The sequence below is a fragment of the Gemmatimonadota bacterium genome, from assembly GCA_016714015.1.
Classification (GTDB): domain Bacteria; phylum Gemmatimonadota; class Gemmatimonadetes; order Gemmatimonadales; family Gemmatimonadaceae; genus Pseudogemmatithrix.
The window spans coordinates 692,060-807,402 of record JADJNZ010000001.1; the positions used below are offsets into that span (position 1 = coordinate 692,060).

The 115,343-nt window shown below is 69.9% G+C and carries 90 protein-coding genes and 1 riboswitch (2 of these 91 running past the window's edge); of the genes, 45 read left to right on the forward strand and 45 right to left on the reverse strand.

Annotation, left to right across the window (positions count from 1 at the left end; genetic code table 11):
• Nucleotides 1–91, reverse strand: the beginning of a protein-coding gene (locus IPJ78_02965) for a hypothetical protein (protein ID MBK7905501.1). It extends 101 nt beyond the left edge of the window; the window shows 91 of its 192 coding nt (coding positions 1–91); it begins with the start codon at nt 89–91; the stop codon falls past the left edge of the window.
• Nucleotides 92–432: 341 nt separating this feature from the next.
• Here IPJ78_02965 and IPJ78_02970 point away from each other — a divergent pair, with 341 nt between their 5' ends.
• Both IPJ78_02970 and IPJ78_02975 read left to right on the forward strand, forming a co-directional pair.
• Nucleotides 433–2,523, forward strand: a complete 2,091-nt coding sequence (locus IPJ78_02970) for a molybdopterin oxidoreductase family protein (GenBank protein ID MBK7905502.1) — start codon at nt 433–435, stop codon at nt 2,521–2,523.
• Nucleotides 2,523–3,986, forward strand: a complete 1,464-nt coding sequence (locus tag IPJ78_02975) for a sigma 54-interacting transcriptional regulator (protein MBK7905503.1) — start codon at nt 2,523–2,525, stop codon at nt 3,984–3,986. Before IPJ78_02970 ends, IPJ78_02975 begins: the two co-directional genes overlap by 1 nt.
• Nucleotides 3,987–3,989: 3 nt before the next feature.
• Here IPJ78_02975 and IPJ78_02980 read toward each other — a convergent pair whose 3' ends face one another.
• The 4 genes from IPJ78_02980 to IPJ78_02995 all read right to left on the reverse strand — a co-directional run bounded on the left by IPJ78_02980 (nt 3,990) and on the right by IPJ78_02995 (nt 8,919).
• Nucleotides 3,990–5,120, reverse strand: coding sequence for a glutamate--cysteine ligase (locus IPJ78_02980; GenBank protein MBK7905504.1), 1,131 nt, complete (start codon nt 5,118–5,120; stop codon nt 3,990–3,992).
• 1 nt (nt 5,121) lies between these two features.
• On the reverse strand, nt 5,122–6,309 hold the full coding sequence (locus tag IPJ78_02985) for a cation:proton antiporter (protein MBK7905505.1): 1,188 nt from the start codon (nt 6,307–6,309) through the stop codon (nt 5,122–5,124).
• 142 nt (nt 6,310–6,451) lie between these two features.
• The gene (locus IPJ78_02990) at nt 6,452–7,693 is read right to left on the reverse strand and encodes an MFS transporter (GenBank protein MBK7905506.1); all 1,242 of its coding nucleotides are present in this window, start codon (nt 7,691–7,693) and stop codon (nt 6,452–6,454) included.
• Nucleotides 7,690–8,919, reverse strand: a complete 1,230-nt coding sequence (locus tag IPJ78_02995) for a cation:proton antiporter (protein ID MBK7905507.1) — start codon at nt 8,917–8,919, stop codon at nt 7,690–7,692. Before IPJ78_02995 ends, IPJ78_02990 begins: the two co-directional genes overlap by 4 nt.
• A gap of 86 nt (nt 8,920–9,005) precedes the next feature.
• Here IPJ78_02995 and IPJ78_03000 point away from each other — a divergent pair, with 86 nt between their 5' ends.
• Nucleotides 9,006–9,980, forward strand: a complete 975-nt coding sequence (locus tag IPJ78_03000) for a calcium/sodium antiporter (GenBank protein ID MBK7905508.1) — start codon at nt 9,006–9,008, stop codon at nt 9,978–9,980.
• 13 nt (nt 9,981–9,993) lie between these two features.
• Nucleotides 9,994–11,277: a VWA domain-containing protein gene (locus IPJ78_03005; GenBank protein MBK7905509.1), complete on the forward strand. Its 1,284-nt coding sequence runs from the start codon at nt 9,994–9,996 to the stop codon at nt 11,275–11,277.
• Here IPJ78_03005 and IPJ78_03010 read toward each other — a convergent pair.
• From IPJ78_03010 to IPJ78_03025, 4 genes are read right to left on the reverse strand one after another with little or no spacing between them, the layout of a single operon-like run.
• Nucleotides 11,270–12,733 carry a tetratricopeptide repeat protein gene (locus tag IPJ78_03010; GenBank protein MBK7905510.1) on the reverse strand — a complete coding sequence of 488 codons (1,464 nt, stop codon included), beginning with the start codon at nt 12,731–12,733 and terminating at the stop codon, nt 11,270–11,272. The two genes, IPJ78_03005 and IPJ78_03010, sit on opposite strands and share 8 nt — an antisense overlap.
• Before the next feature lie 43 nt (nt 12,734–12,776).
• Complete coding sequence (locus IPJ78_03015) at nt 12,777–15,821, reverse strand: efflux RND transporter permease subunit (protein ID MBK7905511.1); 3,045 nt, start codon at nt 15,819–15,821, stop codon at nt 12,777–12,779.
• Nucleotides 15,818–16,864, reverse strand: coding sequence for an efflux RND transporter periplasmic adaptor subunit (locus IPJ78_03020; GenBank protein MBK7905512.1), 1,047 nt, complete (start codon nt 16,862–16,864; stop codon nt 15,818–15,820). Before IPJ78_03020 ends, IPJ78_03015 begins: the two co-directional genes overlap by 4 nt.
• Nucleotides 16,861–18,216: a TolC family protein gene (locus IPJ78_03025; protein MBK7905513.1), complete on the reverse strand. Its 1,356-nt coding sequence runs from the start codon at nt 18,214–18,216 to the stop codon at nt 16,861–16,863. The genes IPJ78_03020 and IPJ78_03025 overlap by 4 nt, the downstream gene beginning before the upstream one ends.
• 139 nt (nt 18,217–18,355) lie before the next feature.
• On the opposite strand from IPJ78_03025, the gene IPJ78_03030 reads away from it, so the two are divergent.
• The 3 genes from IPJ78_03030 to IPJ78_03040 all read left to right on the forward strand — a co-directional run bounded on the left by IPJ78_03030 (nt 18,356) and on the right by IPJ78_03040 (nt 20,444).
• Nucleotides 18,356–19,003, forward strand: a complete 648-nt coding sequence (locus IPJ78_03030; protein MBK7905514.1) for a TetR/AcrR family transcriptional regulator — start codon at nt 18,356–18,358, stop codon at nt 19,001–19,003.
• Between the two features lie 17 nt (nt 19,004–19,020).
• Entirely contained in the window at nt 19,021–19,665 is a 645-nt protein-coding gene (locus tag IPJ78_03035; GenBank protein ID MBK7905515.1) for a HupE/UreJ family protein, read from the forward strand.
• Between the two features lie 167 nt (nt 19,666–19,832).
• Entirely contained in the window at nt 19,833–20,444 is a 612-nt protein-coding gene (locus IPJ78_03040; GenBank protein MBK7905516.1) for a hypothetical protein, read from the forward strand.
• Nucleotides 20,445–20,446: 2 nt separating this feature from the next.
• On the opposite strand, the gene IPJ78_03045 is transcribed toward IPJ78_03040, so the two are convergent.
• Both IPJ78_03045 and IPJ78_03050 read right to left on the reverse strand, forming a co-directional pair.
• Nucleotides 20,447–21,907, reverse strand: a complete 1,461-nt coding sequence (locus IPJ78_03045; GenBank protein MBK7905517.1) for a serine/threonine protein kinase — start codon at nt 21,905–21,907, stop codon at nt 20,447–20,449.
• 165 nt (nt 21,908–22,072) lie between these two features.
• Entirely contained in the window at nt 22,073–23,383 is a 1,311-nt protein-coding gene (locus tag IPJ78_03050) for a citrate synthase (protein MBK7905518.1), read from the reverse strand.
• A 233-nt stretch (nt 23,384–23,616) separates the two neighbouring features.
• On the opposite strand from IPJ78_03050, the gene IPJ78_03055 reads away from it, so the two are divergent.
• Together IPJ78_03055 and IPJ78_03060 are read left to right on the forward strand one after the other, a co-directional pair.
• Nucleotides 23,617–24,393: a sulfite exporter TauE/SafE family protein gene (locus IPJ78_03055; protein ID MBK7905519.1), complete on the forward strand. Its 777-nt coding sequence runs from the start codon at nt 23,617–23,619 to the stop codon at nt 24,391–24,393.
• Complete coding sequence (locus IPJ78_03060; protein ID MBK7905520.1) at nt 24,390–25,844, forward strand: amino acid decarboxylase; 1,455 nt, start codon at nt 24,390–24,392, stop codon at nt 25,842–25,844. The genes IPJ78_03055 and IPJ78_03060 overlap by 4 nt, the downstream gene beginning before the upstream one ends.
• A 3-nt stretch (nt 25,845–25,847) precedes the next feature.
• On the opposite strand, the gene ppsA is transcribed toward IPJ78_03060, so the two are convergent.
• The 8 genes from ppsA to IPJ78_03100 all read right to left on the reverse strand — a co-directional run bounded on the left by ppsA (nt 25,848) and on the right by IPJ78_03100 (nt 33,579).
• A complete protein-coding gene (gene ppsA, locus IPJ78_03065) occupies nt 25,848–28,310 on the reverse strand; it encodes a phosphoenolpyruvate synthase (GenBank protein ID MBK7905521.1) in 2,463 nt (820 codons plus the stop codon).
• Nucleotides 28,311–28,346: 36 nt separating this feature from the next.
• Nucleotides 28,347–28,571, reverse strand: coding sequence for a hypothetical protein (locus IPJ78_03070; GenBank protein ID MBK7905522.1), 225 nt, complete (start codon nt 28,569–28,571; stop codon nt 28,347–28,349).
• A gap of 193 nt (nt 28,572–28,764) precedes the next feature.
• Entirely contained in the window at nt 28,765–29,238 is a 474-nt protein-coding gene (locus tag IPJ78_03075) for an EVE domain-containing protein (protein ID MBK7905523.1), read from the reverse strand.
• Complete coding sequence (locus tag IPJ78_03080) at nt 29,235–30,473, reverse strand: aminotransferase class V-fold PLP-dependent enzyme (protein MBK7905524.1); 1,239 nt, start codon at nt 30,471–30,473, stop codon at nt 29,235–29,237. Before IPJ78_03080 ends, IPJ78_03075 begins: the two co-directional genes overlap by 4 nt.
• A gap of 93 nt (nt 30,474–30,566) precedes the next feature.
• A complete protein-coding gene (locus tag IPJ78_03085) occupies nt 30,567–31,727 on the reverse strand; it encodes a glycogen-binding domain-containing protein (GenBank protein ID MBK7905525.1) in 1,161 nt (386 codons plus the stop codon).
• A 1-nt stretch (nt 31,728) separates the two neighbouring features.
• Entirely contained in the window at nt 31,729–32,376 is a 648-nt protein-coding gene (locus tag IPJ78_03090) for a hypothetical protein (protein ID MBK7905526.1), read from the reverse strand.
• Between the two features lie 14 nt (nt 32,377–32,390).
• Nucleotides 32,391–33,026: an isoamylase early set domain-containing protein gene (locus tag IPJ78_03095; protein ID MBK7905527.1), complete on the reverse strand. Its 636-nt coding sequence runs from the start codon at nt 33,024–33,026 to the stop codon at nt 32,391–32,393.
• A complete protein-coding gene (locus tag IPJ78_03100) occupies nt 33,019–33,579 on the reverse strand; it encodes a sigma-70 family RNA polymerase sigma factor (protein MBK7905528.1) in 561 nt (186 codons plus the stop codon). Before IPJ78_03100 ends, IPJ78_03095 begins: the two co-directional genes overlap by 8 nt.
• Before the next feature lie 136 nt (nt 33,580–33,715).
• On the opposite strand from IPJ78_03100, the gene IPJ78_03105 reads away from it, so the two are divergent.
• From IPJ78_03105 to IPJ78_03130, 6 genes are all read left to right on the forward strand, one after another.
• On the forward strand, nt 33,716–35,293 hold the full coding sequence (locus tag IPJ78_03105) for an aldehyde dehydrogenase family protein (protein MBK7905529.1): 1,578 nt from the start codon (nt 33,716–33,718) through the stop codon (nt 35,291–35,293).
• Nucleotides 35,293–35,880: a YggT family protein gene (locus IPJ78_03110; GenBank protein ID MBK7905530.1), complete on the forward strand. Its 588-nt coding sequence runs from the start codon at nt 35,293–35,295 to the stop codon at nt 35,878–35,880. The genes IPJ78_03105 and IPJ78_03110 overlap by 1 nt, the downstream gene beginning before the upstream one ends.
• Nucleotides 35,763–36,179 carry a DUF167 domain-containing protein gene (locus IPJ78_03115; GenBank protein ID MBK7905531.1) on the forward strand — a complete coding sequence of 139 codons (417 nt, stop codon included), beginning with the start codon at nt 35,763–35,765 and terminating at the stop codon, nt 36,177–36,179. The genes IPJ78_03110 and IPJ78_03115 overlap by 118 nt, the downstream gene beginning before the upstream one ends.
• A 14-nt stretch (nt 36,180–36,193) precedes the next feature.
• Nucleotides 36,194–36,269: riboswitch (SAM riboswitch) on the forward strand.
• A gap of 105 nt (nt 36,270–36,374) precedes the next feature.
• The gene (gene metF, locus IPJ78_03120) at nt 36,375–37,205 is read left to right on the forward strand and encodes a methylenetetrahydrofolate reductase [NAD(P)H] (protein MBK7905532.1); all 831 of its coding nucleotides are present in this window, start codon (nt 36,375–36,377) and stop codon (nt 37,203–37,205) included.
• Complete coding sequence (metH, locus tag IPJ78_03125; protein ID MBK7905533.1) at nt 37,202–40,915, forward strand: methionine synthase; 3,714 nt, start codon at nt 37,202–37,204, stop codon at nt 40,913–40,915. Before metF ends, metH begins: the two co-directional genes overlap by 4 nt.
• 174 nt (nt 40,916–41,089) lie before the next feature.
• Nucleotides 41,090–42,250, forward strand: coding sequence for an EAL domain-containing response regulator (locus tag IPJ78_03130; GenBank protein MBK7905534.1), 1,161 nt, complete (start codon nt 41,090–41,092; stop codon nt 42,248–42,250).
• A 10-nt stretch (nt 42,251–42,260) separates the two neighbouring features.
• Here IPJ78_03130 and IPJ78_03135 read toward each other — a convergent pair whose 3' ends face one another.
• Nucleotides 42,261–43,334, reverse strand: a complete 1,074-nt coding sequence (locus tag IPJ78_03135; protein MBK7905535.1) for a hypothetical protein — start codon at nt 43,332–43,334, stop codon at nt 42,261–42,263.
• A gap of 209 nt (nt 43,335–43,543) precedes the next feature.
• Here IPJ78_03135 and IPJ78_03140 point away from each other — a divergent pair, with 209 nt between their 5' ends.
• Nucleotides 43,544–44,710, forward strand: a complete 1,167-nt coding sequence (locus tag IPJ78_03140) for an acyl-CoA dehydrogenase family protein (protein ID MBK7905536.1) — start codon at nt 43,544–43,546, stop codon at nt 44,708–44,710.
• Nucleotides 44,711–44,774: 64 nt separating this feature from the next.
• Here the strand turns inward: IPJ78_03140 and IPJ78_03145 are convergent, their stop codons facing one another.
• The 3 genes from IPJ78_03145 to IPJ78_03155 all read right to left on the reverse strand — a co-directional run bounded on the left by IPJ78_03145 (nt 44,775) and on the right by IPJ78_03155 (nt 49,586).
• On the reverse strand, nt 44,775–46,244 hold the full coding sequence (locus IPJ78_03145; protein ID MBK7905537.1) for a sodium/proline symporter: 1,470 nt from the start codon (nt 46,242–46,244) through the stop codon (nt 44,775–44,777).
• Entirely contained in the window at nt 46,241–46,663 is a 423-nt protein-coding gene (locus IPJ78_03150) for a hypothetical protein (protein ID MBK7905538.1), read from the reverse strand. The genes IPJ78_03145 and IPJ78_03150 overlap by 4 nt, the downstream gene beginning before the upstream one ends.
• 148 nt (nt 46,664–46,811) lie before the next feature.
• Nucleotides 46,812–49,586, reverse strand: coding sequence for a peptidase (locus IPJ78_03155; GenBank protein MBK7905539.1), 2,775 nt, complete (start codon nt 49,584–49,586; stop codon nt 46,812–46,814).
• A gap of 152 nt (nt 49,587–49,738) precedes the next feature.
• On the opposite strand from IPJ78_03155, the gene IPJ78_03160 reads away from it, so the two are divergent.
• Complete coding sequence (locus IPJ78_03160; protein MBK7905540.1) at nt 49,739–51,277, forward strand: aminopeptidase P family protein; 1,539 nt, start codon at nt 49,739–49,741, stop codon at nt 51,275–51,277.
• Here IPJ78_03160 and IPJ78_03165 read toward each other — a convergent pair.
• Nucleotides 51,249–53,096: a M61 family metallopeptidase gene (locus tag IPJ78_03165; GenBank protein MBK7905541.1), complete on the reverse strand. Its 1,848-nt coding sequence runs from the start codon at nt 53,094–53,096 to the stop codon at nt 51,249–51,251. The two genes, IPJ78_03160 and IPJ78_03165, sit on opposite strands and share 29 nt — an antisense overlap.
• A gap of 114 nt (nt 53,097–53,210) precedes the next feature.
• Here IPJ78_03165 and IPJ78_03170 point away from each other — a divergent pair, with 114 nt between their 5' ends.
• Nucleotides 53,211–53,708 carry a hypothetical protein gene (locus IPJ78_03170; GenBank protein ID MBK7905542.1) on the forward strand — a complete coding sequence of 166 codons (498 nt, stop codon included), beginning with the start codon at nt 53,211–53,213 and terminating at the stop codon, nt 53,706–53,708.
• A gap of 15 nt (nt 53,709–53,723) precedes the next feature.
• Here the strand turns inward: IPJ78_03170 and IPJ78_03175 are convergent, their stop codons facing one another.
• On the reverse strand, nt 53,724–54,620 hold the full coding sequence (locus tag IPJ78_03175) for a glycerophosphodiester phosphodiesterase (protein MBK7905543.1): 897 nt from the start codon (nt 54,618–54,620) through the stop codon (nt 53,724–53,726).
• A 56-nt stretch (nt 54,621–54,676) separates the two neighbouring features.
• Here IPJ78_03175 and IPJ78_03180 point away from each other — a divergent pair, with 56 nt between their 5' ends.
• From IPJ78_03180 to IPJ78_03195, 4 genes are all read left to right on the forward strand, one after another.
• On the forward strand, nt 54,677–56,587 hold the full coding sequence (locus IPJ78_03180) for a M61 family metallopeptidase (GenBank protein MBK7905544.1): 1,911 nt from the start codon (nt 54,677–54,679) through the stop codon (nt 56,585–56,587).
• Nucleotides 56,588–56,648: 61 nt separating this feature from the next.
• Nucleotides 56,649–58,328, forward strand: a complete 1,680-nt coding sequence (locus IPJ78_03185) for an amidohydrolase (GenBank protein ID MBK7905545.1) — start codon at nt 56,649–56,651, stop codon at nt 58,326–58,328.
• Nucleotides 58,325–58,711, forward strand: a complete 387-nt coding sequence (locus IPJ78_03190) for a hypothetical protein (protein ID MBK7905546.1) — start codon at nt 58,325–58,327, stop codon at nt 58,709–58,711. Before IPJ78_03185 ends, IPJ78_03190 begins: the two co-directional genes overlap by 4 nt.
• Nucleotides 58,712–58,721: 10 nt before the next feature.
• Nucleotides 58,722–59,792, forward strand: coding sequence for a M42 family metallopeptidase (locus IPJ78_03195; GenBank protein ID MBK7905547.1), 1,071 nt, complete (start codon nt 58,722–58,724; stop codon nt 59,790–59,792).
• Here IPJ78_03195 and IPJ78_03200 read toward each other — a convergent pair.
• Nucleotides 59,779–60,402, reverse strand: a complete 624-nt coding sequence (locus IPJ78_03200) for a HEAT repeat domain-containing protein (protein ID MBK7905548.1) — start codon at nt 60,400–60,402, stop codon at nt 59,779–59,781. The two genes, IPJ78_03195 and IPJ78_03200, sit on opposite strands and share 14 nt — an antisense overlap.
• A 21-nt stretch (nt 60,403–60,423) precedes the next feature.
• Between IPJ78_03200 and IPJ78_03205 the strand changes: the two genes are divergently transcribed.
• The 9 genes from IPJ78_03205 (at nt 60,424) to IPJ78_03245 (ending at nt 69,498) form a co-directional block, all read left to right on the forward strand.
• Nucleotides 60,424–62,436, forward strand: a complete 2,013-nt coding sequence (locus tag IPJ78_03205) for a histone deacetylase (GenBank protein MBK7905549.1) — start codon at nt 60,424–60,426, stop codon at nt 62,434–62,436.
• Nucleotides 62,437–62,456: 20 nt separating this feature from the next.
• Nucleotides 62,457–63,350, forward strand: a complete 894-nt coding sequence (locus IPJ78_03210; protein MBK7905550.1) for an alpha/beta fold hydrolase — start codon at nt 62,457–62,459, stop codon at nt 63,348–63,350.
• 1 nt (nt 63,351) lies between these two features.
• Nucleotides 63,352–63,813 carry a hypothetical protein gene (locus IPJ78_03215; GenBank protein ID MBK7905551.1) on the forward strand — a complete coding sequence of 154 codons (462 nt, stop codon included), beginning with the start codon at nt 63,352–63,354 and terminating at the stop codon, nt 63,811–63,813.
• 87 nt (nt 63,814–63,900) lie between these two features.
• Entirely contained in the window at nt 63,901–65,631 is a 1,731-nt protein-coding gene (locus IPJ78_03220) for a hypothetical protein (protein MBK7905552.1), read from the forward strand.
• Nucleotides 65,632–65,636: 5 nt separating this feature from the next.
• Nucleotides 65,637–66,308 (forward strand): endonuclease III, encoded by a 672-nt coding sequence (gene nth / locus IPJ78_03225; GenBank protein ID MBK7905553.1) that lies wholly within the window; start codon nt 65,637–65,639, stop codon nt 66,306–66,308.
• Between the two features lie 11 nt (nt 66,309–66,319).
• Nucleotides 66,320–66,802: a hypothetical protein gene (locus tag IPJ78_03230; protein ID MBK7905554.1), complete on the forward strand. Its 483-nt coding sequence runs from the start codon at nt 66,320–66,322 to the stop codon at nt 66,800–66,802.
• Nucleotides 66,803–66,877: 75 nt separating this feature from the next.
• Nucleotides 66,878–67,336, forward strand: coding sequence for a peptidylprolyl isomerase (locus IPJ78_03235; GenBank protein ID MBK7905555.1), 459 nt, complete (start codon nt 66,878–66,880; stop codon nt 67,334–67,336).
• A gap of 58 nt (nt 67,337–67,394) precedes the next feature.
• On the forward strand, nt 67,395–67,559 hold the full coding sequence (locus IPJ78_03240) for a hypothetical protein (GenBank protein MBK7905556.1): 165 nt from the start codon (nt 67,395–67,397) through the stop codon (nt 67,557–67,559).
• Nucleotide 67,560: 1 nt separating this feature from the next.
• Nucleotides 67,561–69,498 carry a heavy metal translocating P-type ATPase gene (locus IPJ78_03245; protein MBK7905557.1) on the forward strand — a complete coding sequence of 646 codons (1,938 nt, stop codon included), beginning with the start codon at nt 67,561–67,563 and terminating at the stop codon, nt 69,496–69,498.
• Here IPJ78_03245 and ccoS read toward each other — a convergent pair.
• The 8 genes from ccoS to ccoN are packed head-to-tail and all read right to left on the reverse strand — an operon-like array spanning nt 69,419 to nt 77,700.
• On the reverse strand, nt 69,419–69,610 hold the full coding sequence (gene ccoS, locus IPJ78_03250) for a cbb3-type cytochrome oxidase assembly protein CcoS (protein MBK7905558.1): 192 nt from the start codon (nt 69,608–69,610) through the stop codon (nt 69,419–69,421). The genes IPJ78_03245 and ccoS overlap by 80 nt on opposite strands.
• Complete coding sequence (gene cadA, locus IPJ78_03255) at nt 69,607–72,039, reverse strand: cadmium-translocating P-type ATPase (GenBank protein ID MBK7905559.1); 2,433 nt, start codon at nt 72,037–72,039, stop codon at nt 69,607–69,609. The genes ccoS and cadA overlap by 4 nt, the downstream gene beginning before the upstream one ends.
• On the reverse strand, nt 72,017–72,739 hold the full coding sequence (locus tag IPJ78_03260; protein ID MBK7905560.1) for a sulfite exporter TauE/SafE family protein: 723 nt from the start codon (nt 72,737–72,739) through the stop codon (nt 72,017–72,019). Before IPJ78_03260 ends, cadA begins: the two co-directional genes overlap by 23 nt.
• 7 nt (nt 72,740–72,746) lie before the next feature.
• Nucleotides 72,747–73,241, reverse strand: coding sequence for a FixH family protein (locus tag IPJ78_03265; GenBank protein ID MBK7905561.1), 495 nt, complete (start codon nt 73,239–73,241; stop codon nt 72,747–72,749).
• On the reverse strand, nt 73,241–74,617 hold the full coding sequence (gene ccoG, locus IPJ78_03270) for a cytochrome c oxidase accessory protein CcoG (GenBank protein ID MBK7905562.1): 1,377 nt from the start codon (nt 74,615–74,617) through the stop codon (nt 73,241–73,243). The genes IPJ78_03265 and ccoG overlap by 1 nt, the downstream gene beginning before the upstream one ends.
• 10 nt (nt 74,618–74,627) lie before the next feature.
• The gene (locus tag IPJ78_03275; GenBank protein MBK7905563.1) at nt 74,628–75,194 is read right to left on the reverse strand and encodes a c-type cytochrome; all 567 of its coding nucleotides are present in this window, start codon (nt 75,192–75,194) and stop codon (nt 74,628–74,630) included.
• Nucleotides 75,195–75,220: 26 nt separating this feature from the next.
• Complete coding sequence (locus IPJ78_03280; protein ID MBK7905564.1) at nt 75,221–75,415, reverse strand: CcoQ/FixQ family Cbb3-type cytochrome c oxidase assembly chaperone; 195 nt, start codon at nt 75,413–75,415, stop codon at nt 75,221–75,223.
• Complete coding sequence (ccoN, locus tag IPJ78_03285; GenBank protein ID MBK7905565.1) at nt 75,412–77,700, reverse strand: cytochrome-c oxidase, cbb3-type subunit I; 2,289 nt, start codon at nt 77,698–77,700, stop codon at nt 75,412–75,414. Before ccoN ends, IPJ78_03280 begins: the two co-directional genes overlap by 4 nt.
• Nucleotides 77,701–77,932: 232 nt before the next feature.
• Between ccoN and IPJ78_03290 the strand changes: the two genes are divergently transcribed.
• From IPJ78_03290 to IPJ78_03330, 9 genes are all read left to right on the forward strand, one after another.
• Nucleotides 77,933–78,520, forward strand: a complete 588-nt coding sequence (locus tag IPJ78_03290) for an HDIG domain-containing protein (protein MBK7905566.1) — start codon at nt 77,933–77,935, stop codon at nt 78,518–78,520.
• A gap of 105 nt (nt 78,521–78,625) precedes the next feature.
• A complete protein-coding gene (locus tag IPJ78_03295; GenBank protein ID MBK7905567.1) occupies nt 78,626–79,222 on the forward strand; it encodes a sigma-70 family RNA polymerase sigma factor in 597 nt (198 codons plus the stop codon).
• Complete coding sequence (locus IPJ78_03300) at nt 79,219–79,590, forward strand: hypothetical protein (protein ID MBK7905568.1); 372 nt, start codon at nt 79,219–79,221, stop codon at nt 79,588–79,590. Before IPJ78_03295 ends, IPJ78_03300 begins: the two co-directional genes overlap by 4 nt.
• Nucleotides 79,591–79,603: 13 nt before the next feature.
• Nucleotides 79,604–79,978, forward strand: a complete 375-nt coding sequence (locus tag IPJ78_03305) for a hypothetical protein (GenBank protein ID MBK7905569.1) — start codon at nt 79,604–79,606, stop codon at nt 79,976–79,978.
• A 145-nt stretch (nt 79,979–80,123) separates the two neighbouring features.
• Nucleotides 80,124–81,296, forward strand: a complete 1,173-nt coding sequence (locus IPJ78_03310) for a TolC family protein (protein MBK7905570.1) — start codon at nt 80,124–80,126, stop codon at nt 81,294–81,296.
• A 76-nt stretch (nt 81,297–81,372) separates the two neighbouring features.
• Nucleotides 81,373–83,133, forward strand: coding sequence for an efflux RND transporter periplasmic adaptor subunit (locus IPJ78_03315; protein ID MBK7905571.1), 1,761 nt, complete (start codon nt 81,373–81,375; stop codon nt 83,131–83,133).
• A gap of 1 nt (nt 83,134) precedes the next feature.
• On the forward strand, nt 83,135–84,355 hold the full coding sequence (locus tag IPJ78_03320; GenBank protein ID MBK7905572.1) for an ABC transporter permease: 1,221 nt from the start codon (nt 83,135–83,137) through the stop codon (nt 84,353–84,355).
• A 242-nt stretch (nt 84,356–84,597) separates the two neighbouring features.
• Nucleotides 84,598–86,583: a potassium transporter Kup gene (locus tag IPJ78_03325; GenBank protein MBK7905573.1), complete on the forward strand. Its 1,986-nt coding sequence runs from the start codon at nt 84,598–84,600 to the stop codon at nt 86,581–86,583.
• A gap of 135 nt (nt 86,584–86,718) precedes the next feature.
• A complete protein-coding gene (locus IPJ78_03330; protein MBK7905574.1) occupies nt 86,719–89,460 on the forward strand; it encodes a hypothetical protein in 2,742 nt (913 codons plus the stop codon).
• A gap of 86 nt (nt 89,461–89,546) precedes the next feature.
• Here the strand turns inward: IPJ78_03330 and IPJ78_03335 are convergent, their stop codons facing one another.
• From IPJ78_03335 to IPJ78_03365, 7 genes are all read right to left on the reverse strand, one after another.
• Nucleotides 89,547–90,377, reverse strand: coding sequence for a carboxypeptidase-like regulatory domain-containing protein (locus IPJ78_03335; GenBank protein ID MBK7905575.1), 831 nt, complete (start codon nt 90,375–90,377; stop codon nt 89,547–89,549).
• Between the two features lie 171 nt (nt 90,378–90,548).
• Nucleotides 90,549–92,114 (reverse strand): hypothetical protein, encoded by a 1,566-nt coding sequence (locus IPJ78_03340; protein MBK7905576.1) that lies wholly within the window; start codon nt 92,112–92,114, stop codon nt 90,549–90,551.
• A gap of 32 nt (nt 92,115–92,146) precedes the next feature.
• Nucleotides 92,147–95,317 carry a SusC/RagA family TonB-linked outer membrane protein gene (locus IPJ78_03345; GenBank protein ID MBK7905577.1) on the reverse strand — a complete coding sequence of 1,057 codons (3,171 nt, stop codon included), beginning with the start codon at nt 95,315–95,317 and terminating at the stop codon, nt 92,147–92,149.
• Nucleotides 95,314–95,979: a pre-peptidase C-terminal domain-containing protein gene (locus tag IPJ78_03350; GenBank protein ID MBK7905578.1), complete on the reverse strand. Its 666-nt coding sequence runs from the start codon at nt 95,977–95,979 to the stop codon at nt 95,314–95,316. The genes IPJ78_03345 and IPJ78_03350 overlap by 4 nt, the downstream gene beginning before the upstream one ends.
• A gap of 119 nt (nt 95,980–96,098) precedes the next feature.
• A complete protein-coding gene (locus IPJ78_03355) occupies nt 96,099–99,830 on the reverse strand; it encodes a VCBS repeat-containing protein (GenBank protein MBK7905579.1) in 3,732 nt (1,243 codons plus the stop codon).
• A complete protein-coding gene (locus IPJ78_03360; GenBank protein MBK7905580.1) occupies nt 99,827–101,287 on the reverse strand; it encodes a vanadium-dependent haloperoxidase in 1,461 nt (486 codons plus the stop codon). The genes IPJ78_03355 and IPJ78_03360 overlap by 4 nt, the downstream gene beginning before the upstream one ends.
• A 69-nt stretch (nt 101,288–101,356) precedes the next feature.
• On the reverse strand, nt 101,357–102,409 hold the full coding sequence (locus IPJ78_03365; GenBank protein ID MBK7905581.1) for a PDZ domain-containing protein: 1,053 nt from the start codon (nt 102,407–102,409) through the stop codon (nt 101,357–101,359).
• Between the two features lie 106 nt (nt 102,410–102,515).
• Between IPJ78_03365 and IPJ78_03370 the strand changes: the two genes are divergently transcribed.
• Nucleotides 102,516–105,884, forward strand: coding sequence for a glycosyl hydrolase (locus IPJ78_03370; GenBank protein MBK7905582.1), 3,369 nt, complete (start codon nt 102,516–102,518; stop codon nt 105,882–105,884).
• A gap of 114 nt (nt 105,885–105,998) precedes the next feature.
• On the opposite strand, the gene IPJ78_03375 is transcribed toward IPJ78_03370, so the two are convergent.
• On the reverse strand, nt 105,999–106,799 hold the full coding sequence (locus IPJ78_03375) for a hypothetical protein (GenBank protein ID MBK7905583.1): 801 nt from the start codon (nt 106,797–106,799) through the stop codon (nt 105,999–106,001).
• A 319-nt stretch (nt 106,800–107,118) separates the two neighbouring features.
• Here IPJ78_03375 and IPJ78_03380 point away from each other — a divergent pair, with 319 nt between their 5' ends.
• Nucleotides 107,119–108,318, forward strand: a complete 1,200-nt coding sequence (locus tag IPJ78_03380; protein ID MBK7905584.1) for a glycosyltransferase — start codon at nt 107,119–107,121, stop codon at nt 108,316–108,318.
• Nucleotides 108,319–108,329: 11 nt separating this feature from the next.
• On the opposite strand, the gene IPJ78_03385 is transcribed toward IPJ78_03380, so the two are convergent.
• Nucleotides 108,330–108,881, reverse strand: a complete 552-nt coding sequence (locus tag IPJ78_03385; protein ID MBK7905585.1) for an SLBB domain-containing protein — start codon at nt 108,879–108,881, stop codon at nt 108,330–108,332.
• Nucleotides 108,882–109,372: 491 nt separating this feature from the next.
• Here IPJ78_03385 and IPJ78_03390 point away from each other — a divergent pair, with 491 nt between their 5' ends.
• Nucleotides 109,373–110,308: a response regulator gene (locus tag IPJ78_03390; protein ID MBK7905586.1), complete on the forward strand. Its 936-nt coding sequence runs from the start codon at nt 109,373–109,375 to the stop codon at nt 110,306–110,308.
• Nucleotides 110,309–110,408: 100 nt separating this feature from the next.
• Here IPJ78_03390 and IPJ78_03395 read toward each other — a convergent pair whose 3' ends face one another.
• Nucleotides 110,409–112,202: an AAA family ATPase gene (locus IPJ78_03395; GenBank protein ID MBK7905587.1), complete on the reverse strand. Its 1,794-nt coding sequence runs from the start codon at nt 112,200–112,202 to the stop codon at nt 110,409–110,411.
• Nucleotides 112,186–112,752, reverse strand: coding sequence for a hypothetical protein (locus IPJ78_03400; GenBank protein ID MBK7905588.1), 567 nt, complete (start codon nt 112,750–112,752; stop codon nt 112,186–112,188). Before IPJ78_03400 ends, IPJ78_03395 begins: the two co-directional genes overlap by 17 nt.
• Nucleotides 112,753–112,985: 233 nt before the next feature.
• Between IPJ78_03400 and IPJ78_03405 the strand changes: the two genes are divergently transcribed.
• Nucleotides 112,986–114,503, forward strand: a complete 1,518-nt coding sequence (locus IPJ78_03405) for a sigma-54-dependent Fis family transcriptional regulator (GenBank protein ID MBK7905589.1) — start codon at nt 112,986–112,988, stop codon at nt 114,501–114,503.
• Between the two features lie 16 nt (nt 114,504–114,519).
• Nucleotides 114,520–115,343, forward strand: the 5' portion of a protein-coding gene (locus tag IPJ78_03410) for a HAMP domain-containing histidine kinase (protein ID MBK7905590.1). Its footprint extends 298 nt past the window's final position; only the first 824 of its 1,122 coding nucleotides appear in the window; its start codon is at nt 114,520–114,522; its stop codon lies off the right edge, out of view.

The following is a 115,343-nucleotide window of genomic DNA, read 5'->3' on the forward strand; positions in this document are numbered from 1 at the left end:
GCGCGGCCATCTCGGTCGCGGGAGCAGCTTCTTCCTTCGGAGCGCAGGCGGCGAACAGGACGAGCGAGGCAACGATCGCGAGCTTCTTCATTTGGAACTCTTCTCCGAGGTGTGGTGGGGCGCGCGCTCGCGAGACGTTCGCGTTCAGCGCACGGAAGGAAACTAAATGGGGCGGTTCATGCGGTCAATCCGTTGCCTACACGCAAGTCATTGAGTGACAAAGAGTTGGCTCCGACCTTCCGCGCCCCTTTGACGACCGACACCGTCGCGGCGCCACATGCTGTCCAGGCGTGCGCGAGACAGTCGCTGGAAATTGCATGTCCAACCCGTTGACAATCAACGACTTACGCGCCATCCGTCCCGTGGACGACACGCGCGTTAGCTTGCAGGACGTTCCCTCCCACCCGGGGCGACATCAGCGTGAGCGCGACCATCGAACCAGGCACGCAGAGCAGCCGAGTGATCCGCGGGGCCTGTCCGCACGATTGTCCGGACACCTGCGCGACGCTCGTCACCGTCGAGTCGGGACGCGCGACGCGCATCCAGGGCGATCCCGCGCATCCCTTCACACAGGGATTCCTCTGCACGAAGGTCAATCGCTACCTCGAACGCACCTACCACGCCGATCGCGTGCTCACGCCGCTCCGGCGCGTCGGCGCGAAGGGGAAGGGCGAGTTCGTCACCGCGACGTGGGACGAGGCGCTCGACGCGATCGCCGCGAAGCTGAATGCGACCCGCCATTCGAGCGACGGACCGCAGGCGATCCTGCCGTACTCGTACGCCGGCACGATGGGGCTGCTGCAGAGCGAGTCGATGGATCGCCGGTTCTTCCATCTCCTCGGCGCGTCGCTGCTCGACCGCACGATCTGCGCGACAGCGGGGATGATGGGGATGCGCATGACCGTCGGCGCGAGCATCGGGGCGGACACCGAGGCGGTGCCGCTGAGCGACCTCGTGGTCCTCTGGGGCACGAACACGCTCACGAGCAACCCGCACCTCTGGCCGCGGATCCTCGAAGCGAAGGCGCGTGGCGTGAAGGTGATCTGCATCGACCCCATCCGCACGCGCACGGCCGAGCAGTGCGACGAGTGGATCGGCATCCGCCCCGGGACCGACGCCGCGCTCGCGCTCGGGATGATGCACGTGCTCTTCGCCGAGGGCATGCAGGACGACGACTACCTCGCGCGCCACACGCTCGGCGCTGAGCAGCTGCGCGCGCGGGTGCAGGAGTATCCGGTGGAGCGCGTCTCGGCGATCACCGGCATCCCGGCGGTGCGCATCACCGAGCTCGCGCGCGAGTACGGTCGCGCGAAGGCCGCCTTCGTCCGTCTCAACTACGGGCTGCAGCGCCATGCCGGCGGTGCGATGGCGGTCCGCACGATCGCCTGCCTCCCCGCGGTCACCGGGCATTGGCGGCGCGCCGGTGGCGGCGTGGTCCTCTCGACCAGCGGCAACTTCGCGTTCGACAAGGCGACCGTGCAGCGGCCCGACCTGGTCCCGCCCGGCACGCGCACGATCAACATGTCGCTCCTCGGTGACGCCTTGGCCAAGCCGGACGCCGGCGTCGGCGGACCGCCGGTGCGCGCGATGATCGTCTACAACTCCAATCCCGCCGCGATCGCCCCCGACCATCTCGCGGTGATCGACGGCCTCAAGCGCGAGGACCTCTTCACCGTCGTCCTCGAGCACTTCCGCACCGACACGTGCGACTACGCCGACTGGGTCCTCCCGGCGACGACGCAGCTCGAGCACCTCGACGTGCACTGGTCGTATGGGCACCTCTACGCGTCGCTCAACCGCCCCGCGATCGCGCCGTTGGGGGATGCCCTCCCCAACACCGAGATCTTCCGTCGCCTGGCCGCGCGCATGGGGCTCGACCACCCCTGCCTGCGGGACGATGACGAGACGCTCGTGAAGCAGGGGCTCACCTCGTCCGACCCGAAGATGGCCACCGTGACGTGGGAGTCGCTCCAGCGCGATGGCTGGGCGCGCCTCGCGCTGCCCTCGCCGTACGTGCCGTACGCGGAGGGCGGCTTCCACACGCCGAGCGGCAAGTGCGAGTTCTTCTCCGCGCGCATGGAGGCGATGGGGCTCGATCCGCTCCCCGCCTTCACCCCGCCGTACGAGTTCCCCGAGAACGTCCCGGCCCTCGCGGCGCGCTTCCCGATCACGCTCATCTCGTCGCCGGCGCACCAGTTCCTCAACTCGAGCTTCGTCAACGTGGGGCCGCTCCAGCGGGCTGCCCGCGAACCCGAGGTGGCGCTCCATCCGCGCGACGCCGAGCGACGCGGGATCGTTGAGGGCGCGATGGTGATGGTCGAGAACGAGCGTGGGCACTTCCAGGCGCGCGCGCGCGTTCGGGAGGGCATCAGGGAGGGCGTCGCGTGGGCCCCCGGGATCTGGTGGGCGAAGCTCTCCCCTGACGGCCGCACCGTGAACGCCACCACGAGCCAGCGCCTCACCGACATGGGCGCCGGTCCCGTCTTCTACGACAACCTCGTCGAGATCCGACCCGCCAGCTGATGACCACTCACCTTCCCGCGACCCTTGGCGCCCTCAAGGCGTCCCCGTACGGCACCCCCGATCGTCGTGGACGGTCGGTCCGCGACGAGATCCGTCACAATCTCCTCGCGCGCATCGCCGACGGGAAGCCGCTCTTCGCGGGGGTCCTCGGCTACGAGGACACGGTGATGCCGCAGATCGTGAATGCGCTGCTCTCGCGGCACCACTTCATCCTGCTCGGGCTCCGCGGGCAGGCCAAGTCGCGCATCCTTCGCGCGCTCACGTCGTTGCTCGACCCGGCGCTGCCGGTGATCGAGGGGAGCGAGACGAACGATGACCCGTTCGCGCCCATCTCCAAGTACGGACGCGACCGCATCACCGCCGCCGGCGACGACACGCCGATCGCCTGGCTCGCGCGCGACCAGCGCTATGTCGAGAAGCTCGCGACGCCCGACGTGACGGTGGCGGATCTCATCGGCGACCTCGACCCGATCAAGGCGGCACGCGGCGGCCACCTCCTCTCCGACGAGCTCTCGATCCACTACGGGATGCTGCCGCGCGCGAACCGCGGCATCTTCGCGCTCAACGAGCTCCCCGACCTCGCGGGCAAGGTGCAGGTGGGGTTGTTCAACGTGATGCAGGAAGGTGACGTGCAGATCAAGGGGTACCCGGTGCGCCTCGCGCTCGACGTGGTGCTCGCGTTCACCGCGAACCCCGAGGACTACACGGCGCGCGGCAAGATCATCACGCCGCTCAAGGACCGCATCGGGTCGGAGATCATCACGCACTACCCGGCGACGGTGGACCTCGCGATGGCGATCACCGCGCAGGAGGCCTGGGTGACGCGCGACGGACTCCCGCTCCGCCTCCCCGGGATCGTGAGCGAGGTGGCGGAGCGCGTGGCGTTCGAGGCGCGGCAGGAGAAGCGGATCGACCAGCGGTCGGGCGTCTCGCAGCGCCTCTCGATCACGCTCCTCGAGAACGTGATCTCGAACGCCGAGCGGCGCGCCGTGCGCCTCGGCGAGCCGACGATCGTGCCGCGCCTCGCCGACATCTATGCGGCGTTGCCGGCGATCACCGGCAAGATCGAGCTCGAGTATGAGGGGGAGCTGATCGGCGGCGCGACGATCGCTCGCGAGCTCATCCGCCGCGCCGCGGACGCGACGCTCGCCGAGCGCGGGGACGACCTCGACCTCGACGAGATCGTGATGTGGTTCGACCGCGGCCAGGCCCTCCAGGTGAGCGATGACGCGAGCGCGGCGGTGGCGCGGCAGGGATTCGCGGCGGTGCCGGGGCTCATCGAGATCGTCACCGCCAGCGGGCTCGGTGTTGGCGACGATGCCGATGCCGTGGTCGCCTGCGAGCTGGTGCTGGAGGCGCTCGTCGCGCGGCGGAAGCTCTCGCGGTCGGAGAGCGGGCAGTACGGGCGCTCGGTGCGACGGAAGGGTGGCGTGCAGCAGGAGCGGCCCGACCGCGACGAGTAGGCGTCAGGCCGTCGCACCCTCGCCGAGCCTGAAGCGGTCGAGGGCGGAGTCCACGACGCCCTCCATGCTCCCGCGTCTCGTGTGCTCGGCACGGAGGTGGCTGGCGTCACTGCCCTCGTGCGCCATCCGGTAGACCAGATCGAGCGCCGGCGTCGCCTGCGCAATGTCGGCATGGGCCTCGACCTGGCGGAGCGTGGTCAGCACATCTTCTCGCAGCGAGACCACGTCGAGGCCCTGCGGCACGACTATCGTGCCATCGAGGCCGAATCGGCAGGCCTGGAAGCGATTGTAGCTGTAGACGAGGTAGTCATCCTCGGCGGGTGGCGGACCGGGGCGTTCGAGTAGCCACCGACAGAGGGCCTGCAGGTACGCAGCAAGGGCCGCGGCCCGCTCCACCGAGAGCGGCGTGTCGCAGACGCGGAGCTCGATCGTCCCATACTCCGGCTTGGGGCGGATGTCCCAGTAGAAGTCCTTCATGCTCTTCACGACGCCGGTGCGCTCCATCTTCGCGAAATAGGCCTCGAACGCGTCCCACGTGAGCACGAAGGGGGCGCGGCCACTCAGCGGGAAGGCCGAGACCGAATTGAGCCGCGCCGAATTGAAGAGGGTGTCCTTCCCCTGCACGAACGGGGACGAGGCGCTCAGGGCGATGAAGTGAGGGACGTACCGATTGAGCGCGTGGAGCAGATAGAGGGCGTCGTCGCCGCTCCCGCAGCCGACGTGCACGTGTTGTCCGAAGACGGTGAACTGCTTGCTCAGATAGCCGTACAGCGCGGAGACCTCACGGAATCGCGGCTTTCGGAAGATCCGGCGATCGGTCCACTGCTGGAAGGGATGCGTGCCACCGCCGCAGACACCCACGTTGAGGCGCGCGCCGGCCTGGACCAGGGTGTCGCGCACCGCCGTCAGTTGTTCGAGCAACGCGGGATGGTCGTGATGCACGCTCGTCGCGATCTCGAGCATGCTCTCGGTGATCTCGGGCGTGACCGACCCGGGGAACGGCTTCCGTCGCAGCAGCTCGAGCATGTCCGGGCTCGCCGCGGTGAGATCGAAGTCGCTGAGGCTCACGAGCTGCAACTCCAGTTCCACGCCGAGGCTGAGCGGAACGGACTTGGAAAAGGGTTCCAGCGGCATCTTACGCCTCCCTGCGGTCGGGGAGCTCGCCGGCGAAGTGCAACGCGCGGCCGACGACGATGGGGCCGAGCATCTCCATGAGCAGCGAGGCGGCGGCGAGGGGTGCGAGTTGATCGAGCATGCCGAGCCCGACGAGGTGCGATTGCTCGAGCACGACGATGACGATCGCCGACATTGGCGCCATCGCGATGCCGGTGAGCAAGCCCTTTCGCCAGGAGGTACCGCTCAGGAACGCGAGGGCACCGATCGCGGCGGCCTTCGCGAACTGGCGCACGAGAAGGATCGCGATCCCGAAGCCGAACCCTGCGCCGACCTGCCTCCACTCGAGCCGGACCGCGACGAACGTGAAGAGCAGCACGCCAAGCAGGTCACCCATCGTGCCGAAACCACGCTGGGTGGGCGTGAGGAACACGCGGCGGTGCCGTGAGACGAGGCCGAAGGTCAGGGTCGCGAGCACGGGAGAGAACTCGAGGCTGTGGTTGAGCGCGACGAGTCCGATGACCGCGAGGGCATACGCGACGGTGCTGTCCTGCGTGGTGCGACGAACGGTCTTCAGCAGGGCCGGCACGAAGGCCCCCATGAGATACCCCGAGAGCATCGCCGCGCCGAGGACGAGCACGGTATCGTAGGCCGCCTCGGGGACGTCATCCACGGAGCCGGCGGGCGTCAGGCCAAGCAGGACCTTGAGGACGAGGACCGCGAGCGCACTGTTCAGCGCCGAGAGATGGAGCACCCGCTCGGTCACCTGGCCCGAGCTACGCAGTTCGTTGAGCACGCGGACCACCGTCGCGGGCGAACTCGCCATGGCGAGGGCCGCGAGCAGGAGCGACGGCGCCTCGGGCATCCCGCGCCAGCGGACCAGTGCCCATACGGCGACGAAGGAGAGCGTGGACTCCGCAACACTCGTGACCGCGAGCCACGGATTGGCGCGCAGCCAGCGGAGGTTGATGCGGTACCCCGCTTCGAAGAGGAAGAGGCCGAGCGCGATCTTGGCGAGCAACAGGATCCCGTCGGACGGCGAAGCCGGCAACAGCCCACCCTGCGATGCGGCCAGGAGGAATCCCACGGTGGCGTAGCTGCTTATGCGCGGGACGCGAAGCCAGCGCTGTCCGAGCTCCCCGGCGACCCACGCCAGCAGCAGTGCGAGTGGCCACGCGAGGTCCGCCGCGAGCCGAGCGACATCGAACATCGGATCCTCCGGAGGCCAGGGAACGGCACGGATGGTTGCTCGGCGAGGCGGCAGCACTCACGCGACGCGAGCAGCGCCCAGAGGCGCGGCGAATGAACGTCTACCCTGCAATCCTCGCCGTTGTTCCCGTCGTGCGCAACCCTCAGTCGCGGGCGAGCCCCGGATGTCGGCGGAAGGCCCAGGTCGCGAATACCAGCATGAGGACCGCGCCACCGCCGATCGCCCACTCGACGCCCGCGCGGCGGGCGACCCAGCCGCCGACGAAGCTGCCGATCGGCGAGCCGCCGACGTAGACCATCACATAAAGCGAGAGCACGCGTCCGCGAAGCGAGTCGGGGACGAGCTCCTGCAGTCGGGCGTTCACGTGGACATTGTTGATCATCATCGCCGCCCCCACCGCGTAAAGGAGCAGACCATTGAGCAGCGGCACGCGGACCAGTGCGAACAGCAGGAGCAGACCGGCGAAGCCGAACGAAGCAGCCCGGAACATCCGTCCGCGGGCGGCACTGCCACCGACCACGGCGGTCACGAGCGCACCGGTGACCGCCCCGAGCCCGAGCGCGGCCATCAGCGCACCGTAGCCGTCCGGGCCGAGGGAGAGCGCGTCACGCGCAACGACGGGGAGCAACGTGATGACGGGCACCCCGAGGACCGAAAAGACGGTCGCGATGAGCAGGAGGATCGGGAGCGGCTCGGTCTCGCGGACGTGACGGATCGCGTCGCCCATGCCGGACAACGGGGTGGCCGACGAGCGCGGCACGGCGCGATGCTCGGGCAGGTCGATCAGCGCCAGACCGGTGAGCACGGCGAGGTAGCTGAGAGCGTTGAGGCCGAAGGTCCAGGGGACGCCGAGACGGGCGATCACGAGCGCGGCCACGCTCGGCCCCGCGACGCGCGCGAGGTTGAAGCCCATGGAGTTGAGTCCGATCGCCGCGGGCAGGTCCTCACGACCGACGAGTTCCACCATCAATGATTGACGGGCAGGGATCTCGAACGCCCCGAGCACGCCACCCACCAGCGCGAGAACGATCAGCCACCCGATCGTGAGATGTCCCGTCCATGCCAGGAGCCAGAGCGCCGCCGCCTCGGCGAGCATCAGCGACTGCGCGATCCGGACGACGCGCAGCTTCGAACTCCGGTCGGCGACGACCCCGCCCGGGAGAGAGAAGATGAGGATGGGGAACGTGTTCGCCGCCGACACGAGCCCGACCATGAATGCGTCGTTCGTGAGCTCGAGTGCCGTCCAGCCGACCGCCACCGTCTGCATCCACGAGCCGACGAGCGACGTGGTCTGGCCGATCCAGAATATCCGGAAGTTCCGATAGGCCGCCAGCGTGCGGAACGGATTCATCGACGGTCCGTTGCCGACGCGCGGGGTGCTCATGCGGACGCAGAGTCCTCGGGCTCACCGCCCTCAGGGCCGGTCCGCCGCGGCTCGGAGTCGCCGCGATCCGGGCCCTTGGCCAGCAGGTCGGGGTCCGTCGTCGGCAGTCGAAGGACGAGGCCCGGGATGAGCGTATTCAGCACGGTGTACCAGACGAGCCCGCCGAACAGCCAGGGAGGCAGGACGAATCGCTCGCGCAGGACCTCCGCGATCACGAGCGTGAACACGAGGGTCGGCAACAGCGGCGTCGAGACCCGGAACGCCGCGCGCCATCCTTCTCCGAGCGCGACCCGGCGGTGCGCCACGACGCTCAGGATGCGGACCGGCAGGGCGACCGCGAGGAGGGCGACCCCGGCGACGAACGTCTGCCGCGTGAGATCATCGGCATGCAAGTGCGCCCCCGCCTTGAAGAAGTAGAACGGGACGAAGAAGGACGCGAAGACCTCGACGGCATGGAGCATCTGCTCCGAGGCGAGCGCCGGCAGGTCCCGGCGGAACCGCTGCGCGGCGACGCCGACGAGGAAGGCTCCGACGAGATAGTAGACCCCCAGACGCCGGGTGACGAGTGCGCACACGAGCGCCACGATGATCAGGAACGCGAACTCCGACTTCGGCGCGAACGGCTGGATGACGCGGGCGAAGAGCCGGAACGCGACCGGGACGACGACCACCAGGCCCGCGAGAACGACCGCCGAGACGCCGAATCGCGTCACATCATCGCCTTGGAGCACCACGAACATCACCGCGAGCGCCACGAGTTCGGTCGAGATCGCCTTCGAACGGACCCAGAAGCGCTCGCGCACCGAGAGGCCGTAGCTCCCGAGGGAATCGAGGATGAACCCGGTGGACGGCGTGCCTAGCGCGAGCGCGACCAGCGCGGCCGCGCGGTCGGGGAGTCCGAGGAGGCGCCCGGCCGCCACGCCGAGGCCGACGAGCACCACGGCCTGGACGGCGAGATGCCAGATGAGGACGCGCGACTCCTTCCGCAGTTCACCGAACTCGACCTCGAGGCCCGCGAAGAGGAAGAGCGCGACGATGCCGAGGGTCGCGAAGAGCTGGACGGTGTTGTCGCCCGCGAGTTCGGGAGACGTGAGCCCCAGCGCCGCGCCGAGGACCAGGCTCGTCACCGCGCTCGGCAGACGGAAACGCTGCAGGTACTTCGGGACGACGAAGAGCCCGAAGACCAGCAGGATGTAGCCGATCTCCGGTGTGATCCCCTCGGTCATGCCCAAACCTAGTCCGCGGACCGCCCGAACTCCACGCCGCAACCGACCGACGTGACAGGATCGGCTCCGAAGGTTTGATTCCCGGCATGCCTCTCCTCGTCTCAGTCGCACTCGTCGTGTTCGGGATCGCCATCCTGGGGTTCGGTGCCGACGTCCTCGTCCGCGGCGCGGTGACCATCGCGCGGGTCGCGAAGATCAGCGCCGCCGTCATCGGCCTCACGATCGTCTCGATGGGCACCTCGCTCCCCGAACTCACCGTGAGCGTCGCCGCCTCGTTCCGCGGCGCAAGCGACCTGAGCCTCGGGAACGTCGTCGGCTCGAACATCTTCAACATCGCCGTGGTGCTCGGACTCACGGCCCTCATCCAGCCGATGCGCGTGCACTCGAGCGCAGTGAAGCTCGAATGGCCCTTCATGTTCCTCGCGAGTTTCCAGTTGCTCCTGCTCGCGCGTGACGGGCAACTCGACCGCCTCGAGGGTGCGTTCTTCGTCATCGGGATCGCGCTCTTCACCGCCTATGCCGTTCGCCTCGGACGCACGGCGGTGACCGGGGAGGCGGCGAGCGACCTCCAGACCGAGGTCGGCTCCCGCGCACTCGAGGACGGCACCGCGCAGGTCGGCAAGGCGCTCCTGTTCATCGCCGCCGGTATCGCCATGCTCGTGCTCGGCGGAGAGGTGCTGCTGCGCGGCGCGATCGAACTCGCCCGGGCCGCGGGCATGAGTGAACGGGTGATCGGGCTCACGATCGTCGCGGCTGGTACCGGCACCCCGGAGGCCGCGACCTCGATCATGGCCGCGCGGCGCGGACAGGGCGAGATCGCCCTCGGCAACGTCATCGGATCCAACATCTTCAACATCCTCGGCATCCTCGGCATCACCGCGCTCATCGCACCCATCGCCGTCGGCGACGCGATGGTCGGGAGTGACATGGTATGGATGCTCGTCTTCTCGGCGATGCTCTTCCCGATGATGCGAACCCGCTTCGTGCTCTCGCGGCTCGAGGGCGGATTCCTCGTCGCTTCCTACGGAACCTATCTCACCCTCCTGGTGTTGGGCGGATAGGCCCCGAGGACCCATGCGATTCCATACCTACAGCAAGTTCAGCCCGGAATCCGCGGACGCGGTGGACCTCCAGGCGCTGCTCGACAACCTCGCGGACTTCCTGCTCCAGTCGGGATTCGCGGGTGGCGGCGATCCCGATCCATGGGGCTATCGCGACCTCGATCAGGGCGGCGACCGCTCGATGGACGCCCTCAAACAGGCGATCCTCGACGCGCTCATCCAGTCGGGGCAGTTCACCCCCGAGATGCTCGAGGCCCTCCGCGGCGACGGCGACGACATCTCCGAGCAGAAGCTCTCCAAGCTCCTCGACGAGATCGTCCAGCGCCTGATGGCCGAGGGGTTCCTCAAGGCCGAGAACGCGCCGCAGGCGCCGGCGGGGCACCAGTCGGTGTTCGGCCCTGGGGGGCTCGCCAAGGCCGCCGCGCAGGACGTCCAGTTCGACCTCACCTCCAAGGGCATCGACTTCCTCGGGTACAAGTCGCTGCGCGGGATCCTCGGCGGGCTCGGCAAGAGCAACTTCGGATCGCACGACACGCCCTGGCTCGCCACCGGCATCGAAGCAGACGCAGGGAGCAAACCGTACGAGTACGGCGATGTGCTCAATCTCGACGTCAACGAGACGCTCAAGAACTCCATGATGCGCACAGGATCGCTCGAGGTGCCGATGGACCTCGACTACAGCGACCTGATGGTGCGGCAGAGTGAGTACCGGTCGAGTTGCGCGACGGTGCTCATGCTCGACTGCTCGCACTCGATGATCCTCTACGGCGAGGACCGGTTCACGCCGGCCAAGAAGGTCGCGCTCGCACTCACGCACCTCATCCGGACGCAGTTCCCCGGAGACAGCATCAAGGTGATCCTCTTCCACGACTCGGCGGAGGAGATCCCGATGGGCGCGCTGGCCAAGGCACAGGTCGGCCCGTACCATACGAACACGGCCGAGGGGCTCAAGCTGGCGCGACGCCTCCTCATGGCGCAGAAGAAGGACATGCGCCAGATCGTGATGATCACCGACGGCAAGCCGAGCGCGCTCACGATGCCCGACGGACGGATCTACAAGAACGCGATGGGGCTCGACGCCTTCGTGCTGCAGGAGACGCTCACCGAGGTCGCGGCCTGCCGCAAGGCGGGGATCCCGGTGAACACCTTCATGCTCGCGCGAGACCGCGCCCTCGTGGAGTTCGTGAAGATGGTGAGCGCGATCACCCGCGGGCGCGCCTACTTCACGAACACGATGACGCTCGGGCAGTTCATCCTGATGGACTTCCTCAAGCGGAAGACCAAGAAGGTCAGCTGACGTCCCTGCCGACCGGCGGCATGGGCGCCGGATCGGGATCGTCGGGGTGCCAGGCGTCGCCATAGAGCTTCGGCCCGCAACTCGTGCAGATGCTGTGGCTGAACATCGCATCGGAGCGGTTGGAGATGTACGACTCCACCGCCTCCCAGAAGCCGCGGTCGTCCCGGACCTTCTTGCAGCTCGCGCAGATCGGGATGAGGCCCTTGAGCGTCCGAACCTCGGAGAGCGCGGTGCGCAACTCGTCGTTGGTGCGCTCCAGCGCCGCGTTGGACTTGGAGAGGAGCGCCTCGCGCTCGAGGCCGCGACGGCCGAAACGCGCCAGCTGCACGACCACCACGATGCCGAGCACGAGGACGAAGGCGCCGAGCACACCGATCACCCGCTGCCGGAGGATCGTCGCTTCCTGCACCCGCTGCTCGGCCAGGAGCCGCGCGGTCTCCCGTTGTTGCTGCTCCCGGTCGAGCCGCGACTCCATGATCGCGATGCGCTGCGCCGTCGAGCGCGCGAAGACCGTGTCGCGCAGCGCCTCGGCCGCGCGAAGGGCCGTCAGCGCCGCATCCGCGCGACCGCGCGTCTGCTCGACCTCCGCGAGTCCGCGCAACGCATCGAGCGCGAACACGCGCTGCTTGGTCTCGCCCGCGATGGCGCGCGCACGGGAGAACTCGCGCGCCGCGGCGGCGAGATCCCCCTTCGCCCGCCACGCCTGTCCGAGGTGGAGGCGTGTCCTGGCCTGGCTCCGGGCGTTTCCCTCCGCTTCGGCGACGCGAAGGACGTCCCGGAGATGCCCGATCGCGAGGTCCGGGGCCCCGTCCCGCGTCTCGACCACGCCAAGCGCCACCATGTTGAGCGCCCAGCCGCTGGTCGCCGAGTCGGCGATCTCCGTTGGTGAACTCCGTGATGCGTAGAGCGCGAGCGAGCGCGCGATGAGCGCGCGGGCGGAGGACTGCTCACCGAAATCGCTCAGCAGGAGCGCCTGGGTGTTCAGCGCATACCCGAGCACCACGGGGGCCTTGATCGCCTCCGCCACGGCAACGGCCTCCGCGAGCACCGGCCGCGCACGGTCGAACTGCTCCCAGTCCTGGTAGGTCTTCCCGATGTTCGTGAGCACCCGCGCGATCCCGATGGAGTCGCCGAGTGACCGTCGGATCTCCAGAGACCTGAGGAACGCGTCGAGCGCGAACTCGTACTCGCCCACCTGATACTGGGAGGAGCCCATGCTGTTCAGCGAACTGGCCATCCCGGCGCTGTCGCCGAGCTGCTCGCGGATCCTCGCCGCTTCACCGAACTGCACGGCCGCACCGTCGAACCGGTTCGCTCGGAACAGCTCGCGGCCACGCGCATGGTGGTCCTCCGCCGCGATCGAGTCCGCCGCTTGCGCCGAGACGGCGGTCGCAGCGGCGCCCCCCCAGAAGAGGAACGCCGCGACGAGGTACCGGATCCGAAGGCGCGCGGGCATCGCTGAAATCAGCCCGGTCCGCGGCCCGGGCGCCAGCCGCCGATCACCCTACATCGTCGGGCATGGGGGGTAGCAATTCGTATAGGACCGGGGTCACCAGGCGGCTCAGCAGCGTGCTGCTCACCAACCCGCCGATGATCACGATCGCCAGCGGCGAGTAGAGAGAGCTCCCCTGGATGGCGAGCGGGAAGAGGCCGCCGATCGCCGTCGCCGAGGTCAGCACGATCGGGACGAACCGGATCTTGCCGGCCTTCTCGATCGCCTCCCGCAGCGCATGCCCCTGCTCGCGCAGCTGGTTCGTGAAGTCCACGAGCAGGATCGAGTTCTTGATCTCGATGCCGATGAGCGCCACGAAGCCGATGACCGCCGTGAAGCTCAGCGTGTACCCCGTGAGCCAGAGTGCCACGATCCCGCCGATGACGCCGAGCGGGATCACGCTCGAGACGATGAGCATGCCGCGGAACGTCTTGAACTCGAGCACGAGGATCGCGAGGATCCCGAACACCGCGACCATGATCGCGGTGCCGAGCCCGCCGAAGCTCTCCTCGCGACTGGCGATCTCTCCCGCCGCCTCGATCCGATAGCCGACCGGCAGCGGGAAGCTGTCGAGCTTCGCCAGCAGGGCACGCGTCACGCGGTCGGTGTTGTAGCCCGTGCGGACCTGCGACTGGACGGTGACCGACCGTTGTCCGTCGAAGTGCTGGACGATGGGCGGCGAGGTCTCGAACGTGAATGACGCGAGCTGGCGCAGCGGTACCTGCGCGCCGGTCACCGAGCCGACGAAGAGCCGGTCGAGCGCCGACGCGTCCTTGCGCGCATCGCCAGGGAGCCGGAGCGTGACGTCGTACTCCTCGCCGTCGGTGTCGCGAAACCGGCCGGCCGGGAGGCCCGCGAGCCCGAACCGCACCGCCCGATCGATCTCCGCGGTCGGGACGCCGTGCAACCCCGCCTTCGCCCGGTCCAGCTGGAGCGCGAGATCGGTGCGGCTCACGCGCAGCGGGTTCACCACGTCGCGCGTGCCGGGCTCGGATTCGATGAGCGCTTCGAGCCGCGCGGCGATCGCGCGCAGCGAGTCCAGGTCGCCACCGCGGACGCGGAACTCGATCGGCGCCTCGATCGGTGGGCCGTTCTCGAACTCCTTCACCTCGATGCGCGCATCGGGATAGGCGTCGAAGATGGTGCGCAGCGAGTCGAGCATGGCCGGCGTCGCCGCCGCGTCATACTCGTCGATCAGCACGAAGAGCTCGCCGTAGTTGGTGCGGATGCTCTGCGAGTTGATGTTGTAGTAGATCTTCGGATTCCCGCGCCCGATGTTCGCGTAGGTCGCCCGCACCTCGGGGCGCGCCATAACCGCGCGCTCGGCCACCCGCACCGCGGAGTCGGTCACCGCGAGCGAGCTGCCGACCGGCGCGGCCACCGTCACCAGGAACTGCGGCGTCCCCGCCTTGGGGAAGAGCGAGAACCCGATGCGCGGCACGAGCGCCAGCGCCCCGATGAAGAGCGCGGTCGCCACGACCAGCGTCGAGCGCGGACTGGCCAGCGCGCGATGCAGCCACTGGCCGTAGGTCGCGTCGATCCCGCGGTTCAGCGCACGCAGGAAGACGTTGCCGTGCTCGTCCTCCTCCTCGCGGAGGAAGACGCTCGCGAGGAACGGGATGACCGTGAGCGAGACGAGGAGCGAGGCCAGGATCGTCAGGACGACGGCGCTCGGCATGGAGCGGATGAACTTCCCGGCGGTGCCGGGGAGCATGAGCACGGGCAGGAAGGCGAAGACGAGCGTCGCCGTGGTACCGAGGACGGCCACGAAGATCTGTTGCGTCGCCGCGATCGCCGCCTCCGTGCGGGTACGGCCCTCCCGCAGGAAGCGGGCGATGTTCTCCACGACGACGATCGAGTCGTCGACGAGGAGGCCGAGCGCGATGACGAAGCCGACGATCGACAGCTGGTTGATGGTGTACCCGACCGACTTGAGCAGCGTCACGCCGATCGCGAGAGAGAGCGGGATGCTCACCATCACGATCCCAGAGGCGCGGAGACCCAGGGGGAGGAGGGTGAGCAGGACGAGCAGGATCGCGATGACGAAGTCGATCCCCAGTCGCGACAGGCGAAGCTTCACGTTCGCCGACTGGTCGAAGGGTCGCTCGAGCCTGATCGTCCCCGGCAGCTCGGCCTCGAAGCGGTCCGCCGCGGCCCAGAGGCGGTCGCGGACCGCCATGATGTTCTGGTTCTCCTGCATGTTCGCGGTCACCCAGACCGCGCGCTTGCCATCGAGGCGGGCGTGGTCGGTCAGTTCCTCATAGTCCCACTCGACCGTCGCGACGTCGCGGAGCCGGACCGTGCTCCCCTGGGCGCCGCCGATCACTGTCTCGCGCACCTCGTCGAGCGAGCGGTAGCTGCCGCTGGTCTTCACGTTGAAGCGGCGGCGACCGGCATCGACCGACCCGCCGGGAATGTTCACGCTCTCGCCGCCCACCGCCTGCAACACCGTCGTGAGCGGGATCCGCAGTTCGGCGAGCCGCCCGGCGTCGACGGAGACGCGGACCTCGCGCTGGGGATAGCCCCAGGTGTCAGACTCCTTCACGCCGGCGATGCGCGCGAGCTCGTCGCGCAGCTTCCGCGCCTCCTGGTCGAGCACCGCGTACGGCGCGGTCTCCGACACGAGCGCGAACTGCGCGATGTTGACGTCCATCGGGCTGACCTTGTTCACATCGAGCCGCGCGAGGTCCTGCGGCAGCTCCGCGCGGAGCGCGTTCACCTCGCGCACCACCTCGTCGTACTTCCGGTTCGCGTCGACCGAGACGTCGAACTCGGGGAGGATCACCGCGAGCCCGTCCTCGATGCTCGTCTTCACGCTCACGAGATCCTCGAGCGCGCGCACGCGGTCCTCGATGGGATCGACCACCAGCTGCTCGAGGTCGGTCGGGTTCGCTCCCGGGTAGACGACGATGATCGGGTAGATCGGGATCGGGAAGCTCGGATCCTCCGCGCGCGGGATCGAGAGGATCGAGTAGATGCCCATCGCGAGCAGCGCGACGAACGCGACGACCGTGAACTGGCGGTTCTTGACCGAGAACTCGGCGATCCTCACGGCGCGCGCTCCGCCGAGACGGTGACCACCGAGCCATCGGAGAGACGCGTCGCCCCCGACGTGATCACCTGCGCGGTCGGCTCGAGGCCGCCCGCGAGCGCGGCGAATGCGCCGTCGAGGAAGGCGACGCGCACCCGACGCCGCTCGACGTGCTGGCCATCTGTCGCGAGCACGAAGACCGCAGCGTTGGGGCCGTCGACCTCGAGCAGCGCCTCGGCGGGGATGAACGGCATCGCCGAGCCCGCCTTGGGGCGCAGCTCCGCCTGCCCGATGAGACCGGAGACGAAGCGGCGCCCGGCCGGGGCGAGCGAGAGTTCGACCTCGTAGGTGCCGGTGGCGGGCGAGGCCGCCACGCCGATCCGTTCGACGGTGCCGGTGAACGTCTCCCCGGGGAAGGCGTCGAACGAGAGTGCCGCGTGCGCACCGACCGCGAGGCGCACGGCGTCGCGATCCGCCGCTGCGGCGCGGAGCACCAGCCCCCTTCGCTCGGTGCGTAGGACGAGCACCGGGGCGCCCGGGCCGACGAGCTGTCCCGCTTCGAGCTGGCGGCGCAACACGACGCCGCCCGCCGGCGCGCGGATCACCGCATACTGGCGATTGAACTCCGCCGCCTTCGCCTGCGCCTCGGCCACGTCGAGCCCGGTGCGGGCATCCTCGAGCTGAGCGAGCGTGACGACGGAATCGACGTGCAGCTTCTCGGCGCGCGCGAAGTCGCGACGCGCCTTCGCGAGCCCTTCGCGCGCCGCGGCGACCTGGGCATCGATCTCGGTGAGCGACAGCTCCGCGAGCACGTCCCCCTCGGCGACGGCCTGACCGGCGTCCACGGCGACTCGGGTCACGACCCCACCGATCTTGAACGCGAGCGGCACTTCTTCCTTCGCGCCGACCGTTCCCGTGAGCACGATGGGCGGGAGGTCCTTGCGGAACTCGGGCTTGGCGACGCGCACCGGGATGGCGCGCACCGATTCGTCGCGGGGGGCGGCATCGGCGCCGCCGCATGCCGCGGTGATGAGGAGGAGCGGGAGCAGGAGCGAGCGGTTCACGGCGTGGCCCTCGGGTAGAGCGCGGCCGCACGGTCGAGCTCGACGCGCCGCAGGTAGTAGTCGTAGGAGGTGAAGACGGCGTTGAGTTCGGCCGCGGTGAGCTGCGTGCGCGCCTGGCTCAGTTCGAGCGGCGACGCGAGTCCTTCCTCGGCGCGACGGCGGACCAAGTCGTGCGTGCGCGCGGCGGCCGCGCGCTGGTCCTCAGCGGTCGCGATCGCTGCCCGCGCCACCGCAGCCGCCTGCCAGGCGAGACGCACCTGCAGCTCGACGCCGCGGCGGGCCTCGTCGCCCTGCACCGCGTAGCGCCGCGCATCGAGCGCCGCCTGCTCCGCTCGTGCCGCGTCGCGCCCGCCGTTGAACAGGTTCCACGACGCCACCACCGATAGCGAGGTGTAATCGGCGTCGGAGGCGAAGCGGTACTCGTTGCCCTGGAATCCGTAGTCGAGCGCGACCGCGAGATTGGGGAGATAGTTCGCCTGCACCGCGCGACGCTGCGCGGTCGCCGCGCGCTCGGCCGCACCGAGCGCGCGGAGTTCCGGACGTTCACGAGCACCGCGCGCGATCGCATCCTCGAGCGACGGCAGCGGCCCGAACCCGAGCGTGTCCTCGTCGACGAGCACCGTGTCGGTGAGCGCGCGGGCGAGCATCATGTTGAACGCCTGCGCCGAGGCGCTCGCGAGCTGGCCCGATTCCGCCTGCAGCTGGACCGCCTCGCTCAACTCGGCGCGCGCGCGCGAGAGCGCGTCGGGCGTCGCGCGGCCGGCCTCGATGAGCCGCGTCATCACGCGGACCTGCTCCTCGAGCAGCGTCCGCGTCGCCGCCCGCAGCTCGGCGAGGCGACGCGCCTTCGCATGCTGGAGGTACGCGGACCGGATCTCCGCTGCGACCTGCACGATGGCCGCATCGCGCGTCGCATCCTGCGCGTCCCGGGCCGCGTTCGCCGCGCGATATCCCGCGAGGATCGCCGGGGCGAAGACCGGCTGCGCGACGCGCACCGTCGTCTCCTGCCGGAGGGGCAACCGCACGTTCACGTTCGTCGGGAACTGGCTCGTCCCCGTGAGCTGATTGAGCGTGGCGAAGACGGGATTGATGAAGGCCCCGAAGTCCACGCCGCTGCCGCGGAAGTCGGTGTAGCGCGCGTTGAGCGTCGCCGAGGGGAGGAAGTTCCCGCGCGCCTCGCGCACGACCGCGTCGGAGCGGTCGGAGGCGAGCGACTGCTGGCGGAGCGCGAGGTTCTGCGCGAGGCCGATCGTCACGTACTCATCGAGCACGCGGGACTGAGCAACGGCGGCTCGGGGCGCGAGCGCGAGCACCGGCACGAGGAGGGCGAGCACTGCGGATCTGCGTCGCATCGGGTGTGTCGATCGAGGGGGCGGTCCGGCTTGGAGGCAGCCGTCAGTTCTAGAGAGTTGCCTCTAGTACGAGGATAATTAGTAGAGGGTTTCCTCTACTTGTCAATACTAGACGAAAGTCTCTATTTTGTATTCCTATATGGCCGTCACCCACCCCACCCCCCTCCCTGACTCGCTCGACGCCCGGGCCGCCCGCGCACCGCAGCAGGAGCGCGGACAGCGGCGCGTAGAGCAGATCCTCGACGCCGCGGAGGCGGTCTTCGCGGAGACGGGCGTAGACGGCGCGTCGATGCAGGCCATCGCGGACCGCGCGGAGTCGAGCGTGGGCTCGCTCTACCACTTCTTCCCCAACAAGGAAGCGGTGATCGAGGCGCTGGGCATCCGCTACGCGGAACGCGTGCGACTGGTGAACGAGCAGGCGATGCCGCTGGAGATGGCGCACATCGAGCCCGAGGTACTGTTCGAGCGCGTCCTCTCCTCGCAGATGGCGTTCATCGAGCGCACCCCCGCCTTCCCAGCGATGCAGGACGCGATCCATCGCAACTGCCCGGCGGTCAAAGAGGCGCTCAACAACGCGCTCGTCGGCCACGTGGGCAAGTTCCTCGCGCTGCGCTATCCGAGGATGGCCCCCGAGATGCGCGCGGTGTCGGCGCTGGTCTCGGTACAGACGGTGCACGCGCTCATGCAGCTCGCGTGCATGGTACCCGTGGAGTACCGGCCGGCGGTGGTGGATGAGGCGAAGCGGATGCTCGTCCGGCACTACGCGGCGTACGACGCCCAGCAGTGACCTGAGCCCACCCGCACATGCTCCCGGACGCCCTCACCGCCATCGCCCTTGGCGCACTCCTCGGCCTGAGGCACGCCACTGACGCCGACCATGTCGTCGCGGTGACGGCGATCGTCGCGCGTGAGCGGAGATTGTCGCGCGCCGCGTGGGTGGGTGCGCTCTGGGGCATCGGCCACACGCTCACCCTGCTCGTCGTGGGCGGCGCGATCGTCGCCTTCCGTCTGGTGATCCCGCCACGCATCGGGCTTGGGCTCGAGTTCGGCGTGTCGCTCATGCTGATCCTGCTCGGGTACCAGAACCTCCGTGCCGGGGACGACACCCCGAGCGCACGGCCGGCGGTGCGACCGTTCCTCGTCGGGCTGGTGCATGGACTCGCCGGCTCGGCCGCGGTGGCGCTGCTGGTGCTCGCCACCATCCGCGACACGCTCTCGGCGCTCGCCTACCTGCTGGTGTTCGGGCTGGGCACGGTGGCGGGCATGGTGGCGGTCACGGTACTGCTCGCGGTACCGGCGATGTACGTCGGGGCGCGCGTGAATCGCCTGCAGGCGGGGATCCGGTTCGCCGCTGGCGCGCTGAGCATCGCGTTCGGCGTGCTGCTCGCCCACGAACTGATCGTCGAAGGGGGGCTCTTCTCCGCGACGCCGACGTGGGCGCCGCACTGACCCCGCGCGCCCGCGGGACGAAGCGGCGCACCTCGCGCGGCCCACGACTCGACGAGACGGAGTTGCGGGCGTTCGGCGAGAAGCTCCGCGCTTGGTACCGGCGCAACGCGCGGGACCTGCCGTGGCGCCGCACGCGCGACCCGTACCACATCCTCGTGTCGGAACTGATGCTCCAGCAGACGCAGGTGTCGCGCGTCCTCGACTTCTGGCGGCGATTCCTCGACCGGTTCCCCACCCTCCACCATCTGGCCGACGCGCGCGAGGCGCAGGTGCTCGAGGCTTGGGCGGGGCTCGGGTACTACGCGCGCGCGCGCAACCTGCACAAGCTCTCGCGGGCGGTGGTGCGAGAGGGCCCGCGCGCGTGGGGGGACGAGCCGGGCGACGGTGTCACGCCTGCGGGGACACCTGCATCGCCGTCGCCGAGCGCGCTGCTCCCGAGTCACCCCGACGCGCTGCGCCAGCTCCCGGGCATCGGCGCCTACACCGCCGGCGCAGTCGCCACGTTCGCGTTCGAGCGCCGCGCCGCGCTGGTCGACACGAACGTCGCGCGGGTGCTCACGCGGGTCTTCGCGCCACGTCTGCACCCCAAGCGACCGCGCGACCAGAAGCACATCTGGGCGATCGCCGAGGCGTCGCTGCCGCGCACCGGCAAGGCGACCTGGACGCACAACCAGGCGCTGATGGAGCTGGGCGCGCTCGTGTGCACTGCGCGGGTGAAGCGGTGCACTGCATGTCCGGTCCGCAGGATCTGTCGGAGCGCGGAGGGCGGAACGGGTTGACGTCAGCCTCGCGACGCGATCTCGGCGGCGTAGCGTCGCTCGGCGCGCGCGAAGATCCTCGCGCCCAGCGAGGACATCCAGATCCTGTTCGCCGCGCGCTGCGCGAGCGTGACGCGCACCGGTCGCGCCGTCCAGAGCGCGAGCGAGACGCCGAAGAGGATCGCGATCGACAGGATCATCAGGATCGCCGGCCCGGGCAGGACGCGATCACCGTTCACGTCGAACCTGGCGTATCTGGGCAGGATGGGTATCTGCCCACCGGCGACCATCGCGCCGAAGATCGCGATGACCTTGCGCCTCCGGATGCGGCGCCCTTCGATGGGGTCGGCGAGCAGCAGCTCGCGCGCGCGCGCGGTATCCTCGCCCATCGCCCCGATCGCTGCCCGGACGTCGCTGACCGTGAACCCCTGCCGCACGACGAAGCGGACGCGATCCAGCACCTGTCCGAGAATCGTCAGCGACATCGTGGCCGCGACGACGGTGAAGACGGATCCGAGCAGGGTGGTGGACTGGCCCGAGAATCCCATGAAGACGAGGAAGACCACGCCGAGCATCAGGACGGTCTGGAGTGACTGCGCCGTCTGCTGCTGGAAGAGGCGAAGGAGCGGTGCGACCTCGCGCGAGCGGAGCTGCAGCGAGCCGATCGCGTCGGCCATCGCCTCACCGGTCGCATAGCGCCGGGCGGGCTCCTTGGCGAGGGCGGTGGCGATGACGTCGGAGAGCCCCCTCGGGAACTCGGCGCGCAGGCTGGTGACGGCGGGCGCCGGCAGGGTGAGGTGTTGCATCAGCAGCCTGTGGGCGCTGTCGCCATCGAACGGCGGACGGCCGGTCGCGGCGAAGAATCCCACGCACCCGAGGGAGTACAGATCGCTCCTTCCATCGATCGACTCGGCAGCCGCCTGCTCCGGACTCATGTAGTGCGGCGTTCCGATCGACTGCCCGACCTCCGTGAGTCCGCTCGCCTCCACCTGGCGCGCGATACCGAAGTCGAGGATCATCGGCCTGCCGGTGCCGCGTTCGATGAGGAGGTTGTCGGGTTTGACATCGCGATGCACGACACCTCGCCCGTGCGCATAGCCAAGCGCCCAGGCGACGTCCTGGAGGAGGCGGGCACAATCGGCCGCGTCGTACGGCCCTGACCGCGCGATGCGCTCGGTCAGGGTCTCCCCCTCGACGAACTGCATGACGATCGCGAGCAGGTCCCCCTGCTCCTCGACCGCGTGGACGTGGATGATGTTCGGGTGCGACAACGAGGCCGCGAGCTTCGCCTCACGGACGAAACGTTCCCGTAGCGTGTGCTGCACCGCGAACTCGGGCGGCAGGACCTTGATCGCGACATCGCGGTCCAGGCCTGGGTCGCGGGCGAGATAGACGGCACCCATCCCCCCACGACCGAGCTCGCGAAGGATCTCGTATCGGCCGGCGGTGGCGGCGGCGAGACGTTCGAGGATGGGGTCGGTCATGCTCCGGATCGGCGCGGGCGGGTGGAGGAGGAAAGCTGTGGTGCCGGGTGCGCGGTGCGGAAGAGCGGAGCGGGTGCCGGTGGCGATCCGGGACGCACCGAGGCGGCAACGGAAGAGGGCGAGGCCGCGTGGCCTCGCCCTCTCGTCCTTCACCTCACCCCGTCCTCACTTCTTGATCTTGTGTCCGAGATCGACCTTGGCGGAGTACGGCCGCTCGGCATACCCGGTGTAGATCTGCCTGGGCCGCGCGATCTTCTGCTCCTTGTCGAGCAGCAGCTCCTCCCACTGCGACAGCCAGCCGGCGGTGCGCGCGATCGCGAACAGCACGGTGAAGTAGTCGGTGGGGAAGTGCATGGCCCGGTAGATCAGGCCGGTGTAGAAGTCGACGTTCGGATAGAGCTTGCGCGAGATGAAGTAGTCGTCGCTGAGCGCGATCCGCTCGAGCTCGAGGGCGATCTCCATGTCCTTCGTGAGGCCGGCGACGCGGAGCACGTCGTCGCAGAGCGACTTCACGATCTTCGCGCGCGGGTCGTAGCTCTTGTAGACGCGGTGGCCGAAGCCCATCAGGCGCGCCGCGCCCTTGCCACTCTTCACCGACTCGATGAAGGCAGGGATGTTCTTCACATCGCCGATCTCCTCGAGCATGCGGAGCACCGCCTCGTTGGCACCGCCGTGGAGAGGGCCGTACAGCGCCGCCACGCCGGCCGCGACCGCCGAGTACGGGTCCACCTGCGAAGAGCCCACCGCGCGCACCGCGTTCGTCGAGCAGTTCTGCTCGTGGTCGGCGTGGAGGATGAACAGGATGTCGATCGCCTTCGCGTAGACCGGATGCGCCTCGTACTTCGGCTCCGACATCCGCGCGATCATCGAGAGGAAGTTCTCGGCGTACGGCAGCGAGTTGTCGGGATAGACGTACGGCATGCCCTTCACGTGACGGTAGGCGAACGCCGCCAGCGTCGGCATCTTGGCGAGCAACCGGATGAACGCCACGTCGCGCTCGTGCCTGTCGAAGATGTTCTTCGACGTCGGGTAGAACGACGAGAGCGCCGCGACGCCCGCCGTCAGCATCGCCATCGGATGGGCGTCGTAGCGGAAGCCCTCCATGAAGCGCTTGATGTTCTCGTGGACGTACGTGTGGTAGGTGATCTGCTTCTGCCACTCGTCGTACTCGACCTGCGTCGGAAGCTCGCCGGTGCGCAGCAACCACGCGACCTCGAGGAAGTTCGACTTCTCGGCGAGCTGCTCGATGGGGTACCCGCGATAGCGCAGGATCCCCTTGTCACCGTCGATGAAGGTGATCGCCGAGCGGCACGAGGCCGTGTTCATGAAGGCCGGGTCGTACCCCATGATGCCGAAGTCGTCGGCATTGACCTTGATCTGCTTCAGGTCGGCGGTGCGGATGGTCTCGTCGGTGATCGGGACCTGGTAGATCTTCCCGGTGCGCGAGTCCTTGATCTCGAGGTGGTCGCCCGTCACGGGCGCCTTGGCGTCTGCAGCCATCGTGGAGTTCCGGCTGGGGGGTTGGTCCCGGTCGTGGCAGGGCGCGGACCGGGGAGCGCGCGGGCATCCATGCCCGCGTCAATAAGATAGTATCGGTCGCGCGGGCGAGTGCCCCGCCCCCCCCCGCCCGACGCTATCCTTACGCACGCCCCGGGCCGACCATTGACGCCATCGGGACTTCCCCTGAACGCGCGCCCGGACTTCCCCTGCTGCTGCCACTCCTCGTCGCCCTCGCCGCCGCCGTCGGCGCCGCCGTGAACGCCGTCGCCGGCGGGGGGACGCTGGTGACCTTCCCCGCGCTCGTCGCCTTGGGCGTCCCCCCGATCACCGCCAACGCGACCTCCACCGTCGCGCTCTGGCCGGGGACGATGGCGTCCATGTGGGGCTATCGGGCGGAGCTGCGGGGGGCCAAGGCCTGGGCTCGGGTCTGGGCCATCCCCAGCCTGCTCGGCGGGGTGATCGGCGCGAGCCTCCTGCTCGTCACCCCCGAACAGCGGTTCGCCCAAATCGTTCCGTGGCTCATCCTCGGGGCGACCGCGCTGTTCATGGCCCAAGGGCCGCTCCTGCGTCGGCTGCGGGAGGCCGCGCCCCATCGCACCATCGAGAATGCCGACGGCACCCTCGCCCCGCCGCCGGCACCCTTCCTCGCTGGCCAGCTGCTCGTCGGGATCTATGGCGGGTACTTCGGCGCCGGCGCCGGGATCCTCATGCTCGCCGCCCTCGGCCTGATGGGACTCACGAACATCCATCAGATGAACGGCCTGAAGAACTGGGGCGGCGGCCTGATGAATCTCGTCGCCGTGCTCATCTTCGCCGCGAGCGGCATCGTCGACTGGCCCCTCGCGATCGCGATGGCCGTCGGCGCCACGCTCGGCGGGATCGGTGGTTCGCTCCTCGCGCAGCGCGTCGGCCAGACCTGGGTCAGGCGCGCGATCGTCACCATCGGGCTCGGCTCCGGGCTCGCCATGCTCTTCGGACTCATATGACCATCCCTCCGCTCGACCCGCAGGACTGGGACGCCTACCGCGCCCTCGCGCATCGCATGGTCGATGACTCCATCGACTTCCTGCGCGACGTCCGCACCCGTCCCGCCTGGCAGCCGATGCCCGCTGAGGTGAAGGCGCACCTCGCCGGTGAACCGCTTCCGGTGAAGGGGGCCGGGGACGCCGCGGCATACGACGATTTCCTGCGGTATGTCCGCCCCTATCCCAATGGCAACATCCACCCGCGCTTCTGGGGTTGGGTGATGGGCACCGGCACGCCGCAGACGGCGATGGCCGACTTCCTCGCGTCGGTGATCAATCCCAACGTCGGCGGTCTCGAGCAGGCACCGAAGTTCGTCGAGCAGACCGTCGTCCGCTGGCTCGCCGAGGCGATGGGCTATCCGTCGGATGCCGGCGGGATCCTCGTGAGCGGCGGCACGATGGCGAACGTCCTCGCGCTCGCGGTCGCGCGGAGGCACGGCGCCGGGTTCGACGTGCGCACCGACGGCCTGCAGTCCGGCCAGCCGACGCTGCTCGTCTACGCCTCGAGTGAAGTGCACGGATGGCTCCCCAAGTCGTGCGACCTCCTCGGACTCGGCAAGGCGGGCTTCCGCCCGGTCCCGGTGAACGACGCCTTCGAGGTGGACGTCGCCGCGATGGCGACCATGATCGCCGCTGACCGCGCCGCCGGGCATCGACCGTTCTGCATCATCGGCACCGCGGGAACGGTGCAGACCGGCGCGACCGACGACCTCGTCGCGCTCGCCGACCTCGCGGCACGCGAACGACTCTGGTTCCACGTCGACGGCGCCTTCGGTGCGATGGCCGCACTCTCCCCAGCGACCGCGCCGATCGTCCGCGGCATGGACCGCGCGGACTCGATCGCGTTCGACCTGCACAAGTGGGGTTATCTGCCGTTCGGGGTCGCCTGCGTGCTCACGCGTCGCGACGTGGATCTGACCAGCACCTTCTCCATGCAGGCCGCCTACCTCGCTGGCGAGGAGCGCGGAGTGTTCGGACGGTCGGGGATCCACTTCGCCGACCGCGGCATCGAGCTCACGCGCCGCTTCTCGGCCCTCAAGGTCTGGATGTTCCTCAAGGCGGTCGGCTTCGAGACGCTCGGCGCGCACATCGCGCGGAATGTGACGCAGGCGACGCGACTGGCCCGCCTCGTCGATGCGCACCCGTCCCTCGAGCGCATGGCCCCTACGCCGATGAATATCGTCGTGATGCGATATGCGCCCGCGACACTTGCGCCGGAGCGGCGCGACGCGGTGAACCGCGAACTGCTGCTCCAGCTCCAGGAACGGGGGATCGCCGTGCCGAGCGGCACGACGATCCGCGGTGCCTACGGCATGCGCGTGGCGATCACCAACCACCGCTCCGACGACTCCGACTTCGACGCGCTCGTCGAGGCGACGGCGCGACTCGGCGCGGAGATCGCGGCGGGCTGACCCTCAGACGGTCGCGTGCTCCGCGCCTGCGGCCGCGGTCGCCGCGGCCGCCTTCAGCAGAGGCGAGTGGTGATGCCACCGCTCGTAGGCCAGGCGCACCTCGGCGTCGTGCACGCGCGTCCGGACCTTGATGATGCTGCCGGGATCCACCGAGATCGAGTCGATCCCCTCCGCCACGAGCAGGTCGGCGAACGAGGGATCGTCGCTCGGCGCCTGCCCGCAGAGTCCCACCGGGTCGCCCTGCTGATGCGCGCGGTGGATCACCTGCCGGATGAGGGCCAACACGGCGGGATCTCGCTCGTCGAACCCGGGGGCGAGGAGCGCCGAGTCGCGGTCGATCCCGAGCGTCAAGTGCGTGAGATCGTTGCTCCCGATCGAGAATCCGTCGAACCGGTCGGCGAAGGCCTCGGTGAGGATGACGTTCGAGGGCACCTCGCACATCACGTAGACCTGCAACCCGGCGAGACCGCGCACGAGTCCCTCGGCGGCCATCGCCTCGAGCACCGCATCGGCTTCCTCGGTCGTGCGGCAGAACGGGATCATGAGGACGATGTTCGTGAGCCCGATCGCCTCGCGGGCCATGCGCATGGCGGCGCACTCCAGCCGGAATCCCTCGGCGTATCGCGGGTGCGTGTACCGCGCCGCGCCGCGGAACCCGATCATCGGGTTCTCCTCCACCGGCTCGAAGTCCCGTCCGCCGAGGAGCCCCGCGTACTCGTTCGTCTTGAAGTCGCTCATCCGGACGACGACCGGCTTGGGCCACTGCGAGGCGGCGAGCGTCGCCACGCCGCGCGCGAGCGTCTCGATGAACCACCCGCCCGGCCGCGCCTCGCCCACGCGAAGCGCCTCGACCTCCGCGCGAACCACGGCGTCGGTGATCCGCTCCGGATGCAGCAACGCCATCGGATGCACGCGCGCCTCGTTCGCGATGATGAACTCCATGCGCGCGAGCCCGATGCCGTCGGCCGGGAGCCGCCAGTGCCGCAAGGCGCTCCCGGGGTCGGCCAGGTTGAGCAGCACACGCGTGGCGGTGTGCATCGGCACGTACGGCTCGGCCGGGGTCTCCTCGAAGCGGAGGCGCCCCTCGTGCACCAGCCCCTCATCCCCGCTCGCGCAGCTCACCGTCACCTCCGCGCCGTCGACCAGTTTGGTCGTCGCGTCGCCGGTGCCGACGACGGCGGGGATGCCGAGCTCGCGGCTGAGGATCGCTGCATGGCAGGTCCGGCCGCCGTGATCGGTGACCACGGCCGCGGCGCGCCGCATCAGCGGGAGCCAGTCCGGATCGGTCATCTCGGTCACGAGGATGCTGCCGTCCGCGAACGGCTCCTCCGGTCCGTGCACGACCCGGACCGGTCCCAGCGCGATCCCAGTCCCCACGCTGCGACCGCGCACGAGGACGCGCGACGCCTCGACCAGATGCCGGACGGGCGCGCCGCGGGCGACGTCGCGCGCCTGCGCCGTCTCGGGGCGCGCCTGCAGAATGAACAGATCGCCGGTCACGCCGTCCTTCGCCCACTCGATGTCCATCGGCGTGGGTCGGCCGGCGAGCTCTGAGTAGTGTTCCTCGATCCGCATGGCCCACCGCGCCAGCGTGATCGCATCGGCCGTGTCGAGCGCGAAGCGCGCGCGCCGGTCCGCCGGCACGTCGACCGTGCGGGTGCGCAGCTCACCCTCTGCGAGCACCATCATCGTCGCCTTGGCGCCGAGCCGACGACGGAGCAATGGATCCGGCGCATGGCGCGCGATGGCCGGTTTGAAGAGCAGGAGCTCGTCCGGATCGACCGTCCCCTTCACCACGCTCTCGCCAAGGCCCCAGGCGGCGTTGATGAGCACCGCCTGGGGGAATCCTGACTCCGTGTCGATCGTGAACATGACGCCGGCGCTGCCAGCATCCGCTCGTACCATGCGCTGCACGCCGACCGAGAGCGCGATCGTCGCGTGGTCGAACCCGTTGGCCTCGCGATACGCGATCGCGCGGTCGGTGAAGAGCGACGCGAGGCAACGCACGACGCTCGCGAGGAGCTCCTCCTCGCCCTGCACGTTGAGGAAGCTCTCCTGTTGTCCGGCGAAGCTCGCGGTGGGCAGATCCTCTGCCGTCGCGCTGGAACGGACCGCGACGGCAGGGGCGCCGAGAGCGCGATACGCCTCGAGCACGGTCGCGCGCATGGGATCCGGGAGCCGCCCGGCACGGAAGGCGGCACGGATGGAGGCCCCCACATCGCGCGGTGCGCGCGTGCCGGCATGGAGAGCCGCGATCTCGCGCGCGATCACCGGCCCGAGCCGGTTCTCGGCGACGAAGGCCCGGTACGCATGCGCCGTGGTCGCGAAGCCTGGCGGCACGGGCACACCAGCGCCCGCGAGCTCGCGGATCATCTCTCCGAGTGACGCGTTCTTCCCGCCGACACGTGGCACGTCGGCGGCGACGAGTTCATCGAAGCGCAGGACCCAAGGGTCGAGCGTGGGCATCTGGACTCCCGGCGCCCGCGGCGCCGCGTGAGTCGGTCAGGCGTCGAGCTTCCGGCGTTTCCGGTTGTCGCGCATGACGACGGCGGTCGCGACGAGCGCTCCCGCGATGGCGCCGGCCTTGAGCGCCTTCTTCGTGGTGCGCTTGACGCGCGCGACCTTGGCCTGGACCGACTTGCGGCCCTCGTTCACGAGGAGCTGCGTCTCGATCGCGTCGACGGCGCGCTTCGTGGCGCGTCCGAGTCGAGTGGTGAGCTTGGGCATCCGTTCCTCCGGATCCGGACCCCGTGAGGCGGGGCCGCCGAGCGCCGACGGTGCGGCGCTCACCTGCACACTAGGTCCGGGACCCCGGCAATGCCATCGGGAGAACCCTGCGCCCTGTCAGGCGACCGACGGCGGGGTTCGGATGACAGGGTGCAAGCCCCGCGGGCGCAGGCGCCCGGCGATCAGAGGGCGTTCACTCCGCCGGCACACCCGCGTGCTTGCACACCAGCGCCCACTCCTTCGCCGTGACCGGCTGCACGCTGAGGCGGCTCCCGCGCTGGAGCAGCACCATCTTCTCGAGCCCCTTGAGCGCCTTGAGCTCGGCGAGCGTGACGATCCTGGGAAGTGTGCGCACGGCCCTCACATCCACCTGGATCCAGGTCGGGGTCTCCGGCTTCGACTTGGGATCGAAGTGGTCATCCGCCGGGTCGAAGGCGGTCGGATCGGGATAGCCCTCCTTCACCACCTCGCAGATCCCCACGATCCCCGTCGGGTCGGCGCTCGAGTGATAGAAGAAGCAGCGGTCCCCCTTCTTCATCAGGTCGCGCATGGTGTTGCGCGCCTGAAAGTTCCGCACGCCGCTCCACCCGGTGGTCGACTTCGGCGCCTTCCGGAGGTCGTCGAACGAGAAGGTCGACGGTTCCGACTTGAGCAACCAGTGACTCACGCCGAGATGCCCCGCCGGATCGCGACCTTGACCGCATCGACGAACGTGTCGATCTCGTCGACGCTCGTGTAGACGCTCGGCGTGATGCGGATGCCCTTGAACTCGGGGTGCACGATCGGCGTGTTCACGATGCGATAGTTGCTCATTAACCATCCGCCGAGCTGCACCGGGTCGATACCGTCGACGTTGAAGAGCGCGATCGCGCCGGACTTCTCGGGCCCGAGCTCGGTGAGCACCTTCACCCGCGGCGACTCGGCGAGGAGCGCCTTCGCCCAGCGGTCGCGGAGGTAGCGGAGCCGCGCGATCTTGCGGTCGGCGCCGATGCCGCGGTGGAAGTTGATCGCGACAGAGACGGCGTTGAACAGCGCCTGCGGGTGCGTGCCGATCTCCTCGTACTTGCGGATGTTGGCCACGCGCGAGACGTCGGAGCCCATCATCGGCCAGAGCTTCGCGATCTTCTCCTTGCGCACGTACAGGAAGCCCGAGCCGATCGGCGCATGCATCCACTTGTGGAGCGAGGTCGCGTAGTAGTCGCAGTCGAGCTGGTCGCGCGTGAAGGGGAAGTGCGCGAACGCGTGCGCCCCGTCCACGAACACCTCGATGCCGCGCGGACGCGCGATCTGCACCACCTCCCGGATGGGGAGGATTTGTCCGGTGAGGTTGGTGATGTGCGTGAGCTCGATGACCTTCGTGCGCGGCGTGATCGCCTGCTCGATGATCCGGACGAACGCCTTGGGGTCGGTCATCGGGACGGGGAACGACACCTGCTTGAGGACGATCCCCTCGCGCCGCTCGCGCTGCTGCCAGGTGGTGATCATCCGCCCGTAGTTCTGGTTGGTGACGATCACCTCGTCGCCGCGCTGGAGGTCGATCCCGAGGATCATGATCTCGAGCCCCTCGGACGCGTTGCGCGTGATCGCCATCTCCTCGGGATCGCAACCGAACTCCTTGGCGAGTTCGCGGCGCGTGGACTCCATGCGCGGCTCGAGGACCCGCCAGTTGTGCTCCACCGGCAGCTCGTTGACGAACCGCAGGTCGCGGATCATCTGCTCGAGCACATGGCTCGGCGCCGGCGAGATGCCGCCGTTGTTCAGGTTGATCATCGTCCGTTCGGCGTCGAACGCGCGCTGGATCAGCCCCCAGTACGCCTCGTCATCCGCGAGGGCGGCGGCGGTGCGGCCACCGGCCACCGTCTCCGCCTTGAAGAGCTGCGCGACCGCGCGCTCGCTGAACACCGGGAGGGCAGCACCGGCGCCGGCGAGACCGGCGAGGAAGGAACGACGCGACGTGAACGGCACGATCGGGCTCCGGAGGAGGGGGGTGATCCGCTAAGGTACCACGATCAGGCCCGATTCGCCGCCGAAATCGTCGCGCACGCGCGCGAGGTTCCGCGGGGCGCGCCAGGGCCCGAGGTTGGCGCGCACGCCCACATGATGCTTGCCCGGCGGCAACGGGATGCGGGCGACCCATACCGTGCCTTCGCGCACCATCGGCACCGGCCGCCAGTCGGAGAAGTCGCCGGCGACCTCCACCGCGAGGGTGTCGTGCGCCTGCACCCGCACGACCAAGGTCGCACCTTCGCCCTCGCGCGGGGCGAGCAGCGCCTCGGCGATCGCGACGCGCTGCATCACGGGCAGCGGCTTCGGCCCGATGCTCACGCGGACGGAGGCGGTGATGATGTCCGCCTGCGGCAGGCCGCGCAGCGGGTCCGAGAGCTGCCGTCCGGCACTCGCCAGGAAGGCGATGTCGTCGGAGAGCTGCAGCACGCCGCTCAGCGAGAGGCCTTCGCCCCCGTCGTCGGTGCCGGCGATCCCGCGACGATCCGTCCAGGAGGCGGAGAGCTCATGCGGGCCTCGTCGGGCCTGCATCGCGAACTGCCAGTCCTCGAGCTCGTACGAGAGTGCGAAGGGCGCGATCGTCCCACCGCTCGCGAAGAGCAGGGGGAAATCGTCGGAGTTCTGGCGCGAGACCGAGGCGCTCGCGAAGAGGAAGCGCCACCGCGTCCATCCGCCGATGTCGCCTGAGTAGCTGCGGCGACGACGACCGTCGCGCACGGTGAGGCCGACCGCGGTCCCGCCCCACGCGCCCCAGGCATCACGCACGTAGTGTTGCCGGATGAACCCCGTGCCGTTGCCGCCACGCCCGGCGCTGCGCAACGAGAAGGTCGCGCCGGTCGCCCCCACGTCGGTGCGCAGGTGCTCGTTGGTGAGCCACGGGAAGACCACCGCCGCGACGGCCTGCGCCGCCGCGAGCGAGTCGCGCGCGTACGTGAGGTTGCCGCTCGAGTAGAGCGTCCACCGGTCGGTCGGCTTGCGCCAATAGATGGCGAGCAGCGCCGCGTCCACCGCCGGCACCGTGTCCTGCCCGTTGAAGCCCGGCTGCCGCACGCTCGCATAGCCCCCTTCGAAGCGGAGCTCCGGGAGCGTCTGCGCGGACAGGCCGCGCGTCGCGAGGACGACGAAGGCGCCCAGCGCCGCGCGGCGGATCACGTCACCGCGGGGGCCTCGAGCCAGTGGGAGCGAGACTGGCGGTGGCAGCAGGTGACGGAAGGAGCGACATCACGCCTCGGGCCCGCACCTCGAGCGCCGCATCGGGCGCCAGCCCGGCCACGACATCGGCCTGGACCGACTGTCCCAGCGAGGCGATCTGCGCCGCGGTCGCGCCGCGTCGCATGAGGGCGGTGATCTGTTCGAGCGCGTGCTTCGCGGGGATCCCGCGCACCACCAGCTCCGTGAGGACGTCGATCGGCATGACCACCGACCGCTCCGCGGGCCAGGACGCACGGATCTGCTTCAGCATCGGGGCGGGCACGCCGTTCACGAGCGCTTCCGCGCCCGAGGCGAGTTCCGCGACCGACATCGAGGGAGCCAGAAGGGCTCGCGCCTGCTCGAGACGCTTCGCCAGCGACGCCACGGCCTCCTGGATCCGCTCCCCGGAAGCCTGCTTCGCGACACCTTCGTTCGCCTTCGCGATGAGCGGCTGCACCGGCAGCCCCTTCGCCGCGGCCCGAGCGATCTCCCGCTCGACGGCCGTGCGCGTCCTCGCATCGGCGATGGGCAGCACCACCGACCCCTGCTGCGCAGCGAGCGCAGGGGCGGCGGACACGCTGGCGAGCACCAGCGCGACGAGAGTGATCACTCTACGATGCATGCTCATCGGGCGAAGACCATCACGACGGAACCCTCGCGGCCGTAGTCCGCGTCGCCCGCCTTGGGCGCGCGCGGATCGGCCACCATCAATGTACCGTCGATGAGGAAGGCGTACACGTGCCGGCCGGGCGCGAGGGGGACCGTCGCAGTCCAGAGCCCGCTCTCCAGCCGGGTGAGCGGGAGTGCCCCGCCCTGCCACTCGTTGAAGTCGCCCACGAGCGACACGCTCCGCGCGTCGGCGCGGTCGAGCACGAACTGCGTCGCGACCGGGGCGGACTCGCCCCCTATCGCCGCCGCCGGGATGACCGGCACGCCGCCCGCCAAGGCCGCGTCCGGCGCGCCCGTCGGGGTCGGGAACTCGCCCGTCGCCATCATCGGCTCACGCTCGGCGCGCGGCTCCACCGACCCGCGGGCGAGGAACCCCGCGAAGAGGGCGAAGGCCGCCACGGCGGAGGCGCCGAGCCCCGAAAGGGCCGGCACCCGCCAGGCATCGAGGAACCGCCGCCACGCCGACGGGCGCGGCGCGGCCCACACCGCGCTCAGCAGTTGAGCCACCGCCCGCGGGTCCGCCTGTGCCTCCGGCGCCTCCCGCAGTGTCGCGCGAACCTGCGCGATGATCCTGTCCTGTCCGTCACTCATCCCGTATCACCTCGGTGAGGCGCGCTCGCAGTACGTCGCACGCCCGTTTCACTCGCATTCGGAGCGCACTGAGGCCCACGCCCGTCACCGCGGCGATGTCCTCGTACGCCATGTCCTCCACATGTCGGAGCAGGAACGCCTCCCGCTGCTCCACCGGCAGGGTCGCGAGGACCCGGTAGATCTCCTCCGTCCAGTCTCGGTCGTCGCCCTCGCGGACTGGACCGCCCCGCTCCGGCACTTCCCCGTACTGGATCACCGTCGCATGCCGTCGCCGCTTCTCCATCAGGCTCCGGCACCGATTCGCCAGGATGCGGAACAGCCAGGGCTCGAACCGGGCATCGTCCCGGAACCGGCCGAGGTTGTGCCACACCCGCACGAACGCGTCCTGCACCGCCTCCTCGGCGTCCTCGCGATTGCCCACCATGTGCAGGGCGAACCGCAGGGAACGCTGGTACATCACGTCCACGAGCTGGGCGAAGGCCTGACGGTCCCCTGCCTTGGCGCGCAGCGGGAGCGTCGGGTCAATGGAAGTGCCGGGGCGTTGATCTGACATGAGCGAGGTGCGGGGAAGTTGCCCCGCCGACTGCGCTCCGCGCCACGGCGAATCTCCGGGGAGAGCCCCGTCCATCGCGTTGACCGTCACATCATCTAGTACCCGCTGAGGGGGTGGGGTGTCACATTTCAGGACAATGAGCCACCCCCCTGTGCCCCCCTCGCCTCGCCGCCCCGTCGAGTCGCGCGACCCCACCACCGGCGAGGTCTGGAAGCGCTGGGACTCGGTCGACGCGGCGGGCGTCGCCGCCGCCGTCGCCAAGGCGCGCGCGGCCCAGCCCGGATGGGCCGCCCAGTCGCCAGCCGAGCGCGTGCAGGTGATCGACCGCTTCCGTGCGGTCCTCCTCCGGCGCAGCGAGGAGGTCTCGCGCATCATCACGCGCGAATCGGGGAAGCCCCTCGTCGATGCCACCGGCGCCGACGTCACCGTCGCCCTCGACTTCGCCGCCTGGGTCGCGAACGAGGTGCCGCGATTCCTCCGCGCGCGACCGCGCGGCGTCGCCGGCATGACGATGTGGCGCAAGCGCGTCCGCATCGAGCGCAAGCCGCTGGGCGTCGTCGGCATCATCGCGCCGTGGAACTACCCGTTCTTCCTCCCGACCTCGTGCGCACTCCCGATGATCGCCTGCGGCAACGCGGTGCTCGTGAAGCCGAGCGAGTTCACGCCCGCGTCGGGCGCGATCCTCGAGGACCTGCTCCGCGAGGCCGGGCTCCCCGAGGGCGTGCTGCAGGTGATCCAGGGGGACGGCGTCACCGGGGCCGCCCTCACGCGCGGTGGCGTGGACAAGATGATGTTCACCGGCGGTGCCGCCGCGGGACGCGCGGTCGCGGTCGCCTGCGCCGAGCAGCTCATCCCCTGCTCGCTCGAGCTCGGCGGGAGCGATGCGGCGATCGTGCTGAGCGATGCCGACCTCCGCTACACGGCCGATGGGCTCGCCTGGACGCGCTTCTCGAACGCGGGGCAGACCTGCGTCGCGCCCAAGCGCATCTATGTGGAGGCGCCGGTCTACGACCGGTTCGTCGTGGAGATGGCAGCCGCGGTGCAGGCGCTCAAGGTCGGGCCGGGCGCCGATCCGCTGAACGAGGTGGGTCCGCTCATCCGGCCGCAGGCGGTGGCGACGATCCGGGCGCAGTGCGAGGACGCCGTGGCGAAGGGCGCGCGCATCGCCGCGCAGGCGAGCGCGCCGACCGCAGGCGAGTTCTTCCCGCCGACGATGCTCGTCGACGTGAACGACTCGATGCGCGTGCTGACCGAGGAGACGTTCGGTCCGCTGCTGCCGGTGATAAAGGTGCGCGATGCCGACGAGGCGATCGCGCGCGCGAACGCCTCCTCGTACGGGCTCTCGGGGAGCGTATGGACGACCGACCGGGCGCGCGGTCTGGCGGTGGCGAAGCGCTTGGAGACCGGGACGGTTCTGCTCAATGACGCGCTCGCGGTGGTGGGCATGGCCGACGTTCCGTATGGCGGCGTGAAGTCGAGTGGCGTGGGGCGGATGCACGGGCGCGAGGGGCTGGAGGACTGCGTGAAGTCGACGCCGATCGTCGACGACCTGTTCCCCACCTGGCACCAGCCGTGGTGGTTCGGCTACGGCCCCGCGCATCTTGAGCGGGTGCGCGCATACCAGCGCTTCGCGCACGGCGGGAGCATCGGTGAGCGCCTGAGCGGGCTCGCTGGCACGCTCGCCCTCGTCTTCGCGAAGAAGGGGCGCCGCTGATGCGCGCGCTCATCGCGCTGCTCGACATCCTGCTCGACGTCGTGCGTTCGGGCTCGGCGGCGCTCCTCGCGATCGGCGCCGTGCTCGCCGCCCTCGCGTGGGCCGTCCGCGCGCGGAAGGTGAACCCCTTCGGTGGCCTGGCCCGGTTCACGCGCCGCGCCGTCGAGCCGATCCTGACGCCGGTCGACCGGCGTCTCGCGCGCCACGGGATCATCGGGGCGAACGTGCCGTGGTGGGCCCTGCTGCTGCTGCTCATGGCCTGCGCCACGCTCATCTTCCTGGTCGGCTTCGTCCGTGACGCGCTCCTCACGACCTACCTCGCGGCGAACGCCGGTCCTCGCGGGATGCTCGTGCTGGTGGTGCGTGCCAGCTTCGGCGTGCTGCAGATCGCGCTCCTCGTCCGCATCGTGACGTCATGGATCGGCGGCGCCTACTCGGCGGCAGGGCGACTCGCCTTCCGGCTCACCGAATGGTTCCTCGGGCCGCTGCGGCGCGCGCTCCCGACGACCAGCGGCATCGACTTCTCGCCGATGCTCGCCTGGTTCCTCCTCTCGATCGTGCAGAGCGCGTTTCTGAGCATCCTGTGAGCCACTTCCCCGTCACCGAACGCGATGGGGCTGTGCGCTTCGCGGTCCGCGTGCAACCGCGCTCGAGCAGAACCGGCGTCGAGGGGGTGCATGGGGACGCACTCAAGGTGCGCGTGAACGCCCCGCCGGTGGACGGGGCGGCGAACGAGGCGGTGGTGGAGGTGTTGGCCGAGGCGCTCGGCGTGCCGCGGCGCCTGATCCGGATCGTGACGGGTGAGTCGTCGCGGTCGAAGGTGGTGGAGATCGCAGGAGTCGGGGCCGCTGCGATCCGGGACCTTGCCATCCGTTCATCCGGATGATAGGTTAAAGCCTACAACCGATCCGTGGCGATTTCGAGGCAAATTGCGGCCACGTTAAACAACCAGCTAAAGCGCCAGCCCGGTGCGCCTCGACGCCCCCGGGCTTTGTCTTTTCCAGGAGCTGCCGTGAGCTCACTCGTCCTGCCGGTCCCGTTCCAGGTCTCCTTCGAGTTCTTCCCGCCCAAGACGGCGGAGATGGAGGAGACGTTGTGGAAGTCGATCACGCGCCTCGCCCCGCTGCAGCCGCGCTTCGTCTCCGTCACGTACGGGGCCGGCGGTTCGACGCGCGAGCGGACGCACCACACGGTGCACCGGATCAGGGAAGAGACGTCACTGGTGCCGGCGGCGCACCTGACCTGCGTGGCCGCGACGCGCGCGGAGATCGATGCGGTCGCCGACGACTACTGGAGCGTGGGCGTGCGGCACATCGTGGCCCTGCGCGGCGACCTGCTCGAGGGGCGCACGCATCCGGCGCCGGACGGGTACCGCTACGCATCGGAGCTGATCGCGGGGCTCCGGAAGCGCCACGACTTCGAGATCTCGGTCGCCGCGTATCCCGAGGTGCATCCCGATGCCACCTCGCCCGATGCCGACCTCGACAACCTCAAGCGGAAGATCGACGCCGGCGCGACGCGCGCGATCACGCAGTTCTTCTTCGACAACTGGACCTACCTGCGATTCCTCGACCGCGCACGGAAGGCGGGGATCACCGTGCCGATCGTCCCGGGGATCATGCCCGTGACGAACTTCACCCAGATGGCGAAGTTCGCGAAGCAGACCGGCGCAAGCATCCCGCGCGAGTTCGCGCGGATGTTCGACGGGCTCGAGAACGATCCCGAGACCCGCAAGCTCGTCGCCGCGACGGTCGCGGCCGAGCAGTGCCAGCAGCTTGAGCGCGCCGGCGTGACCGAGTTCCACTTCTACACGCTCAACCGGGCGGACCTGACGTACGCCCTGTGTCATGTGCTCGGCCTCCGGCCGAGCACGAGGGCAGCGGGCGGAAACCAGCTGGGAGAACGCACATGACGGGGTTCACGCGGGCGCAGCGCATCGCGGCGCTTCACGACGAGGTCACCAGGCGCCTGCTCATCATCGATGGCGCCATGGGGACGATGGTGCAGACCCACGGCCTCAAGGAGGCCGACTATCGCGGCGAGCGGTTCAAGGACTGGGCGCGCGACCTGAAGGGGAACAACGACCTCCTGATCCTCACGCGACCCGACGTGGTCGGCGGCATCCACCGCCAGTACCTCGAGGCGGGTGCGGACATCATCGAGACGGCGACGTTCAATTCGACGCGTATCTCGATGGCCGACTATGGGATGCAGGCGATCGTGCGCGAGCTCAACGTCGAAGGCGCCCGCCTCGCCCGCACGATCTGCGACGAGTTCGAGTCGAAGGATGGCCGCCCGCGTTGGGTCGCCGGCGTGCTGGGCCCCCTCAATCGCACGGCCTCGCTCTCCCCTGACGTGAACGACCCCGGGGCGCGCAACGTCGTCTTCACCGAGCTGGTGGAGGCGTACGTCGAGGCCACCGAAGGGCTCCTCGACGGCGGCGCCGACATCGTCCTCATCGAGACGATCTTCGACACGCTCAACGCGAAGGGCGCGATCTTCGCCGTCGAGCAGGTGTTCGAGGCGCGCGGGATGCGCGTGCCGGTGATGATCTCCGGCACCATCACCGACGCCTCGGGGCGCACGCTCACCGGCCAGACCACCGAAGCCTTCTGGAACTCGGTGATGCACGCGAAGCCGTTCTCCGTCGGCCTCAACTGCGCCCTCGGCGCGAAGGACCTGCGCGCCTACGTGCAGGAGCTCTCGCGCGTCGCGGACTGCTACGTGACGGTGCACCCCAACGCGGGCCTGCCCAACGAGATGGGCGGCTACGACGAGACGCCGGACTACACGTCGTCGATCCTGCGCGAGTTCGCGGAGTCCGGCCTGGTGAACGTGGTCGGCGGCTGTTGCGGCACGACGCCGGCGCATATCCGGGCGATCGCCGAGGCGGTGCGGCCGTTGCCGCCGCGGCGGATCCCGGAGATCCCGAAGCGCCTCCGCCTGAGCGGCCTCGAGCCGCTGGTCATCGGCCCCGACTCGAACTTCGTGAACGTCGGCGAGCGCACGAACGTGACCGGGTCGAAGAAGTTCGCGGAGCTGATCCTCGGCGGGCACTACGACCAGGCGCTCGAGGTCGCGCGGCAGCAGGTCGACGCCGGCGCCGTGGTGATCGACGTGAACATGGACGAGGGCATGCTCGACGCCGAGGCGGCGATGACGCGCTTCCTGAACCTCGTCGCGAGCGAGCCGGGGATCTCCAAGGTCCCGCTCATGATCGACTCGTCCAAGTGGAAGGTGATCGAGGCGGGCCTGCGCTGTGTGCAGGGCAAGGGGATCGTGAACTCGATCTCGATGAAGGAAGGCGAGGCCGAGTTCGTGCGTCAGGCGACGCTTGTCCGGCGTTACGGCGCAGCCGTGATCGTCATGGCGTTCGACGAGCAGGGCCAGGCCGACACGGTGGAGCGGAAGGTCGCCATCTGCGAGCGGGCCTACCGGATCCTCACCGAGCAGGTCGGGTTCCCGCCCGAGGACATCATCTTCGACCCGAACATCTTCGCGATCGCGACGGGGATCGAGGAGCACGATGCGTACGCGCTCGCCTTCATCGAGGCGACCCGCCGGATCAAGGAACGGTGCCCGCACGCCCGCATCTCCGGCGGCGTGAGCAACGTCTCGTTCTCGTTCCGCGGCAACAACCCGGTGCGCGAGGCGATCCACTCGGTGTTCCTGTACCATGCCGTGAAGGCCGGCATGGACATGGGCATCGTGAACGCCGGTGCGCTGGTGCTCTACGAGGACATCCCCGCCGACCTGCGCGAGCGGGTCGAGGACGTGGTCCTCGCGCGCCGTCCGGACGCCACCGAGCGGCTGCTCGCGGTGGCCGACGACGCCAAGGGCCAGGCGCAGAAGAAGAAGGCGGACCTGAGCTGGCGCGAGGCTCCGGTCACGGAGCGGCTCGTGCACGCGCTCGTGTACGGCATCGCCGACTTCGTCGTGGAGGACACCGAGGAGGCGCGGCACCTGTATGACCGCCCCATCGAGGTGATCGAGGGGCCGCTCATGCAGGGCATGAACGTCGTCGGCGACCTCTTCGGCGCAGGGAAGATGTTCCTCCCCCAGGTCGTGAAGTCGGCGCGCGTGATGAAGCGCTCGGTCGCGCACCTCATCCCCTACATCGAGGCGGAGAAGCTCGCCAACGCCGACTCGCGGGCGAAGGGGAAGGTGCTCATGGCCACGGTGAAGGGCGACGTGCACGACATCGGCAAGAACATCGTGGGCGTCGTGCTGCAGTGCAACAACTACGAGGTGATCGACCTGGGCGTGATGGTCCCGCCTGGGAAGATCCTCGAGGCGGCACGGGAGCACCGCGTCGACCTGATCGGACTCTCGGGGCTCATCACCCCGTCGCTCGAGGAGATGGCGTTCTTCGCGAGCGAGTTGGAGCGCGAGGGGTGGACGATCCCGCTGCTGATCGGCGGCGCGACCACGTCGAAGGTGCACACGGCGGTCAAGATCGCCCCCAACTACTCGGGGCCGGTGGTGCACGTGCTCGACGCCTCCCGCGCGGTGGGTGTCGCCGGGTCGCTGCTCTCCGACGGGCTCAAGGAGCAGTTCGTCGCCGACATCCGCACCGAGTACGAGGAGGTGCGCGTGGCGCGGGCGGCACGGCAGAAGGAGGTGAAGCGCCAGACACTCGAGCAGGCGCGCGCGAACCGGCCGGTCATCTCCTACGATGGACTCGTGCCGCCGACGCCGAGCTTCGAGGGCGTCCGCGTCTTCGACGACTTCCCGCTCGAGGAGCTCGTTCCGCGCATCGACTGGACGCCGTTCTTCCAGACCTGGGAGCTCGCAGGAGCCTATCCCGCGATCCTTGAGGACGCCGTCGTGGGCGAGGCCGCGCGCAACCTCTGGAAGGACGCGCAGGCGATGCTCCGGCGGATCGTCGACGAGAAGTGGCTGCATGCGCGGGCCGTCGTGGGGTTCTTCAAGGCCAACTCCGATGGGCACGAGGACATCCTCGTGCAGAAGGCGGGAGGCGGCGGACAGCAGGCGGACGTGGTCGTGCACACCATCCGCCAGCAGATGGTGAAGAACGCGGGACCGAACTTCGCGCTCGCCGACTTCGTCGCGTCCAGGGACTCCGGCCTCACCGACTGGCTCGGTGCGTTCGTCGTGACCACGGGCATCGGACTCGACGAGCGGGTGGCGGCCTTCGAGGCGGTGCACGACGACTACTCGTCGATCATGCTCAAGGCGCTCGCCGACCGGCTGGCCGAGGCCTTCGCGGAGCGGCTGCACGAACGCGTGCGGCGTGAGCTGTGGGGCTATGCCCCGAATGAGCACCTGGACAACGCGGCGATCATCAAGGAGCAGTACCAGGGGATCCGGCCGGCGCCGGGCTATCCCGCCTGCCCCGACCACACGGAGAAGCGCACCCTGTTCGACCTCCTCGACGCCGAGCGGAACGCGGGGGTGCACCTGACCGAGAGCTTCGCGATGTTGCCGACGTCCGCGGTGAGCGGCTTCTACTTCTGGCACCCGCAGGCACAGTACTTCGGCGTGGGGAAGATCGAGAAGGACCAGGTCGAGCAGTACGCGGCGCGGAAGGGCATGGACGTCGCGACGGCGGAACGCTGGTTGGCGCCGATCCTCAACTACGATCGCGTTCCCGCGCGCTGAGCCGCGCAACGAGGGAGCGGTGCGCGCCTGCCTCGGCTGTCGCACCGGATGGGACAAGCTGCACCGAAATGGGACGACGTGACCGCTCGAGTGTGAGCCAGGTCACGTTGTCCCTTTCGCATTCGGCCGCTGGACCTATGTTGGGAGGACGAGGCTGTCGCACCCCCACTGCCGATGAAGCCACTCGACTCCCGCCGCATCCTGCTCGTGGACGACGACCCCGCGGTCCTCCGCGCGTCGACGCTCGTGCTCGAGCGCGCCGGATTCTCGGTGCATGCCGTCGCGAGCGGAGCCGCCGCGTTGCGCGCGCTCGACGACGACCGCTACAGCGTCATCGTGAGTGACATCATGATGGACGGGATGACCGGCATCGACCTGCTCCGCATGGTGAAGGAGCGCGAGGACGACATCCCGGTGATCCTCATCACCGGCGGCCCCACACTGGCCACCGCCATCGACGCGATGAACCATGGCGCGCATCGCTACCTGCTGAAGCCGGTCGACCTGGACGAGTTCGTCGAGACGGTGAACCGCGCATCGCTGCTCTCGGAACTCGCGCGACTCAAGCGCGAGGCGTTCGCGCTGCAGCAGGGAAACATCCCGGTCCACGACCATGATCAGCTGAACGCCGCCTTCACCCGCGCGCTCGAGCTGCTGCACATCGTCTATCATCCGATCGTGTCGCTCCGCGAGCGGCGCACGCTCGGCTTCGAGGCGCTCGTGCGCTCGGGCGAGGGGTCGATGCGCAATCCGTCGACGCTACTCGACGCGGCGAGCCTGCTCGGGCGGCAGACGGAGCTCTCGCGGGCGATCTACGCGCTGATCGCGCGCGACGCGGCGTCGATCCGCGACGGCCTGCTCATCTTCGTCAACGTGCACCCGCACGACCTCCTCGACCCGTCGCTGCATGGACAGGGCTCGCCGCTCGCGGCGTTCGCCGACCGGATCGTGCTCGAGGTGACCGAGCGAGCGTCGCTCGATCACTTGGGCGACATCGCCCCGTTCGTCGCCGGGCTCCGCGGCCTCGGGTACCGTCTCGCCGTCGACGACCTCGGCACGGGGTACGCGGGACTCGCGAGCTTCACGCATCTCTCGCCCGACTTCGTGAAGCTCGACCGGTCGCTCGTCGCGGGGATCCACCGGCACGAGACGAAGCGCCGCGTGGTCGGCGCGATGTACACGCTGTGCGCCGACCTCGGGATGCAGGTGATCTCGGAGGGCGTGGAGACGATCGAGGAGCGGGACGCGCTCGTCGCGCTCGGCGCGGACCTGTTGCAGGGCTATCTCTTCGCCAGGCCGTCGGAAGAGGTCTCGGAGCCGATCCTCGTCACCTGATCCTCGCGCGTCAGGGAACTCGCACGCGCGCCGGTCGCAGCCGGAGCATCGGCCAAGGATCGGTCACCCGCTCGGCGAGGAGCGTGTCGGCGAGTGGCGTGAGGAGCCCCGCGCCCGGCGCCTGCGAGAGGATGCGCCCAGTCGCCGCGTCGAGGAGGTAGGCGCGCGTCTCGACCACGTCGGGCGTGATGAGCGCACCCGGCGCGCGACTGCGGCCCCGCGTGCTCTCGAGGTCCTGCCGCGCGACCTGGACGAGCACGCGCGTGCTCCCGAGCGGCATTACGGTCGCGATGTAGTCGATCGCCCACGCGACGTACGCGCCGCCGCCCGGTTGTGCTCCGAATATCCCCACCTTGAAGCTCGGCAGCGTCGTCTCCCAGCGCTGACGGCCGTCGAGGTCGTAGGCGCGCAACAGGCCCTGGTCGCCTCGAATGGCGTAGAGCGTCGCACGGGGTCCGTCGCACAGGAGGGTCGGCCCCGACTGTCGCGACAACTTGATGGCCGCGTCATTCGGATTCCCGTAGATGAACGCCGAGAAGGCTGTGCCGAACGCGCGAATCTCGCGCCGCGCCGTGTCGAGTTCACGGATGACGGCCGAATCACCGCCGATCGAGACGAAGAGCCGGCCGTTCATCGTGCAGAGGGAGGAGTATCTCTCCCCGGTGCCGAAGGTGCGACGGTACCGCACGGTCGCCCCTCGCGCACTCAGCTCGGTGATCCCCTGGAAGGACTGCAGTGCGAAGAGCGTCGAGTCGCCATCGTGCACCAGCCCTATCGGGTTCACGAACTCGCCCGGTCCGCGCCCGCGCCGACCGAACGTACCGAGATGGCGACCACCCTGGTCGAAGATGCGGATCTCGTTGGTCGCGTTGTCCGAGACGTACAGGGTCCCGTCGCCACCCATCGCCATGCCGCCGATGGAACCGAACATGTACGGTCCGGCCTCGTCCTCGCGCCCGATCTCGGCGCGGACGGCCCCGATCGCGAGCACCTGCGCCATCGGTGCCCGCGGGAGTTCGAGCGGTGGGGTCTCTGGTCGTTCCGGCTGGCGACGCGACCCGCCCGGGCGCTCCTGTGCGGACACTGGCGAGCTCCCGAAGGTCAGCGTGACGACGCACGCCGCGACGATGGCGGCGATCCTCGGTGAAGTTCGCGCGTCCGCATGGCGGCTCAGGGGTGGGGGTCGTGGTGCCTCACACGTTCGGTCCCTCCCCGACTCCGGACGGTTGCCCTCCAAGTGTAGATTCCGATACTACGGGAAGCCCAGCGACCCGCCCCCCAGTCCACGCCCCGATGTCGACAGATCCCGGCACCGCCCGCCCCGCGCTCACCATCCTCTCCGAGGACGAACTCGCCTTCCGCGACGCCGTCGCCGAGTTCGCGAAGGGGGAAGTGGCCCCGCGCGTCCAACAGATGGAACGTGACGCCAAGCTCGACCCCGCCCTCATCAAGGCCTACTTCGAGATGGGCCTCATGGGCATCCAGGCCCCCGAGGCGCACGGCGGCGCCGGTGGCTCGGTCATGATGGTCACGCTCGCCGTCGAGGAGATCTCGAAGGTCGACGCCGCCTCGGCGATCATGGTCGACGTGCAAAACACGCTCGTGGCCAATCCGCTCCTCTCGGCCGCGACTCCGGAGCAGATCGCGCGCTGGATGCCGCGGCTCTGCGCCGACACGGTCGGCGCCTACGCGCTTTCCGAGGCATCCAGCGGCTCGGACGCCTTCGCGCTTCAGACCCGCGCGGCGAAGGCGGACGGCGGCTGGAAGCTCACCGGCCGCAAGCTCTGGATCACGAACGGCGCCGAGGCCGGGCTCTACGTGGTCTTCGCCACGGTCGACCCATCGAAGGGCTACAAGGGGATCACGGCCTTCGTCGTCGAGCGCACCGCGCCGGGATTCAGCGTGGGCAAGAAGGAGGACAAGCTTGGCATCCGTGCGTCGAGCACCACCGAGCTGATCCTCGAGGACGTCTTCGTCCCCGATGCGGACGTGCTCGGGACCGTCGGCCAGGGCTACAAGCTCGCGATCGCCGCGCTGAACGAGGGGCGCATCGGCATCGGCGCGCAGATGATCGGCATCGCGCAGGGTGCGCTCACCGCGGCCGTCGCCTACCTCAAGGAGCGGCAGCAGTTCGGCAAGCCGCTCAGCGAGTTCCAGGGGATCCAGTTCCAGGTGGCGCAGGCCGCGACGGAACTCGAGGCGGCGCGGCTGATGGTCTACAACGCGGCGCGGCTCAAGGACGCGGGCGAGGACATCGCACAGGCGGGGGCGATGGCGAAGCTCCTCTCGTCGCAGGTGTGCGAGCGGGTGACGTCCCTCTGCGTCGAGCTCTTCGGCGGGTACGGCTACACGAAGGACTACCCGGTGGAGAAGTTCTATCGCGACGCGAAGATCGGGACGATCTACGAGGGGACCTCGAACATGCAGCTGTCGACGATCGCGAAGTCCTTGCTGCGATGAAGGGTGAAGGGTGGGAGGCGGACGGCGAGGCCGTTCGGCCTCGCCGTCCGCCTCCCACCCTTCGCTACAACCGCATCACCGCGCGAACGTCGGCATCCAGCTGGTCCGATGCTCGGTTGCGAGTGGCGAACGAGACCCCGAGGAAGACCAGCAGCGACGCGACGAGCGTCAGGCCCGTGACCGTCACCCCCGCCGGCAGAGTGAAGACCTTCGCGTAGGCCGCCGTCTCGAGGCCGAGGGTCAGCACCAACCCGGTGGCGATGGAGGCGATGGCGCCCTCTCGCGTCGCCCCCTCCCAGTTGAGTCCGATCGCGAGCGCGGGAAGCGTCGTCGCGGCGAAGAGCCCGTAGCCGAAGATCCCGAGGAAGGCCACGAGCGTACCCGACGTCTGGGCGAGGACGGCACCGGCGACGCACAGCAGCACGGTCCAGACCCGACCGGCGCGGAGGGCGCGCACGTCGTCACGCGGACGGGCCGTCGCGAAGGCCTTCGGCAGGTCATGCGTGATCGCAGCCGCCCCCACCGAGAGGAACGAGCTCACGGTGCTCATGATCGCCGCGGCGACGCCCGAGAAGACCAGCGCCGCAACGACGCGCGGCAGGTACCCGAGGAGGAAGGTCGGCGTCGCATCGTCCGGGCGCGCGAGCGGGGGAAGGTCGCCGCGCGCGACGAGCGCGCGCACCGCGAGACCGACACTGAAGAAGAGCAGGAGCGCGAGCGTCATCGCGCCGGTCATGAGGAGCGGGTACCAGCGGAGTCGCCGCACATCCTTGAGCATGTAGTACTTGTGCGCGACATGCGGCTGCCCGAAGGACCCGACGCCGAAGACGAAGAAGAAGGAGAGCGCGACCATCGCGCCGCGCGCGCCCCACGGGCCGATCAGCGTGGGGTCCGCGGACTGCAGTGCGCGCGTGATGGCCGCGAGGCCGCCACCCGCGTCGAGCGCCGCGATGAAGACGAACGTCGACGTGAGCGCCATCAGCAGCCCCTGGAAGACATCGGTCCAGATGCCGGCGAGGATCCCGCCTCCCACGGAGTACGCGAGGAGCACGGCGGTCCCGGCCCAGAGGCCGGGCGCGAGCCCGACGCCGAAGAGCGCGTCGACCACGATCCCGAGCGCGAGCACGTTGGTGCCGAGGTAGCCGACGACGCCGACGAGGATGGCGACGGCGCTCAGTCCCTGCGCCGCGCGTGACCGGTAGCGCGCGCCGATCGCGTCCGGGACGGTCACGAGTCGCCGCATCTCGCCGAGGAGTCGCATGCGCTTGCCGAGGACGAGCGCGCCCATGGTGTTGGTGAGCGAGGCGGGGAGCGAGATGAACAGCGCGGTCACGCCGACCGTGTAGATCAGCCCGGGCCCGCCGATGAAGGTGAAGCCGCTCAGCGTGGTCGCCATCGCCGCGATCGCGAAGGGGAGGAGTCCCACGTTGCGCCCGGCGACGAAGAAGTCCTCGGTCGTGCGGGTGCGGCGCGCGGCCCACCAGCCGATCCCGGCGCACGCGGCGAAGTACGCGATCCCGACCGCGACGATCATCGGCGGTCCCGCAGGGTCGCGAGATCCGTGTCGTCGAGGACCTCGCGCTCGAATGCGATGCCGTACGCGACGGGCAGCAGCACGAGCGGCACCGCGTGCACGAGGAGCATCAGGATCGCCGTCGGCCGCGGCAGTCCGAGCAGGAGGGGCGCGGTCGCGTCGGGTGCTGGCATCGCGAGCGGGATGAGGAACCCGGCTGCAACGTTTACGAAGCTCGCCGCGATCGCCGCGGCAAGGACGGGCGTCCGGCGGCCATGGCGCGCCGCGCCCAACGACGCGAGTCCGGCGAGCACGGCGGTCGTGCCCGACGCGAGCCACCACGGGGCCGCCGTGGCGCCGAGGCCAAGCAGCACCGCGCCGTACGCGATGGAGACGCCGAGCGTGCCGAGCGAGAGGAGGAGGAGGCCAGCGCGATGCATCGGGGAAAGCTCGCCGCGTGGCGTGTTCCGACGCTACGGGCGCCGCACTGTGCCGCGGACATCAAGGGTCTCTCCTCGCGCGGCAGCGAGCCAAGCGGGGCGGAAGCCTCTCGGCCCCCGCCCCGCCTGTTCGTTCACCACGATCGAGCTACATCGTCGGCTTGTTCGCCCCGATCAGCCCGTTGAAGACCAGCTTGAAGGTCCCCGCCGGCTGCGCGCGGAAGAGCGCTTCTGGACCGATCAGGCGCACCGTGCCGCGCCCGACCGTCGCGTCCGCCGCCGCCACACCGCCCTCGAGGTAGTTCTGGCCCCACGCCCAGCCGCTGCGCAACGGGGTCGCGGTGTCGAACCACATCAACGGCTTCACGCCGCGCGCGAGCGCGTCCGGCGCGAGCCGGAAGACGGGGCTGTTGTCGTACATCACGATCGCGCGCGTGCCCATGCCGACGGTGGCCGGCTGCTTGTTGTCCACCGCCACTTCCAGCAACGAACCCGGCACGTAGAACTTCGTGTTCCCGAGGTCGCGCGGGGCACCGTTCGGCGCGGACTCGACGAGATGGTTCGAGAGCGGGAGATCGAGATGCTCGGCGATGTTCGTCGAGCTGCCGATGGTGATGATGATGCCGCCGTTCTCGACGAACTTGCGGATCTCGGGGATGGAGCGCTGCGCCGAGATGTTGCCGACGGTGCGACGCAGTTCGGCGGGGAGCGAGGCCGTATCCGGCCCGCCGCCACCGAAGCCGCCGCGGCCGCCTGCGGGCGCGCCGGTCTGCCGCGCCGGGATCGCGCCGTCGACGAAGACGATCGCGTCGTACTTGCTGTTGAGGTTGCCCGCGTCGATGTCCTGCGCGTAGACGACGGTGAAGTTGAATTCGTACTGCTCGAGCAGGAAGCGCGTCCAACCGGCCGGCATGGAGCCGCCGTAGCGATCCCAGAGCGCGACGCGGAGCGACTTGACCGGCGTCGCGCCCGCGGCGGCTCCGGCGGTGAAGTTGAGCCCGAGCTCGCGCGCGGCGCGCTCGACGATGGGACGGCTCGTCCCGTTGCTCGGGATGATCCAGGTGCCGTCGGCGGCGCGGGAGACGGTCGCGCCGGCCTTGAGCAGGCGGTTCACGGCGATGAACGCGTCGTTCGTCGCGCCCGAAAGCGCCCAGGTGCCGCCGCTCGCGACGGTGCCCGCCGAGGGCTTCACGCGCTCGAGCGGCGGGATCCGCGTGAGCGGGCCCGTGACGTTGTCGAGGACGCGGTCGAACTTCACGCCCATCTGCATCGCGAGCGTCCAGCCGGCGTTGTCGTACGGCGGCGTCGGCGCGCCACCGGGCACGCGGAAGTCGTCCGGATGATCCTGCGGCTCGAACATGTCGAGCACGTGCGAGCCGAAGGCCTGCGCGGTGCGCACCACGTAGGAGTTCGCCGGGTACTGCTTGCCGCCGTGCGAGAACGCCGCAGTGGCGCGCTCGACGTCGATGCCGTTCTTCTGCAGCGCGACGATGAAGCGCACCGCGGTGGGGAAGTCCGCCTGGTCGGCCGGGATGATGTACGCACGCGGATCGCGGCGCTCCGGCGAATGCAGCGTGTTGTAGAGCGCCTGCGCCGCCTCGCCCGAGCGCGACTGCCCGGCGCCGGCGAAGCCACCGCCGGCGACCGGCCCCTCACCGCCGCCGGTGTTGCGCGCGCGGTTCTCGGCGGCCATCTGGTTCTGGATCGCCTCGATGCGACGCGGCCAGACGGTCCAGCTGTCGGTGCCGCCCTTCACGATCTGGTCATGGCCCATCTTCCAGATGTTGTAGAGGAAGTGGTCCTTGTTGCGCGCCACGACGTCGAGCACGGCGTAGTTGGCCGTGACCGAGTAGTCGATCGACTGGCGGAACTTCCACGGCCCCGGCTTCACGGGGAGCGGGACATCCGCCTGCGGGAGCTGGCGGTTCGGGACGAACGGGATCTCGATCGGCGTCGGGTTGCCGATCGTCTCGGTGAGGAGCCCGATCATGTTGTGGAAGTAGGCCGTCGTGCGAAGCCCGCCGTTCCACCAGGTGGAGTAGCCGGTCGTCGCGCGCATCACGACGCCGCCCTTGTCCTCGAGCACGAAGCGGTTGTGCATCGCGCTGCCGACGATGTCGAGGCCGGTGCGGATGAGCGGGTGCAGGTTGTAGTTCATCGGGTCGCGGAACGGCGGCGCGAACATCACCGTCCCCGAGGGCCCCGTCTGGTGATGGTTGTACATCACCTGCGGATACCACTCGGTGTACAGCACCCGGTTCATGTTCTCCGACTCGGGCTGCGATGCGAGGTAGAAGTCGCGGTTGTTGTCGTGGCCGATGTACTTCTGGTAGAGCCGCGGGATGTTCATGTTGCGACGGCGCGGGTCGGACTCGCGCATGTACCAGTTGCTCACCAGCTCCATGCCGTCCGGATTCGCGTGGACCATCACGATGATCAGGTCGTTGCGGAGCCGGGTCGTCTCCTCGTCGTCGCGCGAGACGAGCTGCCAGTTGGTCTCGATGAGCTGCTGCGCCCCGAGCACCTCGGTCGCGTGCAGGCCGCCGTCGATCCAGACGATGCCCTTCCCTTCCTTGGCCAGCTGTGCCGCCTGCGCGGAGGTGATGCCCTCGGCGCGGGCGAGCTGCTCGGCGATGCGCCGGTACTTCTCCTTGTTCCGAAGGTTCTCCGGACTCGAGACGATCGCCATCAGCTGCGGACGCCCCTCGGCGGAGAAGCCGATGGTGTCGAGCTCCATGCGATCGGACTCGCCGGCGAGCTTCTGCCAGTACTCGACGAACCTGGTGTAGTTGGGAAGGACGTAGTCGGCGCCGATCTCGTGGCCGAAGAAGTCCTTGGGGGACGTGAGACGCTGCTGGGCGGCTGCCGAGAGGGACAGGACCGCGGTGAGCGCCAGCGCATGACGAACGGAGCGCCAGGACATCGTGGGGTGACTCCCTGAGGTGAGGGGTGCGAGCCTTAGTCTACGTTGGCCGGGGCCGGTCCGCTGGCCCCGTGCGGACTCCCCCGACCCGCGCCATCTTGTGGGACGTCCGATCGCCGTGCGATCGCCTCGCGACCATCCCGGAGTCCCCAGTGCGCCGTCCACCCCTCCCCTCCACGCTGCGCCAGCGCGCGCGTCATCTCGCCGCCACCGGCGCCGTCCTCGCGCTGCTCGCGCTCGGCGCCGGACCGCTCACCGCGCAGGTCGCGCAGGCGGAGTTCGCCGCGCGCCGCACCGCGCTGCTTGACGCGCTCCCCGACGGCGTGGTGCTCGTACTAGGGAATGGCGAGCCCAATCCCGACTACATCCCGTTCCACCAGCATCCGCACTTCTTCTATCTCACCGGTTTCGACGAGCCGGGCGGCGCCCTCGTGATGGTGAAGCAGGGCGCCTCCCGCCGCACGATCCTCTTCGTGCGCGGCCGCAATCCGGCACAGGAGGTCTGGAACGGCGCGCGTCTGGGCGTGGACGGCGTGCGGAGCACGATGGGCATCGAAGGGCGCGACGCGACCGGTCTCCGCACCGTCGTCGACTCGCTCCTGGCGACGAGCCGGACGCTGCACGTGCTCGGCGACATCGGCGCCCGCATGACGGAACGCTCCGTGCATGACCAGTTCGTGGACGCGGTCGCCCAGGCGAACGCCGGCGTGACGGTGGACTCGCGCACGGCCTCGCGGGCGATCCTCCAGCTCCGCGGCAGGAAGAGCACCGCGGAGCTCGAGCGGATCCGCATCGCGAGCGAGATCAGTGCGCGGGGCCACCTCGCGGCCTTCCGGCTCGTGCAGCCGGGCATCGGCGAGTTCGAGCTCCAGGCGGCGGCCGAGGGCGCGTGGCGCGCCGAGGGGGCGGACGGACCGTCGTATGGCACGATCGTGGGCTCGGGGCCCAACTCCACCACGCTGCACTACAACCGCAACGACCGCACCGCGCAGGCCGGCGAGGTGATCGTGATGGACATGGCGGCCTACTTCGACAACTACGCGGCCGACATCACCCGGACGGTCCCGGTCAGCGGCCGGTTCACGAAGGAACAGCGCGATGTCTACACCATCGTCCTCGACGCGCACAAGGCGGCCGAGCGGCAGATCCGCGTCGACGGCCCGGCGCGCGCGATGACCGACTCGTCCAACGCGGCGCTCGCCGCCGGACTCACCGCGCTCGGACTCATCGAGTCCCCGACCGCGACCTACGACTGCGGCACCGCCGACCAGCCGCGCAGCTGCCCGCAGATCGGCCTCTACTACATGCACGGCCTCGGCCACGGCATCGGCCTGCTAGTGCACGACCCCGACCAGTACACCACGACTGGGAAGTTCGCGGTGGGTAGCGCGTTCACGATCGAGCCCGGCCTCTACGTGCGCGGCAACCTGCTCGACATCATCACCGACACGCCACGCAATCGCGAGGTGAAGGCGAAGATCGGCGCGGCGGTGCGCCGCTACGCCGACATCGGCGTGCGCATCGAGGACGACTATCTCGTCACGGCGAACGGGGTGCTGCGTCCGAGCGCGATCGTCCCGCGCGAGATCGACGAGGTGGAGAAGGTGCTCGCCGAGCCGCGCACGCGCCGCGACCCCGCGGTGGTGGAGCGCTACCGCCGCTTCAAGAGCGGCCGCCAGCAGGCGCCGTAGCCGCGGCGCCACGCCCCCGCAGGATCCCCGCGCGCACGCGTCGTGCGCGCGGGCTCGGGTTCGCGACCGGCGCGACGTGGCGGTCGATCAGCGTCGTCACCTCGACCGTCACGTCGATCCGCAGGGTGCCGCCGCCCCGACGCACCTCGAGCGTCATCAGCGCGCCGGGACGCTTCCCCCAGAAGTCGCGCCACGCGTCGCCGAAACTCGGGTCGAGGGTGGACCGGCCACCGATCGCGGTGATCACGTCATCCACGCGGAGCCCGGCGCGCGCGCCCGCCCCCAGCGAGTCGATCGCATGCACGCGCACCCCCAGCGAGTCGGCGCGCAGCAGGGCGCCGAGCCGGGGCTCGTGGGTGGAGTCCTCGACGATGCGCCAGCCGGCGAGCGGGAGCCACTCGTGCCACGGGTAGACCGCGCGCCCGTCCACATACCGCTGCTCGAACGGCCCGAACGCCTTCCCGCCCGCCGCGCGTGTGACGGCGTTCCAGAAGTCATCGCCGGTGAAGCCGCGTCCCGCCTTCCAGGTGCTCGTCCACAGCTCGCGCATCACGTCATCGAGCCCGCGTGCGCCGTCGGAGGCATCACGGATCAGGATGTCCAGCGCGAGCCCGGCGAGCGATCCCTTGTCGTAGTAGAGATCGGCGGTGCCGTCCGTGACCCCGAGCCAGCTCTGCAGCGACGCGTCCTCGAGGGCGATCTCCGGGACGTTCGCGACGTGATCGATCTTGCCGAGCGTCGCGGAGAGGAAGCCCGCCTCGTCGATGAGCCCGCTGCGGACCAGTGCGAGGTCGGCGTAGTAGTCGGTGATCCCCTCGCTCATCCAGAGCCATGGCGTCGACTGCATGCGCTCGTAGTGGTACGGCGTGAGGTCAGCGGGACGCAGTCGCTTCACGTTCCACGCGTGCACGATCTCGTGCACATGGATCGCGACGACGAACGGTTCGTCCAGGTACTCGGTCCCGACGATCGCGAGTTCGCTCTCGGCGTGCTCGAGCGCGCCCATCCCGCCGTACCCCGAGTCGGCGACCTGAAGGACGGTGTAGCTGCGCCAAGGCACTTCGCCGAACACCGCGGCGACGGGTGCGACGCTCCGGCTCAGCGCGCTCCAGAGCCGCGCACGACGCTCGCCGCTCACCGACCCTTCAGGATAGGTCGCGAGCCGCATCCACCGCTCCGCGACGCGCAGGCTGTCGAGGTCGAATCGACCGACGAAGAACGGATGATCCATCAGGTCGTGCACGTCTCGCGCGGAGTAGCTGTTCGGGGTGGCGGCGGAGGTCATCCCGGTCGCGACGCGCCACGCCGGCTCGGTGCGGACCTGCACCGTCGCGGGCGTGTCCGGATGCCCCTCGACCATGAGGAAGACGGTGGTGCCGTTGAAGAAGCCGAAGTCCTCCCGGGTCCAGGCGCGCGCGTTGTCGAGGGTGTCCGCCTTCACGCGATAGGTCAGGGTGATCTCGCCGCGCCCGGACGGGATGATCCGCCAGGTGTCGGGATCGAGCTTGTCCCATCGCAGCTCGCGCCCTCCCTGCCGCGCGGTGAATGCCGACACCTGCCGCGCGAAGTTCGCGATCTCGTACGAGCCAGGCGTCCAGGCGGGCATCGACAGGAGCACCGGGTCACGACCCTCCACGCGGAAGCTGGCGGTCACGCGCAGGCTCTGCAGGAACGCCTCCTCGGCGGCGAGCTGGACCTCGAATCGGAGCGCCGAGACGGGGGCGGACCGGAGGGGCCGTTCCGTCGCCTGCGCCGCGACGACGGCAGGGCTCGCCATGAGGGAGATGAGGGCGATCGCTCGCCGGACGCTCGGGGGCATCGGGGAAGGCTCGGGGGTTCCCCCCTGCCACCGCAAGGCTCCTGGTGGCGTTCCCGTGCCGTCCGGCCGCGCTCAGTCGTCTTTGGCGTTGGACCCTTCCCTCCAGGCCCCGCCATGACCGCACCCACCGCCCGTTCACGCCCGCAGGAGCAGAAGCGACTCCATCTCGTGATGCGAGATGGGTCGCTGCTCGAGGGCCACGTTCATACCGCCGAGGATATGTCCCTCGTGACCTTCCTGGGGAGCCGGAAGGGCGGCTGGATGAACATGATGGATGCGCGCCGCCCCAAGCTGCAGGAGCCGCCCGGCCACCTGATCGTGCAGGCGGACCTCGTGGTGCTCGCCACCGCCCCAGACCACAACGTCAACGCCGTGAGCCAGGCGGTCACCGGCCAGGGCGAGCGCGAGGTGGAGCTGCACCTCGTCGGCGGCAAGCGCATCCGCGGCGTGATGTACCTCGCCCCGATGCAACGCATGAGCGACTACCTGCACCAGTGCGGCAAGTTCGCGGGGCTCTCGCGGGCGGTCTTGCTGCCCGAGCAGGCGGAACTCGGCGAGGTGGCGGTCAATACCGCGGCGATCGCGACGGTGGCGGAGGCGAAGGTCGAATAGCCGTTGCCGACGCGCTCAGCGCGGCGGCAACAGGCGTCGGAGCAGGCCGGGGCGATCGGTGAAGATGCCGTCCACCCCGAGATCGATCAGGGTCTCGAGTCGGGCCTCGTCGTTCACCGTATACGGGTGGACCGCGAGGCCCTTCGCATGAGCGGCGGCGACCAGGCGCGCGTCGACGAGCCGGTGGTTCGGCCCTATGGCCTTCGCGTACCGCGCCACTTGCGTGAGCGCCGAGTCGAGTCGGACGTCCGGGACCGAGTCGCTCACCAGTTGGACCAAGGCGACCTCCGGCGCGAGCGCGTGGAAGCGGACGAGTCCGTCGGGGAAGAAGCACTGCACGAGCAACCGGCCCGGCCTGGCGCCCGCGCCGACCAGCCCGTGCGCGACCAGCGCTGCGTGCAGCTGCCGCTCCATCCCGGGGGCGCGATCGGGATCCTTGAGCTCGATGTAGAGTCGGGCGCGAGCGCCGTAGCGGGCGAGGACGTCGTCGAGCGTCGCGAGGCGGAGCGTGTCGTACGCCGGCCGCGCCCGGTCGGGATGCCGTTCATTGAACCACCGCCCCACGTCGCACCGGCGGAGTCGCGCCAGCGTGTGCGCGGCGACGGGGCCGGTGCAGTCCTCCGCGGGCCCGCGCGCGACGCGGTCGAGTGAGTCGTCATGGAACACGACGAGCACGCTGTCGGCCGTGCGTTGCAGGTCGAACTCGAGCCAGTCGGCCCCTTGCTCGAGCGCGAGATCCCAGGCGGCGAACGTGTGCTCAGGCGCATCCCAACTCGCGCCGCGGTGCGCGATCACCGCCACGTCACCTGGCACCTGCCGTGACACCTGGCGTGGCGCCTCACCGCAGGCTACGGCGCCGACGAGCACGAGGAGGGTGACCGGGAGGAGGCGGCGGAGGCGGGGCCGTGACATACTCCACATTCTCACGAGTCGGTGCCAACTTCCAGCATCCCTCCGTCACGGTCACGATGCGAAACCTCGGATCCCTCCCCGTCCGGCTCGTCAGCCTGGGCCTGCTGCTCGTCGCCTCGCCCGTCGGCGTGCGAGGCCAGGCGTCGCCGGTTCCCGCCGCCCAGCCGGCCGCACCCGCCCGACCGGTCCTCTACGACATCCGCTTCCCCAACGCCGTGCACCGCGAGGCGGAGGTGACGGTCACCTTCCACACCGTGCCGACCGGCCCGCTCCGTGTGCGCATGGCCCGCAGTTCTCCGGGACGCTACGCGCTGCACGAGTTCGCCAAGAACGTCTATGCGGTGAAGGCGGCGACGCTCACCGGGCGCCCGCTGGTGGTCACGCGGGTCTCCCCGCACGAGTGGGTCGTGACCGGGCATCAGGGAGCCGTGGTGTTCGGCTACACGCTCTATGCCGACCGCGCCGACGGTACCTACGCCGGGATCGACGAGACGCGTGCGCACCTCAACATCCCGGCGACGTTCGCCTTCGCGCCGGCGCTGGCGACGCGGGCCGTCGAGGTCACGTTCCATCGGCCGGATCCCTCCTGGCGGATCGCGACGCAGCTCGAGCCCACCGACGACCCCGAGCGCTTCAAGGCGCCCAACCTGCAGTACTTCATGGACTCGCCCACGCACCTGGGACGGCTCGACGTGCGCGAGTGGACCGTGACGAGCGGCGGCCGGACACAGACCATCCGCCTCGCGCTCGATCACACGGGGACCGAGTCCGAGGCCACCCAGTTCACCGAGATGACCAAGAAGGTCGTCCTGGAGGCCGCCGCGCTCTTCGGCGAGCTCCCGGCGTTCGACTTCGGCACCTACACCTTCGTCGCCTGCTATCGCAGCAACTGCGCCGGCGACGGGATGGAGCACCGCAACTCGACCTCGGTCACGTCGAGCGCCTCGCTCGCGCAGAACGCGATGGGCCTCCTCGGGACGGTCTCGCACGAGTTCTTCCACGCGTGGAACGTCGAGCGCATCCGGCCGCGGTCGCTCGAGCCGTTCGACTTCACCGAGGCCAACATGAGCGGCGAGCTCTGGCTCGCCGAGGGGTTCACGAACTACTTCGGCCCGCTGATCATCGCACGCGCGGGGCTCATCACGCCGAATGACTACGCCCGCCGGCTGGGCGGGGCGATCAACACGCTCACCACTTCGCCGGCGCGGACCTTCGCCGGCGCCGTCGGCATGGCGCAGCAGGCCCCGTTCGTCGACGCGGCCGTCTCGATCGACCCCAACAACCGGCAGAACACGTTCATCTCGTACTACACCTACGGCGAGGCCCTCGGGATCGCGCTCGACCTGACGCTCCGCGCGCGGACGCCGGCGGTGACGCTCGACGACTTCATGCGCGAGATGTGGGTGCGGCACGGCAAGGCGCAGACCGCGGCGCTTGCGCCGGCGCGGCCCTACACGCTCGCCGACGCGGAGCGCGCGCTCGCGACCGTGACGAAGGACAGCGCGTTCGCGCAGCGATTCTTCCGCGACTACGTCGTCGGCGGCGCGCTGCCGGACTACGCGCCGCTGCTCGAGCATGCCGGCTTCCTGCTGCGGCCCGCGCGGCCGGGGAAGGCGTGGATGGGCGACACGCGCCTCTCGGCGTCCCAGGGCGAGGTCATCGTCGCCGGCCCGACGACGATCGGCTCGCCGATGTACGTCGCTGGCATCGCGGCCGGCGCACGGATCACGCGCGTGGGCGAGAAGGTGATCTCGACCACGCAGGATCTCCTCTCCGCGATCGGGGATCGGAAGCCCGGCGACACGGTCCGCCTGACGTGGATCGGGCGCGCGGGCGAGACGTCGGCACTGGTGAAGCTGGGCGAGGACCCGAACGTCGAGGTGGTGGCGTTCGAGGATGCGGGGCGGACGCCGACCGCGGCGCAACTCGCGTTCCGTGCGGCCTGGGTCGGCAGCCGCCAGCGCTAGTGCCACACCGCATCACCGCGCAGGATCATCGATGGCTGCACTCCCACTCCCGGACCACCTGATGCGCGCCTTCCGCTCCCTTGCCCTCCTCGCCGTCGCCGCGCTCCCGCTCGCGGCGCAGGGCCCGTCGGCGTCGCCGGCCGACCTCGTCGTCACCAATGGCCGCATCTACACGGCCGACGGCGCGCGTCCCGTCGTTGACGCGATGGCCATCCGACGCGGTCGCGTGGTCTTCGTCGGTGACCGCGCGGGTGCGCGCGCGCTCACCGGCCCCAACACGCAGACCCTCGACCTGCAGGGTCGCACCGTGATCCCCGGCATGACGGACGCCCACGCGCACGTGACCGGCCTCGGGCAGTCGCTGCGATCGGTCGATCTCGTCGGCACGACCTCCTACGAGCAGGTCATCGCGCGCGTGGCGGAGAAGGCGAGGACCACGCCCAAGGGCGAGTGGATCATCGGGCGCGGCTGGGACCAGAACGACTGGGGCGACACGCGATGGCCGGCCCATGCGGCGCTCTCGCGCGCCGTGCCCGACCATCCGGTCTACCTCGCGCGCGTCGATGGCCACGCGGGGCTCGTGAACGCGCTCGCGCTCCAGAAGGCGGGCATCACCCGGGCGACCGCGAACCCGACCGGCGGCGAGATCATCCGCGACGCGGCCGGGGAACCGGCCGGCGTGCTCGTGGACAACGCGCAGGACCTCGTCGGGCGCGCGATCCCCGCCGCGACGCGCGCGCAGGTGAAGGAGATGATCAAGGCGGCGATCACCGAGATGCACCGCTGGGGCCTCACCGGCGTCCACGACGCCGGCGCCTCGGCGCAGGTGCTCGAGCTCTACGAGGAGCTCGGGCGCGAAGGCGCGCTCGGCATCCGCCTCTACGCGATGATCTCCGACGACGCCGCGACGATCGATGCCTGGTTCAAGCGCGGTCCGCAGAGCGCGCTGTACGACGGGACGCTCTGGGTGCGTTCGATCAAGCTCTACCAGGACGGGGCGCTCGGCTCCCGCGGTGCGGCGCTGCTCGAACCCTACTCCGACAACGCGGCCACCACGGGGTTGCTCGTCTCGCCTCCCGAGCACATCCGCGACGTCGCCACCCGCGCGCTGCGCGCCGGCTTCCAGGTCAACACGCACGCCATCGGCGACCGCGGCAACCGTCTCGTGCTCGACTCGTACGAGACCGCCTTGCGGGCCGTCCCCGTCGCGGACCACCGCTTCCGCGTCGAGCATGCGCAGATCCTCCATGCCGACGACATCCCGCGCTTCGCGGCCTTGGGCGTGATCCCCTCGATGCAGGCCTCGCACCAGACGAGCGACATGTACTGGGCCGGCACCCGGCTCGGCGACACGCGGCTCCGCGGCGCGTACGCCTGGCGCTCGCTCCTCGAGAGCGGCACGATCATCCCCAACGGCTCCGACTTCCCCGTCGAGTACGTCGATCCGCTCATCTCGTTCAAGGCGAGCGTCTCGCGACAGGATGCCCGCGGCTGGCCCGCCGGCGGCTGGTTCCCCGAGCAGCGCATGACGCGCGACGAGGCCCTCCGGTCGATGACCCTCTGGCCGGCGTACGCCGCCTTCCAGGAAGCTGAGCTCGGTTCGCTCGCCGCCGGCAAGCGCGCCGACTTCGTCGTGCTCGACCAGGACATCATGCGCGTCCCGGAGGCCATGCTCCCGGCCACGCGCGTGCTCTCGACCTGGGTCGGCGGCGCGCGCGTCTACGAGCGGGCACGCCCATGAAGCAGCTCTTCATCATCCGCATCGCGCTGATCTTCGGCGTCGCCATGTTCGCGGCGCTCACGGTCTTCCTGCGGCAGTCGGGGAACCTCCCCGAGCCGGACGCCGCGGCGCTCGAACGCATCGGCTACATGCGGTACGGCGTCTGGGGGCTCTCCGCCCTCGCCGTCGCCTGGGCCTTCCTGTGGAAGGCGCGCGCCGAGTCGGCGATGTCCGAGCAGGGCGCCGCGTCGTCGATGATCCTCGCCTGGGCACCCGGCGAGGGCGCCGCGATCCTCGGCGTCGTCACACACTTCCTCGGCGGCCCGATCGCCACGATGGCCTTCGGCATCCTCGCCTTCATCGTCGTGCTGCTGATCGCCCGCATCCCGACTCCTTCCCGCTGAGATCCTGCCGATGCTCAAGCCGTCCGCCGTCACCTTCCTCAAGACGTTGCTCGATACGCCTGGCCCCTCGGGATACGAGGCCGCCGCCGCCAAGGTCTGGCGGGACGAGGCCGGCACCTTCGCCGCCGAGGTGCATGCCGACGTGCACGGCAACTCGATGGCGGTCGTGAACCCCTCCGGGTCGCCGACGATCATGCTCGCCGGCCACATCGACGAGATCGGCGTGATCGTGACGTACATCGACGACGATGGCTACGTCTACATCGCGCCGATCGGCGGGTGGGATCCGCAGGTGCTCGTCGCCCAGCGCATCCGGTTCATCGGGCGCGACGGGCACGTGCTGGGCGCGGTGGGAAAGAAGCCGATCCATCTCATGAAGCCGGAGGACCGCGAGAAGGCCTCGAAGATGACCGACCTCTGGGTCGACATCGGCGCGACGACGCGGGCGCAGGCCGAGGCGGTGCTCTCCATCGGTGATGCCGGCGTGATCGACTCGCGCACGCTCGACTTCCCGAACGACCGGATCGTCTCGCGATCGATCGACGACCGGATCGGCGCCTTCGTCGTGCTCGAGGCGTTGCGCCGCTACGCCGCGGAGCCGGGGGAGGCGCGCGTGGTCGCGGTGGCGACGACGCAGGAGGAGATCGGTTATCACGGCGGCGGCGCGCGGGTCGCGGGCGAGCGGGTCGATCCGGCGATGGCGATCGTGGTCGACGTCACGTTCGCGACGGACCATCCCGGGATCGAGAAGAAGGAACTGGGCGACTCGAAGCTCGGGAGCGGCCCGGTGCTCACCCGCGGCTCGGTGGTCTCGCCCGTGGCCTTCCGGATCGTGCGGGATGCCGCGGAGCTGCTGCGCGTACCGTACACGCTGCACGCGGCCGGTCGCGAGACGAGCACCGATGCCGACGCGATCCACCTCGCGCGCCACGGCGTGGCGACGGCACTGCTCTCGGTGCCCAATCGCTACATGCACTCGCCCAACGAGATGGTGAGCCTCGTGGACCTCGACCATGCGGCGACGCTGATCGCCGGGGCGTGCCGCGCGGTGAGCGCGGCGACGGACTTCACGGCGCGATGACGGCGTTGACCTGAGTGGTCGGTCGCCGCTTGGCATGGGCGACCAGCCGCATGGAGGCCTGTCGCACCTCGCGATCGCGATCGTCGCGCAGCACCTGCACGGCGGCCATCGCCTGCGGGGTCCGGATGGCGACGAGCGCGATGCACGCTTGGATGCGCAGGCCCGAGGCATCGCGCTGGGGGTTGGCCGCCTGCCCCTGCGCGATGGCGATCAGCACGTGCACCGCCTCGGGCGTTCCGAGCGTCCCGAGGGCCGCCACGGTGGCGTAGAGGACCTCGCGATCCCGCTCGGTCTTGAGCAGCGGTTCGAGCAGTCCGAGCAGGCGCGGGTCCTTCCGCGACGCGAGTCCGGTCACCGCCCGCAGGCGCACCAGCGGCGACTCGTCCGCGAGCGCGAAGGCGACGGACTCGAAGGCGCCGTCGCCATCGAACCGCGAGAGCGCAGCGACCACGTCGCGCCGCGCGCGCGCGTCGGGATGCTCGAGCAGGTCGTCGAGGGCGAGCTCGCTCGGAGTGTCGCGCAGGGCGCCGAGGATGGCGATCGCCTGGCGCACGATGATCTCGTTCGGATCGCCGACCTGCGTCCGGAGCGCCTCGTGAGCGCGCGGCAACCCGCGCAGGCACTCAAGGCAATGCCCCAGCGCCGCCGCGTCCGGGGCGGTGGTGCACGCATCGAGCACGGCCTCGGCGCCGTCGATGCCGAACCGGTACAACGCGAGCTGGAGGCGCTCCACCGCCTCGAGGTCGTCGGCCCGCGCGTGACGGAGCACGGCGAGCTGTCGGAGGAGCACCGGTCGCGCGAGGCGGCGCACGGCGTGATTGAAGGCCTGACGTCGCTCGTCCGATGGGTCGGCCTCGATCTGCGCGAACTCGATCGCGAGCAACGCGGCGATCCCGAGGATGAGCGCCTCGTGCCGACCCTGCCGGAACGCGAGATCACAGTAGGTGACCATCTGCTCGAGGCCGAGCGCGCGTCGCTTGGGCTCGTCGGCGTGCTCGAGGATCGTGATGGCCGCGAGCAACGCCTCGTCGGTCGCCTCGGGGATCGCGAGCGCGCGCATGAGGCGCACGGGCGCGTCGCGAGGGACCGGCGGACCCGCGTCCGCCTCGCTCGGTTGCGGCAGCGCGCGCGGAGTCCGCCGGGCGGACGGGGTCTCGGCGATCGGCGCGGTCGGATCCGCGTTGGAGACCAGTGGGGCCGGCGCGGCCGCCGCCTCGCTGAGCGCCGGCCGCTCCTGGGTGTACCGTCGCGCCCGCAGCCGCCGCGGCAGCGCCTTCGCGTCGAGCACCGCGGCGCGCGACGCGAAGCGGGCGACGGGATCGCCGTCCCCCGGTGCGGCGGCGAGGAGGCGCGCCAGGTCGAGCAGGTCCGCTTGCGACGCACGCGGCGTCACCCCGAGCTCCTCGACCCCGTACGCCGCGAACCGCGCGGCCACTTCCGGCAACTCCACGGGGATCCCGTTCGCGAGCAAGCCGCCTTCCACGAGTGCGAACGTCACGGTCCCGCTCTTCGCCGCCTCGACCACGCTCCGGGCGGCATCGCGCAGCTCGAGCCCCCCCGCCGACGGGTCGAGCGCGAGCTGGACCAGTCTCGCGAAGCGCGAGACGAGTTCGGGGTTCGAGGTGGCGTCGCCGTCGGTCATGCCTGCTGGTATCCCTCGCGGTGTCCGGATAACATACGCGCGAGACCGCCTCGGCGTCCCGTCGGCGCCGCCCTGACGTCCGGACCCGGAGTCCCCCTGCCGCTCCACGCCTGGTCGAGCGCGCACTACGTGATCGCGCTTCCCGAAGCCCACCGCTTCCCGATCGCCAAGTACGCGTTGCTGCGCGACGCGGTGCTCGCGGAGGGCATCGTGCGCGCCGAGCACCTGCACGACCCGGCGCGCGCGCCGCTGGAGGACGTGCGGCGCGTGCACGATGCCGCGTATCTCGACCGTCTCGTCCGCGGGACCATGCCGGCCGCGGAGCAGCGGCTGGTCGGATTCCCCTGGAGCGAAGGGCTCGTGGAGCGGTCGTTCCGCGCGAGCGGAGGCACCCTCGAGGCCGCCGATCGCGCGCTCCGCGACGGCATCGCGATGAACCTCGCCGGCGGGACGCACCATGCGTTCGCCGACCGCGGCGAGGGGTTCTGCGTGCTCAACGACGTCGCGATCGCCGTGCGGGCGCTGCGCGCGGCCGGGCGCGTCGGCCGGGTGGCGATCATCGACCTCGACGTGCATCAGGGGAACGGCACGCACGCGCTCCTCGCGGCGGACGACGCGAGCTACACCTTCTCCATGCACGGGCGGCGGAACTACCCGTTCCGGAAGGTCGCCGGACGGCTCGACGTCGAACTCGAGGACGGCACGCAGGACACCGAGTACCTCGAACGGCTCTCGGCGGCCCTGCCCGGCGTCCTCGCGAGCGCGCGACCGGATCTCGTCTTCTACCTCGCGGGCGCCGATCCGCACGAGGGGGATGCGCTCGGCCGGCTCGCGCTCACCTTCGACGGGCTCATGAAGCGCGACGCGCTCGTGCTCGAGCTCGCGCGATCGATCGGCGTGCCGGTGGCGATCGCGATCGCCGGCGGCTATGGTCGGGACATCCGCGACACCGTGCGCGTCCACTGCAACACGGCGCGCATCGCGCGCGACTTCCTCGCCTGACGCACCTCCACGAGACCTCCGTGCCCCCGATCCCGCCGCCACTCGCCGAAGGGTTCACGACCACCACCGCGGTGCCGCTCTACTGGAGCCGCTACGCGCCGCGCGCGCCGTTCAGCCGTCTCGTGGTGCTGCATGGCGGACCGGGGGCACACCATGACTACCTGCTCCCGCAGATGCTCGACCTCGCGCAGGAGCGTGCCTGCCTCTTCTACGACCAGCGAGGGGGCGGCCGGTCGAAGACCGACGATCGCACGCCGATCACCTGGCGGACGCACGTGGACGATCTCACGGCGGTCATCGCCGAGCTGGCGCCCGGGCCACTGACGCTCGTCGGCTACTCGTGGGGGGCGCTGCTGGCGATGCTCTACGCCACGGAGGCACAGGCGGGTCGAGCCGGTCCGGAGCCGGTCCGGCTCGTGCTGCTCGACCCCGCCCCCATCTCGCGCGCGTTCCGCGACCGTTTCGAGGCGGAGTTCGCCGCTCGCCAGTCGGGACCGGCGATCACAGCGCTACGCGATGCGCTCGCGGCGAGCGGCCTTCGCGAGTCCGACCCGGCGGCCTACAAGCAGCGGACCTTCGAGCTGAGCGTCGCCGGGTACTTCGCCGACCCGTCGCGCGCGCGCGACCTGACGCCGTTCCGCGTGACCGGCCGGGTCCAGCAGTCGGTCTGGGAGTCCCTGGGCGACTTCGACCTCACGCCCGCACTGCGTGACCTTCGCCTCCCCTCGCTGGTCGTACATGGGAAGCAGGACCCCATCCCGCTGGCGTCCGCACAGGCGTGCGCCGAGGCACTCTCGGCGCACGCCTGCTGGCTGGACGACTGCGGCCACGTACCCTACGTCGAGCAGCCGGCAGCGCTCTTCTCGGCGGTGCGCGACTTCCTGTACGACACCGAATCCCTCGTCCGAACCTGAGATGTCCCAGCACGACGAGATCGTCCAGCCGCACGTCGGCGTCATCGAACACAACGGGCACCGCTACACGGTGTCCGTGCGCATCGTGTGGGACGGCATCGAGTATGTCGGCCGGCTCTGGTTCGCGGACGAAGGGTGGGATGACCTCGGCATCCCGGATCGCGGCGCCTTCCCGGGTCGGACGCGCGACGAGGTGATCGTGCAGGCGAAGCGGCTCACCGAGCCGGACATGGTGAAGCGCTACAAGCGCGCCCTCGCCGAGAAGCGCCGCTACTCCGGGCTCCGCAAGCACACCGAGGAGATCCTCGCGAAGATCCGCTACCTCAACCAGGTGGCCGTCTCGATGCGCGCCGGACTGCTCGATGTCGATGGCGCGGCGCAGGAGATCGACCTCACGGAGCAGCAGCTGCACGGGCTGATCGCCGAGCTCGGGAAGCACGCAGGGATCGAACAGGGGAGCTGACGGGACGGGCCCGAGGGTGACAGGATGAGGCCCGCCGTGCGGCCGAGCTTCATCCTTCCACCTTCAGCCTTGCCTTAGCTTTCCCCCATGGACTCCCGCTCCGCCGCCCACCTGCTCCACGAGATCGTCGCGCTGCTCGAGCTGCAGGGCGAGGATCCCACGGTGCCGGCGCCGTACGCCGACGCGGCGCGCGCACTCGCCGCGGCCGATGCGCAGCCCATCGCCGACCTGCTGCGCCGCGACAAGCGGCGCTTCGCCCCCGAGGTCCTCGAGGTCCTCGAGGAGCTGAAGGCGACCGGCGAATCGACGCTCCTCGACCGCCTGCGCGAATCCACGCCGGAAGGGCTCTTCGAGATGATGCGCGTGCCGGGCCTCGGCCCGTCGCGCATCCGCCGGATCCACGAAGGACTGGGCATCGACACGCTGCAGGATCTCGAGGAAGCGGCGCGCGACGGCCGCCTCGCCAAGCTCCCCCGCTTCGGGGCGCGAACCGCGGAGCAGGTGCTTCGCGGCATCGCCTGGCTCAAGGAGAGCGGCGCGCGGATCCTGCTGCCGCATGGGCGCGCCGAGGCGGAACGTCTCCTCGCCGTGGTGCGCCGGCAGCCGGGGGTCGTCCGGGCCGAGATCGCCGGGGCCGTGCGCCGTCACTGCGAGACGGTGAGCGAGATCGAGATCGTCGCGGCCTGCGCGCGCGAGCCCGAGGCCGTCGCGGCCGCCCTCGCGCGCGCGCCTGGCGTCCGCGACTCGGTCGGGAGCGGGACGCGCGAGGTCGCCATCCGCTATGACGACGGCATCCGGCTCGTCCTGCAGGCGGTCCCCGCCGACCAGTTCGTGGTGACCTGGTTCCGCGCGACCGGCAGCGAGTCGCACGTCGATGAGGTGAGCGCGCGCGCCGCGCGCCGCGGGCTCACCCTCGCGGCGCATGGCCTGCACCGCGCGGACGGCACCGTCGTCGAGCTCGCCGATGAGCCGGCGCTGTACGCGGCCGTCGGATTGCCCTGGCTCCCGCCGGAGCTCCGCGAGGGCCTCGGCGAGGCGGAGGCCGCCGCCGACGGCACGCTCCCGCGGCTCATCGACGCGGGGGACATCACCGGAGTGCTGCACTGCCACTCGCAGTACTCCGACGGCGGCGCGACCATCGCCGAGCTCGCCGCCGCCGCACGGGCCCGCGGCTGGACCTACCTCGGCGTGAGCGACCACTCGCAGTCGGCGTTCTACTCGGGCGGCCTCACCGTCGAGTCGCTCCAGCGGCAGCACGACGAGATCGACGCCATCAACGCGAGCTTCTCCGACTTCCGCGTCCTCAAGGGCGTCGAGGCCGACATCCTGCCGTGCGGGCGCATCGACTATCCGGTCGACGTGCTCGACCGTTTCGACTACGTGATCGCGAGCGTGCACTCGCGCTTCGGCATGAACGAGTCGCAGATGACCGAGCGCGTGCTCAAGGCGCTCGAGGACCCGCACATGGCCATCCTCGGCCATCCCACCGGCCGCCTGCTCCTCACGCGAGAACCCTACGCGATCGACATGGACGCCGTGATGCAGCGCGCCGGCGAGCTCGGCGTCGCCATCGAGCTCAACGCCGACCCGCACCGGCTCGACCTCGACTGGCGGCTCGCCAGGTCGGCGGGCGCGCACGGGGCGCGCATCGAGATCGGACCCGACGCGCACTCGGTCGACGGCCTCGAGAACATCCACCTCGGCATCGGCATGGCCCGGAAGGCCTGGCTCACCCCCGCCGACGTGATCAACACGCGCTCGGCGGCGGCCGTCGTCGACTTCGCGACGAGGCGCCGCCTGGCGCGCGCGTCGGCCTGACGCGCATGGCCACCGGACGCCGACGCCCCCGCCTGCTGCGGGGCGACGCGCTCGTCGCGCACGCGCGCGAGATCCAGCGACGCCTCGCCGCGGCCTACCCTGACGCGCATTGCGAGCTCGACCACCGGAACCCGTTCGAGCTCGCCGTCGCCACCGTGCTCTCGGCCCAGTGCACCGACAAGCGCGTGAACCTCGTGACCCCGGAGCTCTTCCGTCGCTGGCCCGACCCGTGGGCCCTCGACGCCGCGGCCATCGAGGACGTGGAAGAGGTCATCCGGAGCACCGGCTTCTTCCGCAACAAGGCCCGGTCCATCAAGGGCCTCGCGCGGGAACTCGTCGCGGAACACGACGGCACGCTACCGAGTACGATGGAAGCCCTGGTGGCCCTCCCCGGCATCGGTCGCAAGACCGCGAACGTCGTCCTCGGCAACGCGTTCGAGAAGAACGAAGGCATCGTGGTCGACACGCACGTCGCGCGACTCTCCGCGCGATTCGGCCTGACGAGGTCGACCGATGCGGTGCGGATCGAACGGGCCCTCATGCCGCTGTTCGAGCGCGACACCTGGGCACAGCTCTCCCACCTGATGATCTGGCACGGTCGCCGTACCTGCGACGCCCGCCGCCCGAAGTGCAACGACTGCGTCCTCGTGGACGTCTGTCCCTCCGCGAACCCTTGAACCCGCGTCCCGTGTCCCTCGCCGCCCAGCTCCGCGCGCGTCCCGTCCTCGCCGGCATCACCCTGCTGCTCCTCGCGGGTCCGGCCGTCGCCGCCTGCGCCCCCAAGCCGCCGGTCGCGACCGCCCCGCAACTCCTCGCGCCGCCGGCCGACCCCTGCGTCCTCGCGCGCGAGGATGCCGCCCGGGATCCCCGGCTCGACGTCGAGCGCGTCCCCTCCCCGCTGAAGATGGATCCGGCACCGATCAAGACCCCGGTGCCCCGCACCGTCGTCCGCGCGACGCGCGGCACCGCCATCCGTGCGGAGGTCCTCGTGGACACGCTCGGCAAGCCGGACATGACGACCTTCGCCATGCTCGAGACCCCGCACGCCTACTACGCGACGAACCTCAAGGCGGCGATCGGCAAGTGGACCTTCGAGCCCGCCATCCGCAACGGGTGCAAGGTGCCCCGCTACTACCAGTTCATCGTGAACCTGGGCCCCCGCCCCCGGTAGGCAGGTCCGAGGGCGGCCGCTAGATTTCACGGGTCCCCTGCTGCCCTCTCCCTACGGCCTTCTGCCTTCTCTCCCTTGAAAACCGCCACGTTCGAGACCAACAAGGGCACCATCGTCGCCGAGCTCTTCGAGCAGGACGCACCCGGCACGGTCGCCAACTTCGAGAAGCTCGCGAACGCGAACTTCTACGACATGATCCGCTTCCATCGCGTGATCCCCGAGTTCGTCGTGCAGGGCGGCTGCCCGAACGCCCGCATCGGTGCGACGCCGAAGGGCCCGCCGGGCACCGGCGGCCCGGGCTGGCAGATCAAGTGCGAGACGAAGGGCAATCCCCAGACGCACAAGGTGGGCGCACTCTCCATGGCGCACGCCGGCAAGGATACCGGCGGCTCGCAGTTCTTCATGGTCCTCTCCGAGGGCAACACCCGCCATCTCAACGGCGTGCACACCGTCTTCGGACAGATCACCAGCGGCCTCGACGTGATGACCCAGCTGACGGACAAGGACCACATGGTCTCGGTCCGCGTGAGCTGACCTCGGCGCACACGCCATCGCCTCCATCCTTCCCCCTGCCACCTCCATCCCCCCGCTCATGACCGCTGGAACTCCGATGGCCGGCCGCGACACCGCCGCCGCCTTCAAGGGCCTGATCCTCGGCGCCGTCTTCGTCGCGATCGTCGTCGTGACGGTCACGATGCTCACGAACAAGAAGTTCGCGGACCACGAAGCGACCCCGGCCGCCGCCGAGTCGCATTAGCGTGACGACGCCCTCCGCGGCGTCGACCGAGCGCCCCGGGCCCCCGTCGGGGTTCGGGGCGCTTCCGTTCCCCATATCCGAGGCCGTCATCCCCGCGCTCACGCTCGGCGCGGTCATCCTCGGCCTCGTGATGCACCTCGTGCCCGCGGCCGATCCGTGGGCACCGACCTTCCTGATGACCGCGCTCGTGCTCCTCGGCGCGCCGGTCGTCTTCCAGACCATCCGCGGCATGCTGCGCGGAGAGTTCGCCGCCGACGTCGTCGCGATGCTCGCCATCGTCACGGCGGTCGTCCTGCGCGAGCCGTTCGCCGGGCTCGTGATCGTCCTCATGCAGACCGGCGGGGAGCTCCTCGACGCCTACGCCGAGGGCCGCGCCTCCGACGCGGTGCGCGAACTCGAGGCCGCGGCCCCGCGCATCGCGCACCGCCTTCGCGGGGCGAACGCCGCCGACGGCGTTGACGACGTCGCGTCGGACGTGGTGGTCATCGGTGACCGCCTCCTCATCCGCCCGGGCGAGATGATCCCCTGCGACGGCGAGGTCGTCGAGGGGAACACCTCGCTCGACACCTCACGCATCACCGGCGAGCCGCTCCCCGAGCGCGTCGGCCCGGGGGCCCATGTCCGCTCGGGCGTCGTCAACACCTCCTCGCCGCTCGTAGTGCGCGCCACCGCCAAGGCCAGCGAGTCGCTCTACGCCAGGATCGTCGAGCTCGTCCGGTCCGCGCAGGGGGAGAAATCCCCCATCCAGCGGATGGCCGACCGGTGGGCCGTCTGGTTCACGCCGATCACGCTCGTCGCCTGTGCCATCGCCTGGTTCGCCTCCGGTGACGCCTCGCGCGTGCTCGCGGTGCTCGTCGTGGCCACGCCCTGCCCGCTTCTGCTCGCGACCCCGGTCGCCGTCATCGGCGGCATCAATCGCGCGGCGCGGCGGCAGATCATCGTGCGCAACGGCGCGGCCCTCGAGCTGCTCGCGCGCGTCGACACCGCGGTCTTCGACAAGACCGGCACGCTCACGCACGGGCGCCCGGCGGTGATCGCGGTGGAGCCCTTCGCCGGCGGCGATGCCGGCGAACTGCTCCGCTTCGCGGCGGCGATCGAGATGGGCAGCGGTCATCTCCTCGCGCGCTCCGTCATGGCCGAGGCGAACGAGCGGTCGCTCGACATCCCGCCTGCCACCGGGATCGTCGAGCATGCGGGCCGCGGCGTGACCGGCACCGTGAACGGGCTGCGCGTCGCCGTGGGCAATCGCGCCTTGGTCGCCGCCGAGCACCCCGACGCGCAGGCGACGCTCGACGCGCACGCCCCCACCGCCACCAACGGTCTCCGCGCCTACGTCGCCGTCACCCGGGCTTCGGGCGGCGTTCTCACCGGGGTCATCACGTTCGGCGACCGCATGCGCGCCGACCTCAAGCCGTTCATCGCCCGCCTCGACGCGCTCGGGCTCACGCGCACCGTGCTCCTCTCGGGCGACCATGTCGAGAACGTGAAGCCCGTCGCTGAAGCGCTCGGCATCACCGAGGCGCGCGGCGACCTCATGCCCGACGACAAGGTCGCGGCGGTGAAGGCGCTCGAGGCCTCGGGCCGGCGCGTGCTGATGATCGGCGATGGCACCAACGACGCGCCCGCCCTCTCGGCCGCGACGGTCGGCGTCGCGCTCGCGGCGCATGGCGGCGGCATCTCCGCCGAGGCGGCCGGCGTGGTCCTCCTCGCCGACGACGTCACTCGCGTCGAGGATGCGGTGATGATCGGTCAGCGCGCGGTGATGATCGCGCGGCAGAGCATCGTCTGGGGGCTCGCGCTCTCCGGCGCGGCGATGGTCGTGGCGGCCTTCGGCTACATCCCGCCCACGGCCGGCGCACTCATTCAGGAGGCGATCGATGTGGCGGTGATCCTGAATGCCCTGCGCGCGGCGCAGGGTCCTCGTGCAGGATCCGCATAGCCGGCGTGGTCAGGTCGTCGAACTGCCCGCTCTTGCTCGACCAGGCATAGGCCCAGACGAACGCGATCACGAGCACGACCGCGATCGGGATCAACAGGTACAGGACGCTCATGCCGCGCTCCGCGAGGGGGTGGTGAACGTCCGGCTCCGCCACGCGCCGAGGATCGCGGTCACCGAACTCACCGGCATGAGGATCGCCGCGACGATCGGATCGAGCAAGCCCAGCATCGCCAGGGTCACGGCGAAGAGGTTGTAGCCGAGCGCGATCGCCATGTTGCGGCGGATGATGCGCGTCGTGCGCCGCGAACCGTCGAGCAGGTCGGTGAGCGCGGCGACTCCGCCCGTCGCGAGATAGACATCCGCGGCGGCCATCGACGCCTCGGCGCCTCCGCGGACCGCGATCCCCACCGTCGCCGCGGAGATCGCGGCGGCATCGTTCACGCCGTCGCCCACCATCACCACGGGTCCGGCCGCGCGCGCCGCGAGCACCGCTTCCCGCTTCCGTTCCGGCGTGGCGCCACCCTCGCCCTCCTGCGGATCGAGCCCGAGCGCGACCGCCACATGCGCCACGACCGGCGCGGCGTCCCCGCTGAGGATGCGCACGCGCCAGCCCGCCCGTTGCATCGCCGTCACCGCGTTCCGCGCCTCGGCCCGCAGTGGGTCGCCGAACGCGGCGCGGCCCGCGACCGTGCCGTCCACCGAGACGAGCACCGTCGTGCGGGTCGACTCCTCGACGTCGGCGTGGCCGAGTACCCAGGACGGACGCCCCACGCGCACGACCCGGCCCAGCACCGAGACCTCGACGCCGGCCCCCAGCGTCTCGCGCACGTCGTCCACCGCGGGCACCTCCACGTCGGGCCACGCCGCCGCGAACGCCGCCGCGACGGGGTGCCGCGAGTGCCGCTCCGCCGCGAGCACCAGCGGCTTGAGTGCGTCATCGCCGACCCAATCCTCGAGCGCGAGCCGTCCCTCGGTCAGCGTCCCGGTCTTGTCGACGAACAGCGTACCGTGTCCGGTGAGCGATTCGAGCGCCTGCCCGCCCTTGATGAGGATCCCGCGCGCCGCCGCCCGACCGATCGCGACCGTGAACGCGAGCGGCGTGGCCATCGCGAGCGCGCACGGACAGGTGACCACGAGGAGCGCGATCGCATGGTCGATCCCCGCCCCCACGTCGCGCGTCCACCAGAGCGCGACCGTCGCGGCGGCGAGCGAGAGCGAGCCCGCGATGAACCATCCCGCCATCCGGTCGGCGAAGAGCACCACGGGCGCACGCTCGCGCGCGCCCTGCTCCACGTCGCGGAGCAGGCGGCCGAGCCGGCTCTCCGACCCCGCCTGATCCACGCGCACGAGGAGCGTCGCCGAGAGGTTCGTCGTCCCGGCGAACACCGTCGCGCCCACCTGGACGGAGACCGGCCGCGATTCGCCGGTGAGGAGCGCGAGATCCATCGCCGAGTCGCCGCGGAGCACGGTGCCGTCCGCGGCGAGCGTGTCCCCGGCGCGCACCTCGAGGTCCATACCGGGCATCACGGCCTCGGTCGGGATCTCGCTCACCGTGCCGGTCCCGGGATCGACCACGCGCGCCGTCGCCGGCGCGAGCGCGCCGAGGAGCGCGGCGGCGTCGGCCGCGGTGCGCTGCGCCCGGTGTTGCAGGAACCGCCCCACGAGCAGCAGCAGGATGAGTGTCGCGACCGCATCGAAGTAGATGGGACCCGCGTCGCGTGCGGTGTTGATCGCGCCTTGCACCACGCCCGCGCCGAGCGCGATCGCGATCGGCACATCCATGTGCAGTCGGCCGAGCTTCACGGCCTGCCAGGCGCTTGTGAAGAAGACGCGCCCCGGCCAAGCCACGGCCGGGATGACCAGCACGAGGCTCATCCAGCGGAAGTACCGCTCGAACTCGGGTTCGATCCCGCCCATCATCCCGCTGTAGAGCGCCAGCGAGATCGCCATGACGTTCATCGCGATCGCCCCCGCCACGCCGATGCGCGTGAGCATCGTGCGCTCCTCCGCGCGACGGGCCTCGTCGGCGCCGCGACCGCGATACGGATGCGGCCGGTAGCCGAGCTGGTCGAGCGTGCGCGCGAGCGCGCTGAGCGTCGTGCGTTGCGGATCCCAGGTGAGACGGGCCAGCGCGCGCGTCACGTCGAGCTCGGCCTGGATCGCGCCCGCCACCGCCATCGGCATCCGCTCGACGAGCCAGACGCAGGACGCGCAGTGCACCCCTTCGAGGTAGAGCGCGATCTCCGCCGTGCCGTCGGCGCGCTGCGTGACATGCGCCGCCTGGAACGCCTCGTGGTCGAACTCGGCGAAGCTCCGGTCGCTCGCCGCCACGCGGGCGGTCTGCCGATCGGGGAGGGCGTAGAAGCCGTCGAGCCCGCTCTGCCGGATGATCGAGGCCGCCGTCTCGCAGCCGGCGCAGCAGTAGGTCGCGCCGTCGACCGTGCGCGCCTCACCCGGCGCGGCCGCGAGCCCGCAGTGCGCGCAGGTCACGGCCACCGCGGTCGCGCCGAGCGCGAGGTCAGCGGTGGTCGTGGAGGCCACGCGCGTCGGCCGCGGCACCCGCGGCATGGGCCGCGGGGGCGAATCGCCCGGCCACGGTGAGACCTCCGAGCACCACGAGCATGGCGGCCGTCAGGGCCGGCAGGTGCTTCCGCGCCGGGCCGAGGAGCCGCTGCGCCCCCAGTCCGACCGCCGTCATCATCGGCACGGTGCCGATCCAGAAGGCGGCCATGACGACGGCGCCACCGAGCGCACTCCCCGCGGCCGCGGAGGTCGCCACGAAGGCGTAGAGCCAGCCGCAGGGAAGCGCCGCGGTCAGCATCCCGATGGCGAGTCCGCGCACGGCAGGCGGGCGTTGCTGGACGGCGCGGACGCCGCGCGCGATCCGCGAGGCGAGCGCTGGCGGCACCGCGACCGCGGGCAGGCGCACACCGAACGTGCCCAGCAGCGTGGCGAGCCCCCACATGATGAGCAGCACCCCCGCGACGATCGCCGCGGGGCGCGTGATCCCGGCCACGGCACCGAGCTGATCGAGTCCGGCGCCGGCGGCCCCGGCGACCGCACCCAGGATCGCATACGAGACGAGGCGACCGAGGTTGTACGTGACCGTGCTTCGCAGGGCCGAGCGCCCCGAGGACGCGTCGCCGCCCGAGGCGAGGCAGGCGAAGCTGCCGCACATCCCCGCACAGTGGACGCTGCCGAGCAGCGCCGCGACGAAGACGGAGAGCGCGAGCGCGGTCACACGGGCCTCAGTCGCCCGGACGGGCGGCGAGGTCGGTGTGCCGGGTGTGGACGAAGTGCGCCGCGCCGCGCACGGCGGAGATCCGCACCTCCCAGAGGCCGCCGTGGGTGAGCGTCGGCTCGCCGACATAGCGCCCGTCGCCGAGGTCGCGCAGTGCGACCTCGACGTGTCGCGCCGCGTCGGCATTGTGGATGAGCGTCGCGGCCACCTGCGCCCCCGCGACGCCCCCGCCGACGGAGTCGGCGAGCTGGATCTCGAGCATCGCTGCCGCGCCGGTCGCACCGGTCAGCGAGACCTCCGCCCGCCACTTGAGCAGGTCGCTCGCCGCGCGCACCGCCATGGTGCTGTCCCACGCGACCGCCTTGCGGTAGTAGTCGGGCTCCACCACCGCGCCGTTCGCATCGCCGCTCGCCACGACCAGCATCCAGACGTTGACCCCGACGATCCCGCTCATCCCGAGCGCGAGCAGCAGCGGCCAGTACCAGCCCCGTTTCGCCGCCATCAGTCCTCCGGCCCCAGCAGCCGCCAGGTGAACTCTCGCGTGAAGGTGTCGCCATCCGTGAGACGGAAGCGGACCCGACGTTCGCCGCGCTCGAACCGTGTCGGCGACTGCACGACGAACACCGTCGTGGTGAGGGTGTGGCCAGCCTGCACCCGGACCGGGTTCTCCGGCGCGATGAGCCGCGCACCGGGCTCATCGACGTAGGTGATGGTGTACGCGCGGTCCTCGGCGGTACGGTTCGCGACCTTCAACCGCACCTGGTTCACCACGTCGCCGTTCGCCTCGATCGTGAACGGCGACCCGAGCCCGCCGAGCAAGGTGACGTCCGCGGGCGACCGCGTGAGGAGCGCGAAGACGAAGGCGCCGAAGAAGAGCGTGAACGCGATCGGGTACAGCACGGTGCGCACGCGCAGGATCCGCGGCGGGTTCCCCGCGAGCGACGCCTGCGAGGTGTAGCGGATGAGCCCCGGCGCCTTGTTGAGCTTCACCATGATCTCGTCGCAGGCGTCCGCGCACTGCGTGCAGTGGATGCACTCCATCTGCAGGCCGTCGCGGATGTCGATCCCCGTGGGGCAGGTGTTGGTGCACGCCTTGCACTCCACGCAGTCGCCGAGGCCGGTGCGCGCGCCACCGCCGTGCCCGCGCGGCTCGCCGCGGTTCCGATCGTAGGCGACGATCACCGACTGCTGGTCGAGCAGGGCCGACTGCCAGCGCCCGTAGGGGCACGCCACCAGGCAGGTCTGCTCCCGGAACCAGGTGAAGTCGAGGAAGACCGCGACCGTCGTCACCGCCATCACGAGGAATCCCGTGAGGTGGTCGAACGGCGAGCCGGCCATCCACTGCCGGAGCTGGTCGGAGCCCACGAAGTAGGCGAGGAAGGTGTTGCCCAGCACCGCGGAGAGGATCGCATAGACCCCGTACTTGACGAGGCGGCGCGGCGCGAAGTGCCGCCCCTCGCGGTCCAGCGCGCGGGACGCGCTCACGCCGCCCTCGATCAGTCGCTCGAGCGGACGGAAGATGAACTCCATCCAGACCGTCTGCGGACACCCCCAGCCGCACCAGACGCGACCGAAGAGCGCCGTGAGCAGGAAGACACCGATGAGCACGCTCACGAACAGCAGCATGAGCAGCAGCGTGTCGGTCGGCAGGAACGTGGTGCCGAAGAACGTGAACTCCCGGCGCGGGAGGTCGAGCAGCATCCACGGCTTCCCGTTCGCCCGCAGGTGCGGGATGAGCAGGAACAGCGCGATGAGCGCGTAGGCCACCGCGCGCCGGCGGACCAGCCACTTGCCCGTACTGGGCCTGGGGCGGATCCACCGGCGCGAGCCATCCTCGTTGAGCGTCGCGAGGACGCGGCCCGCCGTGGGTGCCGTCATGTGACCGCGGTCAGGCGCCCGACGGCGCCGCTGGCGTCGTGGTGACCGTGTCCACCGTCCCCTCCGGCGCCTTCGGGTTGGCGGGCGTCGTGCCCTTCAGCGAGATCACGTACGCGATGACGTTGTTCAGCTCGTCGGGCTTCAGCAGGCGCCCCCAGTTGGGCATGCCCTTCGCGAGGACCCCGTCGTCCACGACCTTGTGGATCGCGGACGGCGTGCCGCCATGGATCCACGCGGCGTCCGTCAGGTTGGGGCCGATCACTCCGCCGCCGTCCGGACCATGGCAGGCGACACAGTTCTTCGCGAAGACCTCCTTCCCGCTCGCCAACGCCGCAGGATCGGACGCGAGGGCGACGAGCGCCTCGGCCGAGATCACCGGAGTGGGCGGCGGGAGCGCCGCCTGATGCGCCGCCACGTCTGCCGTATACTCGGCGACGTTGCCGCCGTTCTCGCCCAGCATCCCCGGCGCGAAGTAGTAGAACGGCACGAAGATGATCGTGGCGTAGAAGATCCAGAGCCACCAGCGCGGCAGTGGATTGTCGTACTCCCGGATACCGTCGTACTCGTGCTCGAGCAGGCGATCGTCGTCGTTCTTGGCCACGGTCACTCCCTGGCCCGCTGCGCGGGCACGGCGTCGTCGTCGGAGAAGGGGAGCCGGGCGTCCGCCGCCTGCTGCGGCGCCGAGCCCGGGAGGAAGGTCCTCACCACGATCGCGAGGAATGCCAGCACGAAGAGCAGCAGCGCGACCATCGCATAGGTCGAGAGGCCGGCAGCGCTCATCACGTCGACGAGTTTCATGGCGTCCCTCCCGGGGCCGGGGTTCCCGGAACCGACGCGGTCGCCGCCGGCGCCTGCTGGATGTCCTTGCCCAGCCGTTGCAGGTACGCGATGATCGCGACGACCTCGCGGTCGGCCAGCCCCACCGGTCCGCCCGCCGCCTCGATCGCCGCTCCGATCGCCTGCGCCTGCTCACGCGCCATCGCCGGCGCGTTGTTCAGCGCGTCACCGTACGGCACACCCAGCATCGCCATCGCGTCCACGCGCGACTGGATCCCCTCGAAGTCCGTCGACCTCGCGAGCAGGTGCCCGTACGTCGGCATGATCGAGTTCTGCACCACCGAGCGCGGATCCTGGAAGTGCCGCACGTGCCAGAGGTCGGTCTTCTTCCCGCCCTCGCGCGCGAGGTCCGGCCCGATCCGGCGCGATCCCCAGAGGAACGGATGGTCGTACACGAACTCGCCCGGCTTGCTGTACTCGCCCCACCGCTCCGTCTCATGACGCAACGGGCGCACCATCTGCGAGTGGCAGTTGAAGCAGCCCTCGCGGATGTAGAGGTCGCGTCCCGCGAGCTCGAGCGGCGTGTACGGCTTCACGCTCGCGATCGTCGGCACGTTCGACCGCACCAGGAAGGTCGGGATGATCTCGGCGAGCGAGGCCACCACCACCGCGAGCACCACCATCACCGTGAAGACCAGCGGCGCGCCCTCCCAGCCGCGATGCCAGCGCGCGGCGGTGAAGCGGGCCCAGGCCCCCTCGCCGGCCGGGGCCGGGTGCGCGTCATGCCCCTGCTGCAGCGGCGCGGCCTGCACCAGCGGCACCTCGTACGTGGCCGGACGCGCCGCCCACGTCTTGAGGATGTTCCAGCCGAAGATCAGCATGCCGATGATGTACATCGTGCCGCCCGCCACGCGGACCCAGTACATCGGCATGAGCTTCATCACCGTCTCGACGAAGTCGGGGTACGCCAGGCGACCCGTCTCGTCGAACGCGCGCCACATCAGCCCCTGCGTGATGCCGGCCGAGTAGATCGCCGCCACGTAGAGCAGGATGCCGAAGGTCGCGATCCAGAAATGCAGCTCCGCCAGCTTCTTCGAGTGGAGAGGCGCCTGGAAGAGCCGCGGCGCCAGCCAGTAGATCATGCCGAACGTCAGGAAGCCGTTCCAGCCGAGCGCGCCGGTGTGCACGTGGGCGATGATCCAGTCGGTGTAGTGCGCCAGCGAGTTCACCGACTTCACCGAGAGCATCGGCCCCTCGAAGGTGCTCATGCCGTACGCGGTGATCGCGACGACCATGAACTTCAGCACCGGCTCCTCGGCGACCTTGTTCCACGCCCCGCGCAGCGTCAGCAGGCCGTTGATCATGCCGCCCCAGCTCGGCATCCACAGCATCACGGAGAACAGCATGCCGAGCGTCGACGCCCAGTCCGGCAGCGCCGTGTAGTGCAGGTGGTGCGGCCCCGCCCAGATGTACAGGAAGACGATCGTCCAGAAGTGGAGGATCGAGAGCTTGTACGAGAACACCGGCCGGTCGGCCGCCTTCGGCATGAAGTAGTACATCAGGCCGAGGAACGGCGTCGTGAGGAAGAACGCGACGGCGTTGTGACCGTACCACCACTGCATGAAGGCGTCCTGGACGCCCGCGTAGATCGAATAGCTCTTGAGCGGCCCCGCCGGGACGCTGAGGTTGTTGAAGATGTGCAGCACGGCGACCGTGACGATCGACGCGATGTAGAACCAGATAGCCACGTAGATGTGCTTCTCGCGCCGCTTCCGGAGCGTGCCGAAGAAGTTCACCGCGAAGGCCACCCAGACCACCGCGATCGCGAGGTCGATCGGCCACTCGAGCTCCGCGTACTCCTTGGCCTGCGTGAAGCCGAACGGCAGCGTCAGCGCGGCGGAGACGATGATCGCCTGCCAGCCCCAGAAATGGAACTTGCTCAGGCCGTCGGAGAACATCCGCGTCTTGAGCAGTCGCTGGGTGGAGTAGTAGATGCCGGTGAAGATCGCGTTGCCGGCGAAGGCGAAGATCACCGCATTGGTGTGCAGGGGGCGCAACCGGCCGAACGAGAACCACTCCAGGCCGAGATTGAACGCGGGGTTCGCGAGCTGCAGCGCGATCAGCAGGCCGACGAGGAACCCCACGAGACCCCAGATGAACGTCGCCCAGAGGAACTTCCGGACGATCGCATCATCATAGGAGAACGTGTCGAGATGCGGACTCATGCCCTTCTCCGGCGAGATGGGAGGGTACGCGACTCCCCGCCGGATGGGGGGGAGTCGGGGCGGCCCGTGGGGGCCGCACATGACGATGCCGCTCCGACCCCCCCGCAACTAGTCGGGGCCTACGTGGAATCTCCGTCAGGCGCATTCCCGCGCTCGTGTGCAGATTTCCCCTACACGGCGCCAGCTCCTTCCGCACTCCCCGGTGCCACCCCGGCGCGCATTAGCTTCGGGATGTCCAATGGACGGGTCGACCGCGTATCGCGGCCGGCCCGTCTCGCTTCCTCTCACTCGCGCCCACACCCCGATGTCCTCCCTGCCGTCCCGCGCCGACGCCCTCTCGCTCATGGAGTCCTGGACCTCCAGCGAGTCGCTCCGGAAGCACATGCTCGCCGTCGAGGCGGCCATGCGCGCGTACGCGCGCCACTACGGTGAGGACGAGGAGCGCTGGGGGCTGGCCGGCCTGCTGCACGACTTCGACTACGAACGGTTCCCCAACGCCGCCCAGGCCGCCGACGAGGAGCACCCGAGCGAAGGGGTCCGACATCTCCGGGGCCTCGGATGGCCCGAGGACATCCTCCAGGCGATCCTCGGTCACGCCCTCTTCACCGGCGTGGCACGCGAGTCCCGGATGGCGAAGGTGCTCTTCGCGGTCGATGAGCTCTGCGGCCTGATCACCGCGGCCGCGCTCGTCCGTCCGTCGCGAAGCGTGATGGACCTCGAGGCCGCGAGCGTGAGGAAGAAGATGAAGGACAAGGCATTCGCGCGGGGCGTGTCGCGCGACGACGTCATTAACGGTGCCGCCGACCTCTGCGTCGAACTGGACACGCACATCGCCTTCGTGATCGAGGCGATGCGCGCGAGCGCGCCCGCGCTCGGGCTGGCCGGCCCCGGGTCGGCGTGACGCCATTCCAGCCCGCTGGCCGACACCCAGGCATTCCCCCGTGCGCAGTCCCAACGCCCGCACGGCACACCGCGTACAGGAGGGCGTGACCAGTGAGTGCCTCGCATGACCGCCATCGCCCTGCCACTGCCGTGGGCGCATTCCGCCCGACCGTTCGTGACTGAGCGGCCGTCCGACGAGCGCGACCTCGTGCTCGCCGCCCAGCGCGGCGTCCACGAGGCCTTCTCGGAGCTCGTGCGACGGCACCAGCGGCGCGCGTACGTGGTCGCGCGCGCCATCGTGATCAATCACGAGGATGCGGAGGATGCGGTCCAGGAGGCATTTCTGCACGCGTACAAGGCGATCGACCGGTTCCTGCCGGACCAGGCCTTCGGGGCGTGGCTCCACCGGATCGTCGCCAACGCCGCGCTCGACGTCACGCGCCGCCGCAAGGTGCGCGACGCCGACGAACTCCCCGAGACGGTCGCCTCGCCGTTCCGGGACCCGGCCGAGTCCAGCGAACTGCGGACGAGACTGAAGCAGGCGCTCGAGACGCTCCCCGTGCGGCAACGCTCGGTGATCGTGCTGCACGATGTGGAAGGCTTCAAACATGCGGAGATCGGACGGATGCTCGACATCCCCGAGGGCACGGCCCGGTCCGATCTCCATTACGCCCGATCCCACCTGCGCCGCATCCTCGGCGAGGTGAGGAGTGGACTATGACCGACGAGATGCAGGGCCCCATGCTGGTGCGGGACGATGACCTCACGAACGAGCTGCGCGCGATCGTCGCGCCGCCCGACGCCCCCGGCTACTGGGACGCGCTCGAGCAGCGGATCATGGCGCGCATCGAGCGCGGGCAGGAGGAAGCGCGGTGGTGGGCCCTTCCGGACCGCCTCTATCGCCTCGGCATGATGGCCGCCGGGCTCATCCTCATCGTCGCCGGCTCCGTCTGGCTGCGCTCGCGCGCGGTCGAGACCCGGATGGCGTACGAGTCGGTGATCGAGACGCCCGAGGACCAGCCGCTGTTCGCGCGGCGCAACCCGCTCGACGAGCGCCCGGCAACCATGCGCGCGACTCGGGGCCACTAAGGAGCGCGGGACGATGACGCGAACCAAGGGACGGGCCCTGGCGTTCTACCTGCTCGCGATCGCGGCCGGGGCGGCCGCGGGCGTGACGGTGGACCGCTGGGTCCTCCGCGAACGGATCGTGAACGAGTGGGCCGACCCGCGGGCGATGCGCACCAAGCTCGCGGACGACCTGAAGATGAGCGCCGACCAGCGCGCCCGGCTCGACTCGATCCTCGACACCCGGAACCGGCGGTTCGACGAGCTGATGACGCCCATGCGTCCGCGGCTCGACTCGGTGACCGTCACCGCCCGGCAGCAGATCCGGGACCTGCTCACGCCCGAGCAGCAGACCGTCTATGACCAGATGCGGCGTGAGCGCGAAGCGCAGCGCCAGCGGGAGCGACAGTAGATGAAGGCGATGGTGAAGACCCTCGTGCGCGTGACGGCCCTCGCGGGCGCTCGCGATCCCGCCCGCGCTCGCCGCGCAGGGAGATGCACGCCCCATCACGCTCGACGAGGCCGTCCGCCTCGCGCGGCGCAACGCGCCCGCCTCCGTGCAGGCACGCAACCAGATCCGTTCCACCGCCGCCGCCGTCCGCACGCGGTATGGCGCGTTCCTGCCCACCCTCTCGTTCGGCGGCGGCGCGCAGACGCAGCAGGGCCAGCGCTACTCGGTCGACCTCGACTCGATCATCCGCCAGGACGCGCCCTGGCGCGCGAATCACAGCTTGAGCTCCAATCTCGACCTCTTCTCCGGCGGCCGCCGCTACTTCGATCTCATGACGGCGCGCGCGAACGTCGACGCCGCCGAGGCGACCGAGGTCTCGCAGTCGTTCGCCATCGCCCGCGACGTGAAGCAGCAGTACTTCGCCGTGCTCGCCGCGCGCGAACAGCAGGCCGCGGCCAAGGTCCAGCTCGAGCAGGCGCAGCAGCAGCTGCGCGCGGCCGTCGCGCGCGTCGCCGCCGGCGCGGCCACCATGTCCGACTCGCTCCGCTCCATCATCCAGGTCGGCAACGCACGCCTCGCCACGCTCAACGCTGACAACGCACTCGCGACCGCCAACGCCACGCTCTCTCGGCTCGTCGGGTCCGATGCCATCGTCACCGCCTCGGCGTCCGACACGGCGACCGTGGCGAGCATCTCCATGACCGACGCCCAGCTCTTCGACCTTGTCGAGCAGGGCCCGGCGGTGAAGCAATCGCAGGCGCAAGTCGCCGCCGCCAAGCAGGGCAAGCGCTCGGCACTCTCGCCCTACCTGCCGACCCTCTCGATGGGTCTGTCGCAGTCGTTCACCGCCACCGAGGACGGCTTCGGGTTCCTCGGTGACGGCCGCAACAAGAACCTGTCGACCAACCTGCGCCTGAGCTTCCCCCTCTTCAATGGTCTTTCGCGGGAGCAGCAGGTCGTCACCGCACGGATCGCCGAGGAGAACGCCGAGGCCAATCTGCGCGACGCCCGACTGAACGCGCGCCAGCAGATGGTCACGCAGCTGGGCGCCTTCCGCACCGCCGAGGCGCGTGTCGAGATCCAGCGGCAGTCGGTGGTCGCCGGTGAGGAGGACCTGCGCGTCCAGCAGGAGCGCTACAACCTCGGCGCCGGCACGCTGCTCGACCTCATGACCTCGCAGAGCACGCTCATCACCGCGCGGCAGGCGCTCATCCAGGCCCGCCTCGATGCCCGTACCGCCAAGGCGCAGCTCGAGGCGCTCGTCGGCCGGGATCTCTAGGACCGCACAGACGTTCGGTCCGTTCCGGCGTCCAACCTGTAGCACCGCCCTCACGCACCCCATCGGAGTTCCTGCCGTGACCCGCAAGTTCCTGACGCTCCTTCCCCTCGTCGCGCTCGTCGCCTTGACGGTCGACTGTGCCGGCAAGAAGGAGACGACGCTCACCATCCGCACCGCGCCCGTCGAGCGCCGCACGATCGTCGTGCAGGCCGAGGCGACCGGCGTCATCGAGCCGATCAACGTCGTCGAGGTGAAGTCCCGCTCGTCGGGACAGGTCATCGAGATGCCGATCGAGACCGGCACGCTCGTCCGGCCGGGCGACCTCATCGTCCAGCTCGATACGCGCGACGTGCAGAACCAGTACGACCAGGCGAAGGCCGACCTCGACGCGGCGACGAAGCGCCTTGAAGTGGCCGAGCTCCAGAAGAAGCGCTCGGACGACCTCTTCGCGGGGAAGATCATCACGGCGCAGGAGAACGAGACGGCGAACCTCGACTACACGAACGCCGCCACGGCGATCGTGCGGACGCGCGCCGCGCTCGATCTCGCGCAGCAGCGCCTCGACGATGCGCGTGTCACCGCGCCCGTCCTCGGCACCATCATCGGCAAGCCCGTCGCGCTCGGACAGGTCATCCAGTCCGGGACCAGCACCGCGGGCGGCGGCACGACGATCGTCACCATGGCGGATCTCACCAAGGTCCGCGCCCGCGCCCTCGTCAACGAGACCGATATCGGCCAGGTGCGCCCGGGCATGGAAGCGACCGTCACGGTCGACGCCTTCCCGGATCGTCCCTTCCGCGGCACGGTCGAGAAGATCGAGCCGCAGGCCGTCGTCCAGCAGAACGTCACGATGTTCCCCGTCCTCGTCTCGCTCGAGAATCGCGACGGCCTCCTCATGCCGGGCATGAACGGCGAGGTGGCGATCGTCGCCGAACGGCGCGAGAACGTGCTCGCGATCCCGAACGAGTCCATCCGGTCCGTGCGTGAGGCAGCGCAGGCCGCGACGATCCTCGGCCTCAACGCCGACAGCGTGCAGGCGCAGATCCGCGCCGCGATGGGCGGTGGCGCCGGCGGCTTCGGCGGCGGCATGGGCGGTGGCCGGCCGGGTGCGGGCGGCAACAACACCATGGGCGCCAACGGCGCGCGCGCGCGTCAGGTGCCGGTCTCCACGCCGGGCTTCGTCGACCTCGTTCCCCAGCAGGGTGGGCAGGCCGGACCGGGCGGGCGTGGCGGCTTCGGCGGCCAGCTCCCCGACGTCACCGACGCGCAGTGCAAGGCGGTCGAGACCGCCCGCGCCGCCAAGCCGGCCGCGGCCAAGAAGGTCGATGACCTCTCGGCCAAGATGCGCGACCCCAACGCCGACCGGCAGACGCTCATGGCCGATCTCCGAGCGGCCTACACGGAGCTCGGCGTCGACATGAACGTCGTGCGCGCCTGCCGCGCGCGGACCGGCAGCGCCGGAGCGCCCGGTGCCGGTGCACAGGGTACCGCGCCGACCAGCGCCGCCGCCGGCGCCAGCGGTGCACGCCCGGCGGGCGCGACGGGCCGCTCCTCGCAGGGTACCGCGAGCCGCACGGTCACGCGCACCGGCCTCGTCTTCATCAAGAAGGGCGAGACATGGGAGCCGCGCGTCGTCCGCCTCGGCACCGCCGACTACGACTACACCGAGGTCGTGAGCGGTCTGGAGGAAGGCGACGAGGTGGCGCTGCTGAGCGCGGCCGCGCTCCAGATGCAGCGGCAGGAGAACAACGACCGCTTCAAGGCCATGACGGGCGGGGCCAGCCCTCTCGGCGGCGGGGCCGGCGGCGCCGGCGGCGCCCGCCCGCCGGGACGGTAACATGCTCTTCGGCGAGACGATCCGCGTCGCCCTCGGGGCGCTCCGCGCGAACAAGCTCCGCTCGATGCTCACGATGCTCGGCATCGTGATCGGCGTCTCCGCGGTCATCGCGGTGGTCGCCCTCGGGCGTGGCGCACAGCAGGCCGTCAACGACCGCATCTCCTCCCTCGGCACCACGCTGCTCACGGTGTCGCCGGGACAGGCGCGGTCGGGCGGGGTCATGTCCTTCGACGTGCGCTCGCGCCTCCTCCTCGAGGACGCCGACGCGCTGGTCGAGCGCGGCACCGAGATCGCCGCGGTCCAGCCCGAGATCTCGAGCAACCTGCAGGTGCAGTACCTCAACAAGAACACCGGGACGCAGATCGTCGGGACCACCGCGAACTACCCCGAGGTCCGCAAGTACGAGATCGAGTTCGGCCGCTTCTTCTCGAACGCCGAGGACATGGGCCGCCAGCGCCTCGCGGTGGTGGGGCCCACCGTGGTCACCAACCTCGGACTGCAGAGCGGCACCGCGCTCGTCGGCGAGAACATCCGCATCCGCGGCATCCAGTTCACCGTCGTCGGAGTCTACAAGTCGAAGGGGCAGGCCTCGCCGTTCAACAACCCCGACGACCAGGTGCTCATCCCCATCCAGACCGCGCGCTTCCGCGTGATGGGCAACAACCGGCTCCGCTCGATCTCCGTCCTCGCCCCGAGCGAGGCGAAGATCCCGGAGACGATGGCGGACATCCAGAAGATCCTCCGTCGCGAGCACAAGCTGCGTCCCGACAAGCCGGATGACTTCCAGATCCGCAACCAGGCCGACTTCCTCAACACCCTCGGCGAGACCACGCAGGTCTTCTCGATGCTGCTCGCCGGCATCGCCGCGGTCTCGCTCCTCGTCGGCGGCATCGGCATCATGAACATCATGCTCGTGTCGGTGACCGAGCGGACGCGCGAGATCGGCATCCGCAAGGCACTCGGCGCGACGCGCATCAACATCCTGTTCCAGTTCCTCATCGAGGCCGTCGTGCTCTGCCTCGTCGGCGGTACCATCGGCATCGCGGTGGGCGCCGGGGGGGCGATGGCCTTCACGAAGGTCCTCGGATGGACGACGAGCGTCGGGGCGTCGTCCGTGGGACTCGCATTCGGATTCTCCGCCCTCGTCGGTGTCGTATTCGGTGTGTATCCCGCGCGGCGCGCCGCCGGACTCGACCCGATCGTCGCGCTCCGATACGAGTGATCGACCGGGATTCATGTGACGCCGTAAGGCATTGACAGGTAATCAGTTATGACGGGGCGACGGGCAACAGCCGGTCGCCCCGTCGTTCATCGATCCGGGATGGTGACCGGCGTTACTGGACGCGCACCCGGCGCGCGCTACATTCACTCCCCACGGGGCCGGAAGAGTGGCCCCGTTCGCGTGACGATCCCCGGCGCGCGACTCCATCAGGACCTTCCGGGGCGCTGTCAGCCCCTCGAGCAATGTCGGACCCACAACAGCCCGCGTCCGTCCCTCCGGCTCCGCGGCCGTCCATGGCGCAGACGACGGAGTATCGCCCGCCGGAGAAGCACCACGTCGAGGAGCACCCCACGGGGAAGCGCCTCGCGATCCTCACGCTCACGGCGCTCGGGGTCGTCTACGGGGACATCGGGACGAGCCCGCTGTACGCGATTCGAGAGGTCTTCAAACCAGAGTACGGCATAGCGCCGACGCCGCAGAACGTCTACGGCGTGCTCTCGATGATCCTCTGGTCGCTCGTGCTCGTGGTCGGCGTGAAGTACATCGTCTTCATCCTGCGCGCCGACAACCGCGGCGAGGGCGGTATCCTGGCGATGCTCGCCCTGCTGCTGCAGCAGGACATCAAGGGATGGAAGCGTACCACCCTGATCAGCCTCGGGCTGTTCGGCGCGGCGCTCCTCTACGGCGACGGCATGATCACGCCCGCGATGTCGGTGCTCTCCGCGACGGAGGGCCTCTCGGTCGTGTCGACCTTCTTCACGCCGTTCGTCGTGCCGTTGACGTTGATCATCCTCGTCGCGCTCTTCGTCTCTCAGCGCCTTGGCACCGCCGGGGTAGGCCGAGTCTTCGGCCCGATCACGCTGGTGTGGTTCGTCACGATAGCGGTACTCGGGTTCCTCGAGATCCTGCGTGAACCGGTCATCCTGTTCGCCGCGAATCCTGGATACGCATTGCGGTTCGCCTTCACGCACGGGACTGCGGGGTTCATCGTGCTCGGTGCAGTCGTCCTCGCGGTGACCGGCGCGGAGGCGCTGTATGCCGACATGGGTCACTTCGGGAAGCGCCCGATCCGGCTCGCCTGGTTCGCGATGGTGCTTCCCGCGCTCCTCATCAACTACTTCGGCCAGGGCGCGCTCGTCCTGCGCGACCCGGCGGCCGCCGAGAACCCGTTCTTCTTGCTGGCACCGCGCGTCATGCTGTACCCGCTCATCGCGCTCGCGACCATGGCCGCGATCATCGCATCGCAGGCGATGATCTCCGGCGCGTTCTCGCTCACACAGCAGTGCATCCAGCTGGGTTACAGTCCTCGCCTGACGATCACGCACACGTCAGCGAAGGAATTCGGGCAGATCTACATCCCTGAGGTGAACTGGGCGCTGATGGCCGGGTGCATCCTCATCGTCCTCGGATTCCGCGATTCGACGTCGCTCGGCGCGGCGTACGGCATAGCGGTGACCGGCACCTTCGTCATCACCACGACGATCTTCACCGTGATCACGGTGACGCGATGGAACTGGCCGCTCTGGCGCGCTCTGCCGTTCTTCCTCGTCTTCCTCGCCATCGACGGCTCCTTCTTCGGCGCGAGCGCACTGAAGATCCTGCACGGAGGCTGGGTCCCGCTGACGGTCGCCGTCGTACTATTCACGATGATGACCAGCTGGAAGCGCGGCCGCGAGATCCTGCGCGAGCGCATCGTGGACATCGCCCTCCCGCTCGAGACCTTCCTCGATGACCTCGGCCGACGGTCGGTCCACCGGGTGGCGGGCACCGCGGTCTTCATGACATCGGAGTCCGCCGGCGTCCCGGTCGTGCTCCTGCACCATCTGAAGCACAACAAGGTGCTGCACGAGACGGTGATCCTCCTCTCCATCGTCACCGACGACGTCCCCGAGGTCCCGCGGACCGAGCGTGCCCGCATCGAGGCGCTCGGTCAGGGATTCTTCCGGGTGGTCGCGCACTACGGCTTCATGGAATCGGCGGATGTGAAGGAGGTCCTCCAGCGCTGCCGCGACTCCGGCATCGCCGCGCGCGCGCTCGACACGAGCTACTACCTCGGCCGCGAACAGCTGATCGCGCGGAAGGGCCCGTGGAAGAAGGACGGCCTGAGCATGAACATCGTCCGCAAGAAGCTCTTCTCCCTCATGTCCCGCAACGCCCGCAGCGCGACGGAGTACTTCCAACTCCCCCCGAACCGCGTCGTCGAGCTCGGCACACAGATGGAGTTCTGACGGGGGGGCGGGCATCCCGCATCCGGGATGCCCGCCCGTCCTGGACCGATGCGGAGAGTCCCCGCATCCGGCCCCGCCCCCGTACCCGGTACCGCCCGTACGCCCCGCATCGCCCTTCACCTCCGCATCCCGCACATGCGCCTCAAAGCCGCGATCGCCCTGCTGCTCCTCTCCGCATCCGCCGTGCAGGCCCAGCGGACGCCGACCGACTCCCTTCGCGACGACCGGAACTTCTCCTTCTACGCGAAGGGCCCCTATCGCGAGACCATCCCCCGCCCCGAACGGATCCTCGGGTATGACGTCGGCAGCTGGCACACCCAGTACGCCCAGCAGGAACGCGTCCTCCTGAGCATCGCCGACGCCGCGAAGGACCGCGTCCGGGTCGAGGAGATCGGCGTGACGAACGAGCGCCGCACGATGCGTCTCTACATCGTGTCCACCCCCGAGAACATCGCGCGCCTGGACGGCATCCGCGCCGACCTCGACCGCATCGCCGACCCGCGTGGCGCGACCCAGGCCCAGCTCGACGCCGTCATCGCCCGCGTCCCCACCGTCGTCTGGTTCTCCGGCTCCGTCCACGGCGACGAGGTCCCGGGCTTCGAGGCGTCGATGCAGCTGCTCTACCACTTCGCCGCGACGCAGGACCCCGCGACGCTCGCCCTCATGAAGGACGCGCTCGTCATCATCAACCCCAGCTCCAACCCCGACGGCCACGAGCGCTTCTCCGTCTGGAGCAACTCGATCGCCGTCGGCAGTCCCGAGCGGCAGGCCATCGAGCAGCAGCGCGGACAGCCGTGGGCCATCAGCGGGCGCTTCAATCACTACCGGTTCGACATGAACCGCGACCTGATGATCATGACCCAGCGTGAGGTCCAGGCGATCGTCGGCGGCATGCTTCGCTGGCATCCCATGGTCACCGCCGACCTCCACGGGTACGTCTCGACCTACTACATGGCCCCCGCCGCGCGCCCGGTGAACCAGAACATCTCCGGCTGGCCGGTGAAGTGGAGCGAGCGCGTCGGTCGCGGCAATGCCGCCGCCTTCGACTCCCTCGGCTGGCTCTACAACGTCCGCGACGCCTTCGACCTCTACTATCCGGGCTACTACGACTCGTGGCCCGCGCTCAACGGCGCCATGGGCACCACCTACGAGACCGACGGCGGCCCGGCGCTCCTCAAGCGCCGCGAGGACGGCACCCTGCTCTCGCTCCGTGACGGCATCGCCAAGCACTACGTCGCCGCCGTCGCGACCTTCGAGACCACCGCGCGCGGCGCGCGCGAGATGGTCCGCGACTACGCCGCCTTCCGGCAGCGCGCCGTCACGGAAGGGCGCAACGGCACCATGAAGCGTGTGGTCTTCCTGCCCGGCAACGACCCGGCTCGCGCGGCGGAGCTCGCCGCGTCGCTGCTCCGCGCCGGGATCGAGGTCACGCGGACCACCGCCGCGCACGCCAGCACCCGCGCGCATGGCTACAGCGTCGACGGCACCGTCAACCGCAGCTTCCCGGCGGGCGCGTACGTCGTCGACCTCGCGCAGCCGCAGGGCAAGGTCGCCAAGGCCGTCCTCGAGCCCGATCCGACCCTCGACTCCGTCTTCGCGAAGAACCAGGTCGACAAGTTCCTGCGCAACCGCGACCGCTCCACCAACGCGAACGACACCGAGGGCTACGAGTTCTACGACATCACCGCCTGGGCCCTGCCCGTCGCCTTCGGCGTCGAGGCCTACTGGACCGAGGATGCCGTGCCCGTGCAGGCCACCGCGCTCTCGCTCGCCAATGGCGTGCGCATGAACGGGGAGGTCCTGCCGCATGCGATCGCCGGCGGCGTGACCGAGGGCGCGAACGCCAGCTCGTCGTACCTCTGGCGCAACGACCGCAACGGCGCCGGCAAGCTCGCCGCGCAGTTGCTGCAGGAGGGTTACCGCGTCGCCGTCGCCGCCGAGCCGATCCAGACCGGGTCGGTCACGTGGCCGCGCGGCACCTGGGTCGCGCGCGTCGGCCGCAACGACCGCACGCTCGCCGCCCGGATCGACGGGCTCGCCAAGGAGATCGGCGTCGAAGTCCGCGGCGTCAACACCGCCTTCCCCGACGATGCGCAGTACGGCACCGGTTCGGGCGTCGTCGTCTCGCTCAAGGCGCCGCGCATCGCCCTCGTTGGCGAGACCGGCATCTCCCAGACGTCGTATGGCCACGTCTGGTGGAGCCTCGAACAGCGGTACGGCATCAAGTTCACGCCCATCTCCTCGGCGGCGCTCAACGGCGACCTCTCGGCGTTCAACGTGATCATCATCCCGAGCGGCGGTGTGCAGGGCAACGGCGCCGCGCTCAAGCGCTGGGTCGAGGGTGGTGGCGCGCTCATCACGTTCGGCGGGGCGACCGCATGGGCGACCCGTGAGGACGTGGGGCTCACCACCGCGCGCCGGATCGTCTGCGAGCCGAAGAAGGACGTGAAGCCCGCCCCGGCCGCACGCGCGCCGATCGACTCGCTCCGTGCGGTCGCGAGCCCAAATGCGTGCGCCGACGAGCTGGCCGACCTGCCGGGGAGCCACTTCGACGTCGTGCTCGACCTCACCAACTGGGTCACCTTCGGCATGGAGCAGCAGCGCATGCCGGTGCTCGTGGGCGGCGGGTCGGCCTACGGGCTCTCGCGCGACGGAGGCAATGTCGCGGTCTTCCCGACGGCGGGCCCACTCCGCCGGGCCGGCTTCACCTTCCCCGAGAACAGCGAGCGCCTGCTGCGCGGCTCGGCGTTCATCATCCAGGAGAAGGTCGGCGCCGGGAACGTGGTGATGTTCACCAACGAGCCGATGTTCCGCGGCTGGTGGCGGGCGCTCGACCGGATGGTGCTGAATGCGATCCTGCTCGGAACGGGGTTCTGAGTCAGAAGGCGGAAGGGAGATTCAGAAGCGGGGGCGGCTCTGGGAGCCGCCCCCGCTTTCGTTCCGTCTTCGCTGGATCCGACCGCTCAGGCAGCTCCTGCCCACATCAGCCCGCTACCCGGGGGTGGGTTGACCGGTCGTCTCGTCTGCGGGGGGCCGTTCCGCGTCCAGATCACGACGACTCCGCAGGCAGCGTCGACGCCGGCGAACTCGCCGGGGACATCGCTCGCGCCGGTATAGAACTCGAGTCCCTCGATGTCACGCACGGGGACATAGGGGCCGAAGAAGTTGTCAGGTCGGCCATCGACGATGTACTGCGGATAGCACGCGACCCCAGCGCGGGCCATCCGCACACGACAACCCTGCGTCCCTCCTTGGGAACCCCCGCATTCGACCAAGACCCCTCGTAGTCCGCGAGCCGCATCGCCGAGGCTATTGTAGTTCCTCGCTTCGATCTCCTGGCGAGTGACGTACTGTCCTCGACCGGTCTTCATGCGCCGCTCGAAGTCCTCATATCGAACCCCTCGGGACGGCTCGCCGATGATGTTCGTCGGATCAAGGCGCTGCGCCCGTCGTCTGCTCGACGTCGAATCGTCGGCCGACGTCGTGGTGCTGTCGAGTTCGAAGGACTGTGACATCGTCTCACCTTTCGCGAAGGCGAGCACCACGGAAGTCCGCGGGAACCCTTCCGCCGTGAAGAAGAAGCGAATGACCCCCGAGGGAAGATCCTTGAGCTCGAAGCGGCCGATGGAGTCGGTCGTAGCGTATCGACCGGTCGCGGCGATCACGACGCGCACGCCGGATACCGGTGCGCGGGTGCTCACGTCCGTCACGACGCCGCGAAGGCGCGCGAAGGCCGCCTGTGCCTCGCACGCTGCCACCGGCAGGGAGAGCAGCAGGGTACCGAGGCCGAGCATCGCTGATCTCATGGGAGTCGGCGCATGGGTGGTCAGTGCTGGACAGGTGGATCTCGACCAACGAAGAAGGGGAACGTGGGACGCTGGTGCGTCGGCCGCGTTCCCCCTCTGTCTACCCTGGCTGGCCGTCGCCGGGTCCTGACTGCCCCCAGCGACGGCGAAAGAGCCGGCTCAGGGAGGCGTCGGCGAGTTCGGCGTCGCCCCGCCCCACGTATACAGTGCTTGGCCGAACACACCCAACTCCTGCGCGGGCACCGGCATCTCGCGCGGCGTTCCGACCACGAGACCGCCGGTGGTCCGACGGCGCGGATAGTACGACGCCGGTCCGAGCCCAAGCAGCTCGATGTCCTGCTCGTACCGCAGTGCCGTCCGCAGTCCGGCCTGCCCGTCGCCGGCAGCCACCGGCGCGAGACAGCCGCGTCCGACGCGCGTGTTGTTGATGAGCGTTGCGGCGAGTGCGAGGTTCGTGTTCGACTCGATCAGCGCCTCGGCCCAGAGCAGGTCGTTCTGTTCGGCCGAGAAGACCGGCGCATTCCCATTGCCGCCCCAGAGACCGTTCGGATCCTGGAGGCCCGAGTAGTCGTAGCGGACGTGGGCGATATTCGACTGGTGATACGATCCGCGGGCCATGTTGAAGATCGCCACCGACGACCAGGCGAAATCCGACCCGCCGTTCGCCGTACGCGGCGTCGTGCCGAACTGCGAAGCGGTCGTGGCGTTGCCGAATGAGCCGTCGCCCAGCCGGCAGTCGAGAGAGTTCGGCTGGGGGTTGCCCGCGAGCGGCCAGGGAGTGGTCTGCGTGACCGGATCGAGCTGGGCCGCGATCCGCGTATGGACACGACCGCTCGAGATATCGAGGAACCACGCGAGGATCTGCGGGTTCCACGTCGCGGTGCCGTCACCCGTGATCTCGAGGTCGAAATCCGTGCCGGACGAGATGCCGTTCGAGGCATAGGTCGCGACCGCGGCCCACGGGGTTCCCGCGGCCTCGCCGGGATCCCGCGGCCAGGCGGCGAGAAGCTCGGCCGCCATGGTGCTCGCGATCTGCGAGATCTGCTCATTGGTGTACACGAGCCCACCCGGTCCGAACCAGCCGGTCGGCGTGGTGAAATCATTCGCGTTGGCGATCGCGATCACGTCATCGAACTTCGCCCGCGCCGCGTCGCGCATCTGGCGACGGTCGGAGTACGCCAGCGTCGCCAAGTCGACCGTCTCGTCGATGACGTAGCCCTTGTCGTAGTTGAGCGCGATACCGCTGAGCGCCGCCCCCTGCATCAGCACCGCGACCGCTTCGGCGCGGCGCGTGTCGGAGGTGTCACCGATGATGAGTCCGTTCACGCGGATGGCCTTCAGCACGTTCGTGGCCGCGGAGAGCACGCTGTAGTAGCCGTTCCAGTAGTGCTCGATGCTGGTGCGCTGCGCCGCTGCCGGATTGTTCTGCCACGAGCGCGAGTTCCTGGTGCCATCCAGGTCAAGGCCCGAGTAGAAGTTCATGTTGAAGTTGTTCCAGGACGAGCTGTACGTCTGCGCCTGGGTCACGAGGGGCCCGGTTCCCTCCAGCCCCTCGAAGGTGTTGAACCACCCCTGCACGGATCCGCCGACCAGCCCTTCGAGCGCGGCTGGGTCGGAGAGCGCGCGTTCCGCGTCCGGATCATTCGGGTTGGTGATATCGAGAGACTTGCACCCGCCCACCGCGAGCGCGGCGGCGAGGCCAAGTCCCCGAACGAAGGTCGTCATTCGCATTCTCGATCTCCTCGTAGGGCCGCGGCTCAGAAGCCGAGCTCGAGCATGAAGGTGAAGGTCCTGAACTGCGGATAGGTGAAGTAATCGACGCGGTACGTGAACGGGTTACCCTGCAAGCCCGAGGTGCCGGTCACGTCGGGATCGTACCCCTTGTAGTTCGTGCTCGTCCACAGGTTGCGGCCGACGAGTCCGACACGCGCCGTCTCGAACCCGATCGCGCCGAGCGGGCGCTTCACCCACGCCGACGGCAACGTGTAGTTCACGGCGAGCTCGCGGAGCCGGACATATGAGCCGTTCTCGACGAAGTAGTCGGTCGGGCTGATGCCGTTGTAGAAGGTCTGGTAGTACGTCACCGGCTTCCGCTCGACCACCGGCTTGCTGCGCTGGTCGAACACCGGGTCACGCTGCTCATTGAACGGCCACTGCCGGGTCAGGTTGTAGATGTCGCCCCCCACCACCGAAGTGATGAGCGTGCTGAACGACAGTCCCTTCCACTGGAACGTGGAGTTGAGCGCGAGATTGACATCCGGATTGACATCGCCGATCCGGACGACCGTCTCGCCATCCTCCGTGTAGTACTTGAGCGGACGCTCGGAGAGGGTGCGCCAGTCCGCCGCGCGGACGAAGAAGCCCTCTTCGTTGCGCGTGTAATCGGACACGGTGCCCGTCAGGTTGCCCGAGGCGATCGTCTGCTCGAGCTGCGCCTGCGTGCGGATGAAGCGCTCGCCGTAGATCACGCCGAACGACTCCCCGGGCGCGATCTTGAAGACCTGCGTCGTCGCATCGGGGCCCGCGAGGTACGGGGCGATGCTCAGCGCGTCGATCTGCTGGCGCGTCCGGTCCGCCGTCACGTTCACGCGCCAGAACATGTCGCCGCTCGAGATGAGCACGGCGCCGAGCGCGATCTCATGCGTCGCGCCGGAGAGCGTGCCGGCGTTCTTCCACTGGTTCGTGTACCCGCTCGCTCGCGAGACCGGCGCCAGGAGGATCTGGTCGCTGGTCGTCTTGTCCGAATAGCTGTACTCGAACGTGTAGTTCTGCAGGAAGCTGAGGTTGAATCCGATCTCGGTCTCGCGCGAGTACGCGGGCTTCAGCGCACGGTTGCCGACCGTCAGCGGCCGCGGGAATCCTCCCACGAGCGTGAAGATCTCGTACTGCGCATCGAAGCCCGGGCGAAGTCCGGCCGTTCCGTACGAGGCGCGGAGCTTGAACTCGTCGACGCCGGGCAGCGCGAGGTCCTCGGAGAGACGGTACGCCGCGGACACGCGGTTGTAGATGGCCGTCCGCTGGTCGGCACCGAAGAGCGACGACGCATCCTGCCGGACGAGCGCATCGACGATGTAGCGATCCATGATGTCGAAGGTCGTGATCGCGAAGACGTTCCGGTTGCGGATCGTGATCGTGTTCGACCCGGCGCGCACGGGCTGACCGAGATCGGCCGCACCGAACTCAGGCACGCGCGGCACCGCAAGCGCGGCCGCCGACGCATTCAGGAGATTGTTCGACTGGTCCTCGAACACGTACGCCAGCTTCGTCGTGTTCGTGAACCATTCGAACGACCGCTGCGCCGTCAGCGTCGCGCCGATGTTGCTCGTCCGCGCCACCAACGACTGCTGGAAGAGTCCGCCGTCGTTCGCCAGCCCGCGCGAGTTGAGGAATCCCTTCGGCGTGAACGTCTTCTGCATCTGCGACGACTGCTCGTAGTTGACGTTGCCTTCCGCCGTCAGCCACTCCAGCGGCTTGTACGTCAGCTTGAAGGTGCCGTTGAAGCGGTCGCGATCGCGCGTCACCGGGCTGTTCGCCAGACCGTACAGCGGGTTCACGACGTTGCCCGAGAGCGGCGCCCGATAGATGTTGGCGTTGAACGGCGAACCGTCCCCGTTCGGCGCCAGCAGGTCCGTGTCCGGCTCGAGGAAGCGAAGGCCGAAGAAGATGCCGGTGTTCTCGCCTTCGTCCGAGTGCGAACGGCCGTAGAACGCGCCCGCCTGGAACGTCAGCTCTTCCGTGAGCGCCTGGTCGAGATTGACGCGGAAGTTCTGGCGGTTGAAACCGTCGAGCAGGCCGAGGACGCCCGACTCGCGGCTGTTGTGGAACGAGACGTTGAAGTTGGTGTTCCCACGACGCTGGCCGACCGAGGCGTAGTTCGTGAGATAGGTGCCCGGGCGGAAGACCTGGCCGAGCTGATCGTAGTAGACCGGATACGGCTGGTCCGCGATCAGGTCGGCCTTCTGGACGCGGTTGCCGCCCGCGTTCAAGCGGAAGTTGCCGTCAGGAAGAAGCTCGAACTCGTGCGCCATGTTCCCCGGCACCTTGCTCGGCAACCAGCTCTGCCCATACTCGTTGCGGAACGTGAACATCGTCTGGCCCTCGGCCAGCTGCGCGCCACGCTTCGTGAAGATCTGCACGACGCCATTCGCGGCGTCGGAGCCGTACAGCGAACTCGCCGCCGCACCCTTGATCACCTCCATCCGCTCGACATCCTCCGTGTTGATGTCGGCGAGGGTGAGCCGGGTGATCGTTCCGTCGACGATGATCAGCGGATCCGACGTGCCCGAAAGACTCGTCGCCGAGCGGAGGCGGATGGCCGGGGCCGCGCCCGGCTGGCCGGACACCGTCACCACGCTCGCCCCGGCCACGCGGCCGGCGAGAGCACCGACGGGCGACGACGAGGGGGCTTCCTTGATCGCCGACGCATCCACCACGCCGACCGAGAAGGCCGTCTTCTTCTGCGACGTCGCGTCACCCACACCGGTCACGACGACCTGCTCGAGGTTCAGCACGTCCTTGGCGAGCTCGAAGTCCTTCTCGATGCGCCCTGCCGCGAGCGTCACCGGCGCCTGCTTGGGCGTGTACCCGATCGCGCGCACGCGCAGCGTGACGCCGCGGTTCGCATTCTGCCCGAGGGGCACGACGAACTGGTAGGTGCCGTCGACCGCGGTCGTCGCACCGACGCCGAGTTCGACGAGGCCGACGCTGGCGCCGCCGAGCGGCTGACCGGCCGTCGTCACCTTGCCGGAGAACGTGACGCTCTGCGCCACGGCCACGCCGGCCGTCAGCACGATCGCCGCCGCCGCCGTGAGGAACTGCTTGAGGGCGCTCGCCCGCACACCCGCCATGGGGAACCTCGAGGCTGAGGAGATCGACTGCGTGTTCGCCCGGCGCGCGCGCCAGGTCCGGAAGAGAGAGGAAGAGATCACGGGTACACCGTCGCCGTCAGGGAGGCGCCAGAGGCGTTCTCGTAGACGTCGAGCCAGACGTACCAGAACCCGGCCGCCGGCGTCGCCATCACGCAGGTCTCGTTGTTGCCCGCGTTGAAGGGACGGCAGACCCAGTTCGCGCCACCGTACGCCGGCACGGCGTTGTAGCGCACGTACATGTCGAGGTCGCCCGTGCCGCCCGACATCACGATCTTCAGGCTGTCGCGGCCGGCCGGGACGTTGATGCGATAGTAGAGCGTATCACCGACGTTGCCGGCGATGCCAGACCGACCGACGCCACTCGAGAGCAGGACGAAGAGCGGACTGACGGTGAAGCTGGCATCACGCTTCTTCGCGGGGTTGGCCGTCAGCGTCGCGCGGATCGCGGCGAAGCCGTCGTTGGTCGCGCTCGGGGTCACGAGGCCGCTCGGCGAGACGGTGGCGACCGTCGGATCGCTGCTCTCCCACGTGACCGCGGCCGGGTCGCCGCCGATGGTCGCGGTGAACTGCACCGGCGGATCTCCCGCCTTCACGCCCCTGAACAACGGGGTCACCACCAGTTGGGTACTGAGGTCGGTCGTCGTGTACTCATTGTCGGCGCAAGCCATCGCACCGACCGAGAGCACGAGCGCCGCCAGTCGCGCCGCGGAACGCAGATTCATCGCTACTCCGTCAGAAACGTGTTGACCCGTGGGCGCGCGGAGTGCGCCACACGGAGGTGGGGGCATCGGGGGGCGAAGCTACGGCTTCCCGGTCCGATGCGCAACAGTACCGTCAAACTTCAGTCCTGGGGGGCCCGGACCCGCAGCTCCCGATCTCCCGCGGCAAAGGTCACCCGGCTCTCCCGCCCATCCCCCCAGCGCACGACGAGCGTCGTCGCCCCGGCGGGCCGAGCAAGCACTGCCACCAGACCGTCGGTCGACCAGTGACCCGTCCCGGCCGTAACGGCGCGGACCGGTCCCGACCACCCTTGCCCCTCCAGATGGAGCAGTGCCCCGATCCCGCGCGGGTTCCCTGCCCCAGCCTCCACCCTTACCCGGAGTCCCACCGCTCCCGTCACGTTCCGCCACAAGGTGGTGCGCTCTCCGTTCTGCGCGACCGCCAGGTCCACGCGTCCGTCCCCATCGAAATCCGCGACCGCCGACCCGCGCTGGTCGCCGCGGATCACCACCCCCGACTCCCGCACCGACAGCGCCCGGAAGCCCCCACGGCCGTCGCCGAGCAGCATCAACCCCACCCCCGCATCGAGTCGCATCGTCGCGATCTCGGTCGGGAAGAGATTCTGCGCGAGGAACAGGTCCTCGCGCCCATCGCCGTCGAAGTCGGCGACACTCACCCCATGTGCCGGTGCCCGTTGGGCCTCCGGAGGGAGCGGCCGGGGCTCGAACCGATCGCCGCGATTCAGCAGCAGCAGATGGTCGTAGGTCGTGGCCCCCACTCGCGCGGCCGAGGAGACCGCGTCGCCGAGGAGCTCATCGACCGACCGCGTCGCGAACTCATGGTACGTCTTCACCCGGTCGCGAAGCCCGGGAAGCACCAGGCCCAATCGCGCGAAGCTCTCGAGCGGCATCTCCCGCGACCGTTCGCGCGTCGCGCCGGAATCCGCCCGCGCGAAGACCAGCCCCAGCGATGTCCCGCCGAACCGCCCCGTGTGGAGCACATGCGGCCGGTCCGCGCTCGCACCCCACGGGAGATTCCGGCCCATGCTCGTCACCACGATGTCGAGGCGCCCGTCGCCGTCGGCGTCGGTGACGGCCAGCCCGTGCCAGCGACTCCGCACGCCGTCCAGCCCGAGTGCGCGCGTCGCGTCGCGCAGGCGCCCCCCTTCATTTACGAGCACGCGCACCGGCCCGAACTCGGCCGCCGCGACGAGATCCGGACGGCCGTCCCCGCTGACGTCCGCGAGCACCGCGCCCGTGACGAGGCCGAGCGAGGCGACGGCGGCGGCGTTCGCCTGATCCGGCTCGTACCGCCCATCCGGGCGGCCCAGCAACAGGCGCGACGGGGCCGGCGCCGGCCACGCACCGCCCACGACGCGCGCGCCGACGAAGAGATCGACCCAGCCGTCGCCGTTCACGTCGCCCGCCGTCATGGCGCCGATGCTCGCCGTGTCGCCACCGAGCAGCGAACCGTCGGATCCGGGAGCACCGCCGCGGAAGGTGAACGCCAGCACCGATGGGAGCATGAGCGCGGCATCGAACGAGTCCGCCTCATAGTTCGCCTGTCCGACGGCGAGTCGCTCGCCACCGCGCCCATCCGGGATCGGCACGAGCGCAGTGAGGTCGCCGACCACCGTGGACCCGGTCCGTGGCGTGAATCGCGCGCCGGTGTTCGTCAGCACCGTGAGCGCACCGCCCTTCCCCGCGCCCACCACGAGATCCTCGCGCCCATCGTCGTTCGCATCGACCCAGGCGAGACCGGGACCCATCTGGCTCATCCGCTCGGGCAGAAGCGTCTGCCGCTTGAAATCGTCGTAGAGCGTCTCGTGATGCGTGTGACCGGAGAGGAGTGCCGTCGCGTCGGCGAAGAGCGCCGCCGGGCGGATCGTCGCGCCGGGGACCGCAGCCGGCGGCGCGATCGCGCCGCTCGCGCGGATCTCGTACAGCCGGTTCGCCCGCGCCTCACCGATCTCGCTCACCCGCCCGTCGCGCCAGCGCGCCATGATCCGGTGCGCGGAGTCGGCGTGTGCCGCGAAGGTGAGCAACGGCTCGCTCCCGGAGAGGTAGTGGCCGCCCGCGGTGATCTCGCGGGACTGGTCGAGCAGACCGCCGCCGCTCACCGTGACCGTCGCGCCGACGCCTCCGCCGGCGAGTCGCACGGCGATGCGCGGCGCCGCGGCCTCGTTCCGGAAGAGCTGCGCCGGCGCGTTCAACCGCGTGACCACGACGTCGAGATCGCCATCGAGGTCGAAGTCGGCGAGCGCGAGTCCCTGCGAGATCGCCTCCGCTTCCCCGAGGCCCCATCCGCCCGGCATCGCGCGGAAGGTGACGTCACCGTTGTTCCGGAGCGCGATGCTGCGCGTCGCGAGGCGCGGGAACTCGCGTTGCTCCTCGTTCCACGGCACCCGGGGGAAGCTGTTCCGGATCCGGTCGAAGGTGTCGGCGTCGCGGATGTCCCAGCGATGTCCGTTCACGACGAGCAGGTCCTCGAACCCGTCGAGATCCACATCGAGGAAGGCCGATCCCCAGGTCCAGTCGGTCGCGGCGACGCCGGCGAAGTCCGCCACCTGGGCCCACGATCCGTCGCCGCGATTGAGGTGCAGCATGTTGCGCATCCACTGCGGGCGGGCGACGTCGCGGCCGACCGGCTTCGGCAGCGGCGTGTGCGTGGGGATCGACACCTGCCGCGCGGCCCGCGTCGGGCTCAGCATGTCCGCCGTGAAGAGATCGACCGTCCCGTCGCGATCGATATCGCCGAAGTCCACCGACATGCAGGTGTTGCTGGTCGCCGCGAGCGCCCACTCCGGCACGAGCCGGAAGTTCCCCGTTCCGTCGTTGAGCCAGAACTGGTCGGGGTCCTCGAAGTCGTTGCAGACGTAGAGGTCAGGCGCCCCATCGGCGTTCACATCATAGAAGCGGGCCGCGAGCGTGAAGAAGTCGGGCTCGGCCGCCAGCGGCCGGCCGGATGCGTCGCGGAAGCGCGCGCCGCTGATGGGCACGCGCGTGAAGCGGCCTTGCCCTTGATTGAGGAAGAAGAGATCCGGATCGGCACGCTGCGATCGCACGATGCCGCCGAGGTCAGGGCGATCCTCGATGCGGTACTCGTGCGCCCACTCCGGGCGCACGGCATAGCCGGTCGCGGTCTTGGTGACCACTTGGTCGAACGCGCGCGCCTGCGGCGCGTAGGCATCGAGCGCGTTGCGCACCTTGTACGTCGCCACGTACAGGTCGAGGTCGCCGTCCCCGTCGACGTCGGCGAGCGTGAGCGTGGTCGCCGCGTACCCGCCGACGAGACCGCTGGTCGCGGTCGCGTCGGTGAAATGCCCCGCGCCGTCGTTGGTCCAGAGCACGACCGGGCCGCCATGCGTTCCCGCGAGGAGGTCCACGTCGCCATCCCCATCGACATCCGCGAGGACGGCGCCGGTCGTGGCGAGCGAATCGGTGCGCAGACCGCTCGCCGCGGTGACGTCCTCGAACCGGAAGCCGCCGACATTGCGATAGAGCGCCGCGGGGCGCTCCACCGACGCGAGGAACAGGTCCGGCAGTCCGTCGCCATCGACGTCCCCGACCGCCGCGCCGGCCCCGATGAGCAGGTCGCGGTTCGCGAGCGCATGCGCGTCGTCGACATCGTTGCGGTGTGTCACGCCAGTGCGCGACGCGGGGAGCGCCGTGAAGCCGGCACGCGCTCCCGCCGAACCCTGCGCCGCGTCGCGCACATCGAGCGCGCGCCATCGGTGGTCCCCGGCGTCGGTCCAGGGACCGACCGCGGGCGAGACCTCCCCGCAGGCCCCGAGTGCGGCGAGCGCGCCCAGCGCGGCGACGCGACCGCGCCACCCGGCGCGCGAGGCGATCACGGCGTCATCCGCGTCCGCAGCGCCTTCACGCGGTCGCCGATGCAGGTCCCCTGCGTCACGCCGTCCACCACCGCGGGGAGATAGTGCACGCCCGCGTACACCCGCGACCACGCGACCTCATCGCGCGCCGCAGTGAACGACGCGAAGGGGCGAGCAGGCTGTCCGACGTCGACCTGGCTCGAGTCCACGAACGCGATGGTGTCCCCCAATTGCGCGATGAGCACCTGCACGGCCGCGGCCGACTGCACCGAATGACCGCTCGTGTACTCCGGGAACGGCGGCGTCGGGATCACCGTGCGATACGACGGGTCGAAGACGCGCTGCACGTACGCGACGGGACGCACCACCATCGAGCGGTACTTCTCCTTCCAGCACCCGATGAAGGCGTCGGCGATGGCGAGCGACGTGAGCGCGTACAGCTCGGCGGCCGCCGGCGCCGAGAGACCCCGGCGTTCGACCATCTGGTTCACGACACTGATCCAGTGGAAGCCCGGCGTCCCGGTCGCGACGGGGTTGTCCGCCCAGAAGAGCGCGACGTTGCGCTTCTCCGGCGTGAGCGCCTTGACCGTGTCGTGGAAGGCCTTGGCCATCTCGTAGAACGGCGTCCCGGGCTTCTCGGAATACGCCGGAGGCGGAGGCGCAGCGCACTCGTCGCCGTCCCGGATCACGAAGGGACGCAGCGTGCCCCAGTACGGCTCGGTGGGCTTGGTCGGGTTGAAGCTCGGGAGCGTCGTCGGCCCCGCTTCCTTCGGCCGATTCGCGAACACGGCCTTCTCGCTCGCATTGTCGGCCTCGAGACGCACGTTCGGATTGTCCGTCGAGACGAGATCCGACTGGCCTGACAACGTCTGCGGGACATACTGGTCGAGCGTCGCGGTGTTCTCCCACTGGTCCCGCCGCTTCGGCGGGTCCCAGACGAGAGCGCGGGAGGCGAAGAACCCGTCCTCGGCGGCCCAGCCGAGCAACGCAGCGCCGAGGGCGCGACCGTGCGCCTCGGAGGCGGCACGCTCCTCCTCGGACACGCCCGCCGTCACGCGAGCAGCCATCTGTGCCGCAGCGAGCGAGTCGGCCGTGTTGCGCGTGGACGCCAGACCGTCGCGAAACAGCGAGTCGATCACCACGCGCTCGGCGACGGCCGCGACGATCGCCCCGTCGACCTGCGTGCCGTCGGGGACCTTCGGCAGTTCGGCGAGCCCGTTCAGCTGTCCGGCGAGCGAGCGAAGTCCCGAACGCGGATCGGACGCGTATCCCTCGAACAGCGCGAGCGACGCATACGCCGAGATGCGCGAGGCGACCGGCGGACCGAGGCGCTCGCTGCGGACTGACGCGAGCGAGCTGCGCATCCACTGCGCGACGAGCTGGGGATCGGGAGCGGCGGCCTCGCGCTGACAGGCGGCGAGAAGGACCAGCGCGGATGCGGCGCGGAGCAGGTCACGCGCGCGGAGCGAAGGGGGCATCGCGGACTCGGGAGTGAGGGAGGGACCCGTCCAACATAAGGTCCCTTCCTCGTCCCGAGGAGCCCGCGGTCAGGTCTCCGTGCGGATGGTCCGGCGCACGACCAGCGGCGCGCGCGGTAGCGAGAGCGCTTCGCCCGGAACCACGCGCACCCGCGTGCGCACCCGATCGGTCGACTCCTCACGTGGCATCGCGCGCTCCCGCGGCATCATGCGGAGCATGCCCTCGACCTCCGGGATCCGGAACTCGCTGCGCGCCGACGAAGGCAGCTCGGAGGCCTTCACGGCGGTGACGCGGACCGTGCGCGACCGCCCACCCGAGATCACGGTGAGTTCGGCCGCATCACCGGCCTTGAGCTTCGCGACCTCGCGCGACAGCCGCTCGGCGCGCGCGGCGCCGACCGCTTCGTCCTCCGCGTCCTCGCGCGCCACGCGCAGCGAGACACCATTGATCGCCGCGATCCGGTCTCCCTCCACCACCCCGGCCTTCTCCGCCGGTCCGTCGCGGACGACGGACTGCACGAAGACACCGAGCGTGTCGCGGGGCGATCCGGTGCTGACGACCGTGAGGCCGAGCATCGCGCGGTCGGCGGCCGGACCGGCCTCGGACCACGCCATGCGGGGCGCCCCTTCGAACTCGGACGCCTTCACCGGGACCACCCGGACCTCTCGGCTCGTGCCACCGGCGAGGACGCGCAGCGTGACCGACTCCCCGGCCGCGGTCGCCTGGACCGCCCGCTGGAGCCGGCGATTGAGCACGCCGGCATAGTCCTCCTCGCCGGCGTCCGCGCGCTCGGCGCGCAGGCTGACGCCGTTCACGGACTGGAGGCGATCCCCCGCCTTGAGTCCGGCCTTCGCCGCCGGCGACCCCTCCTGCACCGACTCGATGCGCAGGCCGAGCGTGTCCCCGCGCTCACTCTCGCCGGCCATGGTGATGCCGATCATCGGCCGGTCATCCGCCATGAACATCGAGAACTCCCGGGCGCCTCCCTCCGGCATCCGGAGGATCCGGACGTCCTGCGCGCCGGCGCGCAGGCCCGGGGCGAGCGCGAGTGAGCAAGTGAGCAGGGCCGTGCGTAGAGCGGTCGGCCTGGGGTGCGTGACGCGAAGCGTTCGGTGTGTCATGTTCTCATCCTTGGCATGATGGTCTCGTAGTCCTGCCTCCTCCGTCACCCGCTCCGCGCGCAGGGTTTCCGTTCGCAGCATCCTCGTTCCCCGACCCCTTCTCATGATGCGATCCTCGTTGCTCCTTCTCGCCGCGGTGGCGAGCCTCTCGCAGGCGCAGGGCCGTCCGGGTGGCCGCCCCGCAGGCGCCCCCGCCGGCGCACCGGCACGCGCGGCCGGTGACTCGGCGCAGTCCGATTCGACCCGCGGCGGCCTCCCCGCGAGCGCGCTGTCGGCGTTCCGATTCCGCTCGATCGGTCCGGCCTTCACGTCGGGACGCATCGCCGACCTCGCGATCCATCCGAACAAGAAGACCTGGTACGCGGCCGTCGCCGCCGGCGGTGTGTGGAAGACGGAGAACGCGGGCACGACCTGGTCGCCGATCTTCGATTCGCAGGCGTCGTACTCGATCGGCACGGTGGTGCTCGATCCGAAGGACCCGAACATCGTCTGGGTCGGTAGCGGGGAGAACAACGCCCAGCGCGCGGTCTCGTTCGGCGACGGCGTCTACAAGTCGGAGGATGGTGGCCGCTCGTGGAAGAACATGGGCCTCAAGCAGTCCGAGCACATCGGACGCATCGTCATCGATCCTCGCGACTCGAAGGTGATCTACGTCGCGGCACAGGGCCCGCTCTGGGCCGAGGGCGGCGATCGCGGCCTCTTCAAGTCGACGGATGGCGGCGAGACCTGGACGAAGCTCCTGTCCGGCGAGAAGTACGCCGGCGTGAACGACATCTCGCTCGACCCGCGGAATCCTGACGTCATGGTCGCCAGCACCTGGCAGCGGCATCGCCAGGTGTGGGGCTATCTCGCCGGTGGGCCCGAGTCGGCGCTGCACCGCTCCACCGACGGCGGCAAGACGTGGAAGAAGCTCTCCGGCGTCCCCGAGGGCGAGGGTCGCATCGGACTCGCGCGCTCGTCGTCGCACCCCGACATCGTCTACGCGCTCGTCGAGGCGTCGAACAACCGTGGCGGCGTCTATCGCTCGGCCGACAACGGCGTGAGCTGGGAGCGTCGCGGCGGCAGCTTCTCGTCGTCGTCGCTCTACTACAACGAGCTCTGGGTCGACCCGAACGACGAGGACCGCCTCATCGCGGTGGATGTGCAGAACCAGGTCTCCAATGACGGCGGCCGCACCTGGACCGGCCTCGGCGAGTCGGGGAAGCACGTCGACAATCACGCGATCTGGATCGACCCGGCCGACTCCGACCACATCATCAACGGCAACGACGGCGGCATCTACGAGACGTTCGATGGGGCGCGGACCTGGGACTTCGTCGCGAACCTCCCGGTGACACAGTTCTACAAGATCGACGTCGACATGAACGCGCCGTTCTACAACGTCTGCGGCGGCACGCAGGACAACTACTCGTTCTGCGGTCCCACGCGCACCAACAGCAACAACGGCATCCGCAACTCCGACTGGTTCGTGACCAACGGCGGTGACGGCTTCCAGAGCCGCATCGACCCGAAGGACCACAATACCGTCTACGCCGAGTCGCAGAACGGCGGGCTCGTGCGCTTCGACCGGCGCACCGGCACCAGTGTCCGCATCGTGCCCGAGGAAGGACCGGACGAGGATCCCGCGCGCTGGTACTGGGACGCGCCGGTGATGATCAGCCCCTTCGCGAACACGCGCCTCTATTTCGGCTCGCAACGGCTCTACCGCTCCGACGATCGCGGCGACAGCTGGACCCCGGTCTCCCCGGACCTGTCGCGCAACATCCCGCGCACCTCGATGAAGATGCTCGGGCGCCTCTGGAGCGTCGACGCGGTCGCGCGCAACACCTCGACCTCGTTCGCCGGCAGCATCACCACCGTCGCCGAGTCGCCGAAGGCCGAGGGACTCCTGTATGCCGGCACGGATGACGGGCTCATCCAGGTCAGCGAGAACGGCGGGGGCGCGTGGCGGAAGGTGGAGAGCATCTCCGGCGTGCCGGACACCTCGTTCGTCGCGTACATCACCGCGTCACCGCACGACGCGAACGTGGTGTATGCCGCGATCAACAACTTCAAGCGCGGCGACTTCAAGCCATACATCGTCCGCTCGGGCGACCGCGGCCGCACCTGGAAGGTGATCTCGTCCAACCTCCCGGAGCGCGGACCGACGCACGTGGTGCGCGAGGACCCGGTGAAGCAGGGCCTGCTGTTCGTCGGCACCGAGTTCGGCGTGTACGTCTCGTTCGACGACGGCGCGCGGTGGCAGCCGATGCGGGGCGGTCTCCCGACCGTCGCGGTCTATGACATCGCCATCCAGCCGCAGATGAACGACCTCGTCATCGGCACCTTCGGCCGCGGCATCTACGTGCTCGATGACTACTCCGCCCTGCGCACACTCACCCCGGAGCGGCTCCGCGCCGAGGCCACCTTGCTCGGCGTCTCGCCGAGCTACCAGTTCCAGCAGTCGTCGCCGCTGGGCGGCAACGGCGTCTCGTTCCAGGGCGCCTCGCACTACTTCGCCAACAACCCGCCGGTGGGCGCGACGATCACGTACCATCTGCGCGCGTCGCTGCGCAGCGCGCGCCAGGTCCGGCAGCAGCGCGAGACCGGGCTCAATCGCTCCGGCGCGGATGTTCCCTTCCCGGGCTGGGAGGCACTGAAGGCCGAGCAGGAGGAGGAGGCGCCGTCGATCGAGGTCGAGATCAGTGACCCGAGTGGCGCGATCGTCTCGCGATTCGACGGCACGAACACCGCCGGGAGCAATCGCGTGACCTGGAACCTGCGCTGGCCGAGCGTCACGCCGGTGCAGGGCGCGGCGGGCGGCGGTGGGTTCGGTGGTGGTGGCGGTGGTGGTGGCGGTGGTGGTGGTGGTGGGTTCGGTGGCGCGGGCGGCGGCACGCTCGGCGGCAACGGGCCACTCGTCGCGCCGGGTACGTATCGCGTGCAGTTGTTCAAGCGCGTGAAGGGCGTGCGCACGGCGCTCACGCAGCCCGCGCCCTTCGAGGTGCAACTGCTCCCGAACGCGACGGTCACCCCCGCCGAGCGCGCGCGCGCGGTCGCGTACTATCGTGATGCTCAGCCATTGCAGCGGCAGGTGCTGGGTGACAACGCGCTGATGGCCGAGGTGAGCACGCGTCTCGATGCGATCCAGCGCGCGGTGGAGCAGATCACGAAGGCGACCACCCTCGACGCCGAGGTGCGCGCGGCGATCGTGAAGCTGCGCGGCATCCGTGAGCAGCTGAACGGCGACAACACCGCGGGTCGATACTCCGAGCCCACGGCCACCTCGCTGCTCGGCCGACTGAACACCGCGCTCGGCGGCGGTGGCCTCAACGGCCCGACCGGCACCCAACAGCAGCAGCTCGATATCGTGAAGCAGCGCTACCCTGCGATCCATGCGGCGCTGAGGGCGTTCGTCGAGGGCGACCTCATGGCGCTCGAGCGGAAGGCGGAGGCGGAAGGGGCGCCTTGGACGCCTGGGCGGGTGGTGCCGTAGCAGAAGGCTGAAGGAGGAAGGAGGAAGGAGGAAGGCAGAAGCGGGGGAGCCGGCCGATCGCCGACTCCCCCGCCTGTTCGTTCTCCCTTCTGCCTTCCTCCTTCTGCCTTCTGCTCAGTCCTGCTCGATCTCCACCCCATCCTCGAACTCCACCTCGAACTCCACGAGCGCATTGAGCGTCGCGTAGTTCCAGAGGGCGAGGTTGCGGACGGTGCCGTCGTTGTTCCGGAACCAGATGTCGGGACGCAGCGCGACCGTGACGCCGGTGGTCGTCGCGTCGATCACGAGCGGGGTATCGAACTCCGTCTCGACCTCCACCTCGGCGTCGAAGTAGACGCGGAAGGGCTGCGCCACGCCGCCGGTCGGGGTGAAGGTGCCCTCGATCATCATCGACGCGCCGGCGGGCCAGTCGGCGTAGGTGGTCCGCAGCTGCGCGAGGAGCTGACCGATGCGGACCGCGCGCGCCGAATCGCCGGCATCGCCCGAGTCGACGAACAGGTCCTTCACCTCGAACTCCATCTCGTCATAGGTGCCGGCCGGGATGCGGTCGTTCGCGACGGTCACGACGCCGTCGCCGAGCGGGACGTCGGCGATGAAGAGATTCGACTCGAACTCCTCGCAGTCGTCGTTCGACGCCGTCGAGTCGCATCCCGCCGCGACCCCCACGCGCTTCAGCTCGAACTCGTCCACGACGAGCTTGATGTCGGTGATGAGGAGGGTGCCGTTGGAGCCCGTGATCGAGAGACCGGCACCGACGGCATCGCTCAGGCCGGCGACCGCCGGGCTGGAGAAGCGGATGGACGCTCTGGCACCTGGGGCGGTGGACTCATCGCAGGCGGCGAGGGCGAGTGGGGCGACGAGGGCAAGCGCCATCAGGCGCGTGGCGGCGGACTTCGCAGAGAGGCTGCGATTCATGGGACACTCCGGACGAGGTGGGTCGTGCACCGCACGCGCGGCGCTGACAAGGGAATACTGCGGCGCACACCGGAAGTTCCCATGTGCTTGGTATCACACGACTTAGGTGAACGTTGCCTATGACGTTCCGTTACGACCCGACACCCGATTCCGAGGGCTGTCGGGAACGTTTCGTTCCAGTTTCCGCTGGCGGCGTGATAATCGCCCTCGCCGCGCGTCTTCTGGTGGCATCGCCATTGCACTGCTGTTGTGTGGATCCAAGGTCCGTTTCACCGCGCGCCCCTCGGCGCCCCGTCGCCTCGCCCTTCTTCGCTCGCTGATGACCACCTGGCTCGTCGTCCTCGCCGTCTGCCTGTTCGTCGGCGTCTACTCCTACGCGCTCTACCCGGCACTCCTCGTCCTCGCGGCGAAGCTGCGGAACACGCCCGCGGTCCGGCACGACGACCCGCCGGTGTGGCCGACGGTGAGCATCACCCTGCCGGCGTACAACGCGCAGGCGACGTTGCGTCCCGTGCTCGAAGCGCTGGTGCGGGTGGACTATCCGCGCGAGCGACGCCAGATCCTCGTCGTCTCCGATGGGTCGACCGACGCGACGGACGACCTCGTGCGCGAGTACGCCGACCGAGGCGTCGAGCTGCTGCGGATCGAGGGCCGTCTCGGGAAGACGGAGATCGAGAACCGCGCCTTCGCCTCGCTCAAGGGGGAGATCGTGGTGAACACCGACGCATCGGTGACCATCGATCCGCAGGCGGTGAAGGAGCTGGTCCGCGCGCTCAACGACCCTGGCGTGGGGGTCGCCTCGGGACGCGACGTCTCGGTCGCGTCCGTCGGCTCCACACCGCACGTCGGCGGCGAGGCCGCGTATGTGGGCTACGAGATGTGGGTGCGGGACCTCGAGACCGCCGTGGAAGGGATCATCGGTTCATCGGGCTGCCTGTATGCCATCCGTGCGCCGCTCCACCGTCGCGAGTTGCCGGGCCACCTCAGTCGTGACTTCTCGTCCGCGCTCTGGGCGCGGCTCAACGGGATGCGGGCGGTGTCGGTGAAGTCCGCGATCTGCTTCGTGCCGCGCGCGGCGAGCATGCGCATCGAATACCGGCGCAAGATCCGGACGATGAGCCGCGGGATCCAGACGCTCTTCTACCACGGCCGGTTGCTCGACCCGATCCGCTACGGCGCGTTCGCGTGGATGCTCTGGAGCCACAAGCTGGTGCGATGGCTCGTGCCGTGGGCACTGGCGGGGGCGGGCATCGCGACCGGCGCGATCGCCGCGCACGCGAGCGCCGCCGCCTCACCCCTGGCGCCGTGGGCGCTTGCCGCCTTCATCGCGACCGTCGGAGGGATCGGACTCGGGGCGCTCGGCTGGTGGTGGCCGTCGACGCATCCGCCCCGGCTCGCCTCGATGGCGGCCTACTTCGTGTCGGGGAGCTGGGCCGGACTCGTGGCGTGGAAGCGCGCGCTCGCGGACCAGCGCGCACCGACGTGGGACCCGACGCCGCGGGCGCTCACCAAGGGGTGAGCGCGCGGGAGTCAGCGTAACAGGAAGAAGGTGATGAGCGGGGTGACCAGCACCATCACGACCTGCACGGTGTTCTGCGTCGTCCAGCCTTGTTCGCGACGCTCCAGCTCGAGGACGTCGCCTTCCCGCGTGTCGAGGCCATCGAGCGTGAGCCCCGACGCGATCGCGCGAGCGACCTCATCGCCCGAGAGGACGACCGTCTCGCCGCGCATCAGGCGGATGTGGTCGGGCCGTGCAGCGTCGGTCGGCCCCCCCGCCAGCGTGATCAGCTGGTCGAGCGTCGTCTCGGATGGCACGGCGAAATACCCGGGGCTTTGCACGGCGCCGAAGACCGCGATCCGCGTGAGGGGACGGACCGTCACGGTCGCCTCTCGAACGATCTCGCGGACCTCGGTCGCGACCTTCGTCGCCAGCTCAGCGCGGAGGACGCCGTCGAGCTCGACCTGCCGCACGCCCGGGATCTGCAGTCGTCGCCCCTCGAGCACCGGGAGCGTGTCATCGACGGTCACGCCGCCATTGATGCGCACGATGATGAGATCGCCGACCCGGAAGATCCCCTTCACGCAACCGACGCCGGACCTCCTCGGCCTGCGCGCGCGCCTTCGCGCGGGTCCGCTCGCCGTACGCGGTCGACGCCGCCAACTGCTCGTAGGAAGCCTGCAGCCGCTCCAGGTCCGCGCGCGCCGCCATGCGAGTCGTCGCGGTAAGCGCGCGGAGCCGGCCCCTGGGCACCGAGGGGGCTGCGACACCGGACCGACAGGACGCTGACGGCGAGCAGCGAGGCGAGAACCGCACGTCGTGACGAAGCATGTGACAACGATACCCCCGCCGGTACGTCGCGCGCCACCGCTCCCGCCCGCGTTGCACCCCGGCCCCACGGTCGTCAAAGGACTGTTGCCGGGACGCATCGCTCTTGTCACGTGGGCCGAACCGTGGCATCATAGCAACCGCTTCCCGTGCAACGACTTGCGTATTTCGTGACCTCCCGCACGCATCCTGCAGTACGAAGGCTGACGCCCGCAATGGGTCCACTCTCTTCCCTGCCTCCTTCTCGATGAACGACCGCACGTCGCTGTCCCGCCCGCCGCTCACGCTGATCGCCAACAGCCAGGAGTGGCATTCGCGGTCGCTGGAGAGCATCCTGGGGCCGCACGGCTACGCGGTCCTGCGAGCCTACACCGGGAAGCAGGCCATCGAGCGCGCCACCAGCGCTCGCCCCGACCTGATCATCCTGGACACCGACCTGCCGGACCGCGACGGCTTCGACGTCTGCCGCGAGCTCCGGGCGAGCGGCATCGTCTCCCCGAGCACGCCGATCCTGATCACGAGCCCTGGGCACCCCAGCCGGCAGAAGCGTCTCGACGCGCTTCGCGCGGGAGCTTGGGACTACATCGGCTCCGCCCTCGACGGCGAGGAACTGCCGCTCCGACTCGACGCCTATCTGCGTGCCAAGCAGGAGGTCGATCGGGCCCGCGAGGAGAGCCTCCTCGACGAGCTCACCGGCCTGTACAACATCCGCGGCCTGGCGCGGCGCGCCCGCGAACTGGGCTCGGCCGCCTTCCGTGACAAGGAAGCCCTCGCCTGCGTGGTGATCATGCCCGTGTTCGAGGACGGGTCCGACCTCAATGCCACCGGCTCGCTGGACGCCGATGTCATGGAGCGCCTCGCGCAGGTGATGCGCTCGACCGGCCGGACCTCTGATGCGATCGGCACCTTGGGTCCGGGCGAGTTCGCCGTCGTGGCGCAGGGGACCGACCCTGCCGGCGCCGCTCGTCTGGGCGAGCGCCTCTCCAAGGCAGCCTCTGATATCTTCGCATCGACGTCGGTTCGCGTCGCCGTCGGATATGACGCCGTGAAGAACTACTCCGAAGCGCCGATGGAGCCGACCGACATGCTCCAGCGCGCTTCGCTCGCGATGCGCGCCTCGCGCTCCGAGGCGACGTTGGGCGCCCGGCCGAGCATCCGCCGCTTCGAAGGCCCCCTCAACTGATCGTCGCCCGCCGAGTTCGCTCGGCGGCCTCTGCAGGAAGGCAACGAGGCGCGCCCGGACTTCCGGGCGCGCCTCGCTGCTTTCGGTGCCGCACGACCGGTCAGCGCTTGCCGGGCAGGATCCGCGGCGTGAGCGCGACCTCGACATCACCCGCATCCTCGTCCTCGGAGCGGTAGCCCGGCAGATACGAATAGTGCCGGTACAACCCACCCGCCTGCACGTCATTGAGGACGGCCCCGAGCACGCGGATCGGCAGTCGCGAGAGGTCATCGAGGCGCGCGCTCGCGAGCTCGCGATCCGTGACGCCGGTGCGGAGCACGAGGACGAGGCTGCCGGAGAGCGAGGACAGGATGAGCGGGTCCACGCCGGCACCGAGCGGCGGCGAGTCGATGATGATCGCGCCGTACTCCGTGCGCAGCGACATCACGAACTGGCTCATCGCGACGGTGGCGAGCAGTTCGGGGGCTGATGACTTCCGCGTGCCGCAGGGGATGAAGTCGATGTTCCGTTCGGCGATGTGATGCACGATCTGGTCGCGCGTCACCTCGCCGCCCAGGAAGTCGAGCAACCCCGGCTTGCGCGAGACGCCGAGCGAGCGATGCAGGGCGCCTCGGCGCGCGTCACCATCGATGAGCAGCGTCCGCCGGCCGGAGGCGGCGAAGCTCATCGCGAGATTGAGCGAGGTGAACGACTTGCCATCGCCCGAGCCGGGGCTGGTGATGGTCGTGATGAACGGCCCCGCCGTGCCATGCGAGTAGACGAGGGACGTCCGGACGGCGCGCAGGGATTCGACGAGCTGGGCGGCGGACTCGGGGTCGGGCGTGCCGTCCTTGCGCTGACCGACGAGCGGCAGCGCGCCGAGGATCTGCAGACCGAGATCGTTGGTCACCTGCTCGGGGTAGCGGAGCCGCTTGTCGATCCGGTCGAGCAGCAACGCGATCGCGATGCCGAGCGCGAGGCCGCCGAAGAGGCCGCCCGCGAGGATCAGGATCATCTGGTCGCGCACGGGCCGCGTGGGCGGGACAGCCAGATCGAGCACACGGATGTCCGGCGCGGCGCTGAGTTCGGCAAGCTGCGCCTGCTCGTAGGCGGACTGCAGCTCCTTGTAGATGAGGTTGGCGACCTCGACCTCACGGGACCGCCGCGCCTCTTCGGTGGAACGGGTCGGGATCTGCTGCATCTCACGCGACGACGCGGTGATGCGCTGATCGAAGTCACCGATCCGCGTGTCGAGGTTGGCCGCGAGCGCCCGGGCCTGTTGCGGAATCGTCCGCTGCTGAATCTCCTCGACTTCACGCTCCACTCGGCGCACATCCTGATGCGTCGGCGCGAAGACGAGCCGCAGCTGGCGCGCCTCCGCGCGCTTCGCCGTCAGCAACTCGAGAGTGGTCGTCAACTCGTCCGCCTCGCGGACGGACGCGATCGTGCCGAGCGTGATCGCGAAGGACGCCGAGGAATCGCCCGTATTCGACAGCGCGCGAAGGATCGCGTCGCGATCGCGTGCCAACGCGTCACGGTCGATCTTCAGCTTGAAGTACGCATCGCGTACGGGATCCTGCGTGGCCTGCAGTCCGGCGGCGACCTGCGTCGCTCCGCGATCGCTCGGGAGCGTGATGGTGTTGACCTTGTAGCTCTCGAGGGCGATCTCCGCGTTGCTGAGCTCGGACCGGGCGCTCGCCAGCTGCTCGCGGAACACCTCGGTGACCGCGGTGAGCTTCTCCCGCTTCAGCAACGCGGCCACGTCGACGAACCGCGTCGCTACGGCGTTGAGAACTCCCGCTGCCACCTGCGGGTCTCCCCCGCGAAGGGTGAGCTTGAGCAATGCACCGTCCTGGGGGAGCGCCGCGCCGACCTCGCCATTCAGCAAGACCGCCGCGTCACGCGGTACGCGCACGCGGAAAGTGACCACCTTCCCCCCGAGCGGGACCGGCGGCACCCAGCGGAATCCGAGCGGGATCCCGAGCGAGTCTCCCGCCGGCTTCGTGTCGATGGGCGGCCCCCCTCAGGAGGCAGGATGGCGACGCGCGCCCCGGCGGATCCGCCATGAACCGGTACGCCCCGGGGACGAACCCCTCCTTCAACCCGAATCCGTTGAAGAAGATCGAATCTGCGGGCGTGTCCATCTCGAGATACAGCTTCCGCTGCAGGACGACCTCATCCAGCACGGCGAACGACCGCAGGAGTTCGAGCCACCCCCGCCCTTCGAGGAGTGGCGACGACGCCAGGAGGTTCTGACGCTGTGCACCTCCGCGAGGGGTCACCGGAATCTGAATGGACGCCTGCGCCTCGTAGACCGGCTTGATGACCTGAGTGAGGGCCGCACCGACGATGACACCGACGGCGGTCAGTGCGACAATCAGGATCCGATAGCGCTTCAGCGCCGCCAGATATCGCTGAATACCCATTCCACCCCCCTCCTCACCACCGGGGCGGTAGCCCGCCATGGGGTCCGCCTCGAACGAGGGGGCCGGCAACATCGGAAGGTCGGATTGGCCAGTGGACATCGGCGGTTGTTCGGGTTTCGAGGTCTTTAGTGCGGCGGAATTTATACGATTGCTACCCGGCAACGTCACTTGACGGTTTCACGGGCGAGTGATACCTAGTATGGTTCTGCTGACACATATGGCGCCCGTGCCACAGTGCACGCCCCGCCAGCCGCGTCCCCGAACCCAGTCCCGTGAACGACCCCGTCGGTTTCCCCGCCTCGAATGGCTCGCCTGAGGACGGTTCTCTCGTACCAAGCGAGTTCCGCGCCACGCTGAGCGTGCTGCTCATCGATGACGAGCGGACGCTTCGCGAGAGCTGCCGCTCGATCCTCTCCGGGCTCGGGTACCGTGTCGAAGTGGCATCCAAGGGCGAGGAGGGCATCAAGCTCCTCCAGCGCCGCAACTTCGACATCGTCCTCACCGACCTCTATCTGAACGACGTCACCGGCATCGAGATCTGCCGGGCCGCCCTCGAGTCCTCGCCTGACACCCTCGTCATCGTGATGACCGGCAATCCGTCGGTCGCCTCCAACGTCGAGGCCCTTCGCGAAGGGGCCTGGGACTACCTCCCCAAGCCCTTCTCCGCGACCCATCTCGAGATCGTCATCGGACGGGCGGCCCACACCGTCATGGTGGCGAGGGAGTCCGCGCCCGGCACCGAGGGCGCCTCAGTCCCCAGCGACGATGACGCCCCACTCGGCGTCTCCCCGAGCTTCACCCGTTGCCTCGATCTCGCCCGGAAGGTCGCCGCCACCGACGCGTCGGTCTTCATCACCGGTGAGACCGGTGCCGGCAAGGAGATGATCGCCCAGTTCATCCACCGCCGGAGCCGCCGTCGGGCGCGCCCGATGGTCGCGGTGAACTGCGCCGCGCTCCCCGAGGGACTCCTCGAGTCCGAGATGTTCGGGCACGTCAAGGGCGCCTTCACCGGCGCGGTGCGCGACAAGGCCGGCCTGCTCGAGTCGGCCAACGGCGGCACGATGTTCCTCGACGAACTCACGGAGATGCCGAAGCCGCTCCAGGCCAAGCTCCTCCGCGTCATCCAGGATGGCGTCGTGCGGCGCGTCGGCAGCAACTCGACCAGTTCGGTGGTCAACGTCCGTTTCATTGCGGCCTCCAATCGCGACCCGGATGCCGCGGTCCGCGACGGCGTCCTGCGCGAGGACCTCTACTACCGCCTGCGCGTCGTCCCGATCCTCCTCCCGTCGCTCCGGGACCGGCCCGAGGACATCGCCCTGCTGGCGAGCCATTTCCTTCGCACGTACTGGCGGCAGCACCGCGGCGGTGAGACCCGTCCGCCCACGCTCACCGACGAAGCGTTGCGCGCCCTCCAGTCGTACCCGTGGCCGGGCAACGTCCGCGAGCTACAGAACGCCATCGAGCACACCGTCGTGCTCGTCGAGCCCGGCAAGCAGGTGCGGGCGGCCGACATCCCGTTGCACGAGGCCTCCCGCACGACGGCCGCGGCACCGCCGGCGGCGCCCGTCGACGACGGCATGAGCGATCTCCTGCAGGAGAGCTATCATGTCGCCCGCGAGCGCGTCATCGCGCAGTTCGAGCGACGCTATCTCGAGGAGCTCGTCCGCTCCGCCGACGGCAACATGTCCAAGGCCGCGCGCCTCGCGGGCGTCGACCGGACCACGCTCTACCGACTCATGGAGCGCCACGGCCTCCAGCGGGACGCCGTCGTCAGCTCGCCGAAGAGCTGACGTGGGTGACCCCGTGGTGACCCCGTCCCGCCCACCCCGTGCGACCAAGTCGCGCGGCGTGATGTTGGGCGCGCCGGTCATCCGCCCGCAGACCCTGCACCCCCTCATCGAGAAGGCCGCGGCGGAAGTGCTGCGCGGCTGGGCACAGGCGCTCGGCGAGTCGTTCGATCCCGAGGAGACGGGCGTCATCATCGACTGGCTGGCCGAGACGGTCGACCTCGCGGCGAAGGACATCCCACCGCAGCGGGGAGAGGGGGCCAGTGCGCTCGCGCGTTTCCTCCTCGATCGGCTCGGGTCCGTGGTGCTGAGCCTCCTGGACGACGACCGGACGATAGACCGCGCCGAAGCCGTTCGACTCATGCGCGGCGTCGACCAGGTCCGGCGCGCGATCGAGCCGGATTGGGACCGCTACTTCTCCTCCCAGCTCTCGGGACCGGACGGCCTGAACCTGGTCGTCGAGGTCGCGCACGACATCCGCTCCCCGCTGACGTCCATCCGCTGCCTCGCCGAGACGCTCGAGCGTGGACAGTCGGGTCCGGTGACCGACGTCCAGCGGCAACAGCTGCGGCTCATCTATAGCGCGTCCCTCGGGCTCAGCTCGCTCGCGACCGACGTCATCGAGATCGCCCGCCGGGGCGACCAGCTGGCCGACGGCGACCCGATCCCGTTCTCGGTCAGCGAGGTCCTCGAAGGGGTCGTGCAGATGGTCCGCCCGATCGCCGAGGAGAAGGGTCTCTCCGTCAAGTTCGCGTTGCCGTCCACGGACCAGCGGATCGGGATGCCGATCGCGCTGAGCCGGGTGCTGCTCAACCTGGTGACGAACGCCCTCAAGTTCACGGA

What these genes read in the sequence shown, in the direction of transcription:
- IPJ78_02975 (MBK7905503.1), top strand. Translation starts at nt 2,523, where the DNA reads ATGACCACTCACCTTCCCGCGACCCTTGGCGCCCTCAAGGCGTCCCCG.
- IPJ78_02980 (MBK7905504.1), bottom strand. Translation starts at nt 5,120, where the DNA reads ATGCCGCTGGAACCCTTTTCCAAGTCCGTTCCGCTCAGCCTCGGCGTG.
- IPJ78_02985 (MBK7905505.1), bottom strand. Translation starts at nt 6,309, where the DNA reads ATGTTCGATGTCGCTCGGCTCGCGGCGGACCTCGCGTGGCCACTCGCA.
- IPJ78_02990 (MBK7905506.1), bottom strand. Translation starts at nt 7,693, where the DNA reads ATGAGCACCCCGCGCGTCGGCAACGGACCGTCGATGAATCCGTTCCGC.
- IPJ78_02995 (MBK7905507.1), bottom strand. Translation starts at nt 8,919, where the DNA reads ATGACCGAGGGGATCACACCGGAGATCGGCTACATCCTGCTGGTCTTC.
- IPJ78_03000 (MBK7905508.1), top strand. Translation starts at nt 9,006, where the DNA reads ATGCCTCTCCTCGTCTCAGTCGCACTCGTCGTGTTCGGGATCGCCATC.
- IPJ78_03005 (MBK7905509.1), top strand. Translation starts at nt 9,994, where the DNA reads ATGCGATTCCATACCTACAGCAAGTTCAGCCCGGAATCCGCGGACGCG.
- IPJ78_03010 (MBK7905510.1), bottom strand. Translation starts at nt 12,733, where the DNA reads ATGCCCGCGCGCCTTCGGATCCGGTACCTCGTCGCGGCGTTCCTCTTC.
- IPJ78_03025 (MBK7905513.1), bottom strand. Translation starts at nt 18,216, where the DNA reads ATGCGACGCAGATCCGCAGTGCTCGCCCTCCTCGTGCCGGTGCTCGCG.
- IPJ78_03030 (MBK7905514.1), top strand. Translation starts at nt 18,356, where the DNA reads ATGGCCGTCACCCACCCCACCCCCCTCCCTGACTCGCTCGACGCCCGG.
- IPJ78_03035 (MBK7905515.1), top strand. Translation starts at nt 19,021, where the DNA reads ATGCTCCCGGACGCCCTCACCGCCATCGCCCTTGGCGCACTCCTCGGC.
- IPJ78_03040 (MBK7905516.1), top strand. Translation starts at nt 19,833, where the DNA reads ATGCTCCAGCAGACGCAGGTGTCGCGCGTCCTCGACTTCTGGCGGCGA.
- IPJ78_03045 (MBK7905517.1), bottom strand. Translation starts at nt 21,907, where the DNA reads ATGACCGACCCCATCCTCGAACGTCTCGCCGCCGCCACCGCCGGCCGA.
- IPJ78_03060 (MBK7905520.1), top strand. Translation starts at nt 24,390, where the DNA reads ATGACCATCCCTCCGCTCGACCCGCAGGACTGGGACGCCTACCGCGCC.
- ppsA (MBK7905521.1), bottom strand. Translation starts at nt 28,310, where the DNA reads ATGCCCACGCTCGACCCTTGGGTCCTGCGCTTCGATGAACTCGTCGCC.
- IPJ78_03070 (MBK7905522.1), bottom strand. Translation starts at nt 28,571, where the DNA reads ATGCCCAAGCTCACCACTCGACTCGGACGCGCCACGAAGCGCGCCGTC.
- IPJ78_03095 (MBK7905527.1), bottom strand. Translation starts at nt 33,026, where the DNA reads ATGAGTGACGGACAGGACAGGATCATCGCGCAGGTTCGCGCGACACTG.
- IPJ78_03100 (MBK7905528.1), bottom strand. Translation starts at nt 33,579, where the DNA reads ATGTCAGATCAACGCCCCGGCACTTCCATTGACCCGACGCTCCCGCTG.
- IPJ78_03105 (MBK7905529.1), top strand. Translation starts at nt 33,716, where the DNA reads ATGAGCCACCCCCCTGTGCCCCCCTCGCCTCGCCGCCCCGTCGAGTCG.
- IPJ78_03110 (MBK7905530.1), top strand. Translation starts at nt 35,293, where the DNA reads ATGCGCGCGCTCATCGCGCTGCTCGACATCCTGCTCGACGTCGTGCGT.
- IPJ78_03115 (MBK7905531.1), top strand. Translation starts at nt 35,763, where the DNA reads ATGGTTCCTCGGGCCGCTGCGGCGCGCGCTCCCGACGACCAGCGGCAT.
- metF (MBK7905532.1), top strand. Translation starts at nt 36,375, where the DNA reads ATGGAGGAGACGTTGTGGAAGTCGATCACGCGCCTCGCCCCGCTGCAG.
- metH (MBK7905533.1), top strand. Translation starts at nt 37,202, where the DNA reads ATGACGGGGTTCACGCGGGCGCAGCGCATCGCGGCGCTTCACGACGAG.
- IPJ78_03130 (MBK7905534.1), top strand. Translation starts at nt 41,090, where the DNA reads ATGAAGCCACTCGACTCCCGCCGCATCCTGCTCGTGGACGACGACCCC.
- IPJ78_03140 (MBK7905536.1), top strand. Translation starts at nt 43,544, where the DNA reads ATGTCGACAGATCCCGGCACCGCCCGCCCCGCGCTCACCATCCTCTCC.
- IPJ78_03145 (MBK7905537.1), bottom strand. Translation starts at nt 46,244, where the DNA reads ATGATCGTCGCGGTCGGGATCGCGTACTTCGCCGCGTGCGCCGGGATC.
- IPJ78_03150 (MBK7905538.1), bottom strand. Translation starts at nt 46,663, where the DNA reads ATGCATCGCGCTGGCCTCCTCCTCCTCTCGCTCGGCACGCTCGGCGTC.
- IPJ78_03155 (MBK7905539.1), bottom strand. Translation starts at nt 49,586, where the DNA reads ATGTCCTGGCGCTCCGTTCGTCATGCGCTGGCGCTCACCGCGGTCCTG.
- IPJ78_03165 (MBK7905541.1), bottom strand. Translation starts at nt 53,096, where the DNA reads ATGCCCCCGAGCGTCCGGCGAGCGATCGCCCTCATCTCCCTCATGGCG.
- IPJ78_03170 (MBK7905542.1), top strand. Translation starts at nt 53,211, where the DNA reads ATGACCGCACCCACCGCCCGTTCACGCCCGCAGGAGCAGAAGCGACTC.
- IPJ78_03175 (MBK7905543.1), bottom strand. Translation starts at nt 54,620, where the DNA reads ATGTCACGGCCCCGCCTCCGCCGCCTCCTCCCGGTCACCCTCCTCGTG.
- IPJ78_03180 (MBK7905544.1), top strand. Translation starts at nt 54,677, where the DNA reads ATGCGAAACCTCGGATCCCTCCCCGTCCGGCTCGTCAGCCTGGGCCTG.
- IPJ78_03185 (MBK7905545.1), top strand. Translation starts at nt 56,649, where the DNA reads ATGCGCGCCTTCCGCTCCCTTGCCCTCCTCGCCGTCGCCGCGCTCCCG.
- IPJ78_03190 (MBK7905546.1), top strand. Translation starts at nt 58,325, where the DNA reads ATGAAGCAGCTCTTCATCATCCGCATCGCGCTGATCTTCGGCGTCGCC.
- IPJ78_03195 (MBK7905547.1), top strand. Translation starts at nt 58,722, where the DNA reads ATGCTCAAGCCGTCCGCCGTCACCTTCCTCAAGACGTTGCTCGATACG.
- IPJ78_03205 (MBK7905549.1), top strand. Translation starts at nt 60,424, where the DNA reads ATGCCCCAGCGCCGCCGCGTCCGGGGCGGTGGTGCACGCATCGAGCAC.
- IPJ78_03215 (MBK7905551.1), top strand. Translation starts at nt 63,352, where the DNA reads ATGTCCCAGCACGACGAGATCGTCCAGCCGCACGTCGGCGTCATCGAA.
- IPJ78_03220 (MBK7905552.1), top strand. Translation starts at nt 63,901, where the DNA reads ATGGACTCCCGCTCCGCCGCCCACCTGCTCCACGAGATCGTCGCGCTG.
- nth (MBK7905553.1), top strand. Translation starts at nt 65,637, where the DNA reads ATGGCCACCGGACGCCGACGCCCCCGCCTGCTGCGGGGCGACGCGCTC.
- IPJ78_03240 (MBK7905556.1), top strand. Translation starts at nt 67,395, where the DNA reads ATGACCGCTGGAACTCCGATGGCCGGCCGCGACACCGCCGCCGCCTTC.
- ccoS (MBK7905558.1), bottom strand. Translation starts at nt 69,610, where the DNA reads ATGAGCGTCCTGTACCTGTTGATCCCGATCGCGGTCGTGCTCGTGATC.
- IPJ78_03265 (MBK7905561.1), bottom strand. Translation starts at nt 73,241, where the DNA reads ATGGCGGCGAAACGGGGCTGGTACTGGCCGCTGCTGCTCGCGCTCGGG.
- ccoG (MBK7905562.1), bottom strand. Translation starts at nt 74,617, where the DNA reads ATGACGGCACCCACGGCGGGCCGCGTCCTCGCGACGCTCAACGAGGAT.
- IPJ78_03280 (MBK7905564.1), bottom strand. Translation starts at nt 75,415, where the DNA reads ATGAAACTCGTCGACGTGATGAGCGCTGCCGGCCTCTCGACCTATGCG.
- ccoN (MBK7905565.1), bottom strand. Translation starts at nt 77,700, where the DNA reads ATGTGCGGCCCCCACGGGCCGCCCCGACTCCCCCCCATCCGGCGGGGA.
- IPJ78_03295 (MBK7905567.1), top strand. Translation starts at nt 78,626, where the DNA reads ATGACCGCCATCGCCCTGCCACTGCCGTGGGCGCATTCCGCCCGACCG.
- IPJ78_03300 (MBK7905568.1), top strand. Translation starts at nt 79,219, where the DNA reads ATGACCGACGAGATGCAGGGCCCCATGCTGGTGCGGGACGATGACCTC.
- IPJ78_03305 (MBK7905569.1), top strand. Translation starts at nt 79,604, where the DNA reads ATGACGCGAACCAAGGGACGGGCCCTGGCGTTCTACCTGCTCGCGATC.
- IPJ78_03320 (MBK7905572.1), top strand. Translation starts at nt 83,135, where the DNA reads ATGCTCTTCGGCGAGACGATCCGCGTCGCCCTCGGGGCGCTCCGCGCG.
- IPJ78_03325 (MBK7905573.1), top strand. Translation starts at nt 84,598, where the DNA reads ATGTCGGACCCACAACAGCCCGCGTCCGTCCCTCCGGCTCCGCGGCCG.
- IPJ78_03330 (MBK7905574.1), top strand. Translation starts at nt 86,719, where the DNA reads ATGCGCCTCAAAGCCGCGATCGCCCTGCTGCTCCTCTCCGCATCCGCC.
- IPJ78_03335 (MBK7905575.1), bottom strand. Translation starts at nt 90,377, where the DNA reads ATGCTCGGCCTCGGTACCCTGCTGCTCTCCCTGCCGGTGGCAGCGTGC.
- IPJ78_03340 (MBK7905576.1), bottom strand. Translation starts at nt 92,114, where the DNA reads ATGACGACCTTCGTTCGGGGACTTGGCCTCGCCGCCGCGCTCGCGGTG.
- IPJ78_03350 (MBK7905578.1), bottom strand. Translation starts at nt 95,979, where the DNA reads ATGAATCTGCGTTCCGCGGCGCGACTGGCGGCGCTCGTGCTCTCGGTC.
- IPJ78_03360 (MBK7905580.1), bottom strand. Translation starts at nt 101,287, where the DNA reads ATGCCCCCTTCGCTCCGCGCGCGTGACCTGCTCCGCGCCGCATCCGCG.
- IPJ78_03365 (MBK7905581.1), bottom strand. Translation starts at nt 102,409, where the DNA reads ATGACACACCGAACGCTTCGCGTCACGCACCCCAGGCCGACCGCTCTA.
- IPJ78_03370 (MBK7905582.1), top strand. Translation starts at nt 102,516, where the DNA reads ATGCGATCCTCGTTGCTCCTTCTCGCCGCGGTGGCGAGCCTCTCGCAG.
- IPJ78_03375 (MBK7905583.1), bottom strand. Translation starts at nt 106,799, where the DNA reads ATGAATCGCAGCCTCTCTGCGAAGTCCGCCGCCACGCGCCTGATGGCG.
- IPJ78_03380 (MBK7905584.1), top strand. Translation starts at nt 107,119, where the DNA reads ATGACCACCTGGCTCGTCGTCCTCGCCGTCTGCCTGTTCGTCGGCGTC.
- IPJ78_03390 (MBK7905586.1), top strand. Translation starts at nt 109,373, where the DNA reads ATGAACGACCGCACGTCGCTGTCCCGCCCGCCGCTCACGCTGATCGCC.
- IPJ78_03400 (MBK7905588.1), bottom strand. Translation starts at nt 112,752, where the DNA reads ATGGCGGGCTACCGCCCCGGTGGTGAGGAGGGGGGTGGAATGGGTATT.